109 protein-coding genes (2 of these 109 running past the window's edge) are annotated in these 112626 nt (G+C 60.4%); 44 read left to right on the forward strand and 65 right to left on the reverse strand.

Translation table 11 applies throughout. The features are described from left to right. The 4 genes from BLT50_RS06340 to BLT50_RS06355 form a co-directional block, all read right to left on the reverse strand. Positions 1-87 carry the 5' end (the start) of an ABC transporter substrate-binding protein gene (locus tag BLT50_RS06340; protein ID WP_090027960.1) on the reverse strand. The gene continues 1083 nt to the left of window position 1, outside the view, so the window shows 87 of its 1170 coding nt (coding positions 1-87); its start codon is at positions 85-87; its stop codon lies beyond the left edge, outside the window. A 113-nt stretch (positions 88-200) separates the two neighbouring features. Then, positions 201-749 (reverse strand): 3-hydroxyanthranilate 3,4-dioxygenase, encoded by a 549-nt coding sequence (locus BLT50_RS06345; RefSeq protein ID WP_090027737.1) that lies wholly within the window; start codon positions 747-749, stop codon positions 201-203. A 53-nt stretch (positions 750-802) separates the two neighbouring features. After that, positions 803-1756 carry a dihydrodipicolinate synthase family protein gene (locus BLT50_RS06350; protein WP_090027961.1) on the reverse strand — a complete coding sequence of 318 codons (954 nt, stop codon included), beginning with the start codon at positions 1754-1756 and terminating at the stop codon, positions 803-805. After that, entirely contained in the window at positions 1753-3951 is a 2199-nt protein-coding gene (locus tag BLT50_RS06355) for a xanthine dehydrogenase family protein molybdopterin-binding subunit (protein ID WP_090027741.1), read from the reverse strand. Before BLT50_RS06355 ends, BLT50_RS06350 begins: the two co-directional genes overlap by 4 nt. An 82-nt stretch (positions 3952-4033) precedes the next feature. Here BLT50_RS06355 and BLT50_RS06360 point away from each other — a divergent pair, with 82 nt between their 5' ends. After that, the gene (locus tag BLT50_RS06360; protein WP_090027743.1) at positions 4034-4924 is read left to right on the forward strand and encodes a LysR family transcriptional regulator; all 891 of its coding nucleotides are present in this window, start codon (positions 4034-4036) and stop codon (positions 4922-4924) included. On the opposite strand, the gene BLT50_RS06365 is transcribed toward BLT50_RS06360, so the two are convergent. From BLT50_RS06365 to BLT50_RS06400, 8 genes are read right to left on the reverse strand one after another with little or no spacing between them, the layout of a single operon-like run. Then, positions 4921-5643: an SDR family oxidoreductase gene (locus tag BLT50_RS06365; protein WP_090027746.1), complete on the reverse strand. Its 723-nt coding sequence runs from the start codon at positions 5641-5643 to the stop codon at positions 4921-4923. The two genes, BLT50_RS06360 and BLT50_RS06365, sit on opposite strands and share 4 nt — an antisense overlap. Next, on the reverse strand, positions 5640-6419 hold the full coding sequence (locus tag BLT50_RS06370) for a cyclase family protein (protein ID WP_090027749.1): 780 nt from the start codon (positions 6417-6419) through the stop codon (positions 5640-5642). Before BLT50_RS06370 ends, BLT50_RS06365 begins: the two co-directional genes overlap by 4 nt. Continuing rightward, positions 6416-7654, reverse strand: coding sequence for an SDR family NAD(P)-dependent oxidoreductase (locus BLT50_RS06375; RefSeq protein ID WP_090027752.1), 1239 nt, complete (start codon positions 7652-7654; stop codon positions 6416-6418). The genes BLT50_RS06370 and BLT50_RS06375 overlap by 4 nt, the downstream gene beginning before the upstream one ends. Next, on the reverse strand, positions 7651-8817 hold the full coding sequence (locus BLT50_RS06380; RefSeq protein ID WP_090027755.1) for a thiolase family protein: 1167 nt from the start codon (positions 8815-8817) through the stop codon (positions 7651-7653). The genes BLT50_RS06375 and BLT50_RS06380 overlap by 4 nt, the downstream gene beginning before the upstream one ends. Beyond that, on the reverse strand, positions 8814-10430 hold the full coding sequence (locus BLT50_RS06385) for an AMP-binding protein (RefSeq protein WP_090027757.1): 1617 nt from the start codon (positions 10428-10430) through the stop codon (positions 8814-8816). The genes BLT50_RS06380 and BLT50_RS06385 overlap by 4 nt, the downstream gene beginning before the upstream one ends. Next, complete coding sequence (locus tag BLT50_RS06390) at positions 10427-10906, reverse strand: aromatic-ring-hydroxylating dioxygenase subunit beta (RefSeq protein ID WP_090027759.1); 480 nt, start codon at positions 10904-10906, stop codon at positions 10427-10429. The genes BLT50_RS06385 and BLT50_RS06390 overlap by 4 nt, the downstream gene beginning before the upstream one ends. Continuing rightward, complete coding sequence (locus BLT50_RS06395) at positions 10903-12243, reverse strand: aromatic ring-hydroxylating dioxygenase subunit alpha (RefSeq protein ID WP_090027761.1); 1341 nt, start codon at positions 12241-12243, stop codon at positions 10903-10905. The genes BLT50_RS06390 and BLT50_RS06395 overlap by 4 nt, the downstream gene beginning before the upstream one ends. 11 nt (positions 12244-12254) lie before the next feature. Continuing rightward, positions 12255-13202, reverse strand: a complete 948-nt coding sequence (locus BLT50_RS06400; RefSeq protein ID WP_090027763.1) for a PDR/VanB family oxidoreductase — start codon at positions 13200-13202, stop codon at positions 12255-12257. 141 nt (positions 13203-13343) lie between these two features. Between BLT50_RS06400 and BLT50_RS06405 the strand changes: the two genes are divergently transcribed. Further along, a complete protein-coding gene (locus tag BLT50_RS06405) occupies positions 13344-13826 on the forward strand; it encodes a MarR family winged helix-turn-helix transcriptional regulator (RefSeq protein WP_090027765.1) in 483 nt (160 codons plus the stop codon). Between the two features lie 6 nt (positions 13827-13832). Here the strand turns inward: BLT50_RS06405 and BLT50_RS06410 are convergent, their stop codons facing one another. Further along, positions 13833-15062, reverse strand: a complete 1230-nt coding sequence (locus BLT50_RS06410; protein ID WP_090027769.1) for a cytochrome P450 — start codon at positions 15060-15062, stop codon at positions 13833-13835. 170 nt (positions 15063-15232) lie between these two features. On the opposite strand from BLT50_RS06410, the gene BLT50_RS06415 reads away from it, so the two are divergent. The 3 genes from BLT50_RS06415 to BLT50_RS06425 are packed head-to-tail and all read left to right on the forward strand — an operon-like array spanning position 15233 to position 18122. Further along, complete coding sequence (locus BLT50_RS06415; RefSeq protein ID WP_090027771.1) at positions 15233-16249, forward strand: TRAP transporter substrate-binding protein; 1017 nt, start codon at positions 15233-15235, stop codon at positions 16247-16249. A gap of 57 nt (positions 16250-16306) precedes the next feature. Continuing rightward, positions 16307-16816, forward strand: a complete 510-nt coding sequence (locus BLT50_RS06420; protein WP_090027773.1) for a TRAP transporter small permease — start codon at positions 16307-16309, stop codon at positions 16814-16816. Further along, a complete protein-coding gene (locus BLT50_RS06425) occupies positions 16809-18122 on the forward strand; it encodes a TRAP transporter large permease (protein WP_090027776.1) in 1314 nt (437 codons plus the stop codon). The genes BLT50_RS06420 and BLT50_RS06425 overlap by 8 nt, the downstream gene beginning before the upstream one ends. 3 nt (positions 18123-18125) lie before the next feature. On the opposite strand, the gene ureG is transcribed toward BLT50_RS06425, so the two are convergent. The 9 genes from ureG to BLT50_RS06465 form a co-directional block, all read right to left on the reverse strand. Next, positions 18126-18758, reverse strand: a complete 633-nt coding sequence (gene ureG, locus BLT50_RS06430) for an urease accessory protein UreG (RefSeq protein ID WP_090027778.1) — start codon at positions 18756-18758, stop codon at positions 18126-18128. After that, positions 18755-19429 carry an urease accessory protein UreF gene (locus BLT50_RS06435; RefSeq protein ID WP_245723307.1) on the reverse strand — a complete coding sequence of 225 codons (675 nt, stop codon included), beginning with the start codon at positions 19427-19429 and terminating at the stop codon, positions 18755-18757. Before BLT50_RS06435 ends, ureG begins: the two co-directional genes overlap by 4 nt. Beyond that, positions 19389-19892 carry an urease accessory protein UreE gene (gene ureE, locus BLT50_RS06440; protein ID WP_090027784.1) on the reverse strand — a complete coding sequence of 168 codons (504 nt, stop codon included), beginning with the start codon at positions 19890-19892 and terminating at the stop codon, positions 19389-19391. Before ureE ends, BLT50_RS06435 begins: the two co-directional genes overlap by 41 nt. A 9-nt stretch (positions 19893-19901) precedes the next feature. Further along, a complete protein-coding gene (gene ureC / locus BLT50_RS06445) occupies positions 19902-21662 on the reverse strand; it encodes an urease subunit alpha (RefSeq protein ID WP_090027789.1) in 1761 nt (586 codons plus the stop codon). Between the two features lie 60 nt (positions 21663-21722). Beyond that, positions 21723-22031: an urease subunit beta gene (locus tag BLT50_RS06450; protein ID WP_090027791.1), complete on the reverse strand. Its 309-nt coding sequence runs from the start codon at positions 22029-22031 to the stop codon at positions 21723-21725. Beyond that, entirely contained in the window at positions 22028-22183 is a 156-nt protein-coding gene (locus tag BLT50_RS19235) for a hypothetical protein (protein WP_175491410.1), read from the reverse strand. Before BLT50_RS19235 ends, BLT50_RS06450 begins: the two co-directional genes overlap by 4 nt. A 27-nt stretch (positions 22184-22210) precedes the next feature. Then, positions 22211-22513, reverse strand: a complete 303-nt coding sequence (locus BLT50_RS06455; RefSeq protein ID WP_090027792.1) for an urease subunit gamma — start codon at positions 22511-22513, stop codon at positions 22211-22213. A 3-nt stretch (positions 22514-22516) separates the two neighbouring features. Beyond that, a complete protein-coding gene (locus BLT50_RS06460; protein WP_245723308.1) occupies positions 22517-23350 on the reverse strand; it encodes an urease accessory protein UreD in 834 nt (277 codons plus the stop codon). A 160-nt stretch (positions 23351-23510) separates the two neighbouring features. After that, complete coding sequence (locus tag BLT50_RS06465) at positions 23511-25187, reverse strand: thiamine pyrophosphate-dependent enzyme (protein ID WP_090027795.1); 1677 nt, start codon at positions 25185-25187, stop codon at positions 23511-23513. 138 nt (positions 25188-25325) lie between these two features. Between BLT50_RS06465 and BLT50_RS06470 the strand changes: the two genes are divergently transcribed. Further along, positions 25326-26477 (forward strand): TAXI family TRAP transporter solute-binding subunit, encoded by a 1152-nt coding sequence (locus tag BLT50_RS06470; protein WP_090027797.1) that lies wholly within the window; start codon positions 25326-25328, stop codon positions 26475-26477. 82 nt (positions 26478-26559) lie between these two features. Continuing rightward, complete coding sequence (locus BLT50_RS06475; protein WP_090027798.1) at positions 26560-28536, forward strand: TRAP transporter permease; 1977 nt, start codon at positions 26560-26562, stop codon at positions 28534-28536. Positions 28537-28608: 72 nt separating this feature from the next. Here the strand turns inward: BLT50_RS06475 and BLT50_RS06480 are convergent, their stop codons facing one another. Both BLT50_RS06480 and BLT50_RS06485 read right to left on the reverse strand, forming a co-directional pair. Next, a complete protein-coding gene (locus BLT50_RS06480; RefSeq protein WP_090027963.1) occupies positions 28609-30813 on the reverse strand; it encodes an NADP-dependent isocitrate dehydrogenase in 2205 nt (734 codons plus the stop codon). Positions 30814-30940: 127 nt separating this feature from the next. After that, positions 30941-32326: a sensor histidine kinase gene (locus BLT50_RS06485; protein WP_175491411.1), complete on the reverse strand. Its 1386-nt coding sequence runs from the start codon at positions 32324-32326 to the stop codon at positions 30941-30943. Between the two features lie 213 nt (positions 32327-32539). Here BLT50_RS06485 and BLT50_RS06490 point away from each other — a divergent pair, with 213 nt between their 5' ends. From BLT50_RS06490 to BLT50_RS06520, 7 genes are all read left to right on the forward strand, one after another. After that, positions 32540-33295: an acyl-homoserine-lactone synthase gene (locus BLT50_RS06490; protein WP_245723309.1), complete on the forward strand. Its 756-nt coding sequence runs from the start codon at positions 32540-32542 to the stop codon at positions 33293-33295. A 287-nt stretch (positions 33296-33582) separates the two neighbouring features. After that, positions 33583-34713 (forward strand): response regulator, encoded by a 1131-nt coding sequence (locus tag BLT50_RS06495; protein ID WP_175491412.1) that lies wholly within the window; start codon positions 33583-33585, stop codon positions 34711-34713. A gap of 312 nt (positions 34714-35025) precedes the next feature. After that, positions 35026-36006, forward strand: coding sequence for a membrane dipeptidase (locus BLT50_RS06500; protein ID WP_090027801.1), 981 nt, complete (start codon positions 35026-35028; stop codon positions 36004-36006). After that, positions 36003-37670 (forward strand): hypothetical protein, encoded by a 1668-nt coding sequence (locus tag BLT50_RS06505; protein WP_090027802.1) that lies wholly within the window; start codon positions 36003-36005, stop codon positions 37668-37670. Before BLT50_RS06500 ends, BLT50_RS06505 begins: the two co-directional genes overlap by 4 nt. Then, a complete protein-coding gene (locus BLT50_RS06510; protein WP_090027803.1) occupies positions 37667-38236 on the forward strand; it encodes a DUF3726 domain-containing protein in 570 nt (189 codons plus the stop codon). Before BLT50_RS06505 ends, BLT50_RS06510 begins: the two co-directional genes overlap by 4 nt. 10 nt (positions 38237-38246) lie before the next feature. Continuing rightward, positions 38247-39254, forward strand: coding sequence for an Ldh family oxidoreductase (locus BLT50_RS06515; RefSeq protein WP_090027965.1), 1008 nt, complete (start codon positions 38247-38249; stop codon positions 39252-39254). A gap of 138 nt (positions 39255-39392) precedes the next feature. Beyond that, positions 39393-40355 (forward strand): Gfo/Idh/MocA family protein, encoded by a 963-nt coding sequence (locus BLT50_RS06520; RefSeq protein WP_090027805.1) that lies wholly within the window; start codon positions 39393-39395, stop codon positions 40353-40355. Positions 40356-40586: 231 nt separating this feature from the next. On the opposite strand, the gene BLT50_RS06525 is transcribed toward BLT50_RS06520, so the two are convergent. The 5 genes from BLT50_RS06525 to BLT50_RS06545 all read right to left on the reverse strand — a co-directional run bounded on the left by BLT50_RS06525 (position 40587) and on the right by BLT50_RS06545 (position 45388). Further along, positions 40587-41681: an acyl-CoA dehydrogenase family protein gene (locus tag BLT50_RS06525; RefSeq protein ID WP_090027806.1), complete on the reverse strand. Its 1095-nt coding sequence runs from the start codon at positions 41679-41681 to the stop codon at positions 40587-40589. A 96-nt stretch (positions 41682-41777) separates the two neighbouring features. Beyond that, positions 41778-42332 carry an OsmC family protein gene (locus BLT50_RS06530; protein WP_090027807.1) on the reverse strand — a complete coding sequence of 185 codons (555 nt, stop codon included), beginning with the start codon at positions 42330-42332 and terminating at the stop codon, positions 41778-41780. A gap of 35 nt (positions 42333-42367) precedes the next feature. Continuing rightward, a complete protein-coding gene (locus BLT50_RS06535; protein ID WP_090027808.1) occupies positions 42368-43189 on the reverse strand; it encodes an ABC transporter permease in 822 nt (273 codons plus the stop codon). Continuing rightward, the gene (locus BLT50_RS06540; protein WP_090027966.1) at positions 43186-44454 is read right to left on the reverse strand and encodes an ABC transporter substrate-binding protein; all 1269 of its coding nucleotides are present in this window, start codon (positions 44452-44454) and stop codon (positions 43186-43188) included. Before BLT50_RS06540 ends, BLT50_RS06535 begins: the two co-directional genes overlap by 4 nt. Positions 44455-44467: 13 nt before the next feature. Next, a complete protein-coding gene (locus BLT50_RS06545) occupies positions 44468-45388 on the reverse strand; it encodes an ABC transporter ATP-binding protein (RefSeq protein WP_245723310.1) in 921 nt (306 codons plus the stop codon). Positions 45389-45672: 284 nt separating this feature from the next. Between BLT50_RS06545 and BLT50_RS06550 the strand changes: the two genes are divergently transcribed. Next, entirely contained in the window at positions 45673-46308 is a 636-nt protein-coding gene (locus BLT50_RS06550) for a TetR/AcrR family transcriptional regulator (protein ID WP_090027810.1), read from the forward strand. A 42-nt stretch (positions 46309-46350) separates the two neighbouring features. Here the strand turns inward: BLT50_RS06550 and BLT50_RS06555 are convergent, their stop codons facing one another. Next, entirely contained in the window at positions 46351-46941 is a 591-nt protein-coding gene (locus BLT50_RS06555; protein ID WP_090027812.1) for a LysE family translocator, read from the reverse strand. A 345-nt stretch (positions 46942-47286) separates the two neighbouring features. On the opposite strand from BLT50_RS06555, the gene BLT50_RS06560 reads away from it, so the two are divergent. The 9 genes from BLT50_RS06560 (at position 47287) to BLT50_RS06600 (ending at position 57070) form a co-directional block, all read left to right on the forward strand. Beyond that, positions 47287-48012 (forward strand): FadR/GntR family transcriptional regulator, encoded by a 726-nt coding sequence (locus BLT50_RS06560; RefSeq protein ID WP_090027815.1) that lies wholly within the window; start codon positions 47287-47289, stop codon positions 48010-48012. Further along, positions 48009-49016: an ABC transporter ATP-binding protein gene (locus BLT50_RS06565; RefSeq protein ID WP_090027817.1), complete on the forward strand. Its 1008-nt coding sequence runs from the start codon at positions 48009-48011 to the stop codon at positions 49014-49016. Before BLT50_RS06560 ends, BLT50_RS06565 begins: the two co-directional genes overlap by 4 nt. Beyond that, positions 49013-50116, forward strand: coding sequence for an ABC transporter ATP-binding protein (locus BLT50_RS06570; protein WP_090027818.1), 1104 nt, complete (start codon positions 49013-49015; stop codon positions 50114-50116). The genes BLT50_RS06565 and BLT50_RS06570 overlap by 4 nt, the downstream gene beginning before the upstream one ends. A 5-nt stretch (positions 50117-50121) precedes the next feature. Continuing rightward, positions 50122-51633, forward strand: coding sequence for an ABC transporter substrate-binding protein (locus BLT50_RS06575; protein ID WP_090027820.1), 1512 nt, complete (start codon positions 50122-50124; stop codon positions 51631-51633). Between the two features lie 69 nt (positions 51634-51702). After that, a complete protein-coding gene (locus tag BLT50_RS06580) occupies positions 51703-52647 on the forward strand; it encodes an ABC transporter permease (protein WP_090027823.1) in 945 nt (314 codons plus the stop codon). Continuing rightward, complete coding sequence (locus BLT50_RS06585; RefSeq protein ID WP_090027825.1) at positions 52644-53525, forward strand: ABC transporter permease; 882 nt, start codon at positions 52644-52646, stop codon at positions 53523-53525. Before BLT50_RS06580 ends, BLT50_RS06585 begins: the two co-directional genes overlap by 4 nt. Positions 53526-53538: 13 nt before the next feature. Next, the gene (locus BLT50_RS06590) at positions 53539-55332 is read left to right on the forward strand and encodes a gamma-glutamyltransferase family protein (protein ID WP_090027968.1); all 1794 of its coding nucleotides are present in this window, start codon (positions 53539-53541) and stop codon (positions 55330-55332) included. A 12-nt stretch (positions 55333-55344) separates the two neighbouring features. Then, on the forward strand, positions 55345-56094 hold the full coding sequence (locus tag BLT50_RS06595; protein ID WP_090027828.1) for a DUF1028 domain-containing protein: 750 nt from the start codon (positions 55345-55347) through the stop codon (positions 56092-56094). 19 nt (positions 56095-56113) lie between these two features. Further along, positions 56114-57070, forward strand: a complete 957-nt coding sequence (locus BLT50_RS06600; protein ID WP_090027969.1) for an acetamidase/formamidase family protein — start codon at positions 56114-56116, stop codon at positions 57068-57070. Between the two features lie 28 nt (positions 57071-57098). Here BLT50_RS06600 and BLT50_RS06605 read toward each other — a convergent pair whose 3' ends face one another. From BLT50_RS06605 to BLT50_RS06615, 3 genes are read right to left on the reverse strand one after another with little or no spacing between them, the layout of a single operon-like run. Then, positions 57099-57866 carry a glycosyltransferase family 2 protein gene (locus BLT50_RS06605; RefSeq protein ID WP_090027830.1) on the reverse strand — a complete coding sequence of 256 codons (768 nt, stop codon included), beginning with the start codon at positions 57864-57866 and terminating at the stop codon, positions 57099-57101. After that, positions 57863-59449, reverse strand: a complete 1587-nt coding sequence (locus tag BLT50_RS06610; protein WP_090027833.1) for an ArnT family glycosyltransferase — start codon at positions 59447-59449, stop codon at positions 57863-57865. Before BLT50_RS06610 ends, BLT50_RS06605 begins: the two co-directional genes overlap by 4 nt. Further along, positions 59440-59718 carry a lipid-A-disaccharide synthase N-terminal domain-containing protein gene (locus tag BLT50_RS06615; protein WP_090027836.1) on the reverse strand — a complete coding sequence of 93 codons (279 nt, stop codon included), beginning with the start codon at positions 59716-59718 and terminating at the stop codon, positions 59440-59442. The genes BLT50_RS06610 and BLT50_RS06615 overlap by 10 nt, the downstream gene beginning before the upstream one ends. A gap of 115 nt (positions 59719-59833) precedes the next feature. On the opposite strand from BLT50_RS06615, the gene BLT50_RS06620 reads away from it, so the two are divergent. Both BLT50_RS06620 and BLT50_RS06625 read left to right on the forward strand, forming a co-directional pair. Beyond that, the gene (locus tag BLT50_RS06620) at positions 59834-60493 is read left to right on the forward strand and encodes a response regulator transcription factor (protein WP_090027838.1); all 660 of its coding nucleotides are present in this window, start codon (positions 59834-59836) and stop codon (positions 60491-60493) included. Between the two features lie 4 nt (positions 60494-60497). Then, positions 60498-61859 (forward strand): ATP-binding protein, encoded by a 1362-nt coding sequence (locus BLT50_RS06625; RefSeq protein WP_090027840.1) that lies wholly within the window; start codon positions 60498-60500, stop codon positions 61857-61859. Between the two features lie 95 nt (positions 61860-61954). Here BLT50_RS06625 and BLT50_RS06630 read toward each other — a convergent pair whose 3' ends face one another. Then, a complete protein-coding gene (locus BLT50_RS06630; protein WP_245723312.1) occupies positions 61955-63826 on the reverse strand; it encodes a cation:proton antiporter domain-containing protein in 1872 nt (623 codons plus the stop codon). A 34-nt stretch (positions 63827-63860) separates the two neighbouring features. Then, positions 63861-64733, reverse strand: coding sequence for an AraC family transcriptional regulator (locus BLT50_RS06635; protein ID WP_090027845.1), 873 nt, complete (start codon positions 64731-64733; stop codon positions 63861-63863). Positions 64734-64895: 162 nt separating this feature from the next. Between BLT50_RS06635 and BLT50_RS06640 the strand changes: the two genes are divergently transcribed. Next, a complete protein-coding gene (locus BLT50_RS06640; RefSeq protein ID WP_090027846.1) occupies positions 64896-65804 on the forward strand; it encodes an aldo/keto reductase in 909 nt (302 codons plus the stop codon). Between the two features lie 148 nt (positions 65805-65952). Here BLT50_RS06640 and BLT50_RS06645 read toward each other — a convergent pair whose 3' ends face one another. Further along, positions 65953-66885 carry a ketopantoate reductase family protein gene (locus BLT50_RS06645; RefSeq protein WP_090027847.1) on the reverse strand — a complete coding sequence of 311 codons (933 nt, stop codon included), beginning with the start codon at positions 66883-66885 and terminating at the stop codon, positions 65953-65955. Between the two features lie 117 nt (positions 66886-67002). Here BLT50_RS06645 and BLT50_RS06650 point away from each other — a divergent pair, with 117 nt between their 5' ends. Further along, positions 67003-67434 carry a DUF302 domain-containing protein gene (locus BLT50_RS06650; RefSeq protein ID WP_090027848.1) on the forward strand — a complete coding sequence of 144 codons (432 nt, stop codon included), beginning with the start codon at positions 67003-67005 and terminating at the stop codon, positions 67432-67434. A 158-nt stretch (positions 67435-67592) separates the two neighbouring features. Here BLT50_RS06650 and BLT50_RS06655 read toward each other — a convergent pair whose 3' ends face one another. From BLT50_RS06655 to BLT50_RS06665, 3 genes are read right to left on the reverse strand one after another with little or no spacing between them, the layout of a single operon-like run. Then, on the reverse strand, positions 67593-68354 hold the full coding sequence (locus BLT50_RS06655; RefSeq protein ID WP_090027849.1) for a formylglycine-generating enzyme family protein: 762 nt from the start codon (positions 68352-68354) through the stop codon (positions 67593-67595). Between the two features lie 17 nt (positions 68355-68371). Then, a complete protein-coding gene (gene nirK, locus BLT50_RS06660) occupies positions 68372-69589 on the reverse strand; it encodes a copper-containing nitrite reductase (protein WP_090027850.1) in 1218 nt (405 codons plus the stop codon). A 55-nt stretch (positions 69590-69644) separates the two neighbouring features. After that, entirely contained in the window at positions 69645-70076 is a 432-nt protein-coding gene (locus BLT50_RS06665; protein ID WP_090027851.1) for a pseudoazurin, read from the reverse strand. Between the two features lie 146 nt (positions 70077-70222). Between BLT50_RS06665 and BLT50_RS06670 the strand changes: the two genes are divergently transcribed. Continuing rightward, complete coding sequence (locus BLT50_RS06670; RefSeq protein ID WP_090027852.1) at positions 70223-70939, forward strand: Crp/Fnr family transcriptional regulator; 717 nt, start codon at positions 70223-70225, stop codon at positions 70937-70939. A 6-nt stretch (positions 70940-70945) separates the two neighbouring features. Here the strand turns inward: BLT50_RS06670 and BLT50_RS06675 are convergent, their stop codons facing one another. Continuing rightward, positions 70946-71158 carry a DUF1858 domain-containing protein gene (locus tag BLT50_RS06675; RefSeq protein WP_090027853.1) on the reverse strand — a complete coding sequence of 71 codons (213 nt, stop codon included), beginning with the start codon at positions 71156-71158 and terminating at the stop codon, positions 70946-70948. A 120-nt stretch (positions 71159-71278) separates the two neighbouring features. Here BLT50_RS06675 and BLT50_RS06680 point away from each other — a divergent pair, with 120 nt between their 5' ends. From BLT50_RS06680 to BLT50_RS06715, 8 genes are all read left to right on the forward strand, one after another. After that, positions 71279-71731, forward strand: a complete 453-nt coding sequence (locus BLT50_RS06680) for a c-type cytochrome (RefSeq protein WP_090027854.1) — start codon at positions 71279-71281, stop codon at positions 71729-71731. Positions 71732-71743: 12 nt separating this feature from the next. Continuing rightward, entirely contained in the window at positions 71744-73093 is a 1350-nt protein-coding gene (locus BLT50_RS06685; RefSeq protein WP_090027855.1) for a cbb3-type cytochrome c oxidase subunit I, read from the forward strand. A gap of 3 nt (positions 73094-73096) precedes the next feature. Further along, positions 73097-73891 (forward strand): CbbQ/NirQ/NorQ/GpvN family protein, encoded by a 795-nt coding sequence (locus tag BLT50_RS06690; protein WP_090027856.1) that lies wholly within the window; start codon positions 73097-73099, stop codon positions 73889-73891. Between the two features lie 5 nt (positions 73892-73896). Beyond that, positions 73897-75780, forward strand: a complete 1884-nt coding sequence (locus BLT50_RS06695; protein ID WP_090027857.1) for a nitric oxide reductase activation protein NorD — start codon at positions 73897-73899, stop codon at positions 75778-75780. A gap of 1 nt (position 75781) precedes the next feature. After that, the gene (locus BLT50_RS06700) at positions 75782-75958 is read left to right on the forward strand and encodes a protein NnrT (protein ID WP_090027858.1); all 177 of its coding nucleotides are present in this window, start codon (positions 75782-75784) and stop codon (positions 75956-75958) included. After that, a complete protein-coding gene (locus tag BLT50_RS06705; RefSeq protein WP_090027859.1) occupies positions 75955-76194 on the forward strand; it encodes an NnrT protein in 240 nt (79 codons plus the stop codon). The genes BLT50_RS06700 and BLT50_RS06705 overlap by 4 nt, the downstream gene beginning before the upstream one ends. A gap of 250 nt (positions 76195-76444) precedes the next feature. After that, the gene (locus tag BLT50_RS06710) at positions 76445-77632 is read left to right on the forward strand and encodes an NnrS family protein (RefSeq protein ID WP_175491413.1); all 1188 of its coding nucleotides are present in this window, start codon (positions 76445-76447) and stop codon (positions 77630-77632) included. A 1-nt stretch (position 77633) separates the two neighbouring features. Continuing rightward, a complete protein-coding gene (locus tag BLT50_RS06715) occupies positions 77634-78302 on the forward strand; it encodes an NnrU family protein (protein ID WP_090027860.1) in 669 nt (222 codons plus the stop codon). 88 nt (positions 78303-78390) lie between these two features. Here the strand turns inward: BLT50_RS06715 and BLT50_RS06720 are convergent, their stop codons facing one another. Both BLT50_RS06720 and BLT50_RS06725 read right to left on the reverse strand, forming a co-directional pair. Beyond that, positions 78391-81495, reverse strand: coding sequence for an efflux RND transporter permease subunit (locus BLT50_RS06720; protein WP_090027861.1), 3105 nt, complete (start codon positions 81493-81495; stop codon positions 78391-78393). Next, positions 81492-82787, reverse strand: coding sequence for an efflux RND transporter periplasmic adaptor subunit (locus BLT50_RS06725; RefSeq protein ID WP_139170479.1), 1296 nt, complete (start codon positions 82785-82787; stop codon positions 81492-81494). The genes BLT50_RS06720 and BLT50_RS06725 overlap by 4 nt, the downstream gene beginning before the upstream one ends. 74 nt (positions 82788-82861) lie before the next feature. Between BLT50_RS06725 and BLT50_RS06730 the strand changes: the two genes are divergently transcribed. The 3 genes from BLT50_RS06730 to BLT50_RS06740 all read left to right on the forward strand — a co-directional run bounded on the left by BLT50_RS06730 (position 82862) and on the right by BLT50_RS06740 (position 84262). After that, on the forward strand, positions 82862-83056 hold the full coding sequence (locus tag BLT50_RS06730; RefSeq protein ID WP_090027863.1) for a hypothetical protein: 195 nt from the start codon (positions 82862-82864) through the stop codon (positions 83054-83056). A gap of 104 nt (positions 83057-83160) precedes the next feature. Further along, positions 83161-83352 carry a hypothetical protein gene (locus BLT50_RS06735; RefSeq protein WP_090027864.1) on the forward strand — a complete coding sequence of 64 codons (192 nt, stop codon included), beginning with the start codon at positions 83161-83163 and terminating at the stop codon, positions 83350-83352. Positions 83353-83536: 184 nt separating this feature from the next. After that, positions 83537-84262 carry a hypothetical protein gene (locus BLT50_RS06740; RefSeq protein ID WP_139170480.1) on the forward strand — a complete coding sequence of 242 codons (726 nt, stop codon included), beginning with the start codon at positions 83537-83539 and terminating at the stop codon, positions 84260-84262. 239 nt (positions 84263-84501) lie between these two features. Here the strand turns inward: BLT50_RS06740 and BLT50_RS06745 are convergent, their stop codons facing one another. Beyond that, positions 84502-85965 carry a flavin-containing monooxygenase gene (locus BLT50_RS06745; protein ID WP_090027866.1) on the reverse strand — a complete coding sequence of 488 codons (1464 nt, stop codon included), beginning with the start codon at positions 85963-85965 and terminating at the stop codon, positions 84502-84504. Between the two features lie 5 nt (positions 85966-85970). After that, positions 85971-86747: an SDR family oxidoreductase gene (locus BLT50_RS06750; protein ID WP_090027867.1), complete on the reverse strand. Its 777-nt coding sequence runs from the start codon at positions 86745-86747 to the stop codon at positions 85971-85973. 143 nt (positions 86748-86890) lie between these two features. On the opposite strand from BLT50_RS06750, the gene BLT50_RS06755 reads away from it, so the two are divergent. Further along, positions 86891-87865, forward strand: coding sequence for an AraC family transcriptional regulator (locus BLT50_RS06755; RefSeq protein WP_090027868.1), 975 nt, complete (start codon positions 86891-86893; stop codon positions 87863-87865). Positions 87866-88152: 287 nt separating this feature from the next. On the opposite strand, the gene BLT50_RS06760 is transcribed toward BLT50_RS06755, so the two are convergent. Then, complete coding sequence (locus BLT50_RS06760; protein WP_090027869.1) at positions 88153-89940, reverse strand: sensor histidine kinase; 1788 nt, start codon at positions 89938-89940, stop codon at positions 88153-88155. A gap of 503 nt (positions 89941-90443) precedes the next feature. Continuing rightward, positions 90444-91451 carry an ACR3 family arsenite efflux transporter gene (gene arsB, locus BLT50_RS06765; RefSeq protein WP_090027870.1) on the reverse strand — a complete coding sequence of 336 codons (1008 nt, stop codon included), beginning with the start codon at positions 91449-91451 and terminating at the stop codon, positions 90444-90446. A gap of 694 nt (positions 91452-92145) precedes the next feature. Here arsB and BLT50_RS06770 point away from each other — a divergent pair. After that, positions 92146-92574, forward strand: coding sequence for a YqaA family protein (locus BLT50_RS06770; protein ID WP_090027971.1), 429 nt, complete (start codon positions 92146-92148; stop codon positions 92572-92574). Positions 92575-92826: 252 nt separating this feature from the next. On the opposite strand, the gene BLT50_RS06775 is transcribed toward BLT50_RS06770, so the two are convergent. From BLT50_RS06775 to BLT50_RS06805, 7 genes are all read right to left on the reverse strand, one after another. Beyond that, a complete protein-coding gene (locus BLT50_RS06775) occupies positions 92827-94461 on the reverse strand; it encodes an acyl-CoA synthetase (RefSeq protein ID WP_090027871.1) in 1635 nt (544 codons plus the stop codon). A 3-nt stretch (positions 94462-94464) separates the two neighbouring features. After that, positions 94465-95259: an enoyl-CoA hydratase gene (locus tag BLT50_RS06780; RefSeq protein WP_090027872.1), complete on the reverse strand. Its 795-nt coding sequence runs from the start codon at positions 95257-95259 to the stop codon at positions 94465-94467. A 9-nt stretch (positions 95260-95268) separates the two neighbouring features. Continuing rightward, positions 95269-95718 carry an OsmC family protein gene (locus BLT50_RS06785; protein WP_090027873.1) on the reverse strand — a complete coding sequence of 150 codons (450 nt, stop codon included), beginning with the start codon at positions 95716-95718 and terminating at the stop codon, positions 95269-95271. A 10-nt stretch (positions 95719-95728) separates the two neighbouring features. Beyond that, on the reverse strand, positions 95729-96871 hold the full coding sequence (locus tag BLT50_RS06790) for a glycine cleavage T C-terminal barrel domain-containing protein (RefSeq protein ID WP_090027874.1): 1143 nt from the start codon (positions 96869-96871) through the stop codon (positions 95729-95731). A 137-nt stretch (positions 96872-97008) separates the two neighbouring features. Then, positions 97009-97512: an Lrp/AsnC family transcriptional regulator gene (locus BLT50_RS06795; protein ID WP_090027875.1), complete on the reverse strand. Its 504-nt coding sequence runs from the start codon at positions 97510-97512 to the stop codon at positions 97009-97011. 221 nt (positions 97513-97733) lie between these two features. Continuing rightward, positions 97734-100100: a hypothetical protein gene (locus tag BLT50_RS06800; RefSeq protein ID WP_090027876.1), complete on the reverse strand. Its 2367-nt coding sequence runs from the start codon at positions 100098-100100 to the stop codon at positions 97734-97736. A gap of 16 nt (positions 100101-100116) precedes the next feature. Further along, a complete protein-coding gene (locus BLT50_RS06805; RefSeq protein WP_090027877.1) occupies positions 100117-101319 on the reverse strand; it encodes a methionine gamma-lyase in 1203 nt (400 codons plus the stop codon). Between the two features lie 110 nt (positions 101320-101429). Between BLT50_RS06805 and BLT50_RS06810 the strand changes: the two genes are divergently transcribed. Further along, positions 101430-101885 carry an Lrp/AsnC family transcriptional regulator gene (locus tag BLT50_RS06810; protein WP_090027878.1) on the forward strand — a complete coding sequence of 152 codons (456 nt, stop codon included), beginning with the start codon at positions 101430-101432 and terminating at the stop codon, positions 101883-101885. Between the two features lie 124 nt (positions 101886-102009). Here BLT50_RS06810 and BLT50_RS06815 read toward each other — a convergent pair whose 3' ends face one another. The 9 genes from BLT50_RS06815 to BLT50_RS06850 form a co-directional block, all read right to left on the reverse strand. Beyond that, positions 102010-102408: a response regulator gene (locus BLT50_RS06815; RefSeq protein ID WP_175491414.1), complete on the reverse strand. Its 399-nt coding sequence runs from the start codon at positions 102406-102408 to the stop codon at positions 102010-102012. Further along, positions 102398-103372, reverse strand: a complete 975-nt coding sequence (locus BLT50_RS06820) for a response regulator (protein ID WP_175491415.1) — start codon at positions 103370-103372, stop codon at positions 102398-102400. The genes BLT50_RS06815 and BLT50_RS06820 overlap by 11 nt, the downstream gene beginning before the upstream one ends. A gap of 19 nt (positions 103373-103391) precedes the next feature. Further along, the gene (locus tag BLT50_RS19240) at positions 103392-103541 is read right to left on the reverse strand and encodes a hypothetical protein (protein WP_175491416.1); all 150 of its coding nucleotides are present in this window, start codon (positions 103539-103541) and stop codon (positions 103392-103394) included. Positions 103542-103687: 146 nt separating this feature from the next. Continuing rightward, positions 103688-104221 carry a site-specific integrase gene (locus BLT50_RS06825; RefSeq protein ID WP_090027881.1) on the reverse strand — a complete coding sequence of 178 codons (534 nt, stop codon included), beginning with the start codon at positions 104219-104221 and terminating at the stop codon, positions 103688-103690. A gap of 66 nt (positions 104222-104287) precedes the next feature. Next, a complete protein-coding gene (locus BLT50_RS06830; protein ID WP_175491417.1) occupies positions 104288-106060 on the reverse strand; it encodes a serine hydrolase in 1773 nt (590 codons plus the stop codon). A 403-nt stretch (positions 106061-106463) separates the two neighbouring features. Next, entirely contained in the window at positions 106464-106766 is a 303-nt protein-coding gene (locus BLT50_RS06835) for a hypothetical protein (protein ID WP_139170481.1), read from the reverse strand. A gap of 285 nt (positions 106767-107051) precedes the next feature. Then, entirely contained in the window at positions 107052-107666 is a 615-nt protein-coding gene (locus BLT50_RS06840) for a transmembrane anchor protein (RefSeq protein WP_090027884.1), read from the reverse strand. 11 nt (positions 107667-107677) lie between these two features. After that, positions 107678-108370: a HupE/UreJ family protein gene (locus BLT50_RS06845; RefSeq protein ID WP_090027885.1), complete on the reverse strand. Its 693-nt coding sequence runs from the start codon at positions 108368-108370 to the stop codon at positions 107678-107680. A gap of 99 nt (positions 108371-108469) precedes the next feature. After that, a complete protein-coding gene (locus BLT50_RS06850; RefSeq protein ID WP_090027886.1) occupies positions 108470-108814 on the reverse strand; it encodes a hypothetical protein in 345 nt (114 codons plus the stop codon). Positions 108815-109649: 835 nt separating this feature from the next. Here BLT50_RS06850 and BLT50_RS06855 point away from each other — a divergent pair. Then, positions 109650-110018 (forward strand): nuclear transport factor 2 family protein, encoded by a 369-nt coding sequence (locus tag BLT50_RS06855; RefSeq protein ID WP_090027887.1) that lies wholly within the window; start codon positions 109650-109652, stop codon positions 110016-110018. Between the two features lie 246 nt (positions 110019-110264). Here the strand turns inward: BLT50_RS06855 and BLT50_RS06860 are convergent, their stop codons facing one another. The 3 genes in view from BLT50_RS06860 to BLT50_RS06870 are tightly spaced (at most 25 nt apart) and all read right to left on the reverse strand, a layout consistent with a single transcriptional unit that may run on beyond the window. Continuing rightward, positions 110265-110945, reverse strand: coding sequence for a TetR/AcrR family transcriptional regulator (locus BLT50_RS06860; protein WP_090027888.1), 681 nt, complete (start codon positions 110943-110945; stop codon positions 110265-110267). A gap of 25 nt (positions 110946-110970) precedes the next feature. Further along, positions 110971-112278 carry a TRAP transporter large permease gene (locus tag BLT50_RS06865; RefSeq protein WP_090027889.1) on the reverse strand — a complete coding sequence of 436 codons (1308 nt, stop codon included), beginning with the start codon at positions 112276-112278 and terminating at the stop codon, positions 110971-110973. Continuing rightward, positions 112275-112626, reverse strand: the 3' portion of a protein-coding gene (locus BLT50_RS06870; protein WP_342706692.1) for a TRAP transporter small permease. Its footprint extends 188 nt past the window's final position; the window shows 352 of its 540 coding nt (coding positions 189-540); its start codon lies off the right edge, out of view; its stop codon occupies positions 112275-112277. Before BLT50_RS06870 ends, BLT50_RS06865 begins: the two co-directional genes overlap by 4 nt.

The raw sequence follows: 112626 nt of genomic DNA on the forward strand, positions 1-112626 counted from the left end.
GATCTTCAACGCGTCCTCGGCCAGCGCCGGGGTGGCGGCGGCAAAGGCAGCAACAACGCTTGCCTTGATGACAGAGCTTAGTTTCATGTCTTTCTCCCTGTTTTTCGGGCCTTTTTGACCCTGATACATGCGGGGTTCGAATCCCCGAATTTATTTCAAGCCTAAAGTAACCGGTATAAACTTCAAGCCTAAAATATCTCTCACAGCTTGACCCAACCCTCCGGCGGTTCCTTTCCAGGATGCACCGTACCGCATTTGGGACAGGTGCGCGCCGCTTCGTCGGCATAAAACGCCTGATAGATCGGCGGCAGGTCATCGACGATCGATACAAGGTCCACCTCGGCGCGGTGCACGCGCGTTCCGCAGTCGAAGCAATACCATTCGATCGCATCCAGCGCGCCCTCGGGCCGCTTGGGTTCGATCACCAGCCCGACGGACCCTTCCTGCGGGCGTTGCGGCGAATGGCGGATATGTGGCGGCAGCAGGAAAACGTCGCCTTCGCGGATCGGCACATCGTAGAACTCACCGCTTTCCGTATCGTGGATTTTCAGCAGCATGTCGCCCTTGAGCTGGTAAAAGAACTCTTCCACCGGGTCGTCGTGATAATCGGTGCGCTTGTTGGGGCCACCGACGACGGTCACCATCAGGTCGCTGTCTTCAAAGACCATCTTGTTGCCGACGGGCGGCTTCAGAAGGTGCTGATGCTCGTCGATCCATTTCTTGAAATTGAACGCTGCCAGACGGGCCATATCGCGTCTCCCTTATCGTGTTGATTTCACTGTTTCATAACTCGCAGGCCCTGTCACACCTTGAGCCCGCAATTTTCGAAGGCCGCGCGAGTCGCGGCTTTTTCTTCTTCGGTCAGTTCCAGCATGGGCGCGCGCACATGCCCGCCGGCCTGGCCCAGCAACTCTTGCCAATATTTCTGATGCGCATGCGGTTTTTCCGCCGGGCGCGTAGATTTCAGCGCCTGTCGCACCGGTTGCAGGCTGTCCCAGACCTTGCGCGCGGCATCGGCCTGACCGGCCATCGCCAGATCGGTGTATTCCTTCATCCGGCGGTCCTGCGCGGTCTGGATCAGATAGGGCGGCGACGAACACAGGTAGAGCTGCCAACCCAGTTCGAGGATGTTGTCCAGCCACTCCTCTTCGCTGGCGGTCGATACCAGGATCTTGTCGCCGGCCAGCTCGGTCAGGCGTTTGTACATGTCGCGAGGCACCGAATACTTGATCGCGACCACGGTCTCGATCTCGGCCAGCCGCGCGCACAGCTCGGGCGACATCAGGTATCCGCTGTCAGGATGCGACCAGAGCGCAATGCCGATATCGACCTTTTCGGCGATGGTTTCATAGTAGCGGATCAGCGTTTCATCCTGTTCTTTCAGGAAATGCAGAACCGGGGCGTGCACGACGATGTAATCGGCGCCGCAGGCCTGCGCGTGGCGCGCGAGGTCGATCACGACATCCATGTTCTGATCGGAACAGGACATGATCGTCTGCGCCTTGTCGCCCGCACATTCCACCGCAAGATCGAAGCAGCGCTTGCGCTCCTCCAGCGACATCGAAAAGAACTCGCCCTGCTTGCCGGCGATAAAGAAGCCGTCGATCCCGAGATCGTCGATCCAGTGCGCCATGTTCGCGCGAAATCCGTCCTCGTCCATCGCGCCATCGGCGCGGAACGGCATCAGCGCGGCAGCCCAGATGCCGCGCATCGTTGCGCGGGAATGGGATTTGGCGTCCTTGCGGGAATACTTCATGTCGCCTCCTTCGGGCTGTTGATCGCGCGCCACAGGATTTCCGGCGTGGCGGGCAATGGCAGGTCTTGATCGGTGAAAGGCAGGATCGCGTCCTGCAAAGCATTCAGTACGGCGGGCGGCACCGCGATGCAGCCGGCCTCGCCCACACCCTTGGCGCCCAGCGGATTGGCCGCGCTTGGGGTGGGCAGCTTGTCCAGCAGAATGGCGCGCGGCATGTCCTTGGCACGGGGCACGGCGTAATCCATCAGACTTCCGGTCAGCAATTGACCGTCGGGGTCATAGGCCACGCGCTCGGACAGGACGCAGCCCAGCCCCTGTGCCAGACCGCCCAGAAGCTGGCCTTCGACAAGCATCTGGTTCACCACCCGGCCGGCATCGTCGATCCAGGTGATCTCCTCTACGGTGGTCCGCCCGGTGTCGGGGTCGATGGCGACCTGCGCAAGCGCGGCACCGCTGGCCCATGCTTCGTGTGGCGCGGTGAAGGTCTCGACCACCACTCGGGTCTCGGCGGGCAGCCGTTCCGCAACCTCGTCCCAGCGCAGATGCGCGCCATCCAGCCAGACGCCCGTGTGATCGCTTTCCAGATGGTCGACGCCAAGTGCGGTGGCAATCTGCCCGCGCAGCTTTTCCGCCGCACGCATCATCGCGCTGCCGCCTATCGCAGTGGACCGGCTTGCCAAAGCGCCGATCCCGTTGGGCAAATCGGCTGTATCGCCTTCGCCGATCGTGACACGGTCGGGCCGCACACCCAACGCATCGGCGACGATCTGCGCCCAGGCGGTCTGCCGCCCCTGCCCCTGGGCCGAGCTTCCGGTTTGCGCGGCGAACGCGCCATCCGGCCGCAGCGTGACTTGCGCGGTTTCCCAACCCTGGCCGCATGGTTCGATGTAGAGGGCGATGCCGATGCCCACGACCTCGCCCGCCGCGCGGCGCTCTGCCTGAACCGCGCGCTTTCGGGCGTAATCCGCGCGGTTTTCCAGCGCGTCCAGCAAGGCCGCGTAGTCGCCGGTGTCGATCCATTCTCTGGTCACGGCCGTTCCGGGCGTACGGCCATCGCGCAAGTTGCGGCGCCGGATGTCCAGCGGGTCCAGCCCTGCGGCATTCGCTGCCTTGTCCACCAGCCGTTCGATCAGCATCGCCGCTTCGGGGCGGCCTGCCCCGCGATAGATGTTCATCGGTGCGGTCGCGCTGAAACAGACGTCCAGATCGGCCGTAACCGCGGGGACATCGTAGGGCCCGGGCAGGATGCGCCCGGCATTTCGGGCGGGCGCATAGGCGCTGTAGGGGGTCCAACTGCCCAGATCGAAACGGAACTGCCCGGCAAGGCGTGTGAACCGCCCCGTTTCATCGCATCCCAGAACCCCGGACGAGGCCGCACCCCGGCCCTGTGTCGCGGCCATGAACTCGTCCGAGCGGGTCGCGGTCCACTTGACAGGCCGGCCCAGCGCGCGGGCGGCAAAGGCTGTCATCACGTCCTCGGGAAAGATCGAGGCCTTGCCCCCGAACGCGCCGCCGACATCGGGTGCGATCACCTGTATCAGGTCTGCATCGATGCCCAGGATGCGCGCCAGGTCGTCCCGCCCGCGAAACGGCGTCTGCGTCGACATCCACACGCGCAAGCCGTGGCCAACAGGTTCGGCAAGGCAGGCGCGCGGTTCGAGGGCGAATGGCGCGACGCGCGCGTGATCGACATGTGCGGCGACCTCGAACGCGGTTTCGGTTTGCTGTTCTCCGCCTTCCCAGCGCGCGATGGTTTGCGGGGAGTGGGCGGTTTCGGCCTCTTCGATATCAAGCCATATCGCTTCGGCGGCATCGCGCGCGGCCTCGCGTGTTTCTGCAACGATCGCGGCGACGGGCTGCCCGACCGATGACACGGCCCCGCGCGCCAGAATGTCGAACGGCCGCACCGGGGCGTCCGGGATAAGGCGGTTCACGGCAGACGGGCCGGTTTCACCCAGATCGTCGGCCGTATAGACCGCAAGAACGCCCGGCATATCGCGCGCATCGGCCACGTCCAGCGACGAGATCGTCCCCGCGGGGACCGTGCTGCGCAGAAATTCGATGAAAACGCAGCCCGTCGGCATGATGTCATCGACGAACCTGCCCCGGCCCTGCAAAAGCGCGGGATCTTCGCGCCGGGGCATGGCCCGCCCGATCCAGCTGCGCGTTTCGTTTCTGGTGTCGTTCCCATCCATTGCCCCATTAGGCCAAAAGACATCTCATAGGGCAATTGCGACACTATATATATATTCATAAGAATAATGATATGATTGCACCATGAAAATCACCCTACGCCAGATCGAGGCCTTTCAGGCCGTTACCGAGCTTTCCAGCTTTTCCCGCGCGGCCGAACGCCTTGGCACCTCGCAGCCGGCCTTGTCGCAAGTCATCCGCGACCTCGAAACCGCCCTGGGCGCGCGGCTGTTCGACCGGACGACGCGGCGCGTGGACCTGACCGAGGCGGGCTCGGCCTTTGCCGCGCAGGCGCTGGCGGGGCTGGAGGAAATCGGGCGTGCCGTCGAACAGGTGCAAGACCTTAGCCTGCTTCGGCGCGGAACGGTCCGGGTGGCCGCCCCGCCCCTGCTGGCCGCGACGGCCTTGCCGCAGGCTTTGAGAAAGATCGCGGCGGCCCACCCAGGGATCGAGGTCAAGATCACCGACCTTGGCACCGACGCGATCACCGAACATGTGCGCAACGGGCAGGCCGACCTTGGTCTTGGGACGTTTCCACCGGGTGCGGACGGGTTCGATAGCATGCCGGTCTTGCGCGACGAATTGATGGTGTTCGTGCCACGCGACGCGGAACATGGCCCGTTGACGTGGTCCGGGCTGTCAAAGCTGGACCTGATCACCCTGACCCGCGAAAGCGGCATACGGCTGCTGACCGAAGTCGGCTTTGAAACTGCGCAAGTCCCGCTGCGCCCACGGCATGAGGTACACCAGATCGGAACCGCGTTGGCACTGGTGGCCGGCAGTCTGGGCTGTGCCGTTCTGCCCGCCTATGCCCGCGCTGCGGTGGGCGAACGCCCTATCCGCGCGGTGCCTCTGACCGACCCGGTGATCGCCCGAGAGATCACGCTGATCACCGCGCGCGACCGCGCGGCATCGGCCGCCACGGTCGCCGTTCGCGGCACGATCCGGCAAGTGTTGCGGGCGATGGGGGATTAAAGGGCAATCGTTCCCACGCTTGCACCGCCGCAGACATAAAGCACCTGCCCGGTAACGAACCCGTTTTCCGGCGCGCAGAAGAACAGGAACGCATTCGAGACATCCTCGGTCGTGCCGAGCCGTCCGACGGGAATACGCTTGGCCAGTTCGGATTCGCGGTCCGAGCCCTTGGGGATGATGCCCCAGAAATTGTCCGTCTGGATCGGCCCCGGCGCCACCACGTTCACGGTGATGCCGTGGGGCGCAAGTTCCAACGCCCAGGTGCGCGCCATGCCGACCATACCAGCCTTGGTCGCGGAATAGGCGGTGCGCGTCGGCACACCCAGCGCGGCGCGCGATCCGTTGAACATCACCCGGCCGAAGTGACGTGCCTTCATCCCCGGCAGAACCGCCTTGAGAAGGGTCAGCGCCGAACCGAGGTGAAGCTGCGCAAGGCCGGTTATGTCGCTCGGCTCGGCCTCTTCCACGAGGTTGGGCCAGATCAGCCCGGCATTGTGCACCAGATGAGTGACGCCCCGGTCGGCCAGCCCCGCGGCCACGTCATTGACGGCGTCCGCATCCAGAAGGTCGACGGCCATGGTTTCGAACCGGTCATGGGTGAAATCGGGCGCGTTGCGCGACAGGTTGATCACGCTGTAGCCCCGGTCGAGCAGCCGTTTGGCCAAATCCAGCCCGATGCCCTTGGACGCCCCTGTGATGACGGCGGTGTAGTCGGTCATTTCGATCCTCCGGGTATCAGGGCCAGAACGCGCAGCGGGCTGCCGGTGCCGCCCCTGATCTTGAGCGGGGGTGCGATCAGCACGGCGCCCCTGGGCGGCAGGCGATCGAGGTTGCACAGGCATTGCAGCCCGTATTTGCCCGCACCGTGCAGCAGGAAATGCGCCGGATATGGCGGGTCGTAATGCGCGCCCTGCCCGGCGTCGGTGCCCACGCATTCGGTGCCGAACCCGCGAATGTCGCGGTCCAGCAGCAGGCGGATCGCATCGGGCGTGGGACCAGGAGAGTGCGGCCCGTCTTCGGCCATGTTCAGGTAGTCGGCCCCGGCCCTGAGCGACCAGTCGGTGCGCATCAGAACCCACGCGCCCGCCGGGATCGGGCCATGCGCGGCCTCCCATTCAAGGATGATTTCGGGCGTCAGTTCGAAATCGTCGTCCTGCGCGGCACCGGCCGAACAGTCGATCACGCAGACCGGGCCGATCAGGTGTTCGGCAGGGATTTCGTCGACCGCGCCATTCGGCCAGTCGCGCCCCGACACCCAGTGGATCGGCGCGTCGAAATGGGTGCCGGTATGTTCGTTCAGGGTCAGGTTGTGCCATTTCCAGGCCGGCCCGCGGTGGTCATAGGCGCTGACCTCTTCCATTCGGAAACGGGCGCATTGGCCGAATTCGGGCGGCAGGACGATAACGGGAAAATCGGGATCGAGCCGATGGGTCAGGTCCACCACCCGCACGTCACCTCCGGCCAGTGCGCCGGTTAGCTGGTCAAGCACGCTCATGCCCCGCCCCCCGTTATTTCGCGTTCCAACAGCCCCGGATCGCTGCGCCAGCGTTCGGCCAGGTCGCGGGCCACATCGCCGCAATAGATGTCTTCGAGCCCCTTTTGCAGCCCGTCGACGATGGACCGCGCCAATGTCTTTGGCGCGACCTTTGGCGGCGGCAGCGACTGGTGCCATTCATCCTCGGTCGGGCCGGTATAAACGCAGGCCACGCGCAATCCCGAGGGCGCAAATTCGGCGCGCAGGGTTTGCGCGATGGACCGCGCCGCCGCCTGGCTGGCGTTGAAAGCGCCAAAGGCCGGATCGGGCGACAGCGCATGGGCCGACAGGACCGTCACGAAAGCCGCAGCCGAGTTCACCCCATCGGCCGTGCGCGCCGCCATGCCCGGACCGAATGCCTGCGCCAGCCGCATCAGGCCGAGGGCGTTCACCTCCATCTCGTCGCGGGCGGCGGTGGTGTCCTGGCCCAGCACGCCACCGGGCCGGATGTGGCGCGCGGTGTTGATGAGGATGTCGACCTTGCCACCGATTTCCGACGCAGCATCCTTGAGGCTTTGCGGATCGGTCACGTCGAGCGGCAGAAGGCTGACATTCTCCAACCCTTCGAGCGCCGACACACCGTGCGGGCGGCGCCACATCTCGGGTACGCCGGCAAAGACATGCGCGGCACCGGCCGCAAAGAGCGCGTCGATCAACGGGCGCGCGACGGGATGCGTGGCATCGGAAATCAGGATGCGGCGATGTTTGGGATGCGTGCCCATCGCGCGCAGAACGGGGTCGTCTTCCATGTCGTCGCTCCTTTCTTTCGGGCGGGCGATCATCACGCCCTGCCCCGCGCGGTCGAGACGCAATTCGACCTGCACGTCCTCGCCGCGCCGGACATCGACCAGATGCGCCAGCACGACCGGGCCGGCCGTCAGCCGGACGCTGCCCATGCGCCAGGGCAGGCGTTCGCGGAAATACGGGTCGGGCGAGGCCTGGACGCGGGTTTCGGCCAGCACCTTTCCATACGGCTGCGTATCCTTCCAGCACAGGTCATGGGACAGGCAGGCGTGACAAGCGTCACGCGGGGGATATTGCACCGCGCCGCATTCGGCGCAGTGCTGTAGGGCGAACCGCCCTTGCGCGGCGGCGACCGACAGGCCAAGGCCCGCGCGCGAGCGCGTGGCCGGCGGCAAGGTCGGCACGATCGTTCGCTTTTGCGGGTCTTTCTTCTTTGGTCCTGTCAGGGTCATGACGCGCCCTCGAGTATCGCGACGCCGGAACAGACACCACGGTCGTAGTTCACCATGCCGAACCCCGACACCATGGCAAGGCGCGCGTCTTTCACCTGCGTCGGGCCAGCCTGGGCGGTGACCTGTCGGATCGCCTCGACCATGCCGAGATATCCGCCAGCGGCGCCGGCCTGACCCACCGACAGTTGCCCGCCGCTGGTGTTGTGGGGGAAATCGCCTTCGATCGTCAGGTCGTGCGCGCGGACGAACTCTGCCCCGGCGCCCTTTTCGCAGAAACCCAGATCTTCGATCTGCATCATCGAGATTACCGGATAGTCATCGTAGGTCTGCAAAAGGTCGATATCCTGCGGCGCGCATCCCGCCTGTGCATACAGCGTGTCGATATCCATCGCCCAACCGCCGCGCAGTTGCACCGGATCATCGGCAAAGGCGTTGTGGCGTTCGATGGTGCCACGGATGCGGGCGAAAGGCAGGTTGCGGCGGATGGCCTCGTCCTCGCGCATGACAAGGAAGGCCTCGGCCCCGGCACAGGGCATCACGCAGTCGAACAGTGCGACCGGGTCCGAGATCATGCGGGCGCCCAGGTAATCTTCGAGACTGAGGGGCTTTTTCATCAAAGCATGCGGGTTGCGCAGGGCATTGGCACGCTGGGCCACCGCGATGCGCCCGAAATCCGCGCGCGTGGCGCCGTATTCGGCCATGTAGGCATCCATGATCAGGGAGAATGTCGCGTTCGGGCCGCCAAACCCGTAGGGGTAGGAGGCATCCAGCGAAAACCGCGAAAACGCGGACAAAAGCTGGCGGAAACTGTCGATCCGGTTCGCATCGCCCGCGACACAAGCCACGATATCGGCATCGCCCGCCTGCACAGCGCGCGCCGCGCGCCGTGCGGCGACAACGCCGCTGGCCCCGCCCATCGGGATCGTGTCGAGATAGCGCAGGCTGAGCCCGAGATGCTGGGTCAGGCCCACTGGTGTATCGGGAAAAAGCGTAAAGGAACTGATCGACAGCCCGTCGATCTGCGCCGGCTTCAACCCCGCCGCATCCAAAGCGCCGCGCAGCCCGCGCGCGATCCACCAATGGGCGGTTTCGTTGGAATAGCGCACATAGGGCACCGTCACCGGGCAGGTCAGGACAACGCCGTCATAGGGCGCGCGCGTCATGCCGCGCTCCGTTTCTTCAGGTGGCGCAGGTCATGTGTGCCGGGGGCCTCCAGCAGATCGGCGGCCATTGTCTTGAGTTCGCCTCGCTGGATCTTCTGCGTTGCCGTCAGCGGCAGGACATCGACAAATGCGATGTATCCGGGCGCCTTGTAGTAGGCGAGCTGCGTCAGGCACCAGCGGGTTATGTCCTCGGCCATTTGCGGGGACGGGTCATCGACGACAAGACAGGCGAACACCTCGTCGCCGCGGACAGCGTCGGGAACGGCCGCAACGGCGGCGGACCGGATCGCGGGGTGGCGCATCAGAATGGATTCGACCTCGACCGCGGCGATATTTTCGCCCGAGCGGCGGATCACGTTCTTCTTTCGGTCGACAAAGAACATCGACCCGTCCGGTTCCTGCCGGACGATGTCGCCGGTGTGGAACCAGCCGCCTTCCCAGGCCTCGCCGGTGGCGGCGGGGTTCTTGTAATACTCGGCGAAAAAGCCCCGGCGCGGATCGTCGCCCGCGTGACGCACCAGCAATTCGCCCGGCGCACCGCCGGTGTCGTTGCCATGATCGTCGACAATACGGATTTCCAGATCAGCGCCCGGCTTGCCCAGGCAGCTTTCACCGACACGGCGCGGCAGGTGATTGGCGCAGATGACCGCACCAGCCCCGGTTTCGGTCATTGCCCATGCCTCGATCAGGGGAAAGCCAAAGCGGTTTTCAAAGGCTTCGTGCAGTTTCGGATCAACCCCGGCCCCAAAACCAAACCTTACCGTATGGTTTTTGTCATTCTCGGTTTCCGCCATGCCCATCAGCATGGATGGCATTACACCCAGGTAATGCAGGCAGGTCGCCCTGCTGTCGCGCACCGATTGCCACCAGGTGCGCGGATGGAACCGGTCAAGCACCGTCAGACACCCGCCAACCGCGATCATCGCCATCAGCGAATAGGCCATCGCGTTCATGTGAAAGATGGGAAGCGGCGTAATCATCCGCTCACCGTCCGTCGACAACGCGCACAACCCGCCTGCCCCGGCATACCAGCGCCCGGCCATCAGGAAGTATTCGTTCGGAAGAACGCAGCCTTTCGGTTGCCCGGTCGTTCCCGACGTGTAAAGCATTGCTGCTTCTGCTTTTTCCTGCTCACCTTTGGCGATGTTGGCATCGGCGCGCGGTGCCGGCACAGGATCGCCAGGGGCTATGACCGGCATGGTAACTGCCGCCTCTTTCGCGGCCTGCGCCAGGTCATCGACCCGCGACCCTACAGAAACCGCTAGCGCAGGTTCCGCGTGCCCCACCATATAGGACAACTCGGCCGCGCGCAGATCGGGGTTAACCGGAACGATCGAAGCGCCGATCTTGTTCAATGCGAGGAACCAGAGAAAGAATGCGGGCCGGTTTTCCAGCAGAACCATGACGCGGTGCCCTGCGCCATAGCCGGCATCCGCCAGATTTCCCGCGATCTCATCGACCAGCCCAGACACCATACTATAGCGTATGTTTCCGGCTTCGATTCCATATACGCCTGCCGTTTCGGGCAGAACGCACAGCATATCGCGATCCGGCCAGTGCGCCGCACTGGCGGCAAAGGCCGCGTAGATACTTGGGCAATCTGCTGCGATCATGGCAGTAGCTGGATATTGCCAAAGGCTGCATCGGAATTCAGCAGATCGACCCGCTTGTTCGCGATGCGCAACTTGCCATCGACCAACTTCAGTTCATGGGTGGCGGTCAGCGCCAGTAGGAACTGATCATCCAGCCGCGTTTCCACGTAATGCATGTTGGTGTTGGTGACAAAGCGCCCGGCGGCCTCGTCCATATCATCGACGAAGGGGCGCTGGATCACATGGTGGCAGCGGCTTTTGGGTTTCTGGCTGAAGGTGCGCGCGCCGTTGAGCCGTTCGACCCGCAGCTTGAGCATGAAGAGATCCTCGTAAAGCAACGAGGTCACGTGAAGCGGATCTTCCTGCTTCCAGTCGAGCGGCATCCAGTAGTGACCATCGGGCAGCCAGAGTTCCAGCCACTCGTCATAGCGGCCTTCGTCCAGCATGCGGACTTCGTCATAGATGAAATCGATCAGGTCGTCGCGCGTGATGGTCATTCCGCGGCCTCCTTGGTGGTCATGTCGGCAGTCATGAACTTGACCCAGGCATGAAACTGGTTGCGCATCTGGCGTTCGGTGGTGCCGTTTTCCACGCGCTCTTCGTCGAAGTTTTCGTCTTCTTCATAGAGCCGCTGGACGTTGACCCATTCCATCCCGTCGGCATGCAGCCCCTCTTGTGCGCGTTCGTACATTTCAAGGTCGTCATGCCCGACGATTGATGTCGGCGCGTTGATCATGCGGTTGTACATCGCGGTACGGGCCAGCAATTCGTCGGGCGCGTCGACAAGGCGGTAGATATAGCTTTCGACCAGGGTCTTGTCGGCAGCGAGCGGAATGAAGACACGCAGCTGCTGGATCGGGCCCTTGATCATGATGTTGGGGAAATAGACGGTGTTGTGCCGGTTTTCGGACAAGATCGCCTTTGCCTTTTCCTCGCCATAGGTTTCGGTCAGCGCCTCGAAATACCCCGGTATCGCCGAGTAGTTCGAATGGATCGAATGATGCACGCCGGTATGGCCGTGCCCGTTGGGCCAGGTCCGTATCCCCATGTTTTCAAAGAATTCATAGGGCGACATGAATGGCGCGATGATTTCCATCGCGGGCGGCTTGGGATCATCTTCGGTATAGCCCAGGTCTTTCCAGATCTGCACCGCTGTGCCCGCGCTGCTTTCATGCGCGACCATCGGGTGGCAGGTGTCGGTCTGGTTTTCGACCAGCATCTTCCAGTTGCACTGATGCATGTAGCGCAGGGGCGGGCCTGCAACCTCGAGCCGGCCGGCGGGCGAGCGGTCAACCATGTTGTCGAGCGATGACAGGCTGTCGCCAAAGAATTCGTCAAAGGAAATGCCCTCTTCTGCGAGGCGGGCAAAAACGAAGCCGCGGTAATTGTGTACCGCGCCGACGGCCTTCATTCCCTTTCCGGTTTGCTGATCTTCCAGCCCGGTGCCTTCGTAGCCTTTCTTCAGCGGGATCGCCAAAAGGCAGCCGTCGGTTTTGAACGACCAGGCGTGATAGGGACAGCGAAAGAACTTGCCGGTGTTCCCGGTGCGGTCAATCGCGATCTTGGTGCCCTTGTGCGGGCAGCGGTTGTAGAGAACCTTGATCTCGTTGTCGGTGTGGCGAACCATGATGACCGGCTGGTCGCCGATCTGGGTGGTGAAATAATCGCCCTTGTTGGGCGTCTGGCTGTCATGGCCGACGAAGACCCACGCATTGGCGAACAGGTGCTTCATTTCGAGCCGATAGATTTCAGGGTCGATATAGACATCGCGGTGCACTTCGCGCCCGCGCACCAGCGCGGCGACCGCCTGCGGATTATCGGTGTAACGTCCCATTTCGTTCTCCCTTACAGGTCCAGAACCAGCCGCTCGGATTTCGCGCGGCTGACGCAGATTTGCATGACCTTGCCTTCGGCTTTTTCAGCGTCGGACAGTACCACATCGCGATGATCGGGGGTGCCTTCGATCACGTCCGTCTGGCAGATACCGCAATCCCCGCGCTGGCAATCATAGATCAGGTCGATACCGCCTTCTTCCAGCACTTCGATAATCGTCTTGCCGGGCGGGACGGTAAAAGTCTGGCCGGTCGATGCTATTTCGACTTCGAAAGGCTGGTCGCCCTCTTGCCCGGCGCTGCCGTTGTCAAAGAGTTCGACATGCACGCGGTCGGCCGGGATGCCCGCCGCCTCGGCGCGTGAGCGGGCGGCGTCCATAAGCCCTTTGGGACCGCAGATGTAGAGGTGCCGATCGCCCATCCCCGAGATCAGAGCATCGAGATCCAGCGCGCTGTCGTCGTCGTCACAATGGATGTGCAGATCGCCGCCAAGCATGTCGGCAAGCTCATCGGCATAGGCCATCACATCGCGGCTGCGCCCGGCGTAGTGAAGGGTCGCAGGAGTTCCCTGCGCGCGCAGTGCGGCGGCCATGGAAATCATCGGCGTGATCCCGATACCGCCAGCCAGCAGAACGGCGTGGGCGCCCGGCGTCACGGGAAAATCGCATTTTGGTGCGGCAACCTGCACTTCGTCGCCTTCCTTGCGCGTGTGCATGAATTTCGATCCACCTGCACCGTCCTCTTCCTGTTGAACGGCGATCGTGAACTGGCCGGGCGCGGTGCGCGCATCGTCCCAGGCGATCAGGGAATAGGCGCGGTCGCCGCCGTCCACATCGACGCGAATATGCGCGCCGGCATCCCAATCAGGCAGTGCGCCGCCTTGTGGCGCGGCCAGAGTGAATTCGGAAATGCGCGCTGTCAGCGGGCGGATCCGCATCACGCGCAGCGTCTGTTTGGTCATTGTCGCGTCTCCCTTGCCGATAAGTATGAAAATTCATATAATTTCGGTCAAGCCTTTTCTTTCAAGCCGGCCAAACGCCCTTTTCGTTGACTTTTCCGGTATTTCCCGGCTTTTGGAAGGGCCCGAGACAAAGGACCGACGATGCAGAACGCCACCGCACCACATGACGAAGGCGCAGAAGGAGAAGAGGGATTCGTCTCGAATTACCTGCTTTACCTGCTCGCCGCGGCAAGCGAGGCGGCAAGCGCGCAGTTTCATGCCGAAGTGCGCCAAAAGGGTCTGCGCGTGCCGGAATGGCGGGTGCTTGCGTGGCTGCATGACCGCGACGGCGAAATGATCACGCGGCTTGCACGGATTTCGCTGATCGAACAATCGCGGCTGACAAAGATCATCATCCAGATGGAAGAGCGCGGGCTGGTCACACGGCAAGGCGACGCACAAGACCGGCGCCGTGTCCGTGTCTGGCTGACCAACAAGGGCCGGACCCTGGCGCAAGGCCTTGTTGCCGATGCCCGCATTCACGAGGCGCAGGTGCTTTCCATCCTCGAAGGCGGGGATGGCGCGCGCCTGAAACCCGCACTTTCCGCGTTGCTGCGCGAGCTTGACCCCGAAAGCCGGGGCTGACCCCGGCTATTGCATGACGGCGGGCAGTTTCGCATAGCCGCGAAACCGCATCCTTCCCCCCAGTTCGCGCCCTTCCTTGATCCGGTAGTCGGGAAACCGCTCCAACAGGCGGCCGATGGCGATGCGCCCTTCGAGCCGTGCAAGCGTCAGCCCGACGCAAACATGCGGCCCCCCGGCAAAGGCCAGGTGGCGGTTCGGCTTGCGCGTGATATCGAACCTTTGCGGGTCGTCGAATACGGCCGGGTCGCGGTTGGCCGCGCCAATCACAAGATGCAGGTTTGTGCCCTTGGGCACTTTCAGGCCGTCGATCTCGATCTCTTGCGTGGTTTCCCGGTTCCCCAACTGGTTGGGCGAGGCGTAGCGCAGGAACTCTTCGATCGCCGTGGTGATCAGGCCCGGATTTTCCAGCAGCCGCGCCTTTTCCTCGGGGTGATCGTTCAGCAGGGCCAACCCGTTGCCGATCAGGTTCGTGGTGGTTTCGTGCCCCGCGTTCAGGATGAAGATGCAGTTTTGCAGCAGCTCGATCTCGCTGAGTTGCGCATCGGCCCCTTCGCCCCGGATCAGGCGGGTCAGAACGTCGGTTTCGGGATCGCCCGGTTTTGCGCGGCGGCGGGCAACGAGATCTTCGAGATAGGTCTTGAACTCGGTCACGCTGTCATGGCCGCGTTTGAGTTGCTCTTCGGTCAACGTCGGCTCCAACGCCCCAAGGATCGCCAGCGACCAGTCGCGCAGCGGCCCTCGCTCATCCATCGGGACATCCAGCAGGTTGCCGATGATCTGGATCGGGATCGAGCTTGCGAAATCCTCGATCAGGTCGACCTCGTCCTTCCCTTCCATCCGGTCGAGCAGGTAATCGACGGTCGAAACTAGGCCGGGTTCCATCCGCTGGATCGCACGCGGCGTCAGCGCCGAGGTCATGATCTTGCGCACGCGTGTGTGCAGCGGCGGATCGCTGAAAACCAGCGAGGTCGTGTGATGTTCGAACAGCGGGCTGCCGACGCCGAATTTCGGGGCGAATGCCTGTTTCTTGTCGGACGAATAAAGCGTGGTGTCCTTGTAGATCCGCTCAAGGTCGGCGTGGCGCGACAGCAGCACGGACCCGTCCGGCTGCGGCAATACGGGCGCGTGTTCAAGAAGCGCGGCATACCAGGGGAACGGATCGTCCACGAACCCCGCCGGCGGTGCGGCCAGGTCAAACCCCTTGGCCTTGTCTGCGGATATCGGCTGAGTGCTCATGCGTCCTCCCTCCCTCAGGTTGCATAGGTCAGTGAATCCTTGACAGAAAAACCGACCGTGTGGTCGATTTTACAAAATACAGGTTCACAAGCCAGTGATTCTGTGGATATATGAAATTGCATATAATCGCCGGGCGCAACCGGTCCGGCGCGCAAACGGGAGGTAATGACATGAAACTGACCAAGCTGATGGCCAGCGCCGCGATTGCCGTGGCCGCCGCCACCGCAAGCTTTGCCGAAGAGAACCTCGTGATCTCGAGCTGGCTGCCGCCGACCCATCCGATCAACACGGAGATGCTGCAGGGTCTGGCCGACATGATGGCCGAAGCGACCGGAGGCGAAGTGACCGCGGAAATCAAGATGGGCCTTGCCCCGCCCCCGGCCCAGATGGACCTGGTGATGGATGGCGCGGCCGACGTGACCATTATTTTCCACGGCTACCAGCCAGGCCGCTTCGTTGCGACCAAGCTGATCGAGCTGCCGGGCTATGAAGGCAACGCCGAGGCCGCTTCGGTTGCCTACTGGCGCGTCCATGAGGCGCATCTGGCACAGCTCGACGAACATCGCGGTGTCAAGCTGATCGGCCTGTCCACCCACGGCCCGGGTCAGATCCATTCGAACAAGGAAGTGACCTCGCTCGACGATCTGAACGGCCTGAAAACACGCCTTGGCGGCGGTGTTTCCGCCGATGTCGGCGCCGAACTGGGCCTTGTCGGTATCCAGGTGCCCGCACCCAAGGTCTATGAAACGCTCGATAGCGGCGCGGCCGATGCCGTGGCGATGAACATGGGTGAGCGTATCAGCTTCAAGCTGAACGAAGTTGCCAAGAACGTCTACGAAATGCCCGGCGGATTCTATCGCGGCTCGTTCGCCGTGCTGATGAGCCAGGAAAAATTCGACAGCCTGCCCGAAGCCGCGCAGAAAGCGCTGGAAGAAAACGTGTTCGGCGAACCCTTCAGCCGCATGATGGGCAAGGCATGGGACGACAGCGACGACCGCGCCCGCAAGGCCACCGAAGAGGCCGGCGACAACAAGATCGTCACCGCGTCCGAGGCCGACCAGGCGAAATTCGCCGATATGGCCGCCCGCGTCCGTGAAAAGATCCTGGCGGAAATCGCTGCGACCGGCATCGACGCCCAGGCCGCATACGAGATGGTCAAGGCCGAGATGGCCAAGGAATCGATGTAAACCCACGCGAAGGGGCCGGCCTATCTCCGGCCCCTTCCCCCAATCCGGTCTGCCCGCATGTCCCTGCTGAAACGCCTTGCCCAGCTGGCCGCAGTTCTTCCCATCCTTGTCGCTTCGATCACGCTTTTCGCGCTGATGGTGCTGACGTTCTGCGATGTGATCCTGCGATCCGCCTTCAACGCACCGATCGAGGCCGCGACCGAGCTGACCCGCATCGCCATCGCGGTGATCGTGTTTTCGGCCCTGCCGTTGCTGTCCGCGCGCGGTCAGCATATCTCGGTCGATCTGCTGGACCCGCTGTTTGCGCGGATGCACCTTGCGCGGCTGCGCGACGGTGTGGTGAACCTCGCCTGCGGCGTGATGCTGTATTTCCCGGCCAGCCGCGTGATCGACCTGGCGCAGCGCGCGCGCAGCTATGGCGATCAGACCGAATACCTGAACATTCCCACATACCTGATCGGGTGGTTCATCGCGATCATGAGCTTTGCCACCGCCCTGGTGCTGATCCTGCGTGGCGCCGTGATCCTGTTTGCCCCTTCCAAGCTGAGACTGATCCGCAATGACTGAATCGCTTATCGGTTTCGCCGCCGTCCTCGTGCTGGTGCTTTTGCGCATGCCCATCGCCTTTGCCATGGGGCTGGTCGGGCTGGTCGGATACATGATCGAAACCAGCTGGCGCGGCGCGATTTCCATGGCGGCCCGGCTGATCATCGACACCAGCCAGGATTACGGCCTGTCGGTCGTTCCTTTGTTTATCCTTATGGGGCTGTTCGTGAACAAGGGCGGCATCAGCCGCGAGCTGTACGCGGTGTCCAACGCCTTTCTCGGGCATATGCGCGGCGGGCTTGCGATGGCCACGATCGTCGCCTGCGGCGGCTTTGCCGCGATTTCCGGGTCGTCGCTGGCGACCGCTGCCACGATGTCGAAGGTGGCGATGCCGGAAATGCGCAAGTTCGGCTATTCCGACGGGCTGTCCACCGCATCGATCGCGGCGGGCGGCACGCTAGGCATCCTGATCCCGCCAAGCGTGATCCTTGTGATCTATGGCATCCTGACCGAAACCTCGATCGGGCAGTTGTTCATCGCGGGCATCATTCCCGGCGCGCTTGGCATCCTGTTCTACCTTGTCGCGGTGCGCATCACCGTCGCCCGCGATCCCGATGCGGGCCCTGCCGGTACACGCACCGACTGGGCCGGACGCTGGAGCGCGATCAAGGGCGTCTGGGCCGTGTTGCTGCTGTTCGGGCTGGTGATCGGCGGGCTTTACGGCATCCTGGATTTCTGGCCGATCTACCTGACATTTTCTCCGACCGAAGCCGCCGGCATGGGCGCCATGGGCGCATTTCTGATCGCCCTACTGCGCGGCAGCCTGTCATTCCGTGACATCCGCGAGGTTCTGGAAGAAACCACCATGACCACCGCATCGCTTTTCGCGGTGCTGATCGGCGCGTGGATTTTCTCGAATTTCGTCAACATCGCGGGCCTGCCCGAGGCGCTGCGCGCGATGGTCGAAAACATGGGACTGTCGCCCTGGATGGTTATGGCGGTGATCCTGCTGATCTACATCCTGCTGGGCTGCGTGTTCGAAAGCCTGTCGATGCTGCTGCTGACAGTTCCGATCTTTTTCCCGCTGGTGACTGGTCTGGGGTTCGATCCGGTCTGGTTCGGCATCATCGTCGTCGTCGTCACCGAGATCAGCCTGATCACACCGCCCGTGGGGCTGAACGTGTTCGTCCTGAAGGGCGTGGTCGGGGATGTGTCGACCGGCACGATCTTCAAGGGGGTCACGCCGTTCTGGGCGATGGACATCGTGCGGCTGGCGCTGCTGCTGGCCGTCCCGGGGCTGGTGCTTTACCTGCCGTCGCTGATGTAAGGGCTATTCGGCGGCATCGCGCACCGCCAGCCCGGCAAGCTCTGCGATCTGTGCCACCACGGCGTCCACGCCTTGCCCATGGCGCAGCGCGGTAAAGACAAAGGGCCGTCCGGCGCGCATCCGCGTGGCATCCCGCTCCATCACGTCCAGCGATGCACCCACATGCGGTGCAAGGTCGGTCTTGTTGATGATCAGCAGGTCGGATTTGGTGATGGCGGGGCCACCTTTGCGCGGGATCTCTTCGCCCGCTGCGACGTCGATCACATAGAGCGTCAGGTCGGCCAGTCCAGGGCTGAACGTGGCCGACAGGTTGTCTCCGCCGCTTTCGATCAGCACGATTTCGACGCCCGGATGACGCGCGACCATTTCCGCCACGGCCGCAAGGTTGATGCTGGCGTCTTCGCGGATGGCGGTGTGCGGGCAGCCCCCGGTTTCCACGCCGATCACGCGGTCGGCGGGCAATATCTGCATCCGCATCAGCGCTTCGGCATCTTCCTGCGTGTAGATGTCGTTGGTGATGACGCCAATGGAAAACCGGTCTTTCAGGCTTTCGGCCAAACGGGCGGTCAAAGTCGTCTTGCCCGCACCGACGGGGCCGCCGATGCCGATGCGCAGGGGGCCGTTCATTTTGCTCATGACTGGAACAACCTTGTTTTCAGGGTTTCGTGCCGCATCGCCGCGATGTCGGACAGGAAACAGGTGGAATGGATATCGTCGGGGGTCAGCGCGCGGGTTTCGTCTGCCATCCGCGCGCAAAGAGGCGTCAGCGCGGCGAGCACTTTTTGCCCCTCGGTCTGGCCAAGCGGGATCAGCCGGATCGCGGCCGAGGTCAGGTTCGAGACAAAGGCATGCAGGTAGAGCGCCACGGTATCGCCCGCGCGCATCCCCATTTGCCCGGCAGCCGCGCCCACGGCCAGTGGCAGGGGAACGGACGGCACGTCCAGGGCCCAGACGGCATTTGCGGTCTGCGCGAAGGCCGCACCCTGGCGCAGCGCCTCGCGCAGGCGCTCGGCGCTGGCGGCATAAGCGCGGGCCTGCGCATCAAGCATACCCAGCGTTTCGGCATCGGCGGGCATCGCGGCCCTGATCCAGATCGCGTCCGCGCGCCCGGTGCCTTGGCACAAAACGTCGTGCAGCCATTCTTGCAAGGTGTCCGCATCGGTCACCCACCCGGACTGCACCGCGGTCTCGAGCCCGTGGGAATAGGCAAAGGCCCCGACCGGAAAGCTGGGCGATAACCATTGCGCCAGCGTCAGAAGGCGCGGGTCAGTGGGCATGATCGTGACCGTGCGAATGCGTATGGTCATGGGCGCTGTGGCCGTGATCATGCGCGTGGGTGCGGCCATGGCCATACGCACCGCCCTCGGGCGTGAAAGGCTCGGTCCCTTCGGTCACGGTGGCGTCGAGATGTTCCAGCATATGGGCGATGACGGGATCGCGCTGGATCAGCAGGCGCTCTGCCTCGATCTGGCAGGGCGTGTGGCGGTTGCCGATATGCCAGGCCAGCCGCGCCAGGTCTGGGCCCGTGACGATCAGCACGGGCTCTTCCGCCGCCGCGACCTGCACCATCGTGCCGCTGTCCAGTTCCAGCGCATCACCGGGATTGAGCGAGGTGGTTTGCGCAAGGTCCACGACAAAGGCGGTGCCATCATCGGTCATCAGCCTTTTGCGCCGCAGGAACCGCGCGTCGTAATCCAGCGTGACGGTTGCGGCATCGCCCGACCAATGGCCGGTGCGGTGAAGGATCTGGGCAAGGGGCAGGTCTGTCATCTGGATACCTCAGAACAGGAAATAGCGTTGCGCCATGGGCAGCACCTCGGCGGGCTGGCAGGTCAGCAACTCGCCGTCGGCGCGCACCTCGTAGGTTTCCTGGTGCACTTCGATCTCGGGGCAGGCGTCGTTCAGGATCAGGTCGCGCTTGCCGATGCCGCGGGTGTTGGAAACGGCCAGAGTCTGCTTGGCCAATCCCAGACGCGCGCCGATCCCGTCCGCCTGCGCCGCAGCGGACACGAAGGTGACCGCCGAATGTTCCACCGACCGGCCATAAGCCCCGAACATCGGGCGCGAATAGACCGGCTGCGGCGTCGGGATGCTGGCGTTCGGGTCGCCCATCTGCGCCATGACGATACTGCCACCCATAAGAACCATTTCCGGCTTCACGCCGAAAAAGGCCGGGCTCCACAACACGAGGTCGGCGCGTTTTCCGACCTCGATGCTGCCGATATGTTCGGAAATCCCGTGCGCGATGGCCGGGTTGATCGTGTATTTCGCAACGTAGCGGCGGACGCGGAAGTTGTCGTTATCCCCCGTTTCCTCGGGCAGGCGGCCACGCTGCTTTTTCATCTTGTCGGCGGTCTGCCAGGTGCGGATGATCACCTCGCCCACGCGGCCCATCGCCTGGCTGTCCGACGCGATGATGGAAAACGCGCCCATGTCGTGCAGGATATCCTCGGCGGCGATGGTTTCGCGGCGGATGCGGCTTTCGGCAAAGGCGACATCCTCGGGGATGGATTTGTCGAGGTGATGACAGACCATCAGCATGTCGAGATGCTCTTCGATCGTGTTGACGGTGAAGGGTCGTGTCGGGTTGGTGGAACTGGGCAGAACGTGCTGTTCACCGCATATCTTGATGATGTCTGGCGCATGACCACCGCCCGCACCCTCGGTATGGAAGGCATGGATCGTGCGGCCCTTCATGGCCTTGACCGTGTTCTCGACAAAGCCGCTTTCGTTCAGCGTGTCGGTGTGAATCATCACCTGCACGTCCCAGGCATCGGCCACGCCAAGGCAGCAATCGATCGCGGCGGGCGTGGTGCCCCAGTCCTCGTGCAGTTTCAGCGCGCAGGCCCCGCCCCTGATCTGTTCCTCCAGTGCGGCGGGCAGGCTGGCATTGCCTTTGCCGGCAAAGGCCAGGTTCATCGGAAAGGCATCTGCCGCCTGCAGCATCCGCCCGATATGCCAGGGCCCCGGCGTGCAGGTGGTGGCAAGCGTGCCATGCGCGGGCCCGGTGCCGCCCCCCAGCATCGTGGTCAGGCCGGAATGCAGTGCATCCTCGATCTGCTGGGGGCAGATGAAATGGATATGGCTGTCGAACCCGCCAGCCGTCAGGATGCGCCCCTCGCCGGCGATCGCCTCGGTGCCCGGGCCGACGACGATGTCGACGCCCGGCTGCGTATCGGGGTTCCCTGCCTTGCCGATGGCCGCGATGCGCCCGTCTTTCAGGCCGACATCCGCCTTCACGATGCCCCAGTGATCGACGATCAGCGCGTTGGTGATGACGGTATCGACCGCGCCCTGGGCGCGTGTCGCCTGTGACTGGCCCATGCCATCGCGGATCACCTTGCCACCGCCGAACTTGACCTCTTCGCCATAGGCAAGGGCGTTGCTGCCCTGCCCCCCGGTTAGGGCGGCGCCCACGGCCTCGGCCGTCAGGTCGCGCTCGACCTCGATGATCAGGTCGGTATCGGCAAGCCGCAACCGGTCGCCCACGGTGGGGCCGAACATCGCGGCATAATCGGCGCGGTTTATGGGTCTGGGCATGGTTCGTTTTCCTTGTCGGGGCGGCGGGCCAAGGCCCGCCCTACGGATGGGCGGCGATGGTCAATCCAGACCGCCCATGACCTGCTGGTTGAAGCCGAAGATGCGCCGCGCGCCCGCAACCGGAATCAGCTGCACCTCGCGGCGCTGGCCAGGTTCGAACCGCACCGCCGTGCCCGCCGCGATATCGAGCCGCCGGCCACGTGCCGCGCCGCGGTCGAAATCGAGCGCAGGGTTCGCTTCGGCGAAATGATAGTGGCTGCCGACCTGCACCGGCCGGTCGCCGGTATTGGCCACCATCAGCGTGATCGCCTCGGCACCGGGGTTGAGCGTCAGCGTGCCCTCGGCGGGGAACAGTTCGCCGGGGATCATTTGCGCCGCCCGAAGGCGACATAACCCGCAAGGGCGATTGTCAGCGCGGAAACGCCAAGCAGCCAAAGGCCGCCGTCATGGGGGTGAAGATGCGCGCCGGGGTGGGCCGCGGCGGGGCTGGCGAGCAGGATCAGGGGAAGGACGTATTTCATCGGGTTTTCCTTTCGCAAAGCAAGGTTTCAGCGGATCGGGTTGTGAACGGTCACCAGCTTGGTGCCGTCGGGAAAGGTGGCTTCGACCTGGACCTCGTGGATCATCTCGGGCACGCCCTCCATGCATTGATCGCGGGTGATCACATGGGCGCCCGCCTCCATCATGTCGGCCACGCTGCGCCCGTCACGGGCCCCTTCCACAACGGCGTCGGTGATCAGGGCGATCGCTTCGGGGTGGTTCAGTTTCACACCGCGGGACAGGCGCTTGCGGGCGACTTCGGCGGCCATCGCGATCAGCAGTTTGTCCTTTTCGCGCGGGGTCAGTTGCATGGGTCAGAGCCTCCAGCTTCTTGGAAGGGTGTCGTTGCTCAGCCGGTCGAGGATGGGCAAAAGATGCCGGCGCAGGTGAAACCCGTCGGGCGCGACGATCCGCATGACAAGAACATCGGCCTGCAACAGGCTGGCGCCGCCCGTCGCCGGCAGGGCCTCGCGGATCGCGGGCAAATGCGCCTCGGCGTCGGGGGCGACGTAGACAAGGCTGGCCATCGCGCCTCCAGCCTGCGCCACGGCCAGACGCGACAGGTGTGCCGCGACATCGCCGTCAAAGCGGACCCGGTCGAGATAGAGCGGCCTGCCCGCGCGAAACAGCGCGATTTCGTCGTGAAACCGCGCGGTTTGCAGCACTTCGCCCATCGCGGCGCGGCCGAAAATCACCGGCTCGACCAGCAGCAGCCGGGCGCCGTCATCCAGGGTCGCGCGCAACTGCCGCCGCAGCGCGCATCCGTCGTAGAGGATCAACTCTTGCGGCAGCCAGAAAAGTGTCGCGTCCCGCGCAATATCCAGCGAGGTCTCGACCCGTCCCCACCCGTCTGACGAACGATAGGCGCGTTCGGCGGCTTGCGTGGTCAGGGTCAGCTGTGCGCCTGCCCCGGCATGCGCGGACATCGAAAACCGGTCCCCGCCGGTTATGCCGCCTGCGGTGTTGATCGCGATCGCTTCGACGCCCCGGGCACCGCGCGGGAACAGCGCCTTGAGCGCGCCGGCAGCCCTGTATCTGTCGATGGCGCTGGTCCGGCCGCGGGATTTCACGGACAGGTGCATGACGCCCTCGGCACGAGGCTGGGCCGTCACGGGCCGGGCCGGGCTGGGGCGCATGGGCAGGGTCATCGGACCGCTCCACCGAAGTTGGAAACCGGACCAAACTTTTCATGACCCCGCGGGGACAGCTATTTGTCCGATCAAACTGGCCGCGAAACCGGGGGTGATCGCCCAAATTCGCGGCACAATTCGATCTTTCGCCCAATCATTCGGCAGATAGAGGACGGTATCAGGCCCCGCGCATGCGGGCGTGAAGGCCGGAAATGGTGATGTAGGCCGAAATCGCCTCGGCGCTGGAGCGCACGGTCAGCAATGCCGGCCCGTCATGCGACAGGAAATCCCCGACGATCCCGGCAATGTCGTCACCCTTGGCAATGGAAAACCCTTTCAACCCAAAAGCTTCGGCCCAGGCCGCAAAATCGGGGTTCACAAGGTCCGTGCCCGAAACCCGGTTGGGGTGGTCGCGCTCCTGGTGCAGGCGGATGGTGCCATAGGTCCGGTTGTCGGACACCACGATCTTGGGCGCGGCGCCCTTGGCCATCGCCGTGGCCAGTTCGTTGCCGGTCATCAGAACCCCGCCATCCCCAGCAAACCCGAGAACGGTCTTGTCCGGGTAGCGCAACGCGGCGGCGACGGCGCCAGGAACGCCAAGCCCCATCGCACCGCCCGCGGCGCCGATGGCCTTTTGCGAGCCGTCCCATGGCCAGGCAAGATGCACCCAACCCGAGAAATTGCCCGCGTCGGTGGCGACGATGCTGTCCCGCGGCGCCTGCTTGGCAAGCTCGGACACGACGGCACCGAAATCCAGCCCGTCCTCCTGTTCGGTGGGCGTGACCGAGGCCAGTTTGCGGGCAACGGCGTTGACCTCGGCCGCCCAGTCGGCGCGCGCGGCGGGCTTGTCCGCCGCAACCCCGGTCAAAGCCGTGCAGAATTGCGCGGGATCGCAGGCAAGGGGCAGATCGGTTTCAAAGACCTGACCCAGGACGTTGGGATCGGGCCAGACGTGGATGAAAGGCTGGTCGGGCCTGGGGGCTTTGGGCAGGCGGTAGCCCTGGCTGGGCGTGTCGCCCATGCGCGTACCGATGGCCATTATGAGATCGGCCTTTTGCAACGTCTTGACCATCGGTGCAGGGATCTTGAACCCAAGATGCCCTGCGTAAAGCGGCGAAGAATTATCGAATATTTCCTGATGCTTGAACGTCAGCGCGACGGGAATGCCATGCGTCTTTGCCAGTTTGGCCAGCGCAGCCCGCCCGCCGTCGCTGTCCAGACCGCTGCCCGCGATGATGAGCGGCCGCTCGGCACTGGCCAGCATTTCGGCAGCTTTTTGCAGATCGTCTGGCGCAACGCCTGCGCGGGGCACGTGGACCGGGGCCGGCAGGGCGCTGTCCACCGGGTCGGACAACATGTCCTCGGGCAGCGATATCACCACGGGGCCCGGTGTGCCGGACATCGAAAGTGCCCAGGCGCGGGCCACGGTTTCAGCGAGTTTCGAACCTTCCGTGACCTCCCAGACACCCTTGGCGATCTCGCCGAACATCTGTGTGTAATCGACTTCCTGAAATGCGCCGCGACCGCGTTCGAACCGGGCGACCTGACCGATCAGGCAAACCAGCGGCACCGCATCCTGCTGCGCAAGATGAAGCGCGATCGAGGCGTTCGTGGCGCCCGGGCCACGGCTGACGGCGACCAGACCGGGCCGCCCGGTGAGCTTGGCATCGGCCACGGCCATCATGCCTGCGCCGCCTTCGTGGCGGCAAACCACCGTGTCGATCGCCGTCTGATCGTGCAGCGCATCTAGAAATGACAGGTATGATTCGCCCGGAACGCAGAACATCCGGTCGGCCCCCATAGCCGCCAGAACCCTTGCCAATTGGTCCGCTGCGCGTGTCGTTGCCTGATCCATAATTGCCTCCCTTGACTTTTGCGCCGTGTGGCCGACTATCGCATAGCGAAAACAAATTCCGCAAATGGAAGTGCGGGTCAATGAGGAGCGGGGCATACCCACGTCCCGGGAGGACCAACAGAAGAGGGGAGGAGACTCATGAACAGTCTTGTCAAACTGCTGGCGGCAGCCGGCACAGCCACATTTGTCGCAGGTGCGGCACTGGCACAATCCACCACGGCAGAACTGCCAAAGCAGATGTCCTGGACTGCCTACGACACCGGCTCGGCCGGGTATAACCAGGCGGTTGCCATCGGCGCGGCACTGCAGGACGCCCTTGGCGTGAACCTGCGTGTTCTGCCCGGCAAGAACGACGTCAGCCGGACCGAACCGCTGCGCCAGGGCCGTGTCGAGTTTTCGGCCACGGGTGTCGGCGGCAGCTTCATGGCGCAGGAAGGTGCGTTCCAGTTCGGTAGCGAAAACTGGGGGCCGCAGCCCATCCGCGTGCTGATGGCCAACAATGGCGGTGCGATCAACCTGGCCGTTGGTGTCGCGGGCGACCTTGGCATCAAGGAGTTTTCCGACCTCAAGGGCAAGCGCGTTGCCTGGGTCGTCGGCGCACCCGCGCTGAACGTGAACACCGAGGCTTACCTGGCCTATGGCGGGCTCACATGGGACGATGTCGAACGCGTCGATTTCGGCGGCTTTGGCGCATCCTGGAAGGGCCTGATGGAAGGCCAGGTGGACGCGGCGTTCGCCTCGACCAACTCGGGCTTTGCCTATGAGGCGGCGACCGGCCCGCGCGGCCTGTTCTGGCCGCCCATCGATCCGAACAACACCGAAGGTCTTGAGCGGATGCAATCGATCGCCCCGTTCTTCAGCCCGAACAAGGCGCGGGTCGGCGCGAATATCGACGGCACCGATGGCTACCAGGGCGCAGGCTATGCCTATCCGGTTCTGGTGGGCACCGCACAGACAGATGCCGATCTGGCCTACAACATGACCAAGGCGATGGTCGAACTGTTCGGCGCGTATGACGGCAAGGCGCCGGGCATCGGCGGCTGGGCCCTCGACAAGCAGGACATGACCTGGGTTGTGCCCTACCACGAAGGCGCGATCCGCTATTTCAAGGAAGCCGGGCTTTGGAATGACGAAGCACAGGCGCATAACGACAACCTGATTGCCCGTCAGGCCGCCCTGCAGTCCGCATGGGAAGATCTGAAGGCGGCTGCCCCAGAAAACTGGGACGAAGCCTGGGCCGAAAAGCGCCGTGAAGCGCTGAAAGCCGGCGGTTTCTCGGTTGTCTTTTAACGACGGCTGAACCGTTTGCGGCCCCGTGATCCGTCGCGGGGCCGTTTTCTATCAAAGGCTCACGCCCATTGGGGAGGCAGGCATGAGTGGCAAACAAGCCGCATTGGAACGGGAATCCGACGCACCGGACGATACAGGCATCGGAATGGCCGGCCGCGTCGCGGTGATCATCGGCACGCTTGCGGGCGTCGTCCTGGTCGTAAACCAGCTGTTCAATCTGCAGATCGGCGGCATCGTCTTTATCCAGGGGCGGTATCTCTACATCCTGGGCGGGCTTTTCCTGGCGATCTCGTTCCTCGTTTTCCGCATCAACGGAAGCAAGATTGGCAAACCGATCTGGCTGGACTGGCTGCTTGCCGCGCTGGCGCTGGCGACGACGGCCTATTTGTCGGCAAATGCCGAAAAGAACCTTGCACAGGGTTGGGAATACGCCGCGCCGGAGAACGCGCAATACGTGGCCTATGTTTTCTTTGCGCTGGTGCTGGAGGCCACGCGGCGCGCCGGCGGCAAGGTGTTGTTCCTGATCGTTGTGCTGTTCGCCTTTTACCCGACATTCGCGGGGCATGTGCCCGATCCGTTTTCGGGCTTTCAAAGCACGCTGAGCGAAGCGATTTCCTATCACGTCTATTCCGCCGAAAGTTCGTTCGGGATTCCGATGAAGGCGTTCGGCGGCGTGGTGATCGGCTTTATCCTGTTCGGTGCGGTGCTGCAGCGCACCGGGGGCGGCAAGTTCTTCAACGACTTGGCGCTGTCGCTGGTCGGGGGCTATCGCGGCGGCGCGGCCAAGGTTTCGATCTTTGCCAGCGGCTTCATGGGTTCGATGTCGGGCAGCGTGATTTCCAACGTTCTGACAACGGGTGCCGTGTCGATCCCCGCGATGAAGCGCACGGGCTTTTCCGCCAAGACCGCCGCCGCGACCGAGGCCTGCGCCTCGACCGGGGGTGTTCTGATGCCGCCGATCATGGGGGCCACGGCCTTTGTGATGGCGTCGTTCCTGTCGCGGCCCTATGTCGACATCGCGCTGGCGGCGGCGATCCCGTCGCTGCTGTTCTATTTCGCGCTGTTCGCGCAGATCGACGCGTATTCCGCGCGGCGCGGCCTGCGCGGCCTGGCCCGGAGCGAATTGCCAAGCCTTGGCCAGACCGTCCGCGAGGGGTGGCTTTATGTCGGCGTTTTCGCGGTTCTGATCTTCATGCTGCTGGTCATGCGGCGTGAAACCTCGGCGCCGTTCTATGCCACGGCGCTGCTGCTGGTGGTGAACCAGATCCTGCCGAACCACCGGCTGTCGCTGAAAAAGCTGGGCGACATGATCGTGGGCGTCGGCCAGGGCCTGGCGGAACTGACGGCGATCCTGCTGGGTGTCGGCCTGATCGTGGGCTCGTTCAGCGCCACGGGCCTGGCGGGCACGCTGGTGAACGAGCTGGTGTTCATCGCGGGCGACAACGTCTTTGTCCTGCTGCTGATGGGCGCGCTGACGGCGTTCATCTTCGGCATGGGGATGACGGTAACTGCCTGTTACATCTTCCTTGCCGTGGTTCTGGCCCCGGCACTGGAACAGGGCGGGCTGAACCAGTTGGCGGTGCATCTGTTCATCCTTTACTGGGGCATGGTCAGCTACATCACCCCACCCGTCGCGTTGGGCGCCTTTGCCGCCGCGACCATGGCGGGCGAGAACGCGATCAAGACCGGGCTCGAGGCGATGCGGTTGGGCGGCGTGATCTATATCGCCCCGTTCTTTTTCGTGCTGAACCCGGCCCTGGTGGGACAAGCGCCCGCGGGTGAGGTCGTGATCGCGCTGATTTCAGCGCTGTTCGGGGTCGGTATGATCTCGATGGCGTTGCAGGGCCATATCAGCCTTGTCGGTCCGATGCGCAAAGGCCTGCCCGGTTTCGCGCTGCGTGTGCTGCTGTTTGTCGGCGGGCTGTTTTTCGCGATGCCCGAGACACATGTCTTTGGCCTGAACTTTGCGGAAACGGCGGGGATCGGTTTGCTGCTATGTGCCTTGCCGATCTATCTGGCCCATTCAGACCGCAAGCGCGAGGGCGTTGCCGCGCCCTGATCCGCAATACCGGACAACAAAAAACGCCGCCTGAAATTCAGGCGGCGTTTTGCATTTCAGGGTGTCGGCAGATCAGCCGATGATCGCGTTCAGCGTTTTGGACGGGCGCATCACCGCGGCGGTCTTGGCCGGATCGGTATGATAGTAGCCGCCGAGATCCGCGGGCGCGCCCTGTGCGGCGGCCAGTTCCGCCACGATGTCGGCCTCGCCCTCTGCCAGCGCCTTGGCGATGGGCGCGAAATGCGCGGCAAGGTCGGCATCTTCCGATTGCGCGGCCAGCGCCTCGGCCCAGTAGCGGGCAAACCAGTAGTGGCTGTCGCGGTTGTCCGGCTCGCCTACCTTGCGGCTGGGGCTGCGGTTGTTGTCGAGAATGCCCTGCGTCGCGGTTTCGACCGCCTCGCCCAGAACGCGGGCCTTGGCGTTGTCGCGCGCATCGGCCAGGAACTTGAAGCTTTCGCCCAGCGCGCAGAATTCACCCAGGCTGTCCCAGCGCAGGTGGTTTTCCGACTGAAGCTGCTGCACATGCTTCGGCGCCGATCCACCGGCACCGGTTTCGAACAGGCCGCCGCCATTCATCAGCTTGACGATCGAAAGCATCTTGGCCGATGTCGCGAGTTCCAGGATCGGGAACAGATCGGTCAGGTAGTCGCGCAGCACGTTGCCGGTGATGGCAATCGTGTTCTCGCCCTTGGTGATGGTTTCGAGGCTGGCGCGGGTCGCATCGCGCGGCGACATGATTTCGAACTTGTCGGCCACACCCTTGGCTTCGAGGATCGGCTTGACGTATTCGATCAGTCGCGCGTCGTGGGCGCGGTCGGCATCCAACCAGAAGATCGCACGATAGCCAGTCGCCTTTTGCCGCTCGATCGCCAGGTTCACCCAGTCTTCGATCGGGGCCTTGCGCGCGCTGGCCGAACGCCAGATGTCGCCGGCCTGCACCTTGTGTTCATGCAAAACGGTGCCGTCGTCGAGGATCATCTTGACCACGCCATCGGTGGGGATTTCGAAGGTTGTCGGGTGGCTGCCGTATTCCTCGGCCTTTTGCGCCATCAGCCCGAGGTTCTGAACGGTGCCGGCGGTTGCCGGGTTCAGCTTGCCGTGTTCCTTGAAGAACTCGATCGCCTCGTCATAGACCGGGGCGTAGGAGTTGTCTGGAATGACGCAATTGGCGTCATGTTCCTTGCCATCGGGGCCCCAGCCCTTGCCGCCGGCGCGGATCAGCGCAGGCATAGAGGCGTCGATGATGACGTCGGACGGCACATGCAGGTTGGTGATGCCGCGATCGCTGTCGACCATGTACATCGGCGGGCGCTGCGCACGGCAGGCTTCGATGTCGGCCATGATCTCGGGCTCGCCCTTGACGCGTTCCAGCAGGTCGCCCATGCCGGAATTCGGGTTCACGCCAAGTTCCTTCATCTTTTGCCCGTGCTTGTCGAAAACCGGCTGCAACCAAGCCTTGACGGCGTGGCCGAAGATGATCGGGTCCGAGACCTTCATCATCGTGGCCTTCATGTGCAGCGAGAACAGCGTGCCTTCGGCCTTGGTCTTTTCGATCTCTTCGGCAAGGAAGGCGTCAAGCGCTGCCGCGCTCATGTAGGTGGCATCGACGACGGTGCCGGCGGGGAAGGAAACGCCGTTTTTCAGAACGGTTTCCCCATCTGCGGTTTCCAGAACGATCCTGGCCGTTGTGGCCTTGTCGAGCGTTGCCGACTTTTCGTTCGAGAAGAAATCGCCGCTCGACATTGCCGAAACGCGGGTCTTGCTGTCGGCGGACCAGTCGCCCATGCGGTGCGGGTTGTTCTGGGCGTATTTCTTGACGGCGGCGGCTGCGCGGCGATCGGAGTTACCTTCGCGCAGGACGGGGTTCACGGCCGATCCCTTGATCGCGTCATAGCGCGCGCGCACGTCTTTTTCGGCGTCGGTTGCGGGATTTTCAGGGTAGTCTGGCAGTGCATAGCCCTGGCCCTGCAGTTCCTTGATCGCGGCCAGAAGCTGCGGCACCGAGGCCGAGATGTTGGGCAGCTTGATCACGTTGGCCTGCGGGGTTTTCACCAGCTCGCCCAGTTCGGCCAGATCGTCGGACTGGCGCTGTGCGTCGGTCAGGTGATCGGGGAACGCAGCGATGATGCGGCCTGCAAGGCTGATATCCTTGGTGCCAATGCTGACGCCGGCGGCGGCTGCGAATTTCTGGATGATCGGCAGAAGTGAAGCCGAGGCAAGCTCGGGCGCTTCGTCGACCTTGGTGTAGATGATATCGGGTGTGTTCTGATCGGACATCGGACAATCCTTTCCTTGGCTGCCCACGCCATAGTGCAATCCGTGGCCGAGGTCCACAGCATACATTCGTATACAATTGACAAAATTGTCGCGTTCCCGCGCAACGCATCAGCGCCCGGGCCGGCGGCTATTCGGCAGCCTGGGCCCGGCCCGCGACCTTTAGAAGGGGCAATTCCACGAAGAACTCGGTCCCGACGCCCAATTCGCTGACATAGTCGATAATGCCGTCATGGTGTTCAACGATGGATTCCGCGATGCTCATGCCAAGGCCGGTTCCGTCGATCTGGCGCCGGTCTGACCCGTCGACCTGGGAAAAGCGCCCGAACACGACCTTGCGCGATCCTTCGGGGATACCGATGCCGCGATCCTTGACCGTTATGCGCACGAGATCTTCGAGCCTTTGGACATTCACGTGAACGGGCATTCCGGGGTGCGAGAACTTGATCGCGTTCGACAGAAGGTTCGACATCACCTGCATGAGCCGCATCGGATCGCCCTTGATCCACATGTCTTCCGGGTGACGGACGAATTCGACGCGGTTGCCCGTCTCCGCACCGTTTTCCTGGTGCATTTCGACGGCTTCCCGGATGAAATCGTTCACTTCAAGCGAGTCGAAATGGAACGCCATCTCGTTTGCTTCGATCTTTTGCAGGTCCAGAAGATCGTTCACCAATGAGTTCAGGCGCGCGCAGTTCTTGGCGGCGATCTGGAGAATATCGCGCGATTCCTGAGGCAGCTCGCCGAACTCACCCGAGTTGACCATATCGACCGCGACACTGATCGAGGTCAGCGGCGTGCGCAATTCATGGCTGACGGTCGCGACGAATTGCGACTTGGCGCGAAACGCCGCGCGCGTGCGTTCGTGTTCCTGCCTCAGGACATCCATCTGGTGCAGGTTGCTGCGGTAGAGCCGCAGAAAGATGCGCGACGAGTCGAGAATGAAGAACATCACGAAGACGACTGTGAAGAATTCCAGCCAGACAAACGAGCTTAGCGGTGGCAACAGCTTGATGATGTCGAGCAAGGCGATGAAAAGGAAAGTCACGGCATAGATCGCAAGGCGAAGCTGCAGGGCCGGAAGGATCTGGTGGTTGTTCATCGCCGCGAACAGGGATGCCGCGAACAGGAAGAACAGCGGCATGAAATGCCCGCCAATACCCTGCTGCAGCGCAACCAGCGCGACCCAGAGACTGATGCTCAGGGCGCTGACAACCGTATTCGCCAACACACCAGCCAGGAATCTCCGGTACTGCGGCATGCCGCGGCCATCCCAGCGTTCGACCCGCCGGCAGTTCAGGAAATCCCAAAGCTCGGAAGCCTGAAGCGTAACGAAGCACCACATGGCCCAACGCGCATCGAAGTAGGCAAGAGTCAGGACAAGTGCGCCTGCGAAAATCGCCTGCCTCTGCCATATCAGGCTGAGACTGGTGTTCACGTAGTCGCGCAGTTGCCTGACCGCCTGGCTATCCGGGTGTCGGACGGTCGCGGACTCTGCCTTTTCGATACCTGTCATGCTTGTATCCGTCGTTGCTGGACACTGAATAGCGACAGAGTTGGGAAAAACCACGTCACGATGGTGGCGGTTTGAAGCATTCAACCAGACCGATTCTCTTGCTTTTGTGCAACGGGCTGGCAAACCGTGTGCGAGATTGGGCAAAATCGTGTCAATTTTGTGGACGCGCCCCAAATATTTCCCTAATAACAAAGAAAAAAATGAGTGCAGGTTATGAAACACGCAGGTGGATTTTCGGACCCTCCAAAGCGAGCATCCGAGATATTTCCCAAGCTTCCCCCGGCCCATCCGCACGGCAGTGCGGTGCGCGAACCTGCACGCGCGTCGGCCCCCGATCTTTCGTCGATCACTCAACTTAAACATGTACGATTTGTTACGACAGGGTTTGCCGACATGCACGAGCATGGCGACCTTGTTCCCAGCTTTCTGAGGGCCCGAAAGGCGTGCTTCATCGACGGGCTCGGTTGGGATTTGCCGTGTACCGACGGAATGGAATTCGACCAGTACGACACCCCGCAATGCCGTTGGGTCATCATGCATGAATATGGCGAGGTTCTTGGAGGGCTGCGCCTGATGCCTACGACGTCGTGCTGCGGTATTTATTCGTACATGCTGCGGGACGCTCAGCGCGGATTATTGGATAAAATTCCGAGGGATGTGCTGTTTGCCGAAGCGCCGGTAAGCCCCACGGTCTGGGAAGGAACGCGGCTGTTCATCGTAGACAGCGCCGGTTCGAAACGGCGCCACGCCCTGCAGTTGGCGCTGTTCGAACACATGCTCCGCAGCGCGGCGAACCTTGGGGCACAGCATGTGCTTGGCTTTGTCCCGGAAGCGTGGTCGCGCTGGACAAAAAGACTGGGATTGGATGGCACCCCGGTAGGGCCGAAAGTCACGATCGAGGGCGAAGTCAGCCAGGCCGCCGTGATGCGGGTCGCAACAGCACTTTCCCGTTTTGCGAAAGTGGCGTGACCCCGGAACCGGGGCAATACAACCATACATCGTATGATTCAAATGCGGGCCTCTGAACGGCGGATTTTTCGCCCCATGATGAGGCTTCGGACAGCCCAATTTCCGGTTGCGTGACCGAATCGCCTCGCCCTCATCACGGGGCGTTCAACGTCATTCCGCTGCCCCATTCTCGGCGCATTTTCCAAGCAGGTTACCAAGACCCAGTTCTGGTGCGCATGTGCGCCACCGTTTTTTACCAGTGCCATTGGCGAGTGACGAACGACCTGAACGCAAAGGGCGCTGAAGACATGAAAATACTCGTTGTCGACGATAACGAAAGCATCGTGAACCTGCTGAGCGACATCCTGTCGAAAACCGGTTTCCACACCGTGGCTACCGCATTGGGTTCGCGCGAGGCGATGGATCTGATCCGTAGCGCCGAGCCGGCGTTCGATTGTTTTGTCGTCGACATTCAAATGCCGGATATCGACGGAATCGAACTGACACGGTTCATTCGTTCCGACCCGCGGCACAAGCAGGCCCCGGTCGTCATCCTGACGGCAATGCACCAGAAAGCGTATCTGGACAGGGCCTTCGCAGCCGGTGCGACGGATTATGCGACCAAGCCGTTCAACTTCGTCGAGCTTCGCAAGCTGATCCAGAGTGCGCGGAAAGTTGCGATGGATCCGACCCGGCAGCCCGCACCCGATTTCGCCGCAAGCGAAGAGATGGCCAATGTCCGGCCGATCGCGCGCAGCTTTGACGAACCTGTTGCCCTGCCCGACATCGCCAACGCATTCGGTAAATTCGAGTTCGACAACTACGTGATCCAGCTTGCGTCCAGAAAGCTGTCCCGGAGCGCGGTTTTCGCCGTCGAACTGCGCGGCGCAGAAGAATTGTTCAAGAAGATGCCTGCCGAAGAGTTCGACAGGATCGTCGCCATGACTGCCAAGGCAATCGAAGCGACGTGCCTTCGTCCAGGTGGGGCGCTGTCTTACCGCGGCTCGGGCATCTTCATGGTGACACGGCCGATCTGGTTCATGAAACCGCTCGTCACATGTCAGCAACGCATAAACGCTGCGTTCGACAAGATGCTCGGGCAGGACGCACCGGAAGACGCGCCAAGCCTGATTGTCGGTCAGCCCGTGGCCCTGGGCATGATGTCCCGTGTCGACGCGGTGGCCGCCCTGACCCATGCCGTCGCGAATCTTGAACAGAACCCTTCGGGACGCAACTCCGGGAATGTTTCGCAGCGCGCCTTCCTGCGCAGCGCCACGATGCCTGAGAAACAACGGCTCGAGAAACTGAGCTACGAAACGTTGCTGCGCGAAACGATGCCAGAAGAAACCAACGACGGCTGGTCGCGCATTCTGTCGCGGAAAACGCGCGAAACCTATGCGGACCGGCGCACGGACATGACACCGGCCAAGACCGGCTGACCCGAATTCGCGAACGTGCCCGGCACCAGATTGGGCTGGTCACGTTTGCGGAACGCTTTGTTTCCATATCTTTCGTCGACACAAAATGGCCATAATCGTACATTCGGTGCGGGGTAGCGGTATCGGCCACGACTATTTATTTTGACGTGAGAATAAAAAATTCATCCCCCGCAATTTTCCGAAACATTCGCTACCCCACGATTTCCCCTGGCCTGTCGAACAAATCCCCCACTACGGAAGTTTACGTTTGACTGCCGCGCTGCCGGACGGCCACCATGGGCGAGAAAGGCGAAGCGGGGGTAATCAGTGCAAATGCGGATCGACGGGCTGCAATATGCCAACTGGTCGGAAAAGGTTTTCCGGCAGATGCGCGAAGGCGGCCTCGATGCGGTTCACGTTACGATCGCCTATCATGAGACATTTCGCGAAACCGTTCTCAATTTCGAACGCTGGAACAGGTGGTTCGAATTGTTCCCGGACCTTATCATGAAGGGGCAATGGGCCAGCGATATCGACCGCGCCCGGGAAACGGGCCGCACCGCGATTTTCTTTGGCTTCCAGAACCCCAGCCCGATCGAGGACGATATCGGACTGGTCGAAATCCTGCACACGCTGGGCGCAAGGTTCATGCAACTGAGTTACAACAACCAGTCCCTTCTGGCGACTGGCTGTTACGAGTCGGAGGATCCGGGCATCACCCGCATGGGGCGGCAGGTCATCGAGGAAATGAACCGGGTCGGCCTGGTTGTCGACATGAGCCATTCCGCCGATCGTTCGACGATCGAAGCTGCCGATATCTCGGACCGTCCGATCGCGATCACACATGCCAACCCGTATGACTGGCATCCCGCGCTGCGCAACAAGCGCGACGATGTGATCAGAGCGGTCACGCAGAATGGCGGGATGCTGGGGTTTTCTCTTTATCCGCATCACCTGAAGGACAAGAGCGACTGCAGCCTTCAAAGTTTTTGCGAGATGATCGCGCGGATGGCCGATCGTTACGGGGTAGCACATCTGGGGATCGGGTCGGACCTGTGCCAGGACCAGCCCGACAGCGTTGTCGAGTGGATGCGTGTCGGCCGCTGGAGCAAGGAAATCGACTATGGCGAGGGCTCGGCCGCGAACCCCGGATTTCCACCGCAACCCGCTTGGTTCCGGGACAATCGCGATTTCGGAAACATCGAACAAGGATTGCGTGCCACGGGAATGAGCGCCGACGAGGTTGGGGCAATCATGGGTGGAAACTGGTATCGCTTCTTCGAGGCGAATTTCGGGCCACAGGGTCGGGCATGACGATTGCGCGGCGCCCCCCCGAACAGGTGATGCGCCTGTCACGCCTCGGTTCGCTGCACGCCTGCCGGCTGAGCTTCATGAGGCAGCTAACCCGGAGAATGGCCGCCGAAAACTGGCAGTTCGCCCGGACGGAGTTCGATATCGACGCCACCGGCAAGGGCCACGCTGTCTATACCGCGACCGGCCCGGAGCGCAGTTATTCCCTTGTCGCCTTCGCGCATGACCTGCCAGATGAAAAGCGGTCGGACAGGGTAATCGCCGATGCCTGGGACGCGACTTTCGCGCTGTTCGACGGAGTTCCGACAAAGGCGGATATTACCCGTCTGGCCAAGAACGTCCCCCGCCAGGAGGCAGGACGGATCAGCGAAACAGAATTGTCCCTGTCACGGGCGAACCGGTCGGTGCGGCTTTGGGAGCATGTTGTCGATGCTTTGGCTGATGGTCGGCAACCGGATGCGTCCGAAATCGCGCAGGTGGGATACCTGATGCGGACCACGGCCGTTTATGGATCGGGCAAGTTCGGCGCGGCGGATCGAGAGATGATCGCCGACCGCCCTGAGATGCAGGCGCCCTTTCAGGCGGAAATGCTGTCGGTCTACCTGACGCGCTGGTTCGTGCGCGACCTTGTGGAACACATCGCCCATGCGCGCGGCGGGGCCGGTGCGGCCCGGCTTGACCCGCATATCGCGCGCCGGCTGGGCATCGGGAATTCCACAGGCCTGGGGATGGCCCCGTTCATCATCAACCACCCGGTTCTGTTCAACAACTGGATCATGGCAAGGGAAGAGGCGATTGCCCGCGTGCGTGCCGTCGAGCATGCGACAAGCAACGAGATTTCGCAGTTTCACGAGATCTTTCGCCGTGCCAACGCCTCGGTCGATGACTGGCGGTCCGAACATCCCTGGCAAATCGAGAAACTGACCGCTCTTCGCGCCGATATCGCGCGGCTGCGCGGGTATTTCGCGACCCATGAGTTCACCGGCACTTATCCTTGGGACAGGCTTGCGTCGTGGGCGGAAAAACACATCGCCGAGGACGCGCAGGAATGGCTGCTATCCCTGATGCTCGAACCCTATGCGCGGCTGGTGGACGATCTGGGCGGCTGCATGGCAGACCCGCTGGGCCCCACCACAATCGACGGTGCGATGCCGGTCGGGCAGGTCAGGGCGCTGTTGAAAGGCAGTTTCGAATGGGCGCTCGATCTGGATTGGGATGCGCCCGAGAATTGCGCACGCCTTTGGTATGTCTCCGAGGAAAAACTGGAGCCACGTCTGGGGGCGCGGTTCGACGAGCCGCTCGAACCCTATGAACAACCGCTTGCACCTGCCCGCGATGCGGCAGCGGCCTATCGTGAACTGGCCCGGTTCGGCGCAGACACACCAATTGCCGAGTTCCTGGAGGCGCGTCCAGAATTCCGCCATGTGATCCGGCGCGCACAAATCGCCGGTTTCGCACCCTATGCCGAAATCCGCGACAACACGATTGGTGCAGACGTCATGCCCATAGACATGCTGCGCGCCAAGCTGTCGTTCTTTGGGGCCACACATTTCGACCCCAGGTCGGACCGCTGGGTCAGGATCTGCATGTATGCCGGCGCGCCCTACCCCGATGAATTGACACCCGGAAGCGCGGATTTCTGGAACTACCCCGAGGTCGCCGCGTGATCCTGTCGCTGAACGAGGTCGAAGCCCTGGCAAGAAAGGCCGCGCGCGGGGCGGGCCTGCCCTGGGGCGTCGCGGAAGAGGCCGGGATGGCGACAAGATGGCTTTGCGCACATGGGGTGGACGGCGCAGCAGCGCTTGCCGCGCTTCTGCGGGGGGACCGCGCGGGGCCAAGCGGACTGGACGCAGGAATCAAGCTGGCCGACCGGGCCATGACGGTCTTGCAGCAGCCGCACCGCATCCCCGATGTGACATGCCCTGCCCTGGTCCTGCCATTCGCCGCCGCCATCGCGCGCCGGGGCGGTGGCAACGTATCCGTGGCTATCGGTCCTGTGACAGCGGTCACCGACGGGACGGATTTGTCCCTTTCCGGCGACATCCCTGATTTCGCGGATATCGCCGTGATGCCCGGCGGCGAGCTTGGTTCGCTGTGCCCCCGGGTTGGCCGGGCAGCACCAACGGGCGACGTGAGGAATTACCTGGAAGACTGGGCCCGGCGCACCTACGCCCCGGCCACCGAGGAAAGCCGGCGCATGGGTGCGGGCGCCGGATTGACGGACAATGACTGAGGTTCAAAAGATGCAGACCAGGATACTGACACTTGAGGAAATCGAACAGCTTGCCATGCGCGCCCTGGTGGCGGCGGGAACAACAGCCGAAAATGCGCGGCCCCTGGCAATCGCGACCGCCGCGACCGAAGCGGACGGCGTGGCGAGCCACGGTCTTGCGTATACCCCGATCTATTGTGAGCACGTGCAATGTGGCAAGGTCGATGGACGTGCCGCGCCGGTCGTCACCCAGCCGCGCCCCGGCGTTGTTTGCGTGGATGCGGCGACGGGGTTTGCGCACCCGGCCATCGACGCCGGGTTTGAACGGTTGGTTCCCACGGCCCGCGAAAACGGCATCGCCGCGCTGGCGATAACGAACAGCTACAATTGCGGCGTGCTCGGCTATCACACCTACCGTTTGGCGCAGGAAGGGCTGCTGGGGATCGGTTTCACCAACGCGCCCGCCTCGATCGCGCCATCCGGCGGCAAGAAGCCGGTGGTCGGGACAAACCCGTTCTCGATTGCTGCCCCGAATGACGACGGCGAACCGGCGGTTCTGATCGACCAATCCGCCAGTACGATCGCCAAGTCCGAAGTGATGAAGCACGCGCGCGAAAACAAGCCGATCCCCGAAGGATGGGCGCTGGATGTCGATGGCAACCCGACAACCGACGCCGAGGCGGGGCTCAAAGGGTCGATGGCGCCGTCGGGCGGCTACAAGGGAGTTGGCATCGCGCTGATGACCGAATTGCTGGCCGCGGCCATGACGGGGGCGACCCTCGGCATAGATGCCTCGCCTTTCTCCGGCACGGCCGGAGGTCCGCCCAAGACGGGGCAGTTCTTTATCGCGATCGACCCCGGCGCGACGTCCGGTGGTGCCTTTGCCGACCGGCTTTCGGCGCTTGTGCAGGCAATCCGGGCGCAGGACGGCGCGCATCTGCCCGGCGACGGCCGCAAATCCAAACGGCTGGCGGCACGCGCGGACGGCGTGGCGGTGAACGTCGCAACGCTTGAGCGGATCGACGCGTTTCTGGGTTGATCTTTATCCGATTGTGCAACCCTTAAGCCGCATCGCTTGCGGCCCGGCCAGCCATCGGGCACATCATCAGCCATAACGACAGGGTGGGCCCGCACCAGGGGGCTGCCCGTGATCTGAGCAAAAACGGGGGAAATTCGGATGGCGATCAAGACGGCAATCATCGGGCTTGGCATCATGGGCCGGCGGATGCTGGAACAGATGCAGCAGCATGGAGGATACCAGCTTGTCGCGCTTTGGGATCCCGATGACGCAGCCTGCGCCGAAGCGGCGAATCTTGCGCCTGGGGCAACGGTGACGCCCTCGGCCGAAGACGCGATTGCGATGGCCGATCTTGTATATCTCGCCTGCCCCCCGGTCCCGCGAAAGGCTTATGCTTTGGCGGCAGCGGCGGCGGGCAAAGCGGTTTTCCTTGAAAAGCCGCTTGGCGTGAATATCGGTGAAAGCGAAGAGCTCGTTTCCAAGCTGGCCGAATACGGCGTCCCGGCTGCCGTGAATTTCACCCAAGGCGCGAGCGTCGCGCTGACCAGAACGGTCGAGTCTGCGACGGGCGGCGAACTGGGCGAGTTGTGCGGCGTCGATATCGTCGTCACCTATTCGGCCTGGCCACGGGAGTGGCAGAAAGCGGCCGATTGGCTGCGGTTTCGCGACGAAGGCGGCATGACCCGCGAGGTGATCTCGCATTTCCTTTTCTTCTCGGAGCGTGTTCTTGGGCCATTGTCCGTCACCTGGTCGCGCCCGAGCTATCCCGCCGATCCCGCATTGTGTGAAACGCATCTTTTGGCACGGCTGGAAACCGCGGATGGCCTGCCTGTCAGTGTTCTTGCCAGCGTGGGCGGCGCACAGCCCGACCGTCAGGAATTGACGATCAAGGGCGCGCGCCAAAGCCGGCGCATCACGGATTTCTATGCGCGCTGGTCATCGGATGGCGGGCCGTTCGAGCGGATCGACGACGGACCGGAAGATCCCAGATCAGGAGCTTTGCAGGCGCAACTTGGAGACCTGGAGCGTTGCATCGCCGGCAAACCCAACCGCCTTGCCACGCCAGCCGAAGCCCTGCGTGTTCAAAAACTGATCGAAACCATGCTGCAGGGCCAGGGCTGACCGAAGCCCTGCAGCCACATGAACACCTGATCTGACAACGGCGCGGTATTCGAAGACACCGAAATTGGCTCATGGGCGCGTTGCCCGGCGTCGGCCAGGCGATTGCCGACCGATTTCGCGCAGGACGCGCCCATGTCGTCAAAGGCATGAAGGGTATTCCGGGCAAAGCTCCGGTGGCTCGGCCCCCAAGGGACGGGCCACCGGGAAAACGCATCCGTTCACATTCGCGGCTCAGGCTTCGAGCGCTGCAAGCATCTTGCGCAGATGCTTGGTGGCGGGCGTAACGATTGCCACGAAGTAAGCTTCGCGCAGGCGGCGCTGCGCTTCGCCGCCGGAAACATAGCCACGCGCCCCGCAATGCAGCATCGCGAAATGCGCCGCCTCAACCGAAAGTTCACCGCCCTTCAACCGTGCCGTCAGAACGCGCTTCCAGAACGCGTCGGAAAGGTCGTAGGGCGTCTTGGACATCTCAAGCACGTCTGCAACCAGCGCGTCATATTCCGCCTCAAGATCATCCGCGCCCTTTTCTAGGAACTGGTTCACATGACCCAGGGGCCCTTCCATCTTGCGGATGAGATCAATCGAGCTTTTGATCATGCCGGCGGCCATCCCGCATTGCAGCAGGACAAAACCACCCCGGATGCGCCTGATGAAGTCCGGCGCAGGATCACCGATCACCTGTTCGTCGGGAATGAACGCGTCGCGGAACATCACCTGGCAGGTCGCCGTGCCGCCCATCGCGACGAAATCATGGTCGAGGCGCAGCTTGACTCCCTTGTCCTCGTCCGCATGGGCGATGGCCATCACGGTCTTGTCGCCCGCGTCGAACATCACACCGAACCAACCGTTCTCGGACAGGTTCGACACCCAGGGCAGAACACCTTTCACCACATAGCCGCCATCCACGCGCGTCGCCTTTAGCTTCAGCTTTTCGATCTCGGCGATCGACTTCATCGGGTTCGACATGCCAGTGCCACCAAGGATTTCCCCGGTCGCGACCTTTGGCAGGATGTTCTCTTTCAGCCAGGTGTTTTCCGACGAGGCGATGTACCAGCCCAGCGCATCCTGGCACCACATGCAAAACCCGGTGGACAGGCAGGTTTCCGACGCCTTCGCCATGGCAAGGATCGCAGGACCAAGGTCGCAAGGCGCATCCAACCCGGCAAGATGCGTGCCATAGGCACCGGCACCCCCCATCGCGCGCATCACGGGTTCGGGGTAAAACTTCTCATCGTCGATTTTGCGAACAACGGATGTCAGATCCTTTGCGGCGATTTTTTCGACCGCGTCGAAATCGACAGTGTTCAGGGGAGTCGCGATATTCATCTCGGGGGTTCCTTGCAACTGACAGACAGGACGTTTCGGAGTTGCCCGCCCCCGCCTGCGTCGCGCAGCGCGATGCGGGGGCAGGCCTTTTCAGGATCAGACCGTTTCGGCGACCATGTTCACGGGACGCGAGAATGTGTTGAATACCGGCGACCACTGAACGACGTGCTGGATCAGACCATCCACCTCTTCCTTGGAGATGCCTTCGGCTTCCATGTCGACCTTGATGCGCACATCGGTGAAGCCCACAGGCTTTTCGCTGGTGTCGCCGGTGCCCCAGACAGCGGTGATGTTCAGATCGCCCTCAAGCTCCAGTTCAAGCTTCTGAACGGTCCAGCCGCGCGCCACCGCATTGGCATGCAGGCCCACGGCCACGCAGGAACCCAGAGCCGCCAGAGATGCCTCGGACGGGTTCGGGGCAGTGTCGTCACCCAAGAGCGCGGGCGGTTCGTCCACGATATAGGGTTCGAGGTCGCGGATATAGTTGGCGTGGCGGAACTTTCCTTCGGCCACGGTCTTGCACTTGAGCGTCTTGATGGCCTGGGGGTTTTCCTTGCCCTTGGCGATCAGACCTTCGAGGCCGGTTTTATCGATAGGCGCCAGACCTTCGGGGGTCAGGCAGCCGGTCAGGACGGTTGCGGGTTCAGACATGTCAGTTTCTCCTCTGGTTGTCTGGTGTTCGAAAGTCAGTGCGCGGTTTCACGCACCCAGTTGAATTTTCTGATGGCGAGCATGAACAGGTAGTCGAGCGTGAAGCCGATCACCCCGATCACGACCACCACGGCGGCGAGCCGCGCATAATCGAGCGTGTCGCGCGCATCGTTGATCGCGTAGCCCAGCCCGCTGGTGACCCCGAGGTACTCGGCAGGCACAAGCACGACCCACGCCACACCCAGGGCCAGGCGCAGACCCGTCAGGATGTCGACGGCAATCGCCGGCAGGATTACGACGAACAGCATGTGAACCGGATTGGCACCGAGGTTGCGGGCAACCTTGAGCCAGGCCGGATCGATGCGCCGTACTCCTGCGGCAGTCGAAAACAGGATGGGCCAGATCGCGGCGACGCCGATCAGGAAGACGATCGCGGCATCCCAGGTGTCATAAACCATGACGGCGATTGGCATCCATGACAGGGGCGAGATCATGCGCAGAAACTGGAACGGCACGTTCGTCAGTTCGCGCAGCCAGCCGACACGGCCGATGGCAATCCCCGCCGGCACCCCGAGAAGTGCCGCAATGCCAAGACCGGCCCCCACGCGGAACAGCGACGGGCCCGACATGTCGAACACCTCGCCCGAAGTCACGATGTCCCACAAGGCGGACAGCGTCGGAGCCGGAGCAAAATCGGCAAAGGCGAACAGGTCGGGATCGTTGGCCACAACCCAACCGCCCAGCCACCAGAGCGCCATCAGAACAAAAATGCCCAACAGGCCAAAGGCCGGGCCGCGCAACCGGCGCATGGGCGGAAGCGCGATGCGCGCTTCCGTTGTGTCGGCTAGGGCGGTCATAGTTTCAGCACCTCCTCGCGCGAGAAGGGATCGCCGCCGGTGGCGACCGACGGATCGTTCTTCCACTCGGGGTACTTTTCCAGGGCGGCCTTCACATAGGTATAGTCGACAAGGTCATTCACCACGAAATCCGCATCCAATCCTTCGAGAAAGGTCGTGTCGCCGGAAACCACCGTGCGGTTCATCTCCTCTACGATCAGTTTGGTTGCCGATGGGTATGGCCAAGGCTGGAAGTCGATCCGGCCGTTGCGGTATTCGCCCTCGTTCACGATGGCGCCGGTATCGATGTATTCCTGATGTCCCGAATACAGGGTCATCGCGCGTTTCACGACCGCGGCGGGGGCTGGCAGATACCCTTCGCCGTCCTTGGACAGCAGCTCGGCCACCTCTTCCTTGTTCTGGCTGGCATAGACACTGGCGCGCACGACGGCGTTCATCACCTTTTGCGTCCATTCGGGCTTGGCCGTGGTCACCTGCTCATTCATGCACACCACGCAGCAGGGATGGTTCTTCCAGATGTCACCGGTAAACCGCAGCATGCGCGCACCCGCCTTCAACTCACCCAGTGCGTTGAACGGCTCGGCGACGATGTAGGCATCGATCTTTTTCGCGGCCAGCGCCGGGGGCATTTCGGGCGGCGGCAGAACCTGCAGGTTGCACTCGTCCGCGGCCAGCGGTTCACCCTGCGGCTTGATCACAGCCTTGATGCCGTTTGCACGCAACGCGTATTGCAGCACGATGTTGTGCATCGAGTACCAAAACGGCACGGCAACCTGTTTACCGCCAAGCCCCGCGAAATCAGCGATGTCGGTATGACGCCCCACGACGAGCGCCGAACCGTTGGTATGCGCCCAGGACATCACCTTGACCGGGAAATCGTTGTTGTAGCGCATCCAGACAGGGATCGGCTTAAGGAAATGCACGAGATTGAACTTGCCCGCGACGAACGACTCGATCAGGGGCGACCAGCCACGGATCAGGGTCGGGCGCTCGGCTTCGAGCCCTTCATCGGCGTAAAACCCCTTGGCATGGGCGACCAGCAAGGGCGTCGCATCGGTGATCGGCAGATAACCGATGCGCACGACATCGTCCTCCTGGGCCATGGCCGGCATCGGGAATCCACCCGTGAGCGAGCCCATCAGCGCGGCCAGACCACCGCCTGCCAGCATGTCCAGCGTCATGCGCCGCCCCTTGTCGATCCCGTCATGGCCGCAGCACGCGGCATGAAGATCGTGGTGTGAATGGGTCTTCTTGCAATCTGTCATGGCATCCTCGCTGTCAGGCTTTTTCGGGGGTGTCGTCGGTTTCGTCGGCTGCGCCATGGGCGACTGCCGTGTAGATTTCCATCAACCGCACGTGCTCGGCATTGAAACGGTCGCAGCCGCCTTCGCGTTCGTCGTCGTCCAGATCGATAACCGTGTCTTGGGCGATACGGCCGGGGTTCGCGTCGAGCACCAGAACCCGGTCGGCCATGCGCACCGCCTCGGACACATCGTGGGTAACGATCACCAGCGTCAGCCCAAGGTTATGGGCGATCTTGCGGACATCGCGCTGCAAAGCCCGGCGCGTGAACGCGTCGAGCGCCGAAAAGGGTTCATCCAGCAGCAGCATCTCGGGCCGGGTCGCAAGTGACCTGGCAAGAGCCACGCGTTGCTGCTGGCCGCCGGAAAGATCCTGGGCATTGCGGTCGGCGAAGGCGGCAAGATCGACCAGGTCCAGAACTTCGGGGACGCGCCGCGCGATTTCTTCGTTGCGGCGCGCGAACCGCAAGCCGAGCGCGGCGTTCTGCGCAACCGTCATCCAGGGAAACAGCGACGGCGCCTGGAACATCATCACCCAGCGGTTGCTGGGGCCGCGCACCGTGTTTCCATTGATAACGACCTCTCCCTGGCTGGGCAGGGTGAGGCCCGAGAGCATGTGCAGCAAAGTGGATTTCCCGCACCCGGACCGCCCGAGAAGCGCCACGACCTCGCCGGGTTCGACTTGGAATGAGATGTCTTCGAGAACCGGACCATCGCTGCGGCGGTAGGTGTGGCTCAGCCCCATGACGGCGATATGTGCCCCGGCGACCGCGGTGCGGTGCTTGCGCCTGGGGCGCGCGAGGCCCTGAAGTTTTTCCGCGCCGGAGAACATGGCCTTTTCGAGCATCATCTGAAAATCCTTGGCAGCCGCGAACATACCGTTCTGTCTCCTGATCATGGGGGGATGCCGCGCAAATTCGTCAAACAGACGGGCATGGTAAAGCGGGGTGGATTCAAAAAAGTCTATTTTTGAGGCGAAAAAACTGGATTAGGAACAAGCGTTGCGCGGAAAACTGTCCAGTCTACGACCTGTTCGCAAAATCGCCGAGTCGCTGGAACCTTGTTTTTCGGCGAACCGATCTGTCTATTTTTCTTGCAATTGCGTGACGCTTGTTCCAACTTGCCCGCCACTACCGGAACACCGTTTCGTTCAGGCGCAGCCAAGACAAACCGGAGAATGGCATGAACAAGCCCGCCACGATCGTCCCCCCTTCGGAACCGGACCAGGAATGGAGCATCGCGGTATCACCTGACGATTCGGCCCGCGGGCGACTGGTGGCTGCGGCCGCACATTTGTTCTGCAACAGGGGCTTCGCGGCGACGGGCGTCGATGCGATCGTTGCACGGGCAGGAACGGCCAAGGCAACGATGTACAAGCATTTCCCTTCAAAGGACGACCTGATCGCCGCCGTCCTGAAAGCCGAAGGCGAAGCCTGGAGAAAATGGTTCTTCGGGCGGCTGTCTCTGGTCGATGGACCGGCGCGCATCCGTATTCTTGCGGTTTTCGACGTTCTTGAAGATTGGTTTGCCGATCCCGGTTTTTACGGCTGCCCGTTCATCAATGCGGTCGCGGAATTCGAAACCGGGGATCACGCCGCGCGCGCCGCAGCCGATCTGCACAAGGAACACCTGCTGACCTGGTTGAAGGCCCAACTGATCGAAATGGATATCGCTGACCCTAATGAATCCGCGCGAAGCATCGCCGTATTGATCGATGGGGCAATCGTGGCGGCACAACACGCGCATGACCCCAGTTTTGCGCAGACGGCAAAGCGACTGGCACAGTGCCATCTGGACAGCATTTCCCAGTCATCGTGAGTTTCAACGATGGACGCAGCGCCCCTTGGCGCCGCGTCACGATCAGACCAATTCGGTTACTGCCAGCAGAACGACAGCCATCATCGAAAGCGCCATGGCCTTGTTTATGATCGAATGCACCCTTGGCGACAGATCCAGGCGATGCAGAGATACGCCCGCCCATAGCCAGAGAACATGGATCGGGATCCAGATCGCGTTCATGATCGCGAACTTGGCCAGCACTTCGTAGACATAGTTTTCGGGAAGGAAGCCGAAGCCCGTGAAAAGGGCGGTGTTCACCGCATACGCCTTTGGATTGACCGTTTGCAGAACGATGCCCCCCGCGACCCCGGGCGGGCTGGCCTTTTCGATAAAGGCAAGCCTTGCACCGGCAAAGGCAATCCGAATGGCAAGATACGTCAAGTAACCGAACGACAGGGCGAAAAGCACCAACCTGATGCGGTCATCCGCAAGCACCAGCGCGGCAAGCCCACTAACCACGGCGAGAGCAACGAGATTGGTTCCCAGAAAAAGCCCGCAAACATAGCGCATCCCGGCACGCATACCGAAACCGGCGCCAACCCCCGCCGTGGAAAGAACCCCCGGGCCGGGTGTTATGATCAGGAAAAAAACTGCAGCGGCAAAGGTGAGCATCACGAAGTTCTACAGTGAGAAATCTAGCATGATCAACCGCGCCATTGCTTCCTCGCATATCCCGATTTCCCGTCCGGCATCAACGATTCCGCGCGCGACATGACCCCCAATCAAGTGGGTACGACGAAGCGGGCCAGATGTTTCGCCTATTTTTTCGGCGCGGCCCTCCGCATCAGATCAATCGTATAAAGCGTTATTAATCGGATAGTTAGAAGCTGCCCCACGCATCCGATACGGCGTGGTCGGGCTGCATCCTCGCATCGCACATGGTTGTCCGGGTCGAATCTTGTTGACCCAAGAAGCGAACCAAAAAAGTATTGGTTCATACCAATGAGCAAATGATTCATGAACCAGACGCTGACAAAGCCTGTGAACCGCGCCGACAATGACCCCGAAACCGACCGGGTGCTTGCGGCCGTTCGCCAGATCGTTCTGGACAATCTTCTTCCGTCGGATGGACGCCTTCCCACCGAACGGCAGCTGGCGGCCGAATTGGGCGCGGGACGTCGCGCCGTGCGCCGCGCTTTGACGCAACTGGAAACCGAAGGGCTGATCTGGCGCAAACAGGGCAAAGGCACATTTGCGGGTCAGCCGCCGGACCCGACCGAGGCGCTTGCCGCCGAGATCGTGGCCGAGGTCGATCCGCTGAGCGCGATGGAAGCCCGACTTTGCATTGAACCCGCCCTGGCAGAGTTGTGCGCGCGGCGCGCCACAGCCGAAGATGTCGCGCGTCTGCGCCAACTTGCGGAACGCACACACGAGGCGCACGAGGCAGATGCGGCCGAGCTTTGGGATGGCGCGTTGCATCGCGCCATCGCAAGGATCGCGGGCAACCGCGTGATGCTGACCGCCTTCACCCTCATAGACGAGGTGCGTATGGGCGAGGATTGGCAGATGAAACGCCACCGCGCCCGAAACGAGGCGCGGCGCGAACTTTATGATGCGCAGCACAAGCGGATCATCGATGCGATCGACGCACGCGACGGTGAAGCGGCCGCCGACGCCATGCGCGAACACCTGACGGCCTTGTTCAACAACCTCAAGGCATCGATGTCGGAGGGTTCCGTATGACCACCGCGATCCCGCTGCTGCAAGTAACCGATCTTTCGATCCGCGTACGAGGGACAAGCGCGCCCCTGGTCGATAATGTCAGCTTTACGCTGAATGCCGGGGAAACGCTTTGCATCGTGGGCGAATCCGGGTGCGGCAAAAGCCTGACGGCGCTTGCGTTGATGGGCTTGCTGGAAGGGACGCCGTTGCAGGTCGAAAAGGGATCGGCCCTGTTCCAGGGTGTCGATCTGCTGTCGGCCAAACCCGAAACGCTCCGCGGGCTTCGGGGCGATCGTGTCGCGATGATCTTTCAGGAACCGATGACATCGCTGAACCCGGCGCTGCGCATCGGGGAACAGATCGCCGAAGCGATACGCGAACATCGCGACATGCCCCGTGACCAGGTCCGGGCGCGGGCATTGGAGATGCTGAAACGGGTGCGTATTCCGGCCGCCGACAAAAGACTGGACGAATATCCTCATCAGTTGTCCGGCGGCATGCGGCAGCGCGTGATGATCGCGATGGCGCTTGCGAATGACCCTGCCCTTCTGATTGCAGACGAACCGACCACGGCTCTGGACGTGACGATCCAGGCGCAGATCCTCGAACTGATGCGCAGCCTTGGCGCCGAAACGGGTGCGGCGCAGATCATGATAACCCACGATCTTGGCGTGGTGGCCGAGATGGCCGACAAGGTGGCAGTCATGTATGCGGGCCGTATCGTCGAGGCCGGGACAACGGCGCAGATATTTGACGACCCACAACATCCCTACACACTCGGCCTGATGAGTTCGATGCCTTCGCTTGCAGGCGATCAGGAGAGGCTTGTCACCATCCCCGGCACGGTTCCAAGCCCCGCGAACATGCCCGATGGCTGCCGTTTCGCCGCACGCTGTCCGTTTGCAACGGGTCGATGCAAGGAAACACCCTTGTTGCAGGACCAGGGGGCCGGGCACAGGGTGGCCTGCTGGCACGCACCGGTCGAAAACTTCGCCGCCAATTCACGCGACGAGGTGCCGGCATGACCGACATCATCCTTTCGGCACAGGGCCTTGTGCGCAGGTTCACCGCCCGCAAACCACTTTTCGGCACACCGAGTGTGGTTCAGGCGGTCAGCGATGTCACACTGGATGTGCGACGGGGCGAAACACTCGCCATCGTGGGGGAATCGGGCTGTGGGAAATCCACGCTCGCACGGCTTTTGACCCGCTTGCTCGCGCCGTCAGAAGGGGCCGTCGTTTATGACGGCAGGGATATCGCGTCGCTTTCCGATACGGAAATGCGAACCTTGCGCCGCGACATGCAGTTCATCTTTCAGGATCCGTTTTCGTCGCTGAATCCGCGGATGACGGTTGGCGCGCTGATCGAGGAACCCCTGCGCATTCATCGCATGGGGTCAGCACCGGAACGCCGCGCGAAGGTGGCGGACCTTCTGCGGAAAGTCGGGTTGCGGCCAGAACATGCCGACCGGTTTCCACATGAATTCTCGGGCGGGCAACGCCAACGCATCGGCATCGCCCGCGCGCTGGCGACCGGCCCCAGGATTGTGGTCGGCGACGAACCGGTTTCCGCCCTTGATGTTTCGATTCAGGCGCAGGTCGTCAACATCCTTGAAGACCTGAAAGAAGAGCTGGGCCTGACGCTAGTCATCATCGCACACGATCTGGCCGTGATCCGGCACATATCGGATCGCGTCGCGGTGATGTATCTTGGAGAGATTGTCGAGCTCGGAGATGCCGCCGCGCTGTTCGAAAAACCGGCGCATCCCTACACGGAAACACTGCTTTCCGCGATCCCTATTCCGGCAACCGGTGCACGCAAGGCCCGATCGCTGGTTGACGGCGATCCGCCCAACCCGATTTCGCCACCACCAGGATGCCGGTTTCACACCCGCTGCCCGTACGCACAAGCACGTTGCCGGTCGGAACGACCGGGCCTCAGAACACTCGCCCCGGACCGCCAAGTCGCCTGCCATTTCGCGGAAGACCTGTCGCTGGCGGGCGTCGATGCCACCATGGCGGCACGACCCGCAGCGGCAGAGCGCCGGTTTGCCGTCTATTCGAATGCCCGCGCCAATATGACGGGGGCGGAGACCAACAAGACCAAACTACCAACAGAGGAGTAATCGACATGCGTATCACCAAGACAGTGGGTCTTGCCGCGTTGCTGGCACTGACGACCGGGCTTGCCCACGCCCAGGATTTGCGGATCGGCCTGCAGGAAGATCCCGACGTTCTCGATCCCGATCAGTCGCGTACATTCGTCGGGCGTATCGTCTATGCATCGCTTTGCGACAAACTGGTCGATATCACGCCCGACCTGGAAATCATTCCGATGCTGGCCACCGGCTGGGAATGGAGCGCGGACGGAACCGAATTGACGATGTCGCTGCGCGAAGGCGTGACATTTCATGACGGCGAACCGTTCAACGCGGCTGCCGTTGCCGCCAATATCGACCGGTCCAAGAACCTGGACGTCAGCCGTCGTAAATCCGAGGTGAAATCGATCGAAAGCTGGGAGGTTGTCGACGACTACACCATCCGATTCAAGCTGTCCTCGCCTGATGCCACGCTGCTTGCGCAATTCGCCGATCGCTCGGGCATGATGCTGTCGCCCAAGGCCACGGCCGCGGCAGGGGCGGATTTCGGTCTGAACCCGGTGTGTGCCGGCCCGTTCAAGTTCAAGGAACGCGTTCAGCAGGACCGTATCGTTCTGGAAAAATTCGCTGACTATTATCGCGCGGACGAGATCAATTTCGACAGCGTGACCTTCCTGCCGATCCCCGACACGACCGTGCGCCTGGCCAACCTTCGGGCGGGCGACTTGCACATGCTTGAACGGCTTGCCGCGACCGACCTGTCCTCGGCCGAGGCGGATGCAGGCCTGCAGGTGGAAAAGGCGACATCGCTTGGCTATCAGGGGATCACGATCAACATCGCGAATGGCGCGCGCGCGGAAAACCCGCTTGGCCAGAGCGCGGCGGTGCGTAAGGCGCTGTCCTTGTCCATCGACCGCAACGCTTTGAACCAGGTTGTATTCGAAGGCGCCTTCGCGCCGGGCAATCAGCCTTATTCGCCGACGTCGCCATGGTACAACAAGTCCTTCCCGGTGCCAGAACGTGACATCGACGCTGCCAAGGCCCTGTTGGCCGAAGCTGGACATGGCGATGGCGTCACCATCGAGGTGCAGGTGGCAAACAACCCTGTGCAGACGCAGGTGATGCAGGTGATCCAGGCCATGGCCGCCGAAGCAGGCATCACGATAGAACTGGCCGCCAAGGAATTCGCCACGCTCCTGGCCGACCAATCCGCCGGTGAATTCACCGCCAGCCAGATCGGTTGGTCCGGCCGGGTCGACCCGGACGGCAACATTCACCAGTTCATGACAACCGGTGGAGGGATCAACGACTCCAAGTATTCCGACGCCGACATGGACAAGTTCCTGAACGAGGCACGCCTGTCGAACGATCCTGCCGTGCGCAAGCAGAGCTACGATGCCGCGATTGCCAAGCAGCAGGAAGACATGCCCATCATCTACCTTTATCACCCGGTCTGGATCTGGGCGCTTGATCAAAAGGTGGCGGGTTTCACCCCGTATCCCGATGGGATGATCCGCCTGCATGGCGTCTCGGTCTCCGAGTAAACCCTACACCGCCCCGGTACCCGATGCCGGGGCGGTTCCACAGCCCTTCTGTCAAGGAACCCTATACTCATGCTGGCTTTTCTCGGACGCCGCATCCTGATCGCGATACCGACGGTCTTTCTGATTTCGGTTTTCGTGTTCGCCCTGCAGCATCTGCTGCCGGGAGACCCGATCCTTGTCATGGCTGGCGAGGAGCGCGACCCCGAGGTGATTGCGGCCCTTCGCGAAAAGTACCGGATGAACGATCCTGTTCCTGTTCAATACCTGGCCTGGGCCGGAAATGCGCTGCAAGGCGATCTGGGCATTTCGCTGCGAACTCAGCAGCCAGTTCTGGAACTTATTGCAGAAAAACTGCCGGTGACGATCCAGCTTGCCGTGATGGCGCTGACCATCGCCATTCTTATCGGTATCCCGGCGGGTGTTCTGTCCGCCTACAAGAAAGGTACATGGGTCGACTGGCTGGCCAATATCGTGGCGCTGTCGGGCCTGTCCGTTCCGAATTTCTGGTTGGGTATCATGCTGATCCTCCTGGTGTCGGTCAAACTGGGTTGGCTGCCGGCATCCGGGTACATGCCGATCTCGGAAGATCCACTGCAGTCAATCAGGATCATGATCATGCCGGCCTTTGTTCTGGGAACGGCTCTTGCGGCGACGCTTATGCGGCATACGCGCTCGGCCATGCTGAGTGTGCTGAAGTCCGACTATATCAGGACCGCGCGCGCAAAAGGTCTGCGGGAACATATCGTTCTGGTGAAGCACGCGCTGCGCAATGCGCTGGTGCCGGTTGTCACAGTGATCACGCTGCTGTTCGGCGAGTTGCTGGCGGGTGCGGTGCTTACCGAACAGATTTTCACCATACCCGGCTTTGGCAAGCTGGTCGTCGACGCGGTGTTCAACCGCGACTACGCGGTGGTCCAGGGGATCGTCCTTTGTACCGGCGTCGCCTTCATCGCGATGAACATTCTGGCTGACGCGGCATATCGCGTCCTCAACCCGCGGATGTCAGACCAATGAGCGTCACAGCAACCTCTGAAATCGAAGCCGATCCGCTGCCGCCGCGCCAACGCAGCCGCGCCTGGGCAAAGTTTCGTCGCAATCCGTCCGCTCTTTTGGGGGGCGTGATCGTCGTATTCTTTCTCGTCGTCGCCTTGCTGGCCCCGCTGCTGCCGGTGCCCGGACCCGCCGAAACGGATTGGTCGGCGGTACGCAAGCCACCCAATGCCGCCCACCCTTTCGGGACGGACGAAATCGGGCGGGATGTTTTGTCACGCATGATATGGGGGGCGCAGGCATCGCTTCTGGCCGGGGTGGTGTCGGTATTGATCGCGGTACTTCTGGGTGTGCCATTGGGCATGGTCGCCGGATACATGCGCGGCTGGACCGACGCCGTGATTTCGCGATTCACCGAGGCATTGCTGGCCGCGCCGTTCCTGATACTGGCGATCGCCCTCGCTGCGTTTCTCGGGCCATCGCTGACCAACGCCATGATCGCCATCGGCTTGTCGGCCATGCCGATCTTCGTACGGCTGTCGCGGGCGCAAACGCTTTCCGTCATGACCGAAGACTATGTCGAAAGCGCGCGCGCCATCGGCATCGGGCATGTCGGGCTGATCTGGCGCTACATCCTACCCAACATCTTTCCGCCGATCATCGTGCAGGCCACGCTGACGATCGCCACAGCGATCATCGCCGAGGCATCGCTGTCCTTCCTGGGGCTGGGACAGCAGCCGCCCGCACCGTCTTGGGGCGCGATGCTGAACACCGCAAAGAACTTTCTGGAACAAGCGCCCTGGATGGCGCTCTACCCGGGCATCGCGATCTTTCTGGTCGTGCTCGGATTCAACCTTTTGGGCGACGGGCTGCGCGATGCGCTCGACCCGCGCGACACATGACAGGGACCACGACATGACATTCACCACGCGGCCGGAAATCAAGGGAACATTCGGCGTCACTGCATCAACCCACTGGATCGCTTCGGCGGTGGGCATGAAGATACTGGAATCCGGCGGAACCGCTGCTGACGCCGCTGCGGCAATGGGTTTCACGCTGCATGTGGTCGAACCGCACCTGAACGGCCCGCTTGGCGACATGCCGGCACTCGTGCGTCCTGCAGGCGACGACAGCCCGACGGTCGTTTGCGGGCAGGGCGTGGCACCGGCCGGCGCGACAATCGCGCATTACAAGGCCGAGGGGCTCGACATCATACCGGGTTCGGGGCTTCTGGCGACCGTTGTTCCAGGCGCGTTCGACGCTTGGATGCTGATCCTGCGCGACCATGGCCGCCTGCCCTTGCGCGAGATCCTGGAGCCCGCGATCCATTATGCACGGCACGGTCATCCGATGTTGCCGCGCGTTGCCGGAACCATCGCAGGCCTGGCGGATTTCTTCCGCGACGAGTGGCCGACATCGTATGAAACCTGGCTGCCCGGTGGCGTTGCACCAAAGGCAGACGCACTGTTTTGCAACCCCGCCCTGGCCGACACTTGGGAACGTTTGCTGAAAGAAGCCGAAACCGCATCTGGCCGCGAGGCGCAAATCGAAGCCGCGCGCCGGGCGTTCTATACCGGCTTTGTTGCCGAAACGATCGACAACTGGATGCGCGAAGCCTGTGTGATGGACGCGTCTGGTGCGCGGCACAAGGGTGTTCTGAACGGTCAGGACATGGCCAACTGGCGCGCCAACTACGAAGCACCGCTGTCAATCGACTACGAGGGCTGGACAGTGTGGAAGGCCGGCATGTGGAGCCAGGGGCCGACTATGCTTCAGTCTCTTCGCATCCTGGATGGATCGGGCATTTCCGATGCCGACAGCCGCGGCGCAGAGTTCGTTCACCTGGTGACCGAGGCGATGAAGCTGTCCTACGCGGATCGCGAAGCCTATTACGGCGACCCCGAGCATTTCGACATCCCGACCCAGACGCTTCTGTCCCGCGACTATGCCGCCGCACGTCGCGCCCTGCTTGGGCAGCAGGCATCGCTGGATCAGCGGCCCGGGCGCATTCCGGGGCTGGAGCACTTGGCCGATGCCTATATTGCCAGGGCGAAGGCGCGCGAACAGGCAGCAAGCGGCGGGGTTGGTGCGGGCGAGCCCACAATGGCCCACCTGACCGAGAAACGCGGCGATACGGTGCATATCGACGTAATCGACCGTTGGGGAAATTCTGTGTCAGCGACTCCCTCGGGCGGGTGGCTGCAAAGCTCGCCTGTGGTGCCGGGGCTGGGCATGCCGCTGAACAGCCGTGCACAGATGTTCTGGCTTGAAGATGGGCTGCCGACCTCGCTTGCACCGGGCAGGCGGCCGCGCACCACGCTGTCACCGTCAATGGCGCAAGCGCCCGACGGCACCCGGCATGCCTTTGGCACGCCGGGCGGTGACCAGCAGGATCAGTGGCAACTGATGCTGTTCCTGCGGATGGTGCATTCGGACATGAACCTCCAAGAGGCGATCGACGCCCCGCTGTTCCACACGGCGCATTTCCAGGGATCGTTCGATCCCCGCGCTGTACGGCCGGGGCACCTGATGGTCGAGCCATCCTTTGGGGAAGAAGTCATTTCTGACCTGAAGGCGCGTGGTCATGACATCGAAGTGGCCGAACCCTGGACGGTGGGGCGCCTGACGGCCGCATGCCGCGCACCCGATGGTCTGCTCAAGGCCGCGGCGACGCCCCGCCTGATGCAAGCCTATGCAATCGGCCGCTAAGGGAGCCGCACTGTGACCTATTCAATCGTGGCGCACGACGCGAATACAGGAGAACTCGGCGTGGCCGTCGCAAGCCGTTTCTTTGCGGTGGGTGCGCTGGTGCCGCATATCCGGCCAGGTAAGGGGGCAGTTGCGACGCAGGCGTTCATCAATCCGCTCTGGGGGATCGACGCAGCCGACTTGCTGGCAAAGGATGAGCCACCGCAGGACGTGCTCAACGCTTTGCTTCAGGCCGATGATGGCCGTGACAACCGTCAGGTTCACATGGTCGATGCAAAAGGCAGAACCGCCGCATTCACCGGCGGCAGTTGCGTGGACTGGTGCGGTCATGCCAGTGCCGAGGGCGTTTCCGTCGCGGGTAACATGCTGGCCGGAGAGGCGGTCATCGCCGACACACTGGCTGCATTCCAGAACAACGCGAACCTGCCATTGGCCGAGCGCCTGATGACCGCGATGGAGGCCGGCGAACGGGCCGGTGGCGACAAGCGCGGCCGGCAGTCGGCGGCACTCGTCATCCATCGCGACCAACCCTATCCGTGGCTGGATATTCGCGCCGACGACCATGCCGACCCGCTGGCCGAACTGCGCAGGCTCTACGACGTGGCGCATGAGCGGTTCCTGCATTTCGCGGAAATCCTGCCCACCCGCGACAATCCCCACGGCCTGACCGATCGCAGCGGCGTCGATGCCGCCATCGCAGCCGAGGAAAAGCGCAGACGCGAGGCCGGTCTTGAAAGCCGGTCCTTCGCAACGCCGCTTTGACTTGAAGAAGGGACCGACCATGCCCAGCGACGCGACACCCCGTCTGCAAGCAAGCCCGGAAACCTGCGCCTGGGGGTATTTCGACGCCGCCCTGGAGCCCGTCGCCGAAATCGCGAGCGGTTCCGAAATCATAATCGAAACCGTGTCGGGTGGGCCGGATCACCTGCCGCCACGCGATGCGGGATTCCACGTCCCACAAGAGCTGTTCGACATCCACACCCGGTCGGACCGCATTCTGCCCGGTCACATACTGACCGGCCCTGTCGCCGTCACGGGAGCGCGGGCAGGCGACGTTTTGCAGGTCGATATCCTGGACGTGAAGTTTCGTCAGGATTGGGGATGGAACCTGATCCGGCCGCTTGCGGGAACTCTGCCTGAGGACTTCCCGAACCAACGGGTAGAATTCCTGCCGATCGACATCGATGCGAATACTTCACGAATGCCCTGGGGTCTGGGTTTGCCGCTGGCGCCGTTTTTCGGAGTGATGGGCGTTGCACCGCCGCGGCACTGGGGACGTGTCTCGACGATCCAGCCGCGCCTTCATGGAGGCAATATCGACAACAAGGAACTGGTCGCAGGCACAACCCTCTATCTGCCCGTCCAGACCGATGGCGCCTTGTTTTCCTGTGGTGACGGTCACGCCGTGCAGGGCGATGGCGAGGTATGCGTGACCGCGATCGAAACAGCGCTCGAAGGCCGGTTCCGCCTGACCGCGCGGGATGATCTTGGGTTCGACTATCCCCATGCCGAGACGCCGACACACCTGATCACGATGGGCATGCACGAAGATTTGGACCGGTGTGTGGAAATGGCGCTCAGGCAAATGATCGCGTGGATCGTGCGGCAAACGGGCATGTCCCGCGAAGACGCCTACATGCTGTGTTCGCTGGCAGGCGATCTTCGCGTCACTCAGACGGTGAACGGAAACAAGGGCATACACATGATGATGGCCAAGGATAACGTCGCCATATCCTGACGACGCGACTTTCAACCGCCCGGCGGACCTATTTGGCTGATTGGGCGATCTGCGGTTTGCTTGGGACGCAATCGTCGTAACGGGGCGGCCCTTTGCGCATGATCAACCACGCTGCCCCAAGCAGATCGGGAATGCCGACAAGGCCACGTTTCAGGTTGTTGTATTTCGACGCCCCGCCATGCCGTTCGCGGTGCGTGACATCGACGGTTTCGACACGCCAACCTTCGCGCAGCATCATCGCCGGCATGAATCGGTGGATATGGTCGAACCACGGCAAGTCCAGATAGGCCTCGCGCCGAAACGCCTTGAGCCCGCACCCGCTGTCGCGCACGTTGTCGTGCAACAGTGCACCCCGCAGCCAATTGGCAAATCGCGATGCATACCGTTTCGCAAATGTGTCCTGCCGCCTGACGCGTTGCCCCTGCACCAGGCCAAGCGAACACACGTCGGGGTTGGCACTTCGGAACGGCTCAAGCAGGGCGGGTATCTGATCCGGTGGATTTTGTCCGTCGCCATCAAGCGTTACGATCAAGGCGCCATGCGCAAGCCTGACGCCCTTGCGTATCGCAGAAGATTGTCCTGCAGGAACCTTGTTATGAATAGGGATCAGCCAATTGCATCGCGCAGCGAGCTGATCCAGCTTGGCGCCCGTTCCATCCGTCGAGCCATCGTTGATGACGATAACCTCGAAGTCCTCGTCCTTGAGGACCGCACCGATCTCTTCAACCAGAGGCGCGATGGCAACGACCTCGTCCTTGGCAGGAATGACGACACTGATCATGTTCGGGTCGCTCATGACAAGCTCTCCTTTGATGTGGATTCCGGGGTGCGATAGATGCCGTAGGGTCGATCGCGGAAATTGATGAACTTCCACGGCTTTTCAGGCAGCCGGAAATGTTCGAGCCGCGAAATGAAGACACCGCCGGGATGGCTTGCCTGCCATTCCCTGACTTCTTCCAACGTATCGAGAACGGCAAAGGGCCGTGTCGCACGCGCCGCGAAATTGAACTCGGCGTGATAAGCGCCGTCGCCGTAGATGGCGATGCCCTTGTCTTCATACTCAGACACGATCTGACCGATTATCCGCGCATCGTAGGCGTCGTAGAGATCGGTGAAACGCACCGCAGCCCCAACACACAACACAAGTCCGAAGGAAAGAATGGCACCGCCCTGCAAAAGCGACGAATTGAGCGCGAGGCCACAAACCGCCAGAAGCCCCAAGCCGACAGCCAGCAATGCCAGGCTTGGATCAAGCAGCACGGTAACCTGCTGCGCATCGACGATCCCCAGGCCGGCAAGCGTGAACACGCCGCCCAACCCTGCCACTGGCAAGGCCGCGAACCATGCCCGACCTGACCGGGAAGACGGCAAAATACGCGCGATGAGAAGTGCAACGGCGGGCAGTTCAGGCACAAGGTAGTGCAGTTGCTTGCCATCGATCAGGCTGAACAGGACAAAGGCCGACAGCATCCAGATCAGGAGCAGCCGCATGCCGGGTTCCGACCATGAGGCCCGCCAGGTTGCACGCCAGATCCGGGGCATCCAGACCCACGGGAACAACAGCAGCGGCAAGGCCAGAACATACCAATAGACCGGGCGTGAATGGGCAAAGGACTGCGCTATGCGGCCTGCGCTTTGTTTCCAAAGGATCGCGTTTCTGTACTCTTCGCCGCCCTGTATGATCGCGGGAAGCAGCCAGACAAGCACCAGCGCGAGCCCCGCAAGCACAGCTATGCCAATGCCGGCGGCAAGACGCCGTGCCGTTATAGGCGAAACCGATGGTGCGACCTGCCTTCCCCAGAACGGCATGGAAAGCGCCGCCGGCAGAAGATGGATGAATATCACGGGCCCTTTCGCCAACGTCCCGATCGCCAGGGCCGCGCCGAACGCCAGCCAGAAACGCGTCTGGCCCGTTCGTGCGACCGCGACAAGGCTCATGATGCCGGCCACTACGCCGACGGACAGCGCCGCATCAAACATGGTCGTGCCGCCAAACACGATGAAAACCAGCGTCCCGGCCAGAATCCATGCCGTACGCCCGGCGATCCCCTCTTCTTCGGGCCACAGCTGCCTTGCAAGTCGGGCAGTCAGGAACAGCGCAAGCAGCGCAAAGCCCGGCCCAACCACCCGCGCACCGAATTCCGACACGCCGAAGACCGCCCAGACCAGGTTGATGATCCAGAACAGCAGCGGCGGTTTGTGGGTATAAAGTTCGAAGTTCTTGGTCGGCACGAAGAAGTCGCCTGAATGGAACATCTCCCAGGCGACGGCAACATAGCGCGTTTCGTCTATGGGCATGAGCGGCCGCAGAAAGATTGCGGCCAGCGTAACCATGGCGAAAACCGCCAATGCGCTCCGCGTGCTACCTGTTACTGGCATGCTGTTTTTTCCTTGGCCGAACGCGACAGCAGCATGAGGTTACGCAGGTAGATGAAGATACCCATCCCCTGCCCCATGATGAAAACCGGGTCTTGCCGGTAAAGCGCATAGGTCAACAAGGTGAGCCCGCCAGCCAGCGACAACCACCAGAATGCGACGGGCACCACGCTTTCGCGGCGCCGTTCGCTGGCAAGCCATTGAACAAGGAACCGCGAGGTGAACAAAAGCTGCCCCGCGAAACCGATTACGATCCAGAAAGTCTCCGACATCGGCCTGTGTCCTTTCGTGCCGGGTCATGATTTCCCGTGCATATGGCGCCGGACACTTACGCCAACCTGACGGATCACCTATAAGGCACCGGAAATTGTCGTAACGCGGGGCACCATGCGGCTATTGGTGATCGAAGACGAAGAAGGCCTTGGGCGGGCGGTTTGCGAGCATCTGCGAATTGCAGGCCATGCCGCAGACCTCGCCGGGGATCTGGAGACAGCGCAAGACGCGCTGGCAACAACGGATTATGATCTTTTGCTGCTGGATCTCGGTCTTCCCGATGGCGACGGGATCGACTTTTTGCGCAATCTGCGCCGCAGCGGATTCGCGCCGCCCATATTGATCACCACGGCGCGCGACCGCATTACTCAGCGGATCGAGGGGCTCAAGGCCGGAGCGGACGACTACCTGGTGAAGCCTTTCGACCTGAACGAGCTTCTTGCGAGAATCGAAGTTAACCTGAACCGCGCCAACATGACCGTTACAACCGTTCGCGACTTTGGCACCATTTCGGTTGATATCAGCACGAAGGCGGTTTTTCTTGATGGCAAGGCCGTCGTGCTGACCCGGCGAGAGTGGAGCCTGATCGACCGTCTTTCCTCGAGGCCATCAAGAGTGTTTTCCAAGGCCGAGCTGGAGGACTCGCTTTACGGGCACGGGTTCGAGGTCGAAAGCAACTCGATCGAGGCCATTGTCAGCCGCGTGCGGTCGAAGTTGGGGAAAACCGCCATCGTAACGGTACGGGGCCTGGGATACCGGATGGGCGAGGCATGAGGTCATGACCGTATCAAGCCTCTCACGCAGGATCGCCGGCCTTACGACGGTCGGTATTTCCATAGTGCTGCTTCTTGGCGTTCTCGTGACCGCCGCGGTCCTGCGGGAGGAAACGGGCGAACAGCGTGACGAAGTCATGCACGAGTTCGCCCCGTTCGCGGCCGCCGTACTTTCGGAACTCGTCGTTCACCCCGAACGGTTGGATGACGTGGCGGATGGAGGCGTCGTATCACGCCTGCAGGCACATGAACCATTTATTGGGATCGGCGTGATCGCGGCCGATGGTACGGTGCTGTTAGAATGGGATCTTCCCGAAACACTGCCCGATCCCCGGCAAGTTGGAACCGACACGTTCTGGCAATCCGATACGCACCGATTCTACATCGGCGCGCCGGATAGCGAAGACCGCATCGTCATTCTGGGCGACAGTCTGGCAGAACGGTACGAAGCCTTCTCTGAAAGCCTTTTTGCCTTCGTTGGGCCGATGCTGCCACTGCTGTTGATCGCATTCCTGTTGATCCGGTGGATATCCAGGGCATCGCTGAAGCCGCTCGATGACTTGCGCCTTGAAATCGCACAACGCGATCGTGGCGCGCTGGATCCGATCGACGGCAGTCGGATGCCCATCGAGCTGCGCCCGATGGTCACGACGCTTAACGGTTTCATGTCGCGGCTGCTTACAGCACTGGACGCCGAGCGACAGTTCGCAGCCAACGCTGCGCATGAGCTGCGCACGCCACTGGCGCTTGCACTCGCAAGATTGCAACGGATCGAAGCGGAAAACACCGGGGTGCAGCCCGAACAGATCGCCGAATTGCGCGACGCGATCCGTCGGATGACGCGGACGGTCGAACGCCTGTTGCAACTTTCCCGCGCCGAAACCGGGCCGGACCAGCATGGGCAGGCCTGCGATACGGGCGAGGTGCTGGGCCTGCTCGTGCACGAACGATCGATCCCACCCAACGACGGTCGGATTGAACTGCAGCTTCCCGACAGCCCTGTGCGCGCACGCATCGGTGCGGATGACCTTGCGATCGTGGTGGCGAACCTGCTGGACAATGCCTTGCGCTATGCCCCTGAAGACGCGCGGATCACCGTCCACCTGGATGACGCAGGCAAGCTTTGCGTGTCGAACCCCGGAAAAGTGATCCCTGCGGACGAACTGACGGGGCTGAAAGCCCGACACAAACGCCGTGATACACGAGGCGGCGGATTGGGTCTGGGCCTCTACATCGCCGACACGCTCATGCGAAAGGCCGGCGGCAGCCTGACCCTCTACTCTCCGGTTCGCGGAAAGCAGGATGGCGTCGAAGTTGTCCTTGGCCTCCCGCTAGAGGCGCAGGAAAAGACGATACCGTCGCAATAGAGGCTAGGGGCTGAAAGGCCGAAACTGGCCGTCCCGCAGACCGATCCGGTGCCTGCGATGCGATACTGTCAGCCGGGCAATCCGGCTTTGCATCCTCAAGCACCCCGTGCCGTCTTCATTTCCTTCTTGAGATCCGCTTCCCACCCTTCGAGGTTTTCACGGATCAATTGCGAATAGATGCTGTTTTCGCTGTGCGGGTCGTCGCTTTCGAGAAAGGCCTGTGCCGTCTCGACCATGGTCCTGCGATCGAACTCTTCGAAAATCCCGATCAGGCGCTCGGCCTCGTTCCTCGGATGCCCGATAGCTTCAAAGACCGAGCGCGCGGCGCGAATCGAACTGTCATAGGTTTCTCGGATAATGTCGCGGCACCCTGCCGCCCACAGCTCGTACACGTGCCAGCGGTCGATAGCGCGGGCGATGACATGCACATTTGGATGATTTTTGTGCATGTAATGCGCAAGTTCGGTCGCCGCATTCTTGTTGTCGATGGCGATGACGAGAACACTCGCCTCTTCGATTCCGGCCGCATGCAAAAGGTCTGGACGGGTCGCATCACCGAAATAGGCACGGATTCCAAAGCGGCGCAGCATCGCGAGCTGTTCGTTGCTGTAGTCGACCACGGTTGTCGGGTAGTCGGCGGCCTGAAGCGCGCGATTGACGATGCCGCCAAACCGCCCGTGCCCTGCGATGATGATCTTGGCGTCTGCCCCGATCTCGTCGGCCTCGCGTTCCTGCTGACGCGAATAGCGCGGGGCAATGACCCTGTCGTAAAGGATGAACAGCGCTGGTGTCAGCAGCATCGACAGCGCCACGACAAGCAGCAACAGATCGGCAATCGCCGGCGGGACAACTGCGTTGGCGACCGTAAAGGACACCAGCACGAAACCGAATTCGCCCGCCTGGGCAAGGCCGAGTGCAAACAGCCACTTGTCGCCACCGGCAAGCCTGAACATCCGTCCGATCCCCAGCATGATTGCGCATTTCAATGCAATCAGCCCAAGCGTCAGCCCAAGGATCAGTGCCAGGTTCTCAGCCAGTAGGCCGAAGTCGATGCTGGCGCCCACGGTGATGAAGAAAACGCCAAGAAAAATGCCTTTGAACGGCGCGATGTCGCTTTCAAGCTCGTGCCGGTATTCGCTGTTGGCCATGACGACACCGGCCAGAAAAGTTCCCAGCGCGGGCGACAGCCCCACCATCGTCATCAAAAGCGCGATTGCCAAAACTATCATCAGGGCGGTGCTGACGAACAGCTCGCGCAATCGCGCACGGGCGACATAGCGAAAAATCGGCCCGGTCAGATACCGCCCCGCCACGATCACCACACCGATGGCTGCCAACGTCACCAATGCTGTCTGCCACCCCGGAAGCCCATCGACGAGGCTGAGATTCAAGCCCGCTTCGCCGTGCCCACCGCCGTGATCATCCCCGTGATGCAGCGCGTCCATGAGTTCCGGCAAGGCCAGCAAAGGGATAAGCGCCAACATCGGGATCACGGCGATATCCTGAAACAGCAGAACGGAGAAACTCGCCTGGCCCCCATCGCTGCGCATCAGGCCCTTTTCGTTCAGTGTCTGGGTCACGATGGCGGTCGAGGACAGGGCGAAAACCAGCCCGATCGCCAACGCAACGGTCCATGCCTGACCGAAAAGCATGGCCACCCCCATGACCGCCACCGCCGTGATGCCGACTTGCAAACCGCCCATCACGAAAATCCGGGCCCGCATCGCCCAAAGCACTTTCGGCTGCATCTCAAGCCCGATGAGGAACAGCATCATGACTACGCCGAACTCGGTGAAATGCTGCAAGGCGACCACATCGACGCCGGCCCAGTAAAGAACCGGGCCGATGGCGATGCCTGCAATCAGGTAGCCAAGCACCGACCCCAGCCCGAAACGCGAGGCCAGAGGCACGGCGATCATCCCGGACAGGAAGATCGCGAATGTGGTGAACATGAATTCCGCTGTCATTGCAGTACCTCGTCCTGTCGTTAGATCGGGTTCGTCAATGCGTCTGTGCCAGATGCTGACGGGGTGGGCAGCCGAACTTGCGCGAATAGTCGCGGCTGAAATGGGTCGGGCTTTCATAGCCAACTTCGAAACTCGTCGCCGAGACCGACTTGCGCCCGTCCCGCAGCAGGGACTGCGCCTCGATCAGGCGCAGGTCTTTCATGTATTGAAGCGGTGTCGTTCCGGTAACCGTCCTGAAATGCTCGTGGAACGAGGATTGGCTCATGCCGGCAAGCCGGGCGAGTTCGACAACCGACAGCGGCTCACGATAGCCGCTTCTTATCCGGGCAATTGCCTTGGTAATCCTGCTCGCATGGCTATCCACCGAAAGCAGATTCCGCAGCATCCCGCCTATTGGCGAGATCAACAGGCGGTAATGCAGTTCACGCAGCACCGATGGTCCCAGCACCTGCACATCCAGCGGTTCATCCATCATGCGCAGGTACCTGCCCAGAGGGTCCAGCCATTCATCGCGAACGGCGCTGGCGGAAAGAGACCTGGCATTCGGAGCCTCGGATATGGACCCGCCGACCTGTTCATAGAGGCTCCGCACGATCCCGAGGTCGAGCGAAATGATCAGCGCAAGGTAAGGCGCCTCGGGGCTGGCCTGGGTAATCTTGGACGTCACAGGCAGGTCATGGCTGACAACAAGGGCATCACCACGCTGCAGCGTCACCGACTGGGAGCCGATATTCGTTTCTTTGCTTCCGCGTAGGATAAGACAAATCACCGGGTTGTAGACAACAGCCTCAAGCGCACTGACCTTTTCGCGCCGCAAGACATGAACATTGGGCAAAGGCTTTGCGCCATTATCCCTTTCCCTCAGGAAAAGCTGCTCTGCCAGCCGCTCCAATCCATCCAAATCCATCGGCGCCTCCCGTCATCCCTGCATAGCCCTTTATGCAAGAATATTCACCTGAAAATCCGCAGCTTCGGAGGAATTGGCAGGAATGATGGAGAAACTGGCAGGCTTGATTCCGCTGCCTGCGCATAGGGTGAAGTCAACCAAGATCGAAGCCGGAGAAAGCCGATGACATCCACACAACCCACTTTTCGCCTAAACGCTGAAACCGCTATCCCGGCGGTTGGTTTCGGAACCTACCTGATCTCAAACGATGACGCGCCTGATGCCATCTGTGCGGCAATCGCCAATGGTTACCGCCATATCGACACGGCATCGGGGTACCATAACGAGGCGGGCGTAGGCGAAGGTATCCGCCGCGGCCTTGCGGCAGCGGGGATTTCGCGGAACGACATTTTCGTGACGACCAAGCTTTGGCCCGGCAACCCGGCCTGGGGCGATGCGCCGAAAACGCACGACCAGACAATCGCGGAATGCGACGCCAGCCTTGAGCGGCTTGGACTTGCACAAGTCGACCTTTATCTGATCCACGCGCCCTATGGCGGAGACCAGCGGCTCGATCAGTGGCGCGCACTTTTGGAACTGAAGAAAACCGGAAAGGCGCAGGCCATCGGGGTCAGCAACTTCAACATCGGACATCTCGAAGAAATCAAGGCTGCAGGCCTGCCCATGCCTGACGCCAACCAGATCGAACTTCACCCCTGGTCGCAAAAACCGGACCTGCTGCGCTACATGGCCGACCATGGGATCGCGCCAATCGCCTATAGCAGCCTTGTGCCATTGTCGACATGGCGCGCCACACCCGGGCAAGACAGCGCGAAAACCGATGAGATGAAGGCAGACGGCGGAGCTTTTGCGGAGATGGCAACAAAGTACAGCGTCAGCGAGGCCCAGCTCCTTCTGCGTTGGGGGGTGCAGAATGGATACGCCGTACTGCCCAAAAGCCTGAATCCCGACCGGATGCGTCAGAACCTCGATTTGTTTTCCTTTTCCATCGACGACGCAGATATGGCGCAGATGGCGACGATGGATCGCGGCGATGGCGTGGCCTGGGCAACGGGCGACCCAAGCAAATAAACATAAGCGTGCAGCCCTCAAGCCGCAGGGGCCATCGCGCCAGAAAAACAAGCGTCAACAGGTTGATCGGAACAAGCAAAGCATTCTGCCCGCCTATTCAGCACGCAACTGAAGTGGTGGGCAAAATGTGGCTTCGATACTCACGTGGTCAACGGCTTTGCTGCGGATTGCCGTCCTTGTGCGGCAGAAGTATTGCATAGAGCGCTTCGTTCGCCGGGGCACTTATCCCGGCCTTTTTTGCAAGCCGCGCCGCGGCTCCCGAAATCCATTCCACCTCGATTGGCAGACCTTTTTCCAGATCAATCGCCGTGGATGCGCGCATCGTCGGTGGCAGCTGCTTTGCTATGGCCCATGTCTTTTCCTCGATATCCGGGCCGAGCGCGACGCCCATGGTTCGCCCTATTGCTGCTGTTTCCGTGACCACCCGCCGAAACAGTTCGCCCAGCTGGGGCATGTTCACGATATCCTGGATGGTGCATCTTCCCGCCGCCGTGACGCCGGAAACGGCCGAAAACAGAACGAATTTGGACCAGACGTCCCGTTCGATATCGTCTGTTTCGGGCGCGTTGGATCCGGCCTCGTTTATCGCTTTGCGGAGTGCCGTGATACGGTCGGACGGGCGACTGTCGCGTTCCGCAAAGATGAAAACGTTGAATTCCCCTGTCTGTTTGATGACACCTGGCGACGCGATGGTCGTCGATACCTGCGCCATGCCGTTTGCGACGTTCTGTTCAGGAAGGATTTCAAGCAAGCGGGCCGCAGCCTCGACGCCATTGAGAAAAGGCACAACCACCGTATTCGGACCGATCATCGGCTGACAGGCTTTGGCGGCATCTTCGAGCGCATCGCCTTTCACGCCAAAAATTATCGCATCGACTTCGCCTACCTCGGCGGGGTCGTCGGTGGCGATCCATGGCTGCACGACTTCGACGCCTGACGGACCATCGAGTGTCAGGCCGTTGTCGCGAATTGCCCTGAGATGCGGGCCTCGGGCAATCGTTGCAACCTCATGGCCGGCCTTCGCCAGCCTGACCGCCAGAAAGCCGCCGATTCCGCCCGTTGCCATCGTCGCGATACGCATGATCCCTCCCGCACTAAATGTTCCTGCGGTTAGGATATCAGCTGATGCCGATCAGCGCGACATGACCCGTCACCAAAGACGTGGTATCCTGTCAGGACATTTAGCTGGGAGGATAAAATGAAGACGCTTTCTGCAATCCTCGTCGCCCTGGCAACCACGGGCGCCGCATTTGCACAGAACATCACGACCTATAAGAGCGATGCCAATTTCGAAGACACGGCATTTGCCTTGGAAAGTGCCATAATTGGCAGGGGGCTCGTGGTCGACTACGTCAGCCACGTTGGCGCAATGCTTGCCAGGACGGGCGCAGACGTAGGCAGCGATGTCCAACTCTTCGAGAACGCGGATGTCTTCTTGTTCTGTTCGGCCACGACTTCGCGCAACGTCATGGAAGCCGACATAATGAACATCGCTTTCTGCCCCTACGGCGTTTTCGTCGCGGACACGGGCGATGAAGTCATGGTTGGCTTCAGAGACTTGCCAGAAGGCGCAATGCAGGAAGTCCAATCCCTGTTGGACGGGATCGCCCGCGAGGCTGTCGGCAAGTGATCGGTTACTTGATCCAAGGTCATCCCGCGATTGAATAACTCATTTCGCGGGATGCGCCGTTGTGTCCAGGTCACATTTGTTGGGCTCAGCCTTGCTGTTGAAAATCCGCATGGCGGTTATTGCAATTGGCCCCGAGATGCGCGTCGTACGCCCCAAGATCACCGCCGCCCGATGGCTTCGTCGCTTACCAGGCGCATGCCAAGAAGGGCAGGAGGCGACCCGACGGCACAGCCGCCACGGGCCGGATCGCGCGTCAGGTAGAACATTGCGGCGACGTGCTCGCCGCCAACGAAGAACGCGGGACAGCGTGACGTGTCGGTGCCGCTCGACGCCCCCTCGAAACATTCCTGCGTCCATTCCCAGACGCTCCCGTCGAGATCCGCGATCCCTTCGGGCGAGGTTGAGAAACTGCCCCTCGGTTTCAATGCGCGCGGAGCGAGACCCTCGGTCAGATAGGCCGATGCCCAGGTCAGAGAAGGATCAGTGAAGATCGGATCGGGCTCTTCAGGCAAGACCGACGCGGCCATCTCGGTCCATTCGTACGCACTTGGCAGGCGAAAGGCGGCGCCCGTCGTGTGGTTGATCCAGTTCAGGTACTCCAGAACGTCCACGTAACTCAGACCCGTTGCCGGTATCGTCCGGGCATCCTGGTCAGGTCGGACACGCAGACGCAACGTGCAGGCGCCCCTGTCGTGGCAGATGTTCCATTCAGCCACACTTACCTCGTATTTCTGGACGTAAAGCTGCCCCCCGGTCGACAGGGTGACAGGAGCGGCGGCCATTTCAGGCAGCAGGCCCGGATCACGATCGGGGCCGCGCCAGGTCAGCGCGGCGCCGAAAAGGATCGCCGCGACGACACCTGGTGCAACCAGAAGAACCGATACCTTCGGGCCGAACTTCGATGTCTTCGCGGCGGTCATGTTTCAACTCCTCTCGGTCAGCTTGCGAAGGGCCGCGGTTTCACGACCTGCTCCATCAGGCCATTGTCCCACTCACCTTCGACAACGAAGTGTGCGGTCGCGCCCAGCATCGCGCCGATTATCAGGTTGTGGTTCACGTAGGCGTAGACGCCCGGCTGCTCGAAGGTGTACATCGCCGCAGCCGCACTGCCGCCACGCACGAACCAGGTTTCCATCCCGGTCAGGGGGGTATCGGTGAAAGAGCTTTCCCAGACATAGTTTCCGTGACCACCGATCAGGTGCGGGCGGCTGTCCACGTTGCACGAATTGTGCACCATCAGCACCGTTTCGCCGACCTTGGCCCTCAACGCGTTCTCACCGGTCAGGGCGCCGACGGCACCGTTGAACACCTGATGCGTCGGCACCAGCTTGCGCATCGCATCCAGGCTGTCGGCATAGTCGTCGCCGGCCGCGTCATAGGTCTTGAAGTCGCCGTTCTCGTCCAACGGCAGGTAGTAATCCTGCTCGCCGATATAGGCGATGCTGTCATAGCGCAGCGGATTTCCCTGCGCGTCCTTCAACCCGTCGCGCGGCAGGACCATGACAGCACCATTCATGCCATGGGCCACGTGATAGGGGATCATCGCACCACCGGGGGCGCAGTGATAGGTAAAGCAACCTGGCTTCGTCGCTTTCCAGCGCAGCACACATTCCTCGCCGGGGAAGACGTGGGTCAAGCCACCTCCGCCCAGCGCACCCGTGGATGCGTGGAAATCGACATTGTGCTCCATCATCGAGCTTGCGGGGTTGCGCAGGGTCAGCTCGATCATATCACCCTCATGACAGATGATCAGCGGGCCGGGCACCGAACCGTTGTAGGTCAGCGCCCAAACGCTTGCCCCCGTGTCCTCATCGACGACCATCAGGCGTTCTTCGGTTTCCATCGTGATCTCGATGATCTTTGGTCCGCCGGTGGCGACCTGGTCGTGTTGGGGCGCAAAAGGCGGCGCCACCAGTTCCTGCTTGACCCGGGTATAGCCTGACAGATCGGCGGGTTTCGCCGTGCTGCCAGCGGTCGTTTCGGCGGACGCCTTGTGCAGATCGCGCGACACCGCATCCGCCTTGAACGGTTGTTGCGGGCGCCGAGCGGCCATCGCACTTGCGCCGGTCATCGCGGCGGCGCCGGCCAGCAGCGATCCGCGCAAAACATTGCGGCGGCTTGTCGACATGAGACCTGGGTTAATGAATTTGGTCATTTTCTTTCTCCTGGGTGTGGATGGCGCGACAGAAAGGCCCGTACGCGCCGATGCTTTACATGTTGCTCAGTTGATCTTCGAAACGGTCCTTGGCCTTCTTGGGAAGCCGACCTTCAAGAAAGCCTTCGGGCGCATCCACGTCGCCGACGGCGATGGTCATCACCATGCCCATGGCGAAATGCGGCTTGCAGATCACGGCGTAGACGCCCTCGGTATCCAGCGTGACTTCGATTTCCTGGTTGATCTTACCCTTGAAGCCTTCTGCGCCGTTCGGGATCATTTCCTCGATCATTTCGGCATTGTGCCCCTTGTCGGCAGCGACGAACCTGATCGTGTCGCCCGGTACTGCCTGAACGAAGGCAGGTTCGAAAACCATGCGCTCGCCATCGGCACCCTTGTTGAGCATCTTGACTTCGAAAGTCTCGGCGAAGGCGGCGCCGCCCAAGAGGGCCGCGAAAGCCAGGCCGATTGCCACTGTGCGGATCATTTTGTCTTCCTTTCAGATCGCTGTATCGATTGATGCCAAGACTAACGGATCGCGCGCGGCGAAATTTGCTCTGGAGCAAACTTCTGTGCGATTGGCCCCAGAACGCGTGTTGGTTTTGTGGTGCGAAGTATGGCATTGGGGGGGACATGGCCGGACTACCCGAAAGAAAGACCTTGCCGCGGCTCGACGAAAGTCTGCTGACGCACCTTCCACCGTTCTCTCGACTCGAGAAACGGCAGATCCGCATTATTCTCGATCAGGCGTCTTCGCGCCGCTATGACGAGGGCGTGGCGATTTTCCAGGAAGGGCACCCGGCCGAGCGTTTCTACATGCTGCTGGACGGATATGTCCGGGTTGTGCGCATCACGCCGACCGGAGAGCAGGTAACGGCATTACACATTCCCGCGGGGCAGCTTTTGGGCATTGCCAAGGCGATCGGGCGCGACACCTACCCCGCGACGGCAATGACGGCCTCCGAGGCGCTGGCGTTAAGCTGGCCGATGCACCTTTGGGAAAAATTCGTTTCCGACTACGACGGCTTTGGCACCGAAAGCTACAAGACACTGGGCCACCGTCTTGGCGAGGTGCAGAACAGGGTAGTGGAAATGGCCACGCAACAGGTCGAACAGCGGGTGGCAAACGCGCTGCTGCGGCTGATCAACCAGACCGGGCGCAAGGTAGATAACGGTATCGAGATTGATTTTCCGATCACACGGCAGGATCTTTCGGAACTGACTGCCACAACCCTGCACACCGTCAGCAGGTTGTTGAGCGGATGGGAAAAACAGGGCCTGGTCGAAAGCCGGCGCAAGCGCATCGTCGTGCGCGATCCCCATGCCCTGGTCGTTCTCAGTCAGAAGTGATCCCAATCAGGGCAGACCGGCAGCACGCTTGAGCTCCGCCAAAAACATGCCTTCTTCCAGTTCGTACTCGGCACAGGCGTCGGTCACGGTGTGAAACGGGCTGACCAGGCAACCGACGCAAAGCATCTTGTATCGCACGAAAACGGGAATCGTCTGGGGCCATTCACGCATCAGGTCGGCGAGTGGCAGATCGGGATCGTCCAGGCGGGCACGGGCCATGGCTCACCTCCTTTCCCGGATCATCCTATGCACCAAATCGCGTGGAACGTTGCGCTGGCGCAAACTTCGGCGCGGGGCACACAGCTACGAAAGGGCATGCCGAATTAAGGAGGCCCGAACATGGCTGAAATTCTAACGAAATCACGGGCGCGAAATATCTTCTACGGAGGCTCGATATTCTTTGTCTTGGTCTTCGCGGGGATGACCGTGCAATCGCACCGCTACGTGGTGCAGACCTCGACCGCCGGCATGCCGCTGAGCGAAGAGGTCGTCCGCGGCAAGCACGTATGGGAGCGAAACTCCTGCATCAACTGTCACAGCTTGCACGGCGAAGGCGCCTACTTCGCGCCCGAGCTTGGCAACGTCACGACACGCTGGGGTGTGCAAGACAGCCCAGAAGACGCGTTTTTCATGCTGAAGGGATGGATCGAAAGCCAACCCTCCGGGATCGAAGGCCGCCGCCAGATGCCCCGCTACGAAATGTCCGACGAAGATATTCGCGCGCTATCGGAATTCCTGCGCTGGGCCGATCAGACAGACACCCAGGGCTGGCCGCCCAATGACGCCGGATAAGGAGGCACCCAAATGAAATACGAATCTCAGAAAGTGGCGTACTGGTATATCCTGGCCGCCCTGGCCCTATTCGGCATCCAGGTGTTGGGCGGTCTTTTGGCGGGATGGATCTATGTGTCGCCCAATTTCCTGTCCGAATTGCTGCCCTTCAACGTCATCCGCATGATCCACACCAACGCGCTGATCGTCTGGCTGTTGCTGGGCTTCTTCGGCGCCGCCTATTTCCTCGTACCCGAGGAATCCGAACGCGAGATCTGGTCGCCGAAACTGGCCTACATCCAACTGGTCATCCTGTTGGTAGGCACATTGGGTGCGGTGGGTTCCTATCTTGTCGGAATCCATGGCGGGCGCGAATTTCTGGAACAGCCTCTTTGGGTCAAGTTCGGCATCCTCGTCGCTGCGGTCATCTTCCTGGTCAACATCTCGATGACGGTGCTTTCGGGCAAGCGGACAGCTATCACCAACGTGCTGCTGATGGGCCTTTGGCTTTTGTCGCTGCTTTGGATCTTTGCCTTCATCAATCCAGAAAACCTCAGCCTCGACAAGATGTACTGGTGGTTCGTGGTGCACCTCTGGGTCGAGGCGACATGGGAACTGGTGATGGCCGCCATCCTCGCGTTCCTGCTGCTGAAGCTGACCGGGGTCGACCGTGAGGTGGTGGAGAAATGGCTTTATGTCATCGTTGCCACCGCGCTGTTCTCGGGCATCCTGGGCACCGGGCACCATTTCTACTGGATCGGCCTGCCGGGCTATTGGCAGTGGGTCGGTTCGATCTTCTCGACCTTCGAGGTGATCCCGTTCTTCCTGATGATGTCCTTTGCATTCGTCATGGTATGGAAGGGTCGCAAGAACCACCCGAACAAGGCCGCATTGCTGTGGTCGCTGGGGTCGTCGACCGTCGCGTTCTTCGGCGCTGGCGTCTGGGGGTTCCTGCACACGCTGCACGGCGTCAATTTCTACAGCCACGGCACGCAGATCACCGCAGCCCACGGCCACCTCGCATTCTATGGCGCCTATGTCGCCCTGAACCTCGCGGTCTTCACATATGCGATGCCGATGCTGCGCGAACGTGCGCCCTATAACCAGGTGCTGAACATGGCCAGCTTCTGGCTAATGACCGGCGGAATGGCCTTCATGACCTTCGTGCTGACCTTCGCGGGCACCATCCAGACGCATATGCAACGTGTGGTGGGCGAATACTACATGGACGTGCAGGAAAGCCTTTCGGTCTTCTACCTTATGCGCTTTGGCGCCGGGGCGGCCGTGGTGATCGGGGCACTCCTGTTCATCTACTCGACGCTGGTTGCCCGCAGATCCGAGATCATCGCACCCGGCTCTGCAAACCCGGTTCCGGGAGAGTGAGCCATGAACATGGAAAACAAGCCCACCCTTCCGTTCTACCAGCCCACAGGCCGCGAATGCGACCTGTTCGAGACAGCCCATGAAAACGGTTTGCCCCTTCTCCTGAAGGGGCCCACCGGCTGCGGCAAGACCCGCTTCGTCGAGCATATGGCAGCGCGGCTGGCCAAACCGCTTTACACCGTGGCCTGCCACGACGACTTGTCGGCCGCGGACCTGATCGGACGCTACCTGCTCAAGGGCGGCGAAACGGTATGGGTCGACGGACCGCTGACACGCGCCGTGCGCGAAGGCGGAATCTGCTATCTCGACGAAGTGGTAGAGGCGCGCAAGGATGTGACAGTGGTCCTGCACCCGCTGACAGATACACGCCGCGCCTTGATGATCGACCGCACCGGAGAGGAACTGTTGGCACCTTCGGGTTTCATGCTGGTGGCCTCCTATAATCCCGGCTACCAGAACGTGCTAAAGCGGCTGAAACCGTCCACACGGCAGCGCTTCCTGTCAATTTCCTTCGACTTTCCCGACCCCGAGACAGAGATCGCCGTGGTTTCGGCCGAAAGCCGGCTGGAGCCAGGGCGGGTCGCACCCTTGGTGCGGCTTGCCGGTCATGTCAGGCGGCTGTCGGGCATGGATCTGGAAGAAGGCGTTTCGACCCGCTTGCTGATCTATGCCGCGACGCTGATGGCGGGCGGCATGGGGGTTATCCAGGCGCTCGAAGCTTCTGTCATCGAACCTCTGAGCGACGAACCGGACGTGCAACAGGCACTGCGCGATCTGGTCGAAACGATCTACGGATAGGACCGATGCACCTTCTCGATCTGATGGAACCAGAAGAAACCGTCGGCAACCTCTGGCACGATATGGCCAGCAGGATCGGCGCCCAGATCACCTACCCCGAAGCGAGCGTGACGCTCGCTTCGGTCCGCCCGAGCCTTGCGGTCATGTTCCGCGCGCTTGGCGGCGCACCGGGGGTGGAACTGTCCGAGGCTGCCGCGACGCTGGTGCAGCACCGCCGTCCCCTGCGGCGCAAGCTTGGGGCCGAGCGCGATCACGAATGGGTCGCCAGTTTCGATGGTGAACGCCTGGCGCTGCCGCCTCTGATCGCCGCCTTCCCCGATCGCGAACTTAATCGCGCGACCTTCTTCTGGCTGACGGCGCTTGCTGCCTGCTCGGACATGGCGGCCATTGATTTTGCCGTGGACGGACCCGCGCGCGATTGCGCCCAGATCCGGGCCAACGTGGCAGCAGCCGACGCGGCCTATGCTGCGTGTCCCGGTCTGCGGCGCAGCTTTGCGCGGATGGCCCGGCATTGCGCCGAAGCACGCCCAAACATCCTGCGCCCCCCGCAGGAAGCGGCCATTGAAGCCGCTATTATTGACCAACTCTGCGCCGAAAGCCCCGAACTCATGCCTTCTGCCGCGCCCCGCGGTTACATGCCTGCGGCGCCAGTGGTGATCTGGCTGCGCTTTGCCAATCCGGCCACGGGCGCGGCGGCCAGCGACGAGCACGCCGATCCGGCAGCGCCGCCACCCAGCGCGGCCCGCACCGGCCGCAAACCGGGCCAGCGCAAGGATCAGGACCAGCAGAACCGCAAAGACAGCTTCATCATCCACCGCTTCGAGTCGATCCTGTCCTGGGTTGAGTCGATGAACATCAACCGAAGCGTCGACGATGACGATGACGAAAACGCCCAGAAAGCGGCCGACGATCAGGACCAGATCACGCTTTCGAAACAGGACCGCAAGGCCGCAACCCGCCTGCGTCTACATCTCGACTTGTCGCCAGCGGATGCCGATCATGAGGCCCTGGCCGGGGAATTCACCTATCCCGAATGGAACCATTGCAGCCGCAGCTACATGCCGGGCCATTGCCGCGTGCTGGATGCCCCCGCCTGCCCCGGCTCCACACCTTTCTTGCCTGATGCCCGGCGCCAGCGTGAGGTTCGCCGCCAATTCGAGGCGCTGCGCCCTCGCAGGATCCTTCAGCCGCGGCAGGTCGACGGATCCGAACTCGATCTCGACGCGCTTCTGACCGCCCGGGCTGACCTTGCGGCCACGGGGCGTGGATCGGACCGTATCTGGCAATCGGCGCGCCAGACCGAGCGTGACCTGTCAGTCGCGTTTCTGGTCGACACGTCCCGGTCGACCGAGGCCGCCATCGGCGACACCTCGGTCATCGAGGTCGCGCGTGAGGCTTTGGCCGCCCTTGCCAGGGGCATTGACGCGGCGGGCGACCGCCTGGGCATCTGGGGGTTCTCGTCGCTGCGGCGGAACCGTGTCTTCCTGACCTGCTGCAAGACATTCGACGCGCCAATGTCAGCCGACATCACAGCCAATATCGGGGCACTGCGCCCCGGCCACTATACCCGCCTGGGGGCTGCGATCCGACATGTCAGCGCACAACTCGCAACACAGCCCAGCGCGCGCAGGCTGCTGATCGTTCTGACAGATGGCAAGCCGAACGACCTTGACCACTACGAAGGTCAGCACGGTATCGAAGACAGCCACATGGCCGTGCGCGAGGCCCGTACAGCGGGCCACAGCCTGCACGGCATCATCATTGACGAGGATGGACAGGATTGGTTCGCGCGCATCTTCGGGCGCGTCGGGTTCACCCTTCTGCCCGATCCCGAACGCCTCACCCGGGCCTTGCCCGATATCTACCGCACCCTGACACAAGAGACATGACATGCGCACACTTGCATTTCCCCTTGCTTCGCTCCTTTCTTCACCGGCATTTGCCGAAGGTTTCGACCGGCCTGTCCCGCAGGCGCAGTCGGCCACTGCCGAATTCTGGTTCGCGATGGCCTCCATCGCGCTGATCGTGTCGATGCTCGCCGTTCAATCGCTGGTGTCGCGCAGATGACCCGGCGGGGCTGGTCCACCCGGCGTATCGCACTGGCGCTCTATCCGTTTGGAGCCGGGGCAGCAGCGGTCAACGTCTTTTTCGCCTCGCTGATCTTCAGTTGGGTGGGCTGGCCGGTCGCCACGGCATCTTGGTCGCTGGGATTGGGATGCCTGATCGGAGCGCCCGCAACGTGGTATTTCGCCCGCCACATCCGCCGCCTGATGGACGTGGCCGATGGATCGGACGCACCATGAAGATGAGGCTGGAAACAGGACAATCCGCAAGCGATGTCGCAGGGCTGGTCATGCAGCCCGGCTTGGCGCCCGCACTGCTGCGCGACCGGACACGTGACCATCGGGTCGCAAGCGGCCTGACATCCGGCGCACATACTGAATGGTACCAACGGTGTCTTGGCTTTTTCCACAACCGCACCCGCGTCGTATCGACCCGCTCCAGAGAGGAGCAGGTTTTCACGTCCTGGTGCACCTGAACGGGAAACAGATAATGGCAATGACCTCTGCAGAACAGATACGCGCGTGGAAGGGCCCTGCGCTTTTCAGCTTCGGCTTCCGACCGTTTTTCCTTTTTGGAACGCTTTGGGCCGTGCTGGCGATGCTGTTGTGGTTGCCCGCCCTATCCGGCGCGATCACCTTGCCCACGCGCTTTCAGCCAGTCTCCTGGCATGCCCATGAGTTTCTTTTCGGCTATCTGGGTGCGGTCCTGGCCGGGTTCCTGCTGACGGCTGTACCCAACTGGACCGGTCGTCTGCCGATGGTCGGCTGGCGTCTCGCTGCGCTTTTCTGCTTGTGGGCGGCGGGACGTATCGCCGTCCTGGTTTCAGCACTTGTCCCCATGGCCGTGGCGCCGGTCATCGACTTGGCTTTCCCGGTGGCGCTGGGTGGTTTGATCCTGCGCGAGATCGTGGCGGGCAGGAACTGGCGCAACCTGATCGTTCTGGGCCTGCTGGCTGTCTTCACACTGGCCAACGGCATCTTTCACGTCGAAGCCACAAGCGGCACCTACGCCGCGCAGGGCGTCGGGCTGCGCCTTGGCCTGGCGACCGCTATCATGATGATTGCCGTGATCGGGGGGCGGATCATCCCATCGTTCACGCGAAACTGGCTTGCGAAAGAGCACAATCCCGCGCGCCCTGCGCCACCGATGCAGCGCCTGGACAAGCTGGTGCTGCTTTGCAGCATAGCCATCCTGACGCTTTGGGTATTCCGGCCCCTGCAAATATCGACCGGTATCGCCTTGTTCGCGTTCGGTGGGCTGCACCTCGTTCGGCAAACGCGATGGCAACCGCACCATACGCTGCGCGAACCCCTGCTATGGGTTTTGCACGTCGCGTACCTGTTCATACCGTTGGGCGGATTTGCCATTGGTTTCGATCTGGTTACGGGAAATACGGGCACCGCAGCGGCACAGCACCTCTGGATGGCCGGGGCCATCGGCGCGATGACCCTCGCCGTCATGACCCGAGCCAGCCTCGGTCACACAGGTCAGCCGCTGATCGCGAACTGGGCAACGCTGACAATCTATCTGTGTCTTTTCGGGTCGGTTCTGGCACGGCTCGGCGCATCGACCTACACTGAACTTACAAGCCTGTCCGGGGTGTTGTGGTTGTACGCCTTCGCTGGGTTCGCGATTGCATACGGTCCGTCTCTCATCCGCCCCAAACCGGAGAAGTAACATGGGTTGGTTCGGCTTTGCCGCAATCTTCGCGGTCTTCTTTCTCACGCATTCGATCCCGGTGCGGCCGGCGGTCAAATCCCAGGCGGTGCGTCTGCTTGGCACACGCGGTTTTGGGCTGGCTTATTCGACCCTTTCGGTGGCGATGCTGGCATTGCTGATCTGGTCAGCAGGGCAGGCGCCGTATGTGCAGCTTTGGCCGCAAATGGAGTGGCACCGCCACGCGGCGCATTTGGGCATGCTTGCGGTCAGCCTGATACTTGCAACAAGCATCGGACGCCCAAACCCGTTTTCATTCGGCGGCGCGAGGAACGACAGCTTCGATCCGGCCCGGCCCGGCATCGTGCGCTGGATGCGTCACCCTGTCTTGGTGGCCCTCGCGATCTGGGCGGGTGTGCATCTTTTGCCGAATGGTGACCTGGCGCATGTCATCCTGTTCGGTGTGCTGGGCAGCTTCGCCGTCGCAGGTGGCGCGTTGATCGACCGGCGCAAGCAGCAAAGCCTTGGTGCTGCAAGGTGGACGGCTCTCAACACCGCCCGCAAGGCCGCGCCGTGGGTGCCGGCCCCACTTGGTTGGCCGGGCCTGGTCACCCGGCTTGCGCTCGGCGTGGCGGTTTTCGCCACGCTGTTGCTGGCCCATCCATACGTGATCGGTGTGCCCGCCCTGTGACCATCACCGGGCGGGCCCGCGAACACGGGCGCACGCTCGTCAGGGACCGTTGGATGTTTCGGCCCGCCCCGCCAATAGCAAACCGTCCTCAATTGATCTCTTGATCACCTGCCGACGCACGAACAAACCGAAAATCCGCCAGCGCCACGAACACCGCCGGTGTGACGAAAAGCGCAAGCAAAGTTGCACCTGTCAAACCAAACGCAAGGCTTGCCACGATCGGTCGCAAGAACTGCGCCTGGGTGCTTTGCTCCAACAAAAGAGGCGCCAATCCGACAACGGTCGTCAATGACGTGAGGAAGATCGCGCGAAACCGATCACCGGCTGCATCCCTAGCGGCCTTGATGATCTCGTCGCCCTGATCCAGCCTTTGCTTTATGAACTCGACCAGCAGGATGGAGTCGTTCACCACCACGCCGGCAAGGGTTGCAAGGCCGACCAGGCTGGGTAGGGAAATCTGCAGACCCAGTGCCATGTGGCCCCAAATTACCCCTACGATCCCCAGCGGAATAACAGCAATAACCGCCGCCGGCTGAACGAAACTCCGAAACTGATACGCAAGAATGAGATAGACCCCAAGAATGCCGATAGCTAGGTTTCTTGCCAGGGAAGCCCCGGTGCTGCTGACATCCAGCGCCTCTCCTGCGACCACCACCGATACGGACGGGTGTTCTTGTAACAGTTCCGGCAAGAATTCAGCCTTCATCGCGCTCATCAGCTCGCGGGCATTCGCAACGTCGGGGTTTATCGCACCCTGCACCGCAACCGTGCGCTTACCATCGATACGCTCGACGCTTGCATAGCCCCGGGACATGTCGATATCGGCAACTGCCGACAAGGGGACAAAGGCACCATCCGCCGCGCGCAAGCGCAACTCGGCTATATCCAATTGATCGGACAAGCTGTCCCCTGCAAGCCGGACCCTGACGGCTGAAACACCATGTTCGTCGCGCAACTCAAGCCCGGTATCCCCTCGAAACGCTGCACGCAATTCACCGGAAAGATCGCGCGCAGAGATGCCAAGTGTATTTGCGGCGCCATCTTTAAGACGAACCACGTATTCGGGTTTTCCTGGCTGAAGGTTGAACGTCACGTCGCGAACCCCGGCAAAACCAAGGAAAAACCGGCGCAGCTTGATTGCCGCTGCCTCCAGATCTCCCAGGTTCTCACCCTGCAATCTCACATCTATGGGTTTGCCTCCGACCCCACGTTCCTTGTCGGTAAAGCGAAGCGCAACCATGTCAGGCAGCGGACCCGTTTCTCGTTTCCACATGTCCACGATGGTTGCGACATCCGTTCTGCGGACACCCGCCGGAAGCAACTGCGCACTGACCGTCGCCATGTTGGCCCCGGTTTCTGGCGTGTCGACGTTTACCCCGTAGGAGATCGTAAAGTTCTGCACCAGGCTCTGAGCGCCTGGTTGTTGCGGCGTCATCTCGGCGTCCATTGCCACCAAGGCGGCCACTACCTTGGCAACGCGTTGCTCGGTTCGTTCAAGCGGCGTTCCCTGCGGCAAGAGCAGCCGGGCCTCGACTGTGTCGCTTTCGAGTTGAGGGAAGCTCTGAAACTTTATCAGCCCGCCTGCATAAGGCGCGACCGAGAACAGCAGCAAGAAGCCCGCGCAGCCGATGGTCAGATAGCGGTAGCGCAAGCTTATATCCGACAGAGGCAGAACCACCTTGTCGCGCACCCGGTCCAAACCAAGATTGACTGTTCGAGTGATCCTGCCGGGTTTCTCCGCCTTGATCGCATGCCCAAGATGATTTGGCAGGATGAGAAAGGCTTCGATCAGGCTGACGACAAGAACGATCACCAGCGTGAAGGGAATGAATTTCAGAACAGCACCGATGTCGCCGGTCATGAACGCCAACGGGCCGACGATCATTACAGTCGTCAGGAATGACGCCAGAACCCCCGGAGCGACTTGCATCGTTCCGTTTACCGAAGCTTGCAACGGGCTTTCACCCATCAGCCGTCTTCGGTCGATATTCTCTGCAATGACGATCGCATCGTCCATCAACAAGCCGATTGCGACCAGCAGGGCCACCATTGTCATCATGTTGATGGTCAGCCCGAACAACTGCATCGCGAAAACAGCCCCCAGAAACGACACAGGCAGACCCATCGAGACCCAGAACGAAAGCCTCCGCCCGAAGAAAAGCCACATCGTCACAAGTACAAGGATCAAACCCTGGACACCGTTCACGGCAATGATGCGCAAACGTTCGCGAATATTGGCCGTCGTATCCTGAGAGATGGTCAGGCGGATATCACCGGGCGCGTTTTCCCTTTCCTCGTCCAGATGGCTCTGAACTGCCGACATGACCTGCAAGGCATCCTGGGTGTCGGACTTCGTGATGGTCACAAGTGCAGCGCGCTGACCATCGAAATAAGAGGCCTGCCACGGATCGGAAAACTGCGTCGAAATCCTCGCGACCTCTCCCAGCGTGACGACAGCACCGTTCTCTGCGATGACCACCGGCGTGGCTTCGAGGGCCGGGATATCACGCCGTTCGCCTTCAAAGCGTACCGCGGTCTCGGATTGCTGCCCTGCCAGAACACCAGCTGGCCGGTCCAGACTGCCGCGTTGAAGCGCGGCAACAATGTCGCCAAGGGTCAATTCATGCCTTTGCAGCGCTGCGAGCGAGGTCTCGACAGAGATTTCCCGATCCGAGAAACCCGATACGGTAGCGCGGGCGATCCGTGGATCGTTGCCAAGCCGTTCGGCCAGGCCCTCGGCATAGGCAACAAGGGCAAAAGGGTCGTCTGTTCCGGTGATTGCGACGGTCGCTACAGACGCCACCCGTTCCACAATACGGCCAACCGCGGGCTCTACTTCGTTCGGCAGGTTGTCGGTGCCTTCGATAGCGGCCATCACGTCATCGTAAAATCGCTGGATATCAGCCCCCTCAAGCATCTCCGCAGTTAGTAGCGCCCGGTTTTCCAGCGACAGGCAACTCACGCTCTGCAGGTCGTCCACCGCACGCACATCGTCTTCGACCGCCATGCAGACGCCACGTTCCACCTCTGCCGACGTGGCCCCAGGATAGGCGATGCCAACCTCGACCTCAGTGGGTGGAACGACCGGAAACGTGTCTCTCTGCAGGGTCGGCAGTGCGGCAAAGCCCAGGGCGAGTATCGCCAACATCAGAATGTTCGCGGCGGTGGGATGCCTTGCGAAATCGCGGATCATTCGGCCTTCTCCGAACCCAGAGCCATCCGCGTCATCTCTGCCTTGAGCGCCTGGTCTTCAACCGGTTTCACATCCATCCCGACAACTGCGATAGAAGGGTCCGTCACCACGACACGATCACCCGGCGCCAGACCGCTGCCGACGACGGCCAAGCCTTCCACACGATAGCCCACAGAAACGCTTCGCCGGGTCAACTTGCCCTCGTCCGTCACGATCAAAACCGAGTCGCCGCGGATTGCCTCGACCGGAAGTGCAAGAACAGAAACCGTCGGAGCGCTCAACTCGACCTCGACGAGGGTGTTTCGCCTCAAGGGAGGGCGTTTTCCAGCTTCGGCCTGCGCCAGCGGACCATCAATGCGCACAACGATCCCCGTGCTTTGGGTGCGCGGATCAATCGCTTCGGCGACCCGGTCGACTTGCGCCTTCCACATTACGAGATGCCCCGCCGCCGGCAAACGTACCTGCGCATCCAAATCAAGGACCGATCCACCGCCCTGCAGTGCACGCACGACAGGCCCCAACCGCCCCATCGGAAACTGGGCGGCAATTTCGACCGCTTCTATCCCTTCACCGCTCAGAAGCGTCTGCCCTCTTGTGATCACTTGCCCTGTTTCTGCGTTCACCGAAGTCAGTCGCAGATCGTAAGGTGCCACGATCGTCGTGAATTCAAGTGATCGCTCGGCGAGTGCGCGTTGCGCCGAAAGGACGCGGCGCTCGGCTTCGTTCAATGCCAGTTGGTTTTCGATCTCGACGACGCGTCCCTGGACAGAAAGCTGTTGTCTTTGCGCTTGTTCGATCACGGCTTCGCTTACGACGCCGCGGCCCGCGAGTTCCTGCTGACGGACAAGCTCGGCCTGTGACAATTCAAGGTCACGCCGCGCAAGATCGAGGCTCGCATTAAGGGTCGTTTGCCGCACGTCGAACGATGCCAGTTGCGCATCGGCCTGCGCCAGGGACAGCCGGATATCCGCATCTTCTATCTGAACAAGCGGTGTGCCCTGCGGCACGATTTCACCCGGCTCGAGGCGTTGGTAGGTAGAGACTATGGCCCCTTCGAGCCGCGAAACGGCACGCCATTCATGCACAGGTACAACTTTGCCGTATCCAACCACACGCGGCGTTACCCGGATGGGTTCGACCGTGACAACGCGCACCGGTGTAGATGGTCTTGCGCGTTCTTTGGCCGCCGGCGGGTGCGCCAACTGGTCGGAAAAGACAATGCTCAATCCGCCCAGAGACAGAGGAACGGCAATCGCCAATGCTCTTGAAAATCCTGAAAGCCAGCGCGCCATCCAACTTACCCCGACAATGAAATCACGGAAACTCTATGCCGCGACGGGGCTCTTTCATATGGTTTTTTTCCGATATGAATACACGCTTGGAAAGCGCCAGACTTCAGACCGGCAAGACGCGCGCGAAACGGCCCAAACGGTTTGAGTTGATCACGGCGATTTCGGAATTGACTCAAGTCAAGGCCGGTGGGTTCATTCCAAGCACAAATGAACCGCACCCTCTGGTGAACGCCGCGACACCCAAGGCCAAGCCAGCAGGTGAGATGTGATTTGTATCCTGTAATCGGTAAACGCAGCCATTGCGGTCGTACTTCTGCACGTTTCCGTTCGATCAACTCGGCATTCGTGCCGGATATTCAAAGGAGTCCTACAAATGTGGAATCGGAACGCTCTTCTAGCAACGGCAGCCGTCCTCGGGCTTGCTGCCTGTAACTCGAACAGTTCGGATCTCGAGCGCGCCGTCGTCGGGGCGGCGATTGGCTGTGCAGTCGGTCAGGTTCTGGTCGATGGCCGCTGCGTTCAAGGCGCCGTCGTCGGAGCAGGCGTCGGCGTCCTGACGGACTAGACTGCCGTCTTTAGACGCACCTGATCGGCCCGACGGATTGCACAACTTGTGCCGGGGGAAACATTCCAGGTGTTTTCCACCGGTCGGGATTTATCGCAACCAGACACGAATGCGGGGCCTACGGCCTTTACAAGCGTTTTGGTGTTCAAGGTGAACTGTTAAAAGACCCGAACAGGGGGCGGATATGGCCTTGAGAAGCGACGCCGCAATGGTGCTGTTTTACGAGATCGGCGGGGAGTGGGCGGATCACGACGACTGGCACAGCTATGAACATTTCCACGAACGCCTTTCGGTTCCGGGGTTCCTGCGCGCAACGCGGTGGGTCACAAATGGTGAATCCCCGCGGTACATGGTTATTTACGAAGTCAGCGGCACCGATATCGCAACGTCGCCCGCCTACCTCGAACGATTGAACGACCCGACCGCCTGGACCCGGTCGATCATGCCACGCTTTCAGGGCATGACACGCGGTTTCTGCAATATCATTACCTGTGCCGGCTTTGGCCTCGGCGCTTCCGCTATCGCGATGCGGTTCGAAATCCGCAAAGAGACCAGACAGGCTCTGGTGGATTGGTTGTCGAATGACGCAATGCCTGCCGCGCTTGCGTTTCGCGGCGTTACCAGCGCACAACTGATGGAACCGCTTCCTCAGCCGCCGATGACGCGGGAACAGGCTTTACGCGGACGGGACACTCCACTGTCATGGGTTCTCGTCATCACCGGGTATGACCAGGGTGCGCTGGAGACCGCAGTGACCGCCTGCCTTCCCATCGAAGAGCTGGACAAACGTGGCGGCGAGGGAGCCTGCGCCACACACTACCAACTCGACTATACGGCCGATGCCGAAGAAGTCGCACGTACGCCCAAGCCGCCGCCCCTGGACCCAAAGGGGCGCAAGCGTCACCGCTGAGACATCAAGACGTTCATTTGCATCGGCTCCAGGCAAAAAATGTGGCTTCTCTGGCTGAGCATCCGACGCATACAACAACGGAACAGATAGCATGATCAAACGCAGACGCGTTGCAGGGCACGCGAAGCGCTAAAAACCGCGCGTGCCCTTTCCGGTATCGTGAACGACCTCAAAGACCGTGACCGAACAGGCCGGAACCAACCATCAAGACAGAACCCACACGACTTCCATGCCCAAAGCTATGCGCCCATTCGCTGCTTCAATCGCTTAGCGATTTTCGTGTAGGAACTTGGCTTGATCGGTCTTTGCCATTCCATGAACCTTTGCAGTCTTGGTATTGGCAACCTCAAGTCATCCAGCAATTCATCGATCTGATGCATGGAGAAGGGTATCACGTTCGTGCCGCGTGCGTGCTTGCCTTCGGTCCGCTTTTCCATCCATGCCAGTCTTTCATCGGTCAAGCGCGCTTGCTCCGATTCAGAAGGCAAGCTGATATCCCCGCCGATATAGGCGGCGGTCCAAAGCGCTCCGATTTCAGCAGACAGCGCCGAGAAGAAGCTCGAATTGTAACCGTTGAAGGTCAAATTCTGAACGCCGATTGGCTTGACGCAGTTATATAGCCGGAAGTTGCCCTTCGCATCAAAGATCCTGCCCTTGATGTTCGGGTCAAGGAACGGGATCTCCTGATGCCAGCCCGTGCCGCAGATGATGATGTCAGCGGGCACTTTCTTTCCGTTTTTCAGCACGGCAAAGCGCGATCCATCGACCAGCTCCAGCCGGGCGATCTCGGTATCGCGTTCCACGACGATACGCTTTTCGGCAACGAGGTCGTAAAACCCGTCCGTCGCCAATGAAACAGTCGAGCGGGCGATCTTCTCGAACGGTCCTTCCGGCACAAGTCCAAGCTTGCGAAGCTTGAGTTGGCGCGTGGTGATGCCTTGCACCGTGCCCACCATCTGGTTTCGGATCGGCTTTCCCACACCGTGGAGGAACTTCTCGAACCCTTTTGGCCGGATATACTTGAACAGACCCTCGCCCATGCGTGTCAGCAACAGGTACTTGTAGTTGAGAACGTTCATGAAGCGGCGAGGCGACTTCCAGATGATTTCCCGCGCAACCACCGTCGTGTTCGATGCGACTTCGGCGACTGCGGCGGCAACATCGCAGGAAGACTTGCCATAACCGATTACAACGACGTTTTGTCCCCGCGCATCGCTCAGGTCCAGAAACTCCGAACTGTGGCAAACCCGGCCCCCGGAGGCGATGAAAGCCTCCTGACCTTCGAAGCTTGGCACCGCGGGGCGCGAGAAAATGCCATTGGCGATAACCAGGTGATCAAAGGTTTCCTCGCCATTCTCGGTGACGACGACCCAACGCCCATCGGGTTCCTGACGTGTCGCCTTCACTTCGGTGTTCAGCCGGATATCCGGCATCAAACCGAAATGTTCCGCATAATCCTCCAGGTAGGCCTGAACCTGAGGCCCCGTGGGCCATTCGGGATAGGATTTTGGCATCGGATAGTCCGACAGGTGATAAGTATCCTTGCCGTTCTGGGTGGTGATGCCCGGATAGGTTCGACTTGCAGACCACACCCCACCGACATCTCCGACCTTTTCATAGACCGTCACATCGTGGCCAAAGTCCTTCAGATGCTTGATCGTCGCCAGGCCCGCAAACCCGGCACCAATTACCGCGATTTTCATGAGCGTCACTCCATCAAAAGAGGGATTGCAGGCGCGGCCCGCTCTGGCCCCATGGCGGTGTAACCACCATCGACCCGGATATCCGTGCCGGTGATAAAGCTGGCCTCGTCCGAGCAAAGAAAGACCACCGCGGCTGCAACCTCTTCGGGGTCCGCAACCCGGCCAAGCAAATGGAACGGCGCCGCGACTTTGTCTGTCTTCTCGCGGTTGCCCTCTGTCAGCTCATCCATGATGTTCGACCAGGTCCAGCCGGGGCTGACTGCGTTAACCCGGATGCCGTCCGGGGCAAGGTCCATGGCCTGGTTTCGGGTAAGCTGCAGGATCGCCGCTTTCGAAACCGGATACAGCCAGCGGCCCGTCTGTGCCACGCGCGACGAGATCGACCCGAAATTCACGATTGCGCCCTTGTTGGCCGCAAGTTCCTTTCGCGCCGCTTGCATCAACATGACCGATCCGACGACATTCACATCGAGCGCTTCAAGCCATTCGGCTCGCGTCGAATCCGCACCGTTGTCGAGATAGGAACAAGCGACGTTCACAAGGAAATCGATCCGTCCGAACTCGGCTTTCGTTTCCTCAACCAAAGCCTGGATCGCCTTGTCGTCGCGCAGGTTTGTTTCCCGGAAACCGACTCCGTCCTGGACCATCGCGCTACCGGCATCGGTGTTGATGTCTGCGACCATCACCTTGGCGCCGTGCTCGCGGAAAGCCGCAACAACGGCCTGACCAATCTTGGTCGCTCCACCTGGAACAATGGCCACCTTATCCTTCAGACCACGCATGAATCTCTCCCTGTTATTTATTTTAAACTTGAAAAATCCTGCTGACGTGTTCTGATGATCGCTATCCGAAATGCGCAGCGGCTGTCCGGGAAACGCGGATACTTGTGTTTGTCAGGAACTTGCCGCTCGGAAAGGAGCCGGGGATGGCAAAGGCAATTCCCCTCGCCGCGCATCGCTTGTTTCGTAGTTCCGATCTTGACGAAACTCGTGAAAGTGTGGCCCGAATTTTCTGTCCGCACCGGCTTGAAATCGTCGGGCGCGGTCGGTTCGACGCGATGCAACATCACCTGCGCGGCGAAAGCCTTTCATTGAACTACATCGCCTATGGTGCCGACGTCGCGATCAATCCAGGCGCGCTGGAAGACTTCTACCTCGTGCAGATCCCCTTGGCGGGGGGCGCAGCCATCGAGAACGGAAGCTTCAGCTACGAAACCGACACCCGTCGCGCCTCGGTTCTCAACCCGCACTTGCCGACAAGGATGCGATGGTCGGAAGGCACGAAGAAGGCGCTTGTTCAGATTGACAAGAACGCGCTGACAAAACACCTCACGACCATGCTTGGCGGCGGCGTTGATCGTCGCCTCACGTTCGAAGGACCGATGGACACGTCAAAGGGAAAAGGCGCGGCGCTTTCGCGGCTGGTCAGGTTTCTCATTTCCGAAATCGACCAAGGCCGTAGCTGCATAGGAACCGGTTGCCTGATGGGGCGGCAGATGGAAAGCACCCTGATGACCGGACTCATCGAGGCAGTTCCCAACAACTACTCCGGCGTTCTGACATCCACGAAGCTTGATGTGGCGCCGCGGAAACTCCGCGCTGCCGAAACGTTCATTCGACACAACCTGGACAAGCCAATCAGCCTTGCCGAAATCGCCGATGCGGCGGGCACAACGCCCCGCAGTCTACAGGAGGTTTTTCGCAAGTTCAGAGAAACAAGCCCGCTTGCCTACTGGCGCGACATGCGGCTTGATCGGGTTCGGGCAGACCTCGTCGCTGGACAGCGAAGCGTCACTGAAGTTGCCATGACATGGGGTTTCACGCATCTCGGGCGGTTCTCGGAAGCCTATCGTGAGCGGTTTGGAGAGCTGCCAAGCGAAACCCGCGCGCGCGCCCGCTGACCAGTATTGCAACAGCCAAGGGTGGACCAAAGCCCGACAAGGCCACTGCCTCAGGGCCCCCAAGGGGATCAGAGCATCGGGCCGACCGGTGCAAGCGCAGCGAATTGGCACCGCCGCATGGCGCGCACTGTAAACGGACACGGTTCAGGCAATGCTGCCAGGACAACAATATTCGGATGCGAGGGGAAAGTGGTCGCGGAGGAGGGACTTGAACCCCCGACACGCGGATCATGATTTTCCCTGCGCTTAAGGGATACCCATTTGCGTTTTCTCAAAGCAGAAATGAACTAGCTTCCAGACAAAGGTGTGTCGATGTTGAAAGTAGTGCCAACTCCAAGCTCACTTTCGTAGGAGATCGATCCGCCCATTCGTTCGATCAAGAGCTTGGCAATATGCAGCCCTAGCCCCGACCCCCCCGATACATGCGAAAGGGAGCTTTTTACTTGTCCGAAACGGCCAAAAACAATGTCTTCCTGATCTTCTGGAATGCCAACACCACTGTCCCTTACCGAAATCCTAAGATGTGAGCCCATCACAATTGCGGAACACTCTACTTTTCCCCCGCGTTCCGAAAATTTCACCGCATTGGATATCACGTTGCCGATAACCTGCCGCAAGCGAAATGGATCGGCACGCAATATCGCATTCACGTCACACGAAATGATCTCGAGCTTAACATTGGCTTCATCAGCGTAAGCCTCGTATTCTTCTGTGACTTCTCGTAAAAAGTCTTCGGCATGAATGTTTTGGGTTTCCAGCTTTATCGTGCTGAGATCGAGCTTTTGGAGATCGAGAACATCTTCGATCAACTTCATTAGCCTCAGGCTGTTTCTCTGGGCGATGGAAAGCAGGTTTCTCAAGGGATCACTGACGTCGCCTACGACACCATTCAAAGCAAGATCCAAACCGCCTTTCACGGAAGAAAGAGGTGTGCGCAACTCGTGACTGATCATGGCCAGGAATTGAGACTTTGCCTCGTTCGCTGCCTCAGCGCGCGCTAGCGCCTCACGCAAGGCTTCGGAAGAGCGTTCTCTTTCCGAAATATCGACAAAGGAGATTACCCAACCCAATGGGTTTCCTTTTGAACCAACAGGGTTTTCGATGGGCAATATCCGCGGTTCGAAAACACGGTCCATGTATCTGATGACGTCGGAAGTCATCTGTTCGCTGACTTCATTGAGACCCGCAACTATCGGAGCCAGTAATGTCATATAGCCAAGCGGCTGCCCTTCATGCGGTAGTTTCTTTCCAAAGAAAGCTTTCGCCGCTGAATTTGCCGCTATGAAGCGACCTGCAGCATCCACCAAAATCACAGGATCGTTGGTTGCGTAAAACAGCAACCTCCGTCCTTGTGCGACAGTATCCATCAACGTGTTGTTTACGATGAGCCAGCTCAACGCGATCAAGGCGACGGCGAACATGAATGGAGTTGGATCGAAGCCAAAAAAGGTGAAGTCCCAACCGATGTAGGCCACGTTTGCCAGCAGGGGCGCGACGGTAATCAGAAACAAGACACCTAGAAAGGGCCGTATGGTATTCTTCGCTCCCGCAAAAGCGTAGGCAAGCACGGTCAGGGCTCCCAACACAAAGACATAGAGGCCTGCAGCGACTGCATAGAATAGCGGACCGTGATCGAAATCGACGTATGATTTGGAGCCTTCGGTTACGAGCCTCGTATCGGTGCCGTAGAGAAGGTGTGTCTGGCCATTGGTCAGCGCAATAATGCTCACAAGGGCTGGCAAGCCGACATAAAGCACTCGCCTAAGCGTCTGGCGCTTTTCTTTCGTATTGATGGTATAGTCGTAAACGAAAAATGCCCAAGCGATGGGTAGCAGCGTAATTCCGGGCCACGCCGCCAAGGACCAGCCGACCTTGCAGGCTTCTTCCTGTGACGCAAGATCGAGCGCAACCGTGAAAAGCCACCAAAGCATTGCGGCGAGTGTCAGGACAAATGCGGCTTTACCTGCAAACCGATGGTTTCGAACGACCCAGATCAGGACGGCCGCACAGGCGATCCACAAGGTTGCGGCAACAAGTGCGGGCAATGCGAAGGTCAGAGGGGTAAGACAGTTCATTGGTTCTTGGTTACACCCGGTCGTTTTGATCTTGGTTGGGAGGCAACACTTTTGACTGTTGTTGATGGATTCGCCGATGACATTGCGACCGGGTCCAAACCGCTTGGCACGATCAGCTCGAAGCCAGCAATAAACACGAAGAAGCCCTATATCGCGAAAACGGCCCGAACAAGGCAGAGCAGTGTCACAAAAGCATAAAGTCCATCAGAGGCTCGTCTTATCCGAAGCCACTGAACGAGCCACTTCTGCTCTGAAAATACGGCCTGTGCACTAAGAGTGTCGCCCGTATCGAGCCCGAAAACAGTCTCTGTGAAGTCTCACAGCACCCAACTCTATCACCATGCAACCTAGGCTGCCCCAACGGGCACCGCGTCCTCTCGTAAATTCAAGACAATGTCTTCAGGGTTTGGTTGCCTGCTTGCTGTTCTCGGTCCTCCGATTCCTGAACATAGCGGCGCACCAGTGCAGTTGTGGAGGTTCAGCCGGCCGTTCCGGTAGAACGCTCAGCTGAATTGCGACCGCGTGCGGTTAGCGAAAGCCACCAGTGATAGCATAACGGGAACCTCGACCAGCACCCCTACAACCGTCGCAAGCGCCGCACCTGAGTTCAGACCGAACAGGCTGATCGCGACGGCGACAGCAAGCTCGAAGAAATTCGACGTGCCGATGAGTGCACAGGGCGCAGCCACTTTGTGAGGCACACGAAGCACGTAGGCTGCACCATAGGCCAAGGCGAATATTCCATAGGATTGGATCAGAATTGGAACTGCGATGAGCGCGATGATCTGGGGGCGATCAATGATGACCTCGCCTTGCAGACCGAACAAAATGACTACGGTTAAAATCAGCCCCATCACGGAAGCGGGTTTGATCCTGTCGCGAAACGCTGCAATTCGTTCCTCGCTTCCCAGTCTTGCGCGCGTCCAGACACCTGCCGCCAGAGGCAAGGCGACGAACAGAACAACGGAAAGCACCAGCGTTGACCAAGGCACGCTGATGTCAGTCACCCCAAGAAGAAACGCAACGATCGGTGCGAAGGCAAGGACCATCACCACATCGTTCACCGAAACCTGGAGAAGCGTGTAATTCTCGTCTCCCTTGGTCAGCTGCGACCAGACGAATACCATCGCCGTGCAGGGCGCAGCACCCAGCAGAATCAACCCGGCGATATACTGCTGGGCATCTGCCGGAGAAATCAGGTTGGCAAAAACCAATTCGAAGAAAAGAACGCCGAGCGCCGCCATCGTGAACGGTTTTATCAACCAATTGACGACGAGCGTTATGGCAAGGCCCCTGGGCTGCTTGACTACGTCTTTCAGCGCGGCGGGGTCCACGCCAACCATCATTGGGTAGACCATCGCCCAGATCAAAGTGGCAACGACAAGATTTACGCTCGCGATTTCAGCCGCGGCAACGGCTTCGACCAGAGCGGGCGCCGCATTGCCAATGGCGATCCCAGCGACCATCGCCAGCGCAACCCAGAGGGTCAAGTATCTTTCGAAAACACTCATTTTACGATCATGCGTCGACGAAATTTACGACACAAGATGCGCAAGCCACGCGTTCTTCCTGTATCGCCAATAGACACAACGATCGTGGCCGAAGAGACCACAAAGTCATCGCGGTTGAAGCAACAACTCTTCGAGCTCAAGACCATTCACAGCAGCTCCGAAAACTATGCGGCTGCCCCGAGCAGTCATTTTTGGAGTGCCCCCCTATTCAGCAAAGCGCCAGTCGAGTTTTTCAAAACACACGCTACGCCAACACCCACAGTTGGAATAGCAGACCAGCGGAGAATGCCCCTGCCAAGGACAGTGCGAAATACAGCAGGAACACCGGCAGACGTGCAAGCACCCAGCCCGTGCCCAGCAGCCCTAGCGCACTTGCCGAGAAACCCTCGATGCCCCCCGCACAGGCAGGATGAGGCCATGAACGCCACCGGCGAACAGCAATAGAGCGGAGCCAAATAGTAAGGCAGAGATCGATGCAAAGTTTCGGACCATGGAATGAACCATCTCAGAAGGACGGGAGAGAAGAAGTGTCGGAAGGATGTGTTTGGCTGCGGGAATATTCTGAAATATTACAACACGAACACCCCAATCAGTCAGGCTGGAAGTTCGGGGCCATGGTTGGCTCCGGCCATCATCGAGACTCGTGCTTCGCCAACGGTCTGCAGCCCCGTCGGCAGAGGAAAAGGATAGGTTATTGCTGGCGCTGATCGGCCTCTTCCTGGCGGCTCTACTCGCTGCAACCTTGTTTCCCGCGCAGTCAGAGGCTGTGCTTGTCGCACTTCTATTGAACGCATCACACCCGGTCTGGCTTCTGCTTCTGGTAGCGACCGCAGGAAATGTGCTTGGCGCAATCCTGAACTGGGCAATTGGGCGATGGCTTGGGCATCTGGGCGAACATCCGCGCATGCCAGTGTCAGCCTCCTACCGCGCTCGCGCCGAAGCGTGGTATCGCCGCTGGGGTTGGATGAGCCTATTCGGAAGCTGGCTTCCGTTCATCGGCGACCCCTTGACGGTCGTGGCCGGGGCTCTGCGGGAACCGTTGTGGCGGTTCACGATTGTGGTCACGGCAGCAAAGGCGGGTCGTTACCTCGTGCTTGCTGCAATCACGTTGGCTGTCTTTTAGTAACCGCATAATCGAAGGCTGGGCGCAGCATAACCTGCGCAGAGTCAGTCAAGCCAATGGTTCCGCCTTACGCATACTATCCGACGTCCTAAACAGACTAAGCAGGCTCTTGTGGCCATCTCGCCAGAAAAACCCGTTTTTGATCGGGGCCCTGGACTGGCAACCGAGTATGGATGGAACTTGTCGAACAGCTATTGGCTCCAAAAAACCGAAATCTCGCACGCAACGCCGTGGGTCGACACGAAACCACAACTACATCTGCTCCAACTCCCGCGCCTGCTCGCGCAAAGCAAATTTCTGTATCTTGCCAGTCGATGTCCGAGGGATCGTTGCAAAGATGAAGCGGCCAGGGATCTTGTAGTGTGCGAGGTGTTCACGACACCAAGCCCTCAATGCGCCCGCATCCACCTGCTCGCCTTCTGCCAGCTCAATGAATGCGCAGGGTGACTCACCCCATTTTTCGTGCGGCATCGCGACGACGGCTGCAACTGACACGGCGTTGTGCCGATAGAGCACCTCCTCGATCTCGATCGACGAGATGTTCTCGCCTCCCGAGATGATTATGTCCTTCGAGCGATCCTTAAGCTGGATGTATCCGTCGGGATGAACGACACCGAGGTCTCCCGAATGAAACCACCCGCCGCGGAAAGCCTCTTTGGTGGCGCTGGGGTTACGGAAATAACCCTTCATCACAACATTACCGCGGAACATAACCTCGCCCATGGTTTGACCGTCACGTGGAACGGGCTGCATCGTATCGGGGTCAAGCACGTCCAAACCTTCAAGAGGCAAGTAGCGCACGCCTTGGCGTGATTTCAGCCTGGCTTGCTCTACGGGAGGCAGTGCAGACCACTCCTCGTGCCAGTCATTGACCACAGCCGGCCCATACGTCTCTGTCAGGCCGTAGAGATGGGTTACGTCAAACCCTGCAGTCTTCATGTCGGCCAACAGTTTTTCCGGGGGAGGCGCAGCAGCGGTAAAGAACTGCACAGGGTTCGGCACGGCACGTTTGACCGTCGCAGGCGCAGATATCAACAGGGACATGACAATCGGCGCGCCACAGAGATGCGTAACCCCTTCATCTGCCAACGCATTCCAAATTGGCTCGGCCCTGACCTGCCGCAGGCAAACATGCGTTCCGATGATTGCTGAAAGCGTCCAAGGAAAACACCAACCATTGCAGTGGAACATCGGCAGGGTCCAAAGGTAGACGGAATGCTTCGCCATGGAAGCGGTCAGCGCATTGCCCTGTGCCAACAAATAGGCGCCGCGATGATGTGTTACGACGCCTTTCGGATCACCTGTGGTTCCGGAAGTATAACTTATCGCGATGGCGTCCCACTCATCTTCCGGCATGAACCAGGCAAAGTCGGGATCGCCGCTGGTAAGGAAGGCTTCGTAATCAGTGGCCTCCGCCTCAATGCGCGGCCCGACATACTCTGGATCGTCATAGATTATGACAGTCGGGCTTACATCGCAAAGCGCAAGTGCTTCGTTCAAGAGCGGCAGGAACTCAGAATCTACGATCACCAGCCGCGACAAAGCATGATCCAGTTGAAACGCGATGATGGCCGCATCAAGCCGGGTGTTGATCGCGTGCAGCACCGCGCCACACATCGGCACACCATAGTGGCATTCAAGCATTGCGGGAGTATTTGCCAACAAAACCGAAACAGTATCGCCCCGCCCTATTCCGTGTTTCACCAAAGACGAACCAAGTTGCCGCGAACGGGTATAAAATTCCGCATAGCTACGCCGCATCGCTCCATGCACGATCGCGGTGTGCTCCGGGAAGACAAGTGCGGCGCGCTCCAGAAAACCCAAAGGTGTAAGCGTCTGGTAGTTCGCGGGATTGCGGTCCAGCCCGGTGTTGTAGGGATTACCCATTTCTCAGGCGTCCTGCCATTGGGGCGCGCGTTTCGCGATGAAAGCACCAATCCCCTCTTCGGCGTCGCGCGCCAGCATGTTTTCGACCATGACCCGGCTTGCGAAATCATAGGCCTCGGCCAAAGGCATTTCGGCTTGCGCGTAGTAGGCGCGTTTGCCGGTCGCCAGCGTCATCGAGGATTTCGACGCAATCTTGCGGGCAACGGTCAGCACTTCTTCTCGCAGTTGATCCTGCGGAACCCAGCGATTCACTAGGCCTATCTCGGCCGCTCGCGATGCGGACGTCATGTCGCCGGTAAGCAGCATTTCCATCGCGTGCTTGTTCGCCACATTCCGCGACAGAGCCACCATCGGCGTCGAACAGAAAAGACCGATATGGACGCCCGGTGTGCTGAACTGCGCTGTATCAGCCGCAATAGCCAGGTCGCAGCTGGCAACCAGTTGGCAACCTGCCGCTGTGGCAATACCGGTTACTTCGGCGATCACAGGCTTGGGGCAATTGACGATACCCTGCATAACACTGGAACACTTGGTCAACACGCAGGTGAAATATTCCCTGCCGCGATCGGCGCCTGAGCGCCCAGCGGTCATCTCCTTCAAGTCGTGTCCAGAACAAAATGCAGGACCATTTGCGGCCAGAACGATTACGCGCACCGCCGGGTCTTCCCCTGCCTGGACAAAGGCGTCCCCAAGGGCCTTCAGCATGGCCTCTGACAAGGCATTGCGCTTTGCTGAATCGTTCAGGGTCAGGCGCAAGATGCCGTTCGCATCCAAGTCGCGTAAAAGAATGTCGCTCATCTCGGCTCCTCAGAAGATGTTGATCTTGACGCTGTCGGCCAGTGTGTTGGCGATGAAACAGTAGCGATGGGCCCGGTCCTGCATCTGGGCCAGCGCCTCATCACTCACTGCAAAACCCGGATCAAAACGAACCACCGGGTGTAGGTCGATCCGCACCACGGACATCTGGCCGCGCGGGTTTTTTCCAAGGTGGGCCACCGCATGATCGGAGTAACCCGCAACGGGCCAACCTGCCTTGGCTGCCAGGGCAAGAAACGTCATCATGTGACAGCTGGATAATGCCGAGGCCAGCGCCTGTTCAGGGTTGGTATTGGCTGGATCGCCGCCCCAGTCCGGGGCAGCGTCCACATCCATGTCGAAGGTGCCGTTGAATGACACCCTATGTGCCGCGGAATAACTGCCTGCTTGCAGAACAGTTCCGCCCCGCTGCCAATGCAGGTCAATGGCAAGGTTGGACATGGTGAAGCCCTTATGCCGCTGCCAGCGACTTCTTCGGGTCGAAGAATGGGCGTTCCACCACCGTCGCCGTTGTGGGACCAGACGGCAGCACGACCTCTACCTGCGTGCCAATATGGGCATGTTCGACCGCAACCATGGCCAGCGCGATGTTGCGCTCCAGACGGGGCGAATAGATCGCCGAAGTAACCTTGCCGATTTCGTCGCCGTTGTGGTTGATCTGCCAATAACGGGTGTTTGGCCCCTTGAGCGGATCAGTATCAATGATCAGACCGACCTGCATGCGCGCCACACCTTCATCGCGAATGCGGCGCAACGCATCCTTGCCGATGAAATCTGCCTCCATGTCGACATTCACTAGTCGGTCGAGACCCAGCTCGTAAGGGTTGGTGTTGATGTCGGCATCTGCGTGATAGGACAGCATGCCGCCTTCGATCCGGCGGATCGACGAGGTGTGGCCAGGTTTCAGCCCATATTCAATGCCGACTGCCATGATCCGCTCCCAGAGGGCGTCGCCATATGCACTGTCGCGCAAATAGAGTTCATAGCCCAACTCGCTCGACCAACCGGTCCGCGACACGATTAGCGGAATGCCATCAAGGTTAAGTTCGCGAAGCCAGTAATATTTCAGGTCCATGATCTCGTCCCCGAAAAGCGCGCGCATGATCTCGCCCGATTTCGGACCCTGCAACTGCAACGGTGATACGTCGGGTTCGCTGATCGTGACATCCATTCCTGAATGCACCGCCACACCCTGTGCCCAGAGCAGGATGTCGCTGTCCGCAAGCGATATCCAGAAGTGGTTCTCGGCCAGGCGCAGAAGAATTGGGTCGTTCAGAATACCGCCCTGTGCGTTCGTGATGAGGATGTATTTGCACTGGCCGACCGCCATTTTGGAAAGATCACGCGGCGTCAGCATCTGCACAAAGCGTGCGGCATCCGGCCCGGTGATCTCCACCTGCCGCTCGACAGCGACATCACACAGGATCGCATCGTTCACAAGGTTCCAGAAGTTCTGTTCCGGATCACCGAAGTCACGAGGGATATACATGTGGTTGTAGACAGAGAACCCCTTTGCCCCCCACCGGACGGTCGCGTCGAAGTATGGGGATTTGCGGATCTGAGTGCCGAAGCCGAAGTCGTCTGCTTGCATCATTTTGCGCCTTCAATGTCACCGGACTGATAGGCCGGGAATCGGTTTATGATGACACTTTTCTAGCGCTGGAAAATCAGTCGTAGCGGTCCAAAGAATTGCCGTCGACCAGACCGTTCGGACTGAAATTTCGCCAAGTCTCAGACTGTTTGGTCGCTTGGCACGGGCCCCGCCAGTTTCGCGATATTCGGCTTTGCCGATTTTACAACCCGGGTCGCGATATAGGTCATATATCGATCGACGCCCAACTCTGCCTCTTGCATGTCCTGCATCAAATCTTGGAAAGCGCTCAAGGACGGGCAAATCGTTTTCATGACGTAATCCATCCCACCTCCCGTCGCGACACATTCGATGATTTCATCGCGGCGGCCGACCCACGCCTCGAACCTGTCGAAATCCGCTTTCCGATGATGCGTCAAAGAAACCGTGACCATGACCTGGCTGAAATCACAAACCCTATTGAGTGCGATCTCGGCATGGAAACCAAGAATGAAACCCCGCGCCTTCAAGCGATCCAAGCGCGCCCAACAGGGCGTGGCCGAAATGTTCACGATCTCGGACAACCTGCTCTTGCTGAGCTGCCCATACCGCTGAACAGCGCTTAGGATACGGATATCCGTGGCATCCAGGCCTGACTTTTTCACGGGCTTCCAGCTTTCGCAATTTTGATACGAAAAAGACGACCATAAATCTGTTCGACTGGCCGCTTTACCACGATAGCCTGTTGCAATAGCCCGCGCAGGCAGGATTGCGACACGCTCGGCTCTGAAGGCGGCGCTCGTCCTATTGCATGCTCCCGCACAACGACATGTAGCCCCAACGGAAAACCAGCTTAACTTTACAAACGAATCCTTATCGACTGAACTCAGCGGCTTCGTAGACCACTGGTCAATTCGTTTACCGACGCAACGATCGCGTTCTCGTCTATTCCGAAATGCCGATAGAGATCGCCGATCGTTCCTGTCTGGCCGAAATGTTCGACGCCATGGGATATCGTGCGATGACCCGCAACCGACCCAAGCCAGCCAAGGGTTGCCGGATGTCCATCTATGACAGTGACCATCGTGCAATGGGGTGGAAGCGGGTTCAGCAACCGTTCGATATGGCTGACCGCAGCCGGATTGCCACGAGCCCGTTCACGCTGAGCCGCAGTCCAACCCGCATTCAGCCGGTCAGCCGACGTCACCGCCAGAACACCCACATCCCGACGCGCGCCACCTATACGGCCGGCAGCGGCAATCGCCTCGTCAGCGACAGCGCCTTGATAGGCAATCACCACCTCACAGTTCGGTCCAGGCGGGCGCAACCAGTAGGCGCCGTCGATCGCCCCTTGCCGAAACGCATCATCGGCCCGCTTGCCAGGCTGCTCCAGCGGCTTGGTCGTCAAACGCAGATAGACCGAGCCGCCGGTTTCGTCCCTGAGCCAAGTCCTTTCGTCCGGATCGCCCTCGCCATCACGCTGGAGATAGTCGAAAGCCCACTCCATGATCACGGCCAGTTCGTCGGCAAAGGCGGGTTCAAAACTCGCCAGCCCATCCTGCGCCATTCCTGTCAGAGGCGTGCCAATGGATTGATGCGCACCTCCCTCGGGCGCCAGTGTCACGCCCGACGGCGTTCCCAAAATCATGAACCGGGCATCCTGGTAGCAAGCATAATTCAACGCATCGAGCCCGCGATGCACGAATGGGTCATATACCGTTCCGATCGGTATCAACCGCTTGCCAAAAAGACTGTGCGAAAGCCCGGCGGCCCCCAGCAACAGAAACAGGTTCATCTCCGCAATGCCGAGTTCGATATGCTGGCCCTCCGGCGTAAACTCCCACTTCGCGGTCGAGGGAATCCGGTGTTCGATAAAGGCATCCGCCATTTCGGACCGGGAGAAGAGCTTGCGCCGGTTCACCCAGGGGCCCAAAGAGGTGGTGCCCGTGACATCCGGGGAGGTGGTCACGATCCGTTCTGCCAGCGTGCTGTCGCCTTTGGCCAGATCATCGAGGATCTTTCCGAAAGCTGCCTGTGTCGAAATCTCACGATCAGTAGCGATTGAAATCGACGGCGCGGCCAACCGGTCGTCAGAATAGCGTCGGCGACCCTTTGCAAAGAATGGCGCCTCGTCCAGGAAAGCGCGCAGCCCTTCGACATCTTCAACCGCGGCGAATGGCTCCCATTCCATGCCTTCCGGCACACTCATGTGCTTTTGCCATTCCGCCATCTGGGCCTTTGTCATCAGCCCGCCGTGGTTGTCCTTGTGGCCGGCGATCGGCGTCCCCCAGCCCTTGATCGTATAGGCAAGGAAGCACGTCGGACGGTCGTGATCGATGCTTGCGAAGACTTCGGCCATCGTCTCGACGCAGTTGCCTCCGAGATTTTCCATCAATGCGGCAAGCTCAGCATCCGAGCGACGCTCGATCAGTGCGGTGACGTCCCCTTGATCGCCCAAGTCGTCCATCAGGCGTTTGCGCCAGACCGCACCTCCCATGTAGGTAAGAGCCGCGTATTCCGCGTTCGGGCAGTGATCGATCCAATCACGCAGCCTTTCGCCCCCGGGTTCTTCGAATGCCGCACGTTGCAGTGCCCCGTATTTGACCCGAACGACATCCCAGCCGAAGGCGTCGAATATCTTTTCGACACGCCCGAACAGACCCTCGCGCACAATTCCGTCGAGAGACTGGCGGTTGTAGTCGATGATCCACCAGCAATTTCGGAGGTCGTTTTTCCAGCCCTCCTGCAGTGCCTCATAGATGTTGCCTTCATCCAGCTCCGCGTCACCCACTAGGGCCACCATCCGCCCAAGTGGCAGGTCAGAACCCCAGGGTTTCGCCGCGACGTAATCCTGAACCAAAGAGGCAAAGGACGTAATCGCCACGCCCAGACCAACCGAGCCCGTGGAAAAGTCTACATCATCCACGTCCTTCGTGCGGCTGGGGTAACTTTGCACACCACCGAGGCCGCGAAACGCCTCCATCCGCGGACGGTCGAGATTGCCCATCAGGTATTGCATCGCGTGAAAAATCGGCGACGCATGGGGTTTGACAGCCACCCGGTCTTCGGGCCTAAGCGCCGAAAAATAAAGTGCCGTCATGATCGACACCATCGAGGCAGACGACGCCTGATGCCCTCCGATCTTGATCCCATCAACCTTGGGCCGAATGTGGTTGGCATTGTGGATCATCCAATGCGACAGCCAGAGAAGCCGTTGCTCGATGGTTTTGAGGTGCTTTCCGTTGGCCAGCATTGGTTCGTCTCCAGAATTATGCACGGCGCAATGTTCGCGCGGGCGAAAGCGCACCGTCCAGATCGTCTAGGATGTCGGACACGTCCTCAAGCCCGACCGACAAACGGATCAACCCGTCCGATATCCCATGTTCAGCCCGCTCTTCGGGAGTATAGGTGGAATGCGTCATCGATGCAGGATGCTGTATCAAGGTTTCGGCGTCACCCAATGACACAGCGCGCGCGATCAGTCGCAACCCGTTCATCATGCGCCGTCCGTCCTCCAGCCCTCCCTTCAATTCGAAAGCGATCATCGCGCCTGGCAAAGCCATCTGTCGTTTTGCCAGGGCGTGCTGACCGAAGCTCTCCAGACCAGGATAGTGAACCGCCGCGACCTGCGGGTGGCCTTCGAGCCATTCTGCGACGATCCGGGCAGATGCACAGTGCCTTTCCATCCGCAACGCAAGTGTTTTCAGGCCACGCAGGAGCAACATCGCGTTGAAGGGCGCCATGACCGAACCGGTCATGTCCTTCATGCCAACGAGCCTGATTTCCGAGATAACCTCGGCACGACCAACCACAACACCTGCCACGAGGTCACCATGTCCACCCAGATACTTGGTCGCCGAATGGACAACGAGGTCGGCACCGAGCGCTATCGGCCGGGTCAAGTATGGGGTGGCGTAGGTGTTGTCGACCACGACAATCGCATTCCCGGCATGCGCGATGGTCGCAACGGCCTCGATGTCCACGAGGCGCATATTAGGGTTGGCGGGCGTTTCGAAAAAGACAACTCGGGTTCTATCACTCATGGCCGCCGAAAGGTTGGCCGGATCGGTCAGGTCGACATGGGTGATGGTGATCCCGAACTTGCGTAAGCCATGGTGCATGAAAGCAAAGGTGCAGCCATAAAGCGTCTTGTCGACGATAACCTCATCTCCGGGCGACAGCAGCGTCCAGAGAACGGACGTGATCGCCCCCATTCCCGACGCCAGCGCGAGACCGGCCTCGGCGCCTTCCAGAGAAGCGATACGGCGCTCCAGAAGATCCAGCGTAGGGTTGGAGATACGCGAATAGACATGCCCCTCCCGCTCACCGGAAAAAACCTCACCCCCAGCCTCCGCGGTCTCGAATGCAAAGGTCGAAGTCAGGTGCAAGGGCGGTGTCAGCGCCCCATCGTGATCCATTGGATCGTAACCGAGATGGATGGCGCGCGTGGCGAAACCAGGGGTCTTGGGCATGAAAAATCTCCTCTTTTGAGGCAATTTAGAACAGCCAATCTTTCCTGAACTTGCGTTCTTTACCAATATGGAGGACTAACTTGGCAGATTCTGCCACTACGGGCCCCGAAATGGACGAGAAAGACCGCCAGATCATACGCACCTTGCAACGCGAGGGGCGTATGTCGAACCAGGACCTGGCCGAAGCGGTGAACCTTTCGCCTTCGCCCTGCCTGCGCCGGCTACGCAACCTAGAGAAGGCAGGCGTCATCCTTGGCTATTCCGCCCGGGTCGATCCGAAAGCCTACGGCCTGGCCATCACTGCCTTCGTTCGAATTAGGCTTGAGCGCCATGACGAAACCACCGTCCAGACGTTCGAGCGGGAAGTCGCACGCATGGAAGAGGTTCTGGAATGTCATGTCATGACGGGTCAGACCGACTACCAGCTTCGTGTCGTGGTCGAGTCGCTTGACGCCTATGAAGAGTTCATCCGGGTCCGCCTGCACCGCGTTGGTGGGATAGGCTCGATCGATACGAGCTTTGCCTATGGCACAGTGAAGGACACCATGGTTTTCCCAATCAGGTAGCCACCATAATCACCAGTTCGGATTCTTGCATAAAGGATTAGGCTGCAAAGCATTGTCTGGATCGACCGGTGGCCAGCCATTCGCAACAAGTCAAATCTGGCCACTATGCCGGAGTAGCTCAAAGTCAGTAGCCGCCTTGGTGGAATTCCGCCCAGAGCCTACGAATTTCCTTCGGTAGTGAAACAGGATCGAAGGGTTTTGAAAAGACTTTCACAACATCAAGCGAACGGAGATATTCCACGTCTGCTGGGTTCACTTTCGCGGTAAGAAAGGCTGCAGGCTTTCCCTCAAACCCTCTAATTTCACGCAGTTTTGCAAGAGTTGTTGGGCCATCCATTACTGGCATCATCACATCGAGGAGTATGAACTGTGGGTTGATCTCAGCGGCTGCCTCTATCGCTTCGGCTCCGGACATGAAGCCGAATGCCTTAAGCCCACCCAACTGGGACAAAGACAATTCGATTAGCGGGAACATGTCCGGGTCATCCTCAACGAACATGACCGTTTCGAGTTTATCCCGCATAGCATTTTGAGTTCTGGAATTTCGTTTGCCAGGGCCTGAACCCTTCAAACTCACGGTAAATACCGCGACGTGCTTTCGTGATCGCCCCATGAAGCAATTCGGTCGGGTCTCTTAGGGGCAACAAACTTCCCGTGTTCGCCACACCCAGCCGAACACGGGGTTGCCCTTCCGCTACCTTGGCATTGCGTTGCAACGAAGAGTTGATCTGAAATTGTGTCAATGGTCTGTCAACGTATTCCGACTTCCGCACAAGAACACAAAAATCGCCGTAGCCAGCGTAGGTTACAAAACTCGGCAAAGAACCGAATGCATCACGAATTGACCGCGACACATCTGTCAAAATGTCGACGAACTCATAGCCACTGACCTGAGCATGAATTTCGCGCGCATTCTCAATGTGAACGCCGTAGGCAACGGTATTGATCAAACGCATGTTTCCCAGCCGCAACAGGTAATTCTCCATGCTGGAAAACGGTAAAATCCACGGTGCGTCATGCAGAAGGACCGCGTCTTCAAACCTAACCGCAGTAGCAACATTCCTTGCGACCGCCGACAGCTTCGAAGATCCTTCAACACTACTTTTGCGTTCGGACAAAAGCACTTCGATGTTGCGCATCCGCGCTTTTACCTCAAGCCGCGCGAATGGCTTGGTTATGTAGTCGTTTGCACCTGCATCAAAAGCCCGGTCGATATAATGCTTTTCGGTCATCCCAGTAAGCATCATGACGGGTGTGTGCCGGTAGATCTCCCGTTTGCGGATAAGCCGGCAAAGTTCGATCCCGTCCATTCCCGGCATTTGGATGTCGAGAAGAAAGCAATCGAAGGGTCGTTCTTCTCTGTCAATTTGTGCGAGTGCATCCTCAGCACTGACCGCGAAGCTAACATCACTGTATCCAAGTGCAGCAAGCATGCTGCCAACGAGTTCTCGAAACAGGGAATTGTCATCAACGACCAAGGTCTTCATTTTTTCTCCGCCATTCTGATCAAGTGCGCGCGCTTTGCGCCCAAACTTGAATTGCCGTAATGACCCCGCCCACATTTTTGAGGATTTCGAGTTGTTTGGGGCTTTTTTGTGAAGCAGGTGCGGAAAAAGCTTGGCTCTGGCTGATATTCAAGTCGATCGAGTTGAGCATTGGTAGCCGGTGGATGACACCGCATCCGAAGCAAGCAAAAAGCCTCTAATTCAGAGTTGGCGGAAGAACAGGCATAGGCGCCAGCCAAAGGCTTGATTTGCCGAACCACACAATTCCTATGTGCTGATGGTTCATGGCAAGAAACCTCACGCGGCCAGCAGGTCTTCCTCAAGCTTGGCAAACAGAGCGACGTCTTCTTCCGGGCTCTCGAAGAGATGGCCGTAAACATCCATCGTCATGTTGATCGAGGAATGCCCCATCAGGGCCTGGATCTTCTTGGGCGGCCAGTTCTGCTCGATGAACAGAGACGCCGCAGCGTGGCGCAGAGCATGGAAGCTGAACTTCGGCTTTCCCTCTTCGTCCACGATCCCGTTCTCAAGCAGCAAAGGCACGAGAACCCGGTTATGGATGTTCGAGTGGTCCTCGACGTTGCGCGTGCCGTTCGGGAAGACAAGGTCCAGTTCGCCTTTGGGACAGTCCTCGCGCCAGGCCTGCAGCGTGTCATGAACCATTGGCGCCATCGGGATGCTGCGCCGCCCCGTGCGGCTCTTGGGCTTGCCGATCTCGTTAAACCGATCCGCGCGTTTGTTGATGTGGATAAGGCGTGCTTCGAAATCGACGCAATGCCAGGTCAGGGGGCCCGCCAGGGGCGCACTGAAGCTTTTGCGCGTATGCAGCAAGAGCCGCCCAAAACGCGCCCTGTGAGCCCCTCAGCGGCCCTGGCGCGCATCCTTTCTTCTGAACTTCTATGGCAGCAACGAGATGAACTTTCCGGCAAGGTTCAGATGCGCCCGTTCGTGCGTCCAATTCTCGCTGCCATGCTCCTGCCAGGCGGGGTAAGCCGTGACGATCACAACCATGTTCAGATCATGGACCAGCCCATAGAACTGCCCGCCATGACCCCAGGCGAAATTTATCCGACGGCCACCGACGGAAGCTTGCCACCATTGGTAGCCATAGCCGAGGTCCCCAAGATAGCGCCCGGCATGGTCGAGCCGTTCGGTCGTCACCCAAGCGTCGTCCGAGTAATCGGCAAGAGAGCTTGCCACCCAATCCTTAGGCAGCACTTGCTTGCCCTCGAAGGTGCCGCGCTCAAGGTAGAGTTGGGCAATCCTGGCCGCAGTCCTCGGTGTCAGGTGAATGATTGGATAATGGTAGTCTTTGCCGCGTATCCAATCGCCGAACTGGATATTCAGTGGCCGCAGGAATTGTTCGGAGGCGAACTCCGACAGGTCCACTGAACAGGCTCTTGAAACGATGACGCCCAGCAGATCTGTCGAGAAGTTGGAGTAATTGAACGCCGTCCCCGGATCGGCCACCAGCGGCAGCTCCCGCAATGGGGCCAGGTGATCGCCCTCAAGCAGCAGTTGCCAAAACTTCGGATCGGTTTCTTCCCACGGAAATCCGCTGCGCATCTGCAACAACTGCCGGATCGTTATCTCGGACTTACGGCGGTCAGAAACCTGATCGGCAATGTCGGGGAAGAAATCCATGACCCTCGCGTCCAGATCGGGCAGGCAGCCTTCACGATGGGCCAACCCGACGAAGGCCGAAAAGATGGATTTTGCCGCCGACTGGATCAACGTGGGCGAGTCGATCGCGCCATCGTTGAAATATTTCTCGGCCACCAGCTTGCCGTTCTTGATAACCAGGACGCTGTAGAGCCTCGGCAGCGCCTGCGCATCGCGATACAGCTCGGCAACGAGCACAGGGTCGAGCCCCTCTGCCTCAGGCGTCGAGACCTCGAAATCGTCGCGTTTCACCGGCGTGAAGTCGATATCCCGAAGATCGCCGGCAGCGGGCCGCAGCATTTGCGCGATAGCCGGCTTGGCAGCGGCCGCCTCGGCATCATCCAGCCAAAACCCCAACGGTCCCAATCCGGCGCGAAGCTGATCGAAGATCACGTTTTCTTCGGTCAAGGGCGCCGCGGCATAGTCATAGGCCATCGCGCCACTGGCGCTTCGGGCATACCGGTCCGCCCCGGCATCAAGCAACGCTTCGACAACCCCCACACGTCCGAGAAAAGCCGCGATGTGCAACGGGTTTGAGCCCTGGTCATCTCGAATGGTCGGGTCGGCACCTGCGGCCAGCAAAGCCGCCACCACCTCAACCTTTCCAAAAACTGCGGCTATGATCAAAGGCGTTGATCCGAAGTCGTCGCGCTGATCCAGGTCAGTTCCTGCTTCGATATGCTTCTCGACCGCTGACAGGTCGCCGAGAAGTGCCGCCATATGCAAGGGCGTCTCGACCGGTTGATTGTTGGCCTGACCAACTGACGCGATCATCAGGCAAAAGAATGTGGCAAGTATTCGCAGCATATCGGTTAGATCGTTTTTGCGCGTTGGGCCGACGAGATTGAACGAGGACATCATCGATGTATAGGCGATCGCAGGATCCAGGCATTGAGGCATGTCAAACCGACATTGGCGATCAAAAATGAGCATGCCCGCATCGCGCGCGGGTGTTTGCCTACCCCACACTGAAAGCAGATACCGCCAGACCAACATGATTTTCGCCACAAGAATCTGGAATAGACAGACATGAGATCGCATTGATTTCGGTATCCGCAGATGGGGGCCTTGATCCTATTCTAGATCGATGTCCGTAGAGGCGTGCATTGCTGGCTCGAGCCGCTTTGCCATGGCCCATGCGGCAGCCACGGGGGAAGGCGCCGGCTCTATGGCAAGAGCACCGTGATGCACCATTCAAGATTTTTGAAAGGACACGTTCGGGCCAAAAGTCTGTCGAAAATCAAGCTGCCAGAAAAATGCCGCAAGCCGGTCAACAGCCTTCCCTAAGTTCTTCTTAGAGGTGTTCGTAGAAGCACTGAAAAGGCCAGAAATAATGAGATCTTTCGTAGCTTTGCTATGGCAATATCCCGGCACGATATACGTTGCGCTTCTTTGCATCGTGCTCGCACTCTCAATACAGAGCCTTTGAACTCGCCTGCCCAATTGCTGAGTCCGAGAAGATGCAGCCGAATTCCTGATCCAGTATCTGTTCCCAGTTCTCGGCCTCTTTGCGGTAAGGGAAGGCGCCACGGACAATCTGCGTAAATCCCTTTGCTGTGGCTTGATCGCCAAAATGCGTGTTGCAGATCTCGGCCATAAAGCGCATCGAGGCGATAATATCATCCTCGAAGACACCATCCTCACCCAGTGTTTGAGTGAAATCCAACCAGCGTTCGTGGACAATATCCCCAATATCTCTTTGTTCTGACTGCATCGTGTCCTCCGCGTTCCGCTGGTAAAACAAATGGCGGGAGGAATGCGCGCATTCAAGAAAGTATTCGGTATCAATTTCGATACAGAATATTTTTCCAAATCAATATTTTAGCCTTTATGGCCAAGAGGTAGCCTTGGGCTATAGCGGACCTTCGATCGTTAAGCAGCGAATGGCTAGTTAAAGCCCGTTCCACCGATTTTCTGAACCGCAATGAATGTCGGCTTCGTTAACGCCAGTGGGGTTCGGCCACCCGCAAATCGCGACGCAGGTGGCCGGGTTTCTATGTCATTGGCTACGAACGATCTCGCTATAGTCGCCACGCAATTGCAGCGTGACTGTTACGGCTTCATCGTCCCGGTTGCGCCAGAACCAGCCGTGATCACCTGCGAACGGTGTCTCGAAGCTGCCTTCTCCCTCGGTCTGACCGCGACCCTTTTCGTAAGTCACGTTCTGATCGCCCGCGTGCGCGTGAAGATCGAAGTTGACCCGACCCCCGGTGGACGTCCACGCATAGAGCAGGGTCGCGCCCTCCTCCATCGTCGCCTTGATCTCGATGTATTCACCTGGCGCGAGCGTGAAGTTGATCTCGTCCTGCCATGCCTCTTGCGCGTATGCTGCGCCGACGAACAGGCCGAGGATATCGTCCATCAGCGAGGAGGACTCATCGCCGCCGTGCATCTCTTCGTCAGCGGCGGCCTCGGCGGCAAGCTGTTGCTTGATCTCACCCATCTCGGTCAGGCCAAGTATGCTGCCAACGCCGGTAGGGTCATGTCCAAGTTCCGCGGGCATATAGACCATGATGCCAATGGCCATGGCGCCGATGCCTGCGATTATGGACGACCGACGAAGTTGCGCTTTGGTCGGCAGGTCTTCGAGCTTCGGTTTCGGTGCATTATGCATGTCTCAACTCCTTATGTGCTGGCCATGTATCCTGCGACCTGAACGTAGGTCAGCATGATACCGAGGACGACCATGACCCAGTTGGCGTAGGTGGCCTGTTGCATGAAATTCGGGCTGCGGCGCCAGTATCCCATGACGATGAGGATGACGAACAACGCGAGGAGTTGCCCCACCTCGACGCCCACATTGAACGACAGAAGATTGGCCAGAAGCCCGTCTTCCGCGATCTCGTATTCGAGGATCTTCGTGGCAAGGCCGGTCCCGTGGAAGAGGCCGAATATCAGCGTTGCCCACTTCGTATTGGGCTGGAAACCCAGCCATTTCTTGAAGGCCCCGAGATTGTCGAGAGCCTTGTAGACAACCGACAGGCCGATGATGGCATCGATGATATAAGCGTTGATCCCCCAGCCGAACCAAACCCCCAAGAGCATGGTGACCGAGTGACCAAGCGCAAACAGGCTGACGTAAATCGCCACGTCTTTCATGTGATAGAGGAAGAAGACTACGCCCAGCAGGAACAGGATGTGGTCGTACCCCGTTATCATGTGCTTTGCGCCTAGGTAGATGAAGGGGATGATGTGAACCCCCCAGATTTCCTGGATATAGCCCGCGTCACCGGGTGTAACGTCATGGGCATAAGCCGAGGTCGCAAAGGCCATGAGCGTCAGTGCGACGGGGGTGAGAACGGTCAGGAGCTGTCGCATCGGATGCGGCTGCTTACCCAACCGATAAGATCGAGTGCGTGTCATTTTGGATATTCCGCTAAATGAGTGTGTGGGGTGACAGCGCCCTAGGGCGCGACCTCATACACGTGGCGGACGATCCAGCCCGTAGTCCCGCCTGTCAGGCATGACACTGTTTACCAGCGTCCAGCCTGTGCTGGTCGGCATAACAGACTCCGCAGGTTCACGGGGCGGAAGAAACGCGATGTTGTGGTCGTGGTCCGCGACCTCATGGCTGTGGCCATGATGGGCGTGCATTAGATCGACGATGTCTTCATGAGCATGACCATGCTCTTCGACCTCGGCATGATGCTCGGCGACGATCTTCGCCAGTTCGGTGAAGTCATGGGTGACCGAACGAGAGTTCGCAGACAGGAGCGTACCAACCGCCAGAGCGAGGATCAGCAGCCCTTTCATGTATCCCATGATTGCCCGTGTCATACTGTCCGTTCTCGTGCGTCTCGGCCCCTTTTCTCGGATTTTCGCTTTTTACGGCAAAAACCAAAGCCCGACAATAATGCCTTTCTGCTTGAAGCAGACGTTTGGCTGACAGAGGCGAACGCGCGCTCCACCCGCTTGGCAGGCGTTACATCCAATCACAGCGAACAGAGGCTTGGGCAAAGGCGCAATAATAGCTGCTTCTAAGGCCGCTCTAAGCCAGAAGCCACGCGGATTTGTGCAAGGAAGAAATGGTAGCGGAGGAGGGACTTGAACCCCCGACACGCGGATTATGATTTTCCCTGAGCTTGAAGTGTTCGCATATGCGTTTTCACAACGCCAGAGAGACGCCACTTCAGGAGTTAAGCTATCGAAGTGCTTCTTGAAAAAGGCCGGCTTGCCAGGAAGGAAAGCAGCAAGCCGGCCGTAGTATGGCTAGGGAGCCGGGAGGAGGATGGCCCCTAACTTTGAAAACCGTCGGGCAGCTAGCGAAGAAATGATCAAACTCAACGAACGTGCCAGCGACCGATACTGCGCATCTAGGGACGTGGAGAAATGCCACAAGAAAACCGGGTGACTTTTCTGCAGCCTGCGACTGCAAAGCTCTCGTTTGCCAGCAGACTAGTCGATATGAGTAGCGTTTGCTGAATTATCGGGCGGAAATCTGATCACTCGCCGAAATGCGATATCAGCGCCGGCGTGCGGTCAGCGGACGCAGCCCGCATGTCGTAATGGCCTAAGCCGTCCCAATAGGCAGCCGTCCAAATGATCTTTATCGACATGCTCGGCGCTTCATGAGACCTTTGTGAAGGGAGGTATAGCTATGGTGAACAGCAGTTCCGACCCGTGTCTTGCGGCCACGAAAACCGCAGAACGCTACTACCGGGCTATGGTTGCCGGTGATGCTGAATCCTTGCGCAACCTGTTCGATCACCGGGCCGCTATAGTCGGGCATTACGAGGGACATTTTCTTTGGCAAGACCTGGAAAGCTTCATCGAAGAAACTGAAAGCCTTGTCGGTCAGCACGGTCATGAAGAATGTCGTGTCGCCTCTGTAAGACTCGACGGGGATATCGCCACGGTCTGTGTCGCTGGTCGCTACGCGGGCTTGTGGTTCATTGACCACCTCTCGATGATTGACGACGACGAACGATGGGTGATTGTCGGAAAGTCTTTCTACGTGCAGTCCTAGCGCAGCCCAGAATCTTCGCCATTCGCTCACATGCTGTTGGGATTTTGTGGTCGCATCGAATACTCGCTCCCAGCCCACCTTGCCGGGTTCTATGGGTCGCACGAATGTCCGTTCATCTGGCTCTCGATCAGGAAGGCAAGCGTCAGCCACTTGGCAAGAAACAGTGTCGTGCTCGAAGCGGTCGTGGCGAATGACGTTTGCGGCCAGCGGCACTCCAGAACCGCCACACAAAGGGTTTAGGAGCCTTTAAGCGGGGTATGGCGCTTCCAAGATACCCGTGATCGAAGCAATTAGATTCTCTAGTGCATGCGGCGATGACCAGAGCTTTCCACCAGTGGGATCATTTTCAAAAGCTGCTTCTCGAGCAGCAAGCGTCGTCGTCAACATGATATACATAAATATCAGTCTCTGGTTTACGACTTCGGCCGGAAGCTCTGGCATGAACCTACGCAGGTGCGCCAGGCATTTTAGATATGCAGTGTTCTGCTCTCCATCGAGAACGCTCTGCATGATGCGCCGGTGATTGATTTGCAGAGCAACAATAAAGCGCATGTGGCCCAAACCAATTGGGTCAGCCTCGTCGGCTTCGCGATGTTTGCCGATCTCGACTTCGACAAGTAGGCGAACGATATCAGAGGCGCTCTTAGGTCCACCATTGGCATCCAGCTCTTGCAGTGCGCGTTGCCGACCTCCTTCACTGCGTCGAGCTCCATCGGCAACCAGCTCTGAGATCAACCCATCCTTGGACCCGAAGTAGTAGTGAAGCGAGGCTCCGTTTTTTGCGCCTGCTGCTTTTACTATGTCTCTAACCGATACGCCGTCTATTCCGTGAGTAGCGAACAGACGTTGCGCCGCAGCTTTGATCTTGTCGCGGGTCAACTCGTCCCGGGTGTTAGGTTCTTTCGCCGCAGCGCTTGTTGGACACATGCGTCTTTCCTTGCTTTCGTTGTTTTTATCCGACTGCAGTCGGAAGAAAAAGAATGATCTCGGGCCAGACCACGAGCACAAAAACCACAACGAAATCCATTAGTAGAAACCAAAATATCCCTCGGAAAATCGCCGAGGTTGAGACAAGCTGCCCAACTACGCCCTTGATAACAAAAACGTTCATACCGATCGGCGGCGTGATCATTCCTATTTCGAGAAGCTTTGTAAGGATGATCCCAAACCAGAGAAGACTAAAGCCAGCACCATCGACCAGCGGCAGAACAATCGGGAGCGTCAGCAACATCGCACCAATTGGCTCGAGAAACATGCCGAGTAGAAGATAGAGCAAGATAACGCCCAGGATGATCGTGGTCGGGCCTGCTTCAAGCCCGAGAATTGCGTCTGTTAGAAAGTCGCCAGTTCCCGAGAGTGCAAGAAAGCGCGTCAGCAGACTTGCCCCAATTCCGATTACAATGAGGGCTGCTGTCGTTTGAACTGTTTCAGTGATCGCGTTGAAGAATGCTTGCCATGTTAGTGTGCGCTTGAATGCGGCGATGAGTGTCGCCAATGCCGCGCCAATAGCTCCAGCCTCAGTGGGGGTGAAAACACCGGAAAAGAGCCCACCGAAGATACCCATTGCGAGAAGGATAACCGGCCAGGTTTCTCCCAGCGCCTGCAGCCTTTCACGCGATGTAACAGGCTCTGTGATTGACGGTGCTAGTTCCGGGTTTCTCCAGACACGCAGCAAGATCACGAGGATATACCCCAACGCCGTCAGGAGGCCTGCCGCAATCCCCCCCAAAAACAGTCCCCCAACAGGCTCTTGGGCAACAATCCCGTAGAGAATTAGAATGATTGAGGGAGGTATCAGCGCGCCGATCGTTCCCGCTGCGGCGAGTGTGCCCGTTGCAAGCTCGGGATGGTATTTCGCCTTGAGCATTTCAGGAATGGCGATGCGCCCCATGGTCGCCGAACATGCAACTGAAGATCCAGAGACTGCCGCAAAACCCGAAGCTCCGAAGACCGCTGCGATCGCGAGCCCTCCAGGCAATGCAGATAGCCAAAGACGGGCGGCTTTGAACAAACCCTGTGTCAGACCTGTATGGAAAGCTATGAACCCAAGCAGCAAGAACATTGGGACTGAAGACAGTATCCAGCTTGCCGAGAATTGATACGGAATAACGCCCAAAGAACCCCAGGCGACACGCCATCCCATCAAGGCCCACAGGCCGCAGAATGAAACACCAATCAGCGCAGGTCCGATAGGCATCCGGATAGCAATGAGAATGAAGAGTGCAGCGAGTGCGACAAGCCCTATCTCAATTCCACTCATGAAAGTTGCTCCTGACCGGCTACCCAACGCAGAAGACGCCAGAAAAGGACAAAAGTCATAAGCCCAGCACCAAGCGGGATTGCAAAGTATGCCGGCCAAACAAGTATTTCGCTGTCACCTTGAACTTGGGCAGCGCCAAGCCGCATAGCCTTCAAAGCAGCGTCTGCTCCACGCCAAGCGAGCAATATCATCACTGCCATGGTCAAGATCGATGTGATGACGCCGAGCACTTTGGCGATTCTCGGGGGCATTAAGGCAGTAAAGACTTCGACCGAAATGTGCGCACGCTGTCTTTCGACAAACCCCAACGGCACAAAAGCCACAAGGATCATGTAGTAGTAGGTCACC

The organism is Lutimaribacter saemankumensis (assembly GCF_900100005.1).
GTDB lineage: Bacteria > Pseudomonadota > Alphaproteobacteria > Rhodobacterales > Rhodobacteraceae > Lutimaribacter > Lutimaribacter saemankumensis.

Excerpts from the sequence above, each read along its gene's own strand:
- BLT50_RS06345 (WP_090027737.1), bottom strand. The coding sequence starts at position 749 with ATGGCCCGTCTGGCAGCGTTCAATTTCAAGAAATGGATCGACGAGCAT.
- BLT50_RS06350 (WP_090027961.1), bottom strand. The coding sequence starts at position 1,756 with ATGAAGTATTCCCGCAAGGACGCCAAATCCCATTCCCGCGCAACGATG.
- BLT50_RS06355 (WP_090027741.1), bottom strand. The coding sequence starts at position 3,951 with ATGGATGGGAACGACACCAGAAACGAAACGCGCAGCTGGATCGGGCGG.
- BLT50_RS06360 (WP_090027743.1), top strand. The coding sequence starts at position 4,034 with ATGAAAATCACCCTACGCCAGATCGAGGCCTTTCAGGCCGTTACCGAG.
- BLT50_RS06365 (WP_090027746.1), bottom strand. The coding sequence starts at position 5,643 with ATGACCGACTACACCGCCGTCATCACAGGGGCGTCCAAGGGCATCGGG.
- BLT50_RS06370 (WP_090027749.1), bottom strand. The coding sequence starts at position 6,419 with ATGAGCGTGCTTGACCAGCTAACCGGCGCACTGGCCGGAGGTGACGTG.
- BLT50_RS06375 (WP_090027752.1), bottom strand. The coding sequence starts at position 7,654 with ATGACCCTGACAGGACCAAAGAAGAAAGACCCGCAAAAGCGAACGATC.
- BLT50_RS06380 (WP_090027755.1), bottom strand. The coding sequence starts at position 8,817 with ATGACGCGCGCGCCCTATGACGGCGTTGTCCTGACCTGCCCGGTGACG.
- BLT50_RS06385 (WP_090027757.1), bottom strand. The coding sequence starts at position 10,430 with ATGATCGCAGCAGATTGCCCAAGTATCTACGCGGCCTTTGCCGCCAGT.
- BLT50_RS06390 (WP_090027759.1), bottom strand. The coding sequence starts at position 10,906 with ATGACCATCACGCGCGACGACCTGATCGATTTCATCTATGACGAAGTC.
- BLT50_RS06395 (WP_090027761.1), bottom strand. The coding sequence starts at position 12,243 with ATGGGACGTTACACCGATAATCCGCAGGCGGTCGCCGCGCTGGTGCGC.
- BLT50_RS06400 (WP_090027763.1), bottom strand. The coding sequence starts at position 13,202 with ATGACCAAACAGACGCTGCGCGTGATGCGGATCCGCCCGCTGACAGCG.
- BLT50_RS06405 (WP_090027765.1), top strand. The coding sequence starts at position 13,344 with ATGCAGAACGCCACCGCACCACATGACGAAGGCGCAGAAGGAGAAGAG.
- BLT50_RS06410 (WP_090027769.1), bottom strand. The coding sequence starts at position 15,062 with ATGAGCACTCAGCCGATATCCGCAGACAAGGCCAAGGGGTTTGACCTG.
- BLT50_RS06415 (WP_090027771.1), top strand. The coding sequence starts at position 15,233 with ATGAAACTGACCAAGCTGATGGCCAGCGCCGCGATTGCCGTGGCCGCC.
- BLT50_RS06420 (WP_090027773.1), top strand. The coding sequence starts at position 16,307 with ATGTCCCTGCTGAAACGCCTTGCCCAGCTGGCCGCAGTTCTTCCCATC.
- BLT50_RS06425 (WP_090027776.1), top strand. The coding sequence starts at position 16,809 with ATGACTGAATCGCTTATCGGTTTCGCCGCCGTCCTCGTGCTGGTGCTT.
- ureG (WP_090027778.1), bottom strand. The coding sequence starts at position 18,758 with ATGAGCAAAATGAACGGCCCCCTGCGCATCGGCATCGGCGGCCCCGTC.
- BLT50_RS06435 (WP_245723307.1), bottom strand. The coding sequence starts at position 19,429 with ATGACCATACGCATTCGCACGGTCACGATCATGCCCACTGACCCGCGC.
- ureE (WP_090027784.1), bottom strand. The coding sequence starts at position 19,892 with ATGACAGACCTGCCCCTTGCCCAGATCCTTCACCGCACCGGCCATTGG.
- ureC (WP_090027789.1), bottom strand. The coding sequence starts at position 21,662 with ATGCCCAGACCCATAAACCGCGCCGATTATGCCGCGATGTTCGGCCCC.
- BLT50_RS06450 (WP_090027791.1), bottom strand. The coding sequence starts at position 22,031 with ATGATCCCCGGCGAACTGTTCCCCGCCGAGGGCACGCTGACGCTCAAC.
- BLT50_RS19235 (WP_175491410.1), bottom strand. The coding sequence starts at position 22,183 with ATGAAATACGTCCTTCCCCTGATCCTGCTCGCCAGCCCCGCCGCGGCC.
- BLT50_RS06455 (WP_090027792.1), bottom strand. The coding sequence starts at position 22,513 with ATGCAACTGACCCCGCGCGAAAAGGACAAACTGCTGATCGCGATGGCC.
- BLT50_RS06460 (WP_245723308.1), bottom strand. The coding sequence starts at position 23,350 with ATGACCCTGCCCATGCGCCCCAGCCCGGCCCGGCCCGTGACGGCCCAG.
- BLT50_RS06465 (WP_090027795.1), bottom strand. The coding sequence starts at position 25,187 with ATGGATCAGGCAACGACACGCGCAGCGGACCAATTGGCAAGGGTTCTG.
- BLT50_RS06470 (WP_090027797.1), top strand. The coding sequence starts at position 25,326 with ATGAACAGTCTTGTCAAACTGCTGGCGGCAGCCGGCACAGCCACATTT.
- BLT50_RS06475 (WP_090027798.1), top strand. The coding sequence starts at position 26,560 with ATGAGTGGCAAACAAGCCGCATTGGAACGGGAATCCGACGCACCGGAC.
- BLT50_RS06480 (WP_090027963.1), bottom strand. The coding sequence starts at position 30,813 with ATGTCCGATCAGAACACACCCGATATCATCTACACCAAGGTCGACGAA.
- BLT50_RS06485 (WP_175491411.1), bottom strand. The coding sequence starts at position 32,326 with ATGACAGGTATCGAAAAGGCAGAGTCCGCGACCGTCCGACACCCGGAT.
- BLT50_RS06490 (WP_245723309.1), top strand. The coding sequence starts at position 32,540 with ATGAAACACGCAGGTGGATTTTCGGACCCTCCAAAGCGAGCATCCGAG.
- BLT50_RS06495 (WP_175491412.1), top strand. The coding sequence starts at position 33,583 with ATGAAAATACTCGTTGTCGACGATAACGAAAGCATCGTGAACCTGCTG.
- BLT50_RS06500 (WP_090027801.1), top strand. The coding sequence starts at position 35,026 with ATGCGGATCGACGGGCTGCAATATGCCAACTGGTCGGAAAAGGTTTTC.
- BLT50_RS06505 (WP_090027802.1), top strand. The coding sequence starts at position 36,003 with ATGACGATTGCGCGGCGCCCCCCCGAACAGGTGATGCGCCTGTCACGC.
- BLT50_RS06515 (WP_090027965.1), top strand. The coding sequence starts at position 38,247 with ATGCAGACCAGGATACTGACACTTGAGGAAATCGAACAGCTTGCCATG.
- BLT50_RS06520 (WP_090027805.1), top strand. The coding sequence starts at position 39,393 with ATGGCGATCAAGACGGCAATCATCGGGCTTGGCATCATGGGCCGGCGG.
- BLT50_RS06525 (WP_090027806.1), bottom strand. The coding sequence starts at position 41,681 with ATGAATATCGCGACTCCCCTGAACACTGTCGATTTCGACGCGGTCGAA.
- BLT50_RS06530 (WP_090027807.1), bottom strand. The coding sequence starts at position 42,332 with ATGTCTGAACCCGCAACCGTCCTGACCGGCTGCCTGACCCCCGAAGGT.
- BLT50_RS06535 (WP_090027808.1), bottom strand. The coding sequence starts at position 43,189 with ATGACCGCCCTAGCCGACACAACGGAAGCGCGCATCGCGCTTCCGCCC.
- BLT50_RS06540 (WP_090027966.1), bottom strand. The coding sequence starts at position 44,454 with ATGACAGATTGCAAGAAGACCCATTCACACCACGATCTTCATGCCGCG.
- BLT50_RS06545 (WP_245723310.1), bottom strand. The coding sequence starts at position 45,388 with ATGATCAGGAGACAGAACGGTATGTTCGCGGCTGCCAAGGATTTTCAG.
- BLT50_RS06550 (WP_090027810.1), top strand. The coding sequence starts at position 45,673 with ATGAACAAGCCCGCCACGATCGTCCCCCCTTCGGAACCGGACCAGGAA.
- BLT50_RS06555 (WP_090027812.1), bottom strand. The coding sequence starts at position 46,941 with ATGCTCACCTTTGCCGCTGCAGTTTTTTTCCTGATCATAACACCCGGC.
- BLT50_RS06560 (WP_090027815.1), top strand. The coding sequence starts at position 47,287 with ATGAACCAGACGCTGACAAAGCCTGTGAACCGCGCCGACAATGACCCC.
- BLT50_RS06565 (WP_090027817.1), top strand. The coding sequence starts at position 48,009 with ATGACCACCGCGATCCCGCTGCTGCAAGTAACCGATCTTTCGATCCGC.
- BLT50_RS06570 (WP_090027818.1), top strand. The coding sequence starts at position 49,013 with ATGACCGACATCATCCTTTCGGCACAGGGCCTTGTGCGCAGGTTCACC.
- BLT50_RS06575 (WP_090027820.1), top strand. The coding sequence starts at position 50,122 with ATGCGTATCACCAAGACAGTGGGTCTTGCCGCGTTGCTGGCACTGACG.
- BLT50_RS06580 (WP_090027823.1), top strand. The coding sequence starts at position 51,703 with ATGCTGGCTTTTCTCGGACGCCGCATCCTGATCGCGATACCGACGGTC.
- BLT50_RS06585 (WP_090027825.1), top strand. The coding sequence starts at position 52,644 with ATGAGCGTCACAGCAACCTCTGAAATCGAAGCCGATCCGCTGCCGCCG.
- BLT50_RS06590 (WP_090027968.1), top strand. The coding sequence starts at position 53,539 with ATGACATTCACCACGCGGCCGGAAATCAAGGGAACATTCGGCGTCACT.
- BLT50_RS06600 (WP_090027969.1), top strand. The coding sequence starts at position 56,114 with ATGCCCAGCGACGCGACACCCCGTCTGCAAGCAAGCCCGGAAACCTGC.
- BLT50_RS06605 (WP_090027830.1), bottom strand. The coding sequence starts at position 57,866 with ATGAGCGACCCGAACATGATCAGTGTCGTCATTCCTGCCAAGGACGAG.
- BLT50_RS06610 (WP_090027833.1), bottom strand. The coding sequence starts at position 59,449 with ATGCCAGTAACAGGTAGCACGCGGAGCGCATTGGCGGTTTTCGCCATG.
- BLT50_RS06615 (WP_090027836.1), bottom strand. The coding sequence starts at position 59,718 with ATGTCGGAGACTTTCTGGATCGTAATCGGTTTCGCGGGGCAGCTTTTG.
- BLT50_RS06620 (WP_090027838.1), top strand. The coding sequence starts at position 59,834 with ATGCGGCTATTGGTGATCGAAGACGAAGAAGGCCTTGGGCGGGCGGTT.
- BLT50_RS06625 (WP_090027840.1), top strand. The coding sequence starts at position 60,498 with ATGACCGTATCAAGCCTCTCACGCAGGATCGCCGGCCTTACGACGGTC.
- BLT50_RS06630 (WP_245723312.1), bottom strand. The coding sequence starts at position 63,826 with ATGACAGCGGAATTCATGTTCACCACATTCGCGATCTTCCTGTCCGGG.
- BLT50_RS06635 (WP_090027845.1), bottom strand. The coding sequence starts at position 64,733 with ATGGATTTGGATGGATTGGAGCGGCTGGCAGAGCAGCTTTTCCTGAGG.
- BLT50_RS06640 (WP_090027846.1), top strand. The coding sequence starts at position 64,896 with ATGACATCCACACAACCCACTTTTCGCCTAAACGCTGAAACCGCTATC.
- BLT50_RS06645 (WP_090027847.1), bottom strand. The coding sequence starts at position 66,885 with ATGCGTATCGCGACGATGGCAACGGGCGGAATCGGCGGCTTTCTGGCG.
- BLT50_RS06650 (WP_090027848.1), top strand. The coding sequence starts at position 67,003 with ATGAAGACGCTTTCTGCAATCCTCGTCGCCCTGGCAACCACGGGCGCC.
- BLT50_RS06655 (WP_090027849.1), bottom strand. The coding sequence starts at position 68,354 with ATGACCGCCGCGAAGACATCGAAGTTCGGCCCGAAGGTATCGGTTCTT.
- nirK (WP_090027850.1), bottom strand. The coding sequence starts at position 69,589 with ATGACCAAATTCATTAACCCAGGTCTCATGTCGACAAGCCGCCGCAAT.
- BLT50_RS06665 (WP_090027851.1), bottom strand. The coding sequence starts at position 70,076 with ATGATCCGCACAGTGGCAATCGGCCTGGCTTTCGCGGCCCTCTTGGGC.
- BLT50_RS06670 (WP_090027852.1), top strand. The coding sequence starts at position 70,223 with ATGGCCGGACTACCCGAAAGAAAGACCTTGCCGCGGCTCGACGAAAGT.
- BLT50_RS06675 (WP_090027853.1), bottom strand. The coding sequence starts at position 71,158 with ATGGCCCGTGCCCGCCTGGACGATCCCGATCTGCCACTCGCCGACCTG.
- BLT50_RS06680 (WP_090027854.1), top strand. The coding sequence starts at position 71,279 with ATGGCTGAAATTCTAACGAAATCACGGGCGCGAAATATCTTCTACGGA.
- BLT50_RS06685 (WP_090027855.1), top strand. The coding sequence starts at position 71,744 with ATGAAATACGAATCTCAGAAAGTGGCGTACTGGTATATCCTGGCCGCC.
- BLT50_RS06690 (WP_090027856.1), top strand. The coding sequence starts at position 73,097 with ATGAACATGGAAAACAAGCCCACCCTTCCGTTCTACCAGCCCACAGGC.
- BLT50_RS06695 (WP_090027857.1), top strand. The coding sequence starts at position 73,897 with ATGCACCTTCTCGATCTGATGGAACCAGAAGAAACCGTCGGCAACCTC.
- BLT50_RS06700 (WP_090027858.1), top strand. The coding sequence starts at position 75,782 with ATGCGCACACTTGCATTTCCCCTTGCTTCGCTCCTTTCTTCACCGGCA.
- BLT50_RS06705 (WP_090027859.1), top strand. The coding sequence starts at position 75,955 with ATGACCCGGCGGGGCTGGTCCACCCGGCGTATCGCACTGGCGCTCTAT.
- BLT50_RS06710 (WP_175491413.1), top strand. The coding sequence starts at position 76,445 with ATGGCAATGACCTCTGCAGAACAGATACGCGCGTGGAAGGGCCCTGCG.
- BLT50_RS06715 (WP_090027860.1), top strand. The coding sequence starts at position 77,634 with ATGGGTTGGTTCGGCTTTGCCGCAATCTTCGCGGTCTTCTTTCTCACG.
- BLT50_RS06720 (WP_090027861.1), bottom strand. The coding sequence starts at position 81,495 with ATGATCCGCGATTTCGCAAGGCATCCCACCGCCGCGAACATTCTGATG.
- BLT50_RS06725 (WP_139170479.1), bottom strand. The coding sequence starts at position 82,787 with ATGGCGCGCTGGCTTTCAGGATTTTCAAGAGCATTGGCGATTGCCGTT.
- BLT50_RS06730 (WP_090027863.1), top strand. The coding sequence starts at position 82,862 with ATGAATACACGCTTGGAAAGCGCCAGACTTCAGACCGGCAAGACGCGC.
- BLT50_RS06735 (WP_090027864.1), top strand. The coding sequence starts at position 83,161 with ATGTGGAATCGGAACGCTCTTCTAGCAACGGCAGCCGTCCTCGGGCTT.
- BLT50_RS06740 (WP_139170480.1), top strand. The coding sequence starts at position 83,537 with ATGGCCTTGAGAAGCGACGCCGCAATGGTGCTGTTTTACGAGATCGGC.
- BLT50_RS06745 (WP_090027866.1), bottom strand. The coding sequence starts at position 85,965 with ATGAAAATCGCGGTAATTGGTGCCGGGTTTGCGGGCCTGGCGACGATC.
- BLT50_RS06750 (WP_090027867.1), bottom strand. The coding sequence starts at position 86,747 with ATGCGTGGTCTGAAGGATAAGGTGGCCATTGTTCCAGGTGGAGCGACC.
- BLT50_RS06755 (WP_090027868.1), top strand. The coding sequence starts at position 86,891 with ATGGCAAAGGCAATTCCCCTCGCCGCGCATCGCTTGTTTCGTAGTTCC.
- BLT50_RS06760 (WP_090027869.1), bottom strand. The coding sequence starts at position 89,940 with ATGAACTGTCTTACCCCTCTGACCTTCGCATTGCCCGCACTTGTTGCC.
- arsB (WP_090027870.1), bottom strand. The coding sequence starts at position 91,451 with ATGAGTGTTTTCGAAAGATACTTGACCCTCTGGGTTGCGCTGGCGATG.
- BLT50_RS06775 (WP_090027871.1), bottom strand. The coding sequence starts at position 94,461 with ATGGGTAATCCCTACAACACCGGGCTGGACCGCAATCCCGCGAACTAC.
- BLT50_RS06780 (WP_090027872.1), bottom strand. The coding sequence starts at position 95,259 with ATGAGCGACATTCTTTTACGCGACTTGGATGCGAACGGCATCTTGCGC.
- BLT50_RS06785 (WP_090027873.1), bottom strand. The coding sequence starts at position 95,718 with ATGTCCAACCTTGCCATTGACCTGCATTGGCAGCGGGGCGGAACTGTT.
- BLT50_RS06790 (WP_090027874.1), bottom strand. The coding sequence starts at position 96,871 with ATGATGCAAGCAGACGACTTCGGCTTCGGCACTCAGATCCGCAAATCC.
- BLT50_RS06800 (WP_090027876.1), bottom strand. The coding sequence starts at position 100,100 with ATGCTGGCCAACGGAAAGCACCTCAAAACCATCGAGCAACGGCTTCTC.
- BLT50_RS06805 (WP_090027877.1), bottom strand. The coding sequence starts at position 101,319 with ATGCCCAAGACCCCTGGTTTCGCCACGCGCGCCATCCATCTCGGTTAC.
- BLT50_RS06810 (WP_090027878.1), top strand. The coding sequence starts at position 101,430 with ATGGACGAGAAAGACCGCCAGATCATACGCACCTTGCAACGCGAGGGG.
- BLT50_RS06815 (WP_175491414.1), bottom strand. The coding sequence starts at position 102,408 with ATGCGGGATAAACTCGAAACGGTCATGTTCGTTGAGGATGACCCGGAC.
- BLT50_RS06820 (WP_175491415.1), bottom strand. The coding sequence starts at position 103,372 with ATGAAGACCTTGGTCGTTGATGACAATTCCCTGTTTCGAGAACTCGTT.
- BLT50_RS19240 (WP_175491416.1), bottom strand. The coding sequence starts at position 103,541 with ATGCTCAACTCGATCGACTTGAATATCAGCCAGAGCCAAGCTTTTTCC.
- BLT50_RS06835 (WP_139170481.1), bottom strand. The coding sequence starts at position 106,766 with ATGCAGTCAGAACAAAGAGATATTGGGGATATTGTCCACGAACGCTGG.
- BLT50_RS06840 (WP_090027884.1), bottom strand. The coding sequence starts at position 107,666 with ATGCATAATGCACCGAAACCGAAGCTCGAAGACCTGCCGACCAAAGCG.
- BLT50_RS06845 (WP_090027885.1), bottom strand. The coding sequence starts at position 108,370 with ATGCGACAGCTCCTGACCGTTCTCACCCCCGTCGCACTGACGCTCATG.
- BLT50_RS06850 (WP_090027886.1), bottom strand. The coding sequence starts at position 108,814 with ATGGGATACATGAAAGGGCTGCTGATCCTCGCTCTGGCGGTTGGTACG.
- BLT50_RS06855 (WP_090027887.1), top strand. The coding sequence starts at position 109,650 with ATGGTGAACAGCAGTTCCGACCCGTGTCTTGCGGCCACGAAAACCGCA.
- BLT50_RS06860 (WP_090027888.1), bottom strand. The coding sequence starts at position 110,945 with ATGTGTCCAACAAGCGCTGCGGCGAAAGAACCTAACACCCGGGACGAG.
- BLT50_RS06865 (WP_090027889.1), bottom strand. The coding sequence starts at position 112,278 with ATGAGTGGAATTGAGATAGGGCTTGTCGCACTCGCTGCACTCTTCATT.